The 115,343-nt window shown below is 38.2% G+C and carries 109 protein-coding genes (2 of these 109 running past the window's edge); 65 read left to right on the top strand and 44 right to left on the bottom strand.

The genetic code is table 11. The features are described 5' to 3' along the window. On the bottom strand, window positions 1-106 hold the 5' portion of the coding sequence (locus tag K345_RS22950; protein ID WP_083963788.1) for a DUF362 domain-containing protein. 59 nt of this gene lie to the left of the window's left edge; the window shows 106 of its 165 coding nt (coding positions 1-106); the start codon lies at window positions 104-106; the stop codon falls past the left edge of the window. Between the two features lie 211 nt (window positions 107-317). On the opposite strand from K345_RS22950, the gene K345_RS0114485 reads away from it, so the two are divergent. The 5 genes from K345_RS0114485 (at window position 318) to gpmA (ending at window position 3,754) form a co-directional block, all read left to right on the top strand. After that, window positions 318-983 carry a ThuA domain-containing protein gene (locus K345_RS0114485; RefSeq protein ID WP_028974781.1) on the top strand — a complete coding sequence of 222 codons (666 nt, stop codon included), beginning with the start codon at window positions 318-320 and terminating at the stop codon, window positions 981-983. A 7-nt stretch (window positions 984-990) separates the two neighbouring features. Beyond that, on the top strand, window positions 991-1,374 hold the full coding sequence (locus K345_RS21245) for a helix-turn-helix domain-containing protein (protein WP_053228337.1): 384 nt from the start codon (window positions 991-993) through the stop codon (window positions 1,372-1,374). Window positions 1,375-1,435: 61 nt separating this feature from the next. Next, the gene (locus tag K345_RS0114475; protein WP_028974780.1) at window positions 1,436-2,188 is read left to right on the top strand and encodes an MBL fold metallo-hydrolase; all 753 of its coding nucleotides are present in this window, start codon (window positions 1,436-1,438) and stop codon (window positions 2,186-2,188) included. A gap of 5 nt (window positions 2,189-2,193) precedes the next feature. Then, window positions 2,194-2,886, top strand: coding sequence for a tetratricopeptide repeat protein (locus K345_RS0114470; protein WP_028974779.1), 693 nt, complete (start codon window positions 2,194-2,196; stop codon window positions 2,884-2,886). Between the two features lie 121 nt (window positions 2,887-3,007). Further along, on the top strand, window positions 3,008-3,754 hold the full coding sequence (gpmA, locus tag K345_RS0114465) for a 2,3-diphosphoglycerate-dependent phosphoglycerate mutase (RefSeq protein WP_028974778.1): 747 nt from the start codon (window positions 3,008-3,010) through the stop codon (window positions 3,752-3,754). 85 nt (window positions 3,755-3,839) lie between these two features. Here the strand turns inward: gpmA and K345_RS0114460 are convergent, their stop codons facing one another. Then, window positions 3,840-4,130 carry a hypothetical protein gene (locus K345_RS0114460; RefSeq protein WP_028974777.1) on the bottom strand — a complete coding sequence of 97 codons (291 nt, stop codon included), beginning with the start codon at window positions 4,128-4,130 and terminating at the stop codon, window positions 3,840-3,842. Continuing rightward, entirely contained in the window at window positions 4,131-5,159 is a 1,029-nt protein-coding gene (locus K345_RS0114455) for a M4 family metallopeptidase (protein ID WP_037572515.1), read from the bottom strand. 155 nt (window positions 5,160-5,314) lie between these two features. Between K345_RS0114455 and K345_RS0114450 the strand changes: the two genes are divergently transcribed. Both K345_RS0114450 and K345_RS0114445 read left to right on the top strand, forming a co-directional pair. Then, on the top strand, window positions 5,315-6,517 hold the full coding sequence (locus tag K345_RS0114450; protein WP_028974775.1) for a hypothetical protein: 1,203 nt from the start codon (window positions 5,315-5,317) through the stop codon (window positions 6,515-6,517). 18 nt (window positions 6,518-6,535) lie between these two features. Beyond that, entirely contained in the window at window positions 6,536-6,844 is a 309-nt protein-coding gene (locus K345_RS0114445) for a hypothetical protein (protein ID WP_028974774.1), read from the top strand. Window positions 6,845-6,868: 24 nt separating this feature from the next. Here K345_RS0114445 and K345_RS0114440 read toward each other — a convergent pair whose 3' ends face one another. Genes K345_RS0114440 through K345_RS0114425 form a run of 4 tightly spaced genes read right to left on the bottom strand, consistent with a single transcriptional unit; the run spans window position 6,869 to window position 13,813 of the window. After that, window positions 6,869-8,032 (bottom strand): alkaline phosphatase family protein, encoded by a 1,164-nt coding sequence (locus K345_RS0114440; RefSeq protein WP_028974773.1) that lies wholly within the window; start codon window positions 8,030-8,032, stop codon window positions 6,869-6,871. 47 nt (window positions 8,033-8,079) lie between these two features. Beyond that, the gene (gene dinB / locus K345_RS0114435; RefSeq protein ID WP_028974772.1) at window positions 8,080-9,279 is read right to left on the bottom strand and encodes a DNA polymerase IV; all 1,200 of its coding nucleotides are present in this window, start codon (window positions 9,277-9,279) and stop codon (window positions 8,080-8,082) included. After that, window positions 9,279-11,558 carry a HEAT repeat domain-containing protein gene (locus K345_RS0114430; protein ID WP_028974771.1) on the bottom strand — a complete coding sequence of 760 codons (2,280 nt, stop codon included), beginning with the start codon at window positions 11,556-11,558 and terminating at the stop codon, window positions 9,279-9,281. Before K345_RS0114430 ends, dinB begins: the two co-directional genes overlap by 1 nt. A gap of 44 nt (window positions 11,559-11,602) precedes the next feature. Continuing rightward, complete coding sequence (locus K345_RS0114425) at window positions 11,603-13,813, bottom strand: zinc-binding metallopeptidase family protein (protein ID WP_156888418.1); 2,211 nt, start codon at window positions 13,811-13,813, stop codon at window positions 11,603-11,605. A 54-nt stretch (window positions 13,814-13,867) separates the two neighbouring features. Here K345_RS0114425 and K345_RS0114420 point away from each other — a divergent pair, with 54 nt between their 5' ends. After that, a complete protein-coding gene (locus K345_RS0114420) occupies window positions 13,868-14,377 on the top strand; it encodes a nitroreductase family protein (RefSeq protein WP_028974769.1) in 510 nt (169 codons plus the stop codon). 7 nt (window positions 14,378-14,384) lie between these two features. Next, complete coding sequence (locus K345_RS0114415) at window positions 14,385-15,545, top strand: DUF8084 family protein (protein WP_028974768.1); 1,161 nt, start codon at window positions 14,385-14,387, stop codon at window positions 15,543-15,545. Here the strand turns inward: K345_RS0114415 and K345_RS22480 are convergent, their stop codons facing one another. The 4 genes from K345_RS22480 to K345_RS0114395 form a co-directional block, all read right to left on the bottom strand. After that, window positions 15,546-17,837, bottom strand: a complete 2,292-nt coding sequence (locus tag K345_RS22480; protein WP_053228336.1) for a methyl-accepting chemotaxis protein — start codon at window positions 17,835-17,837, stop codon at window positions 15,546-15,548. Between the two features lie 235 nt (window positions 17,838-18,072). Further along, window positions 18,073-18,600 carry a 3-isopropylmalate dehydratase small subunit gene (locus K345_RS0114405; RefSeq protein ID WP_028974767.1) on the bottom strand — a complete coding sequence of 176 codons (528 nt, stop codon included), beginning with the start codon at window positions 18,598-18,600 and terminating at the stop codon, window positions 18,073-18,075. After that, on the bottom strand, window positions 18,600-19,892 hold the full coding sequence (locus K345_RS0114400; RefSeq protein ID WP_028974766.1) for a 3-isopropylmalate dehydratase large subunit: 1,293 nt from the start codon (window positions 19,890-19,892) through the stop codon (window positions 18,600-18,602). The genes K345_RS0114405 and K345_RS0114400 overlap by 1 nt, the downstream gene beginning before the upstream one ends. Before the next feature lie 80 nt (window positions 19,893-19,972). Next, window positions 19,973-21,337 carry an alpha-amylase family glycosyl hydrolase gene (locus K345_RS0114395; RefSeq protein ID WP_028974765.1) on the bottom strand — a complete coding sequence of 455 codons (1,365 nt, stop codon included), beginning with the start codon at window positions 21,335-21,337 and terminating at the stop codon, window positions 19,973-19,975. Between the two features lie 145 nt (window positions 21,338-21,482). On the opposite strand from K345_RS0114395, the gene rpmB reads away from it, so the two are divergent. Next, window positions 21,483-21,713: a 50S ribosomal protein L28 gene (gene rpmB / locus K345_RS0114390; protein WP_028974764.1), complete on the top strand. Its 231-nt coding sequence runs from the start codon at window positions 21,483-21,485 to the stop codon at window positions 21,711-21,713. Between the two features lie 46 nt (window positions 21,714-21,759). Here the strand turns inward: rpmB and K345_RS0114385 are convergent, their stop codons facing one another. Both K345_RS0114385 and K345_RS21235 read right to left on the bottom strand, forming a co-directional pair. Beyond that, on the bottom strand, window positions 21,760-22,611 hold the full coding sequence (locus K345_RS0114385) for a PilZN3 domain-containing protein (protein ID WP_028974763.1): 852 nt from the start codon (window positions 22,609-22,611) through the stop codon (window positions 21,760-21,762). A gap of 20 nt (window positions 22,612-22,631) precedes the next feature. Continuing rightward, a complete protein-coding gene (locus K345_RS21235) occupies window positions 22,632-23,705 on the bottom strand; it encodes an N-acetylneuraminate synthase family protein (RefSeq protein ID WP_037572506.1) in 1,074 nt (357 codons plus the stop codon). Window positions 23,706-23,833: 128 nt separating this feature from the next. On the opposite strand from K345_RS21235, the gene K345_RS0114375 reads away from it, so the two are divergent. Further along, window positions 23,834-24,064, top strand: a complete 231-nt coding sequence (locus tag K345_RS0114375; RefSeq protein WP_028974762.1) for a hypothetical protein — start codon at window positions 23,834-23,836, stop codon at window positions 24,062-24,064. A gap of 61 nt (window positions 24,065-24,125) precedes the next feature. Here K345_RS0114375 and K345_RS0114370 read toward each other — a convergent pair whose 3' ends face one another. Then, entirely contained in the window at window positions 24,126-25,274 is a 1,149-nt protein-coding gene (locus K345_RS0114370; RefSeq protein ID WP_028974761.1) for an ROK family transcriptional regulator, read from the bottom strand. A gap of 169 nt (window positions 25,275-25,443) precedes the next feature. On the opposite strand from K345_RS0114370, the gene K345_RS0114365 reads away from it, so the two are divergent. Beyond that, the gene (locus K345_RS0114365) at window positions 25,444-27,882 is read left to right on the top strand and encodes a glycoside hydrolase family 94 protein (RefSeq protein ID WP_028974760.1); all 2,439 of its coding nucleotides are present in this window, start codon (window positions 25,444-25,446) and stop codon (window positions 27,880-27,882) included. A gap of 55 nt (window positions 27,883-27,937) precedes the next feature. Here the strand turns inward: K345_RS0114365 and K345_RS0114360 are convergent, their stop codons facing one another. After that, window positions 27,938-28,930 (bottom strand): YeiH family protein, encoded by a 993-nt coding sequence (locus K345_RS0114360; RefSeq protein WP_028974759.1) that lies wholly within the window; start codon window positions 28,928-28,930, stop codon window positions 27,938-27,940. A gap of 96 nt (window positions 28,931-29,026) precedes the next feature. On the opposite strand from K345_RS0114360, the gene K345_RS0114355 reads away from it, so the two are divergent. Beyond that, window positions 29,027-29,905, top strand: a complete 879-nt coding sequence (locus tag K345_RS0114355) for a LysR family transcriptional regulator (RefSeq protein ID WP_028974758.1) — start codon at window positions 29,027-29,029, stop codon at window positions 29,903-29,905. Window positions 29,906-30,187: 282 nt separating this feature from the next. Further along, window positions 30,188-32,176, top strand: a complete 1,989-nt coding sequence (locus tag K345_RS0114350; protein WP_028974757.1) for a methyl-accepting chemotaxis protein — start codon at window positions 30,188-30,190, stop codon at window positions 32,174-32,176. Here the strand turns inward: K345_RS0114350 and K345_RS0114345 are convergent. From K345_RS0114345 to K345_RS0114330, 4 genes are read right to left on the bottom strand one after another with little or no spacing between them, the layout of a single operon-like run. Beyond that, window positions 32,169-32,840, bottom strand: coding sequence for an HAD family hydrolase (locus K345_RS0114345; RefSeq protein ID WP_028974756.1), 672 nt, complete (start codon window positions 32,838-32,840; stop codon window positions 32,169-32,171). The genes K345_RS0114350 and K345_RS0114345 overlap by 8 nt on opposite strands. Further along, complete coding sequence (gene serS, locus K345_RS0114340) at window positions 32,840-34,111, bottom strand: serine--tRNA ligase (RefSeq protein ID WP_028974755.1); 1,272 nt, start codon at window positions 34,109-34,111, stop codon at window positions 32,840-32,842. The genes K345_RS0114345 and serS overlap by 1 nt, the downstream gene beginning before the upstream one ends. A gap of 6 nt (window positions 34,112-34,117) precedes the next feature. After that, the gene (gene proC / locus K345_RS0114335) at window positions 34,118-34,912 is read right to left on the bottom strand and encodes a pyrroline-5-carboxylate reductase (RefSeq protein ID WP_028974754.1); all 795 of its coding nucleotides are present in this window, start codon (window positions 34,910-34,912) and stop codon (window positions 34,118-34,120) included. Next, window positions 34,913-35,425 carry a tRNA (cytidine(34)-2'-O)-methyltransferase gene (locus K345_RS0114330; RefSeq protein ID WP_028974753.1) on the bottom strand — a complete coding sequence of 171 codons (513 nt, stop codon included), beginning with the start codon at window positions 35,423-35,425 and terminating at the stop codon, window positions 34,913-34,915. Between the two features lie 147 nt (window positions 35,426-35,572). Between K345_RS0114330 and K345_RS0114325 the strand changes: the two genes are divergently transcribed. Continuing rightward, complete coding sequence (locus tag K345_RS0114325) at window positions 35,573-36,148, top strand: peroxiredoxin (protein ID WP_028974752.1); 576 nt, start codon at window positions 35,573-35,575, stop codon at window positions 36,146-36,148. A 40-nt stretch (window positions 36,149-36,188) separates the two neighbouring features. Here the strand turns inward: K345_RS0114325 and K345_RS0114320 are convergent, their stop codons facing one another. Then, window positions 36,189-37,055: a J domain-containing protein gene (locus K345_RS0114320; protein WP_028974751.1), complete on the bottom strand. Its 867-nt coding sequence runs from the start codon at window positions 37,053-37,055 to the stop codon at window positions 36,189-36,191. Window positions 37,056-37,146: 91 nt separating this feature from the next. On the opposite strand from K345_RS0114320, the gene K345_RS0114315 reads away from it, so the two are divergent. Continuing rightward, complete coding sequence (locus K345_RS0114315; RefSeq protein WP_028974750.1) at window positions 37,147-38,982, top strand: tetratricopeptide repeat protein; 1,836 nt, start codon at window positions 37,147-37,149, stop codon at window positions 38,980-38,982. Window positions 38,983-39,037: 55 nt separating this feature from the next. Here the strand turns inward: K345_RS0114315 and tpx are convergent, their stop codons facing one another. The 4 genes from tpx to prfA form a co-directional block, all read right to left on the bottom strand. Continuing rightward, window positions 39,038-39,541: a thiol peroxidase gene (gene tpx, locus K345_RS0114310; RefSeq protein ID WP_028974749.1), complete on the bottom strand. Its 504-nt coding sequence runs from the start codon at window positions 39,539-39,541 to the stop codon at window positions 39,038-39,040. Window positions 39,542-39,617: 76 nt separating this feature from the next. Then, window positions 39,618-41,651 (bottom strand): RelA/SpoT family protein, encoded by a 2,034-nt coding sequence (locus K345_RS0114305; protein ID WP_083963786.1) that lies wholly within the window; start codon window positions 41,649-41,651, stop codon window positions 39,618-39,620. After that, window positions 41,648-42,472: a peptide chain release factor N(5)-glutamine methyltransferase gene (gene prmC / locus K345_RS0114300; RefSeq protein ID WP_028974747.1), complete on the bottom strand. Its 825-nt coding sequence runs from the start codon at window positions 42,470-42,472 to the stop codon at window positions 41,648-41,650. Before prmC ends, K345_RS0114305 begins: the two co-directional genes overlap by 4 nt. Beyond that, on the bottom strand, window positions 42,472-43,536 hold the full coding sequence (gene prfA, locus K345_RS0114295; RefSeq protein ID WP_028974746.1) for a peptide chain release factor 1: 1,065 nt from the start codon (window positions 43,534-43,536) through the stop codon (window positions 42,472-42,474). The genes prmC and prfA overlap by 1 nt, the downstream gene beginning before the upstream one ends. A gap of 121 nt (window positions 43,537-43,657) precedes the next feature. Here prfA and K345_RS0114290 point away from each other — a divergent pair, with 121 nt between their 5' ends. Next, on the top strand, window positions 43,658-44,206 hold the full coding sequence (locus K345_RS0114290) for an NUDIX hydrolase (protein WP_028974745.1): 549 nt from the start codon (window positions 43,658-43,660) through the stop codon (window positions 44,204-44,206). Here K345_RS0114290 and K345_RS23175 read toward each other — a convergent pair. Next, a complete protein-coding gene (locus tag K345_RS23175) occupies window positions 44,193-44,402 on the bottom strand; it encodes a hypothetical protein (protein WP_156888417.1) in 210 nt (69 codons plus the stop codon). The two genes, K345_RS0114290 and K345_RS23175, sit on opposite strands and share 14 nt — an antisense overlap. 20 nt (window positions 44,403-44,422) lie before the next feature. On the opposite strand from K345_RS23175, the gene trpS reads away from it, so the two are divergent. After that, window positions 44,423-45,403, top strand: a complete 981-nt coding sequence (gene trpS / locus K345_RS0114285; protein WP_028974744.1) for a tryptophan--tRNA ligase — start codon at window positions 44,423-44,425, stop codon at window positions 45,401-45,403. Here the strand turns inward: trpS and K345_RS0114280 are convergent. The 3 genes from K345_RS0114280 to K345_RS0114270 form a co-directional block, all read right to left on the bottom strand. Beyond that, window positions 45,400-45,834 carry an Lrp/AsnC family transcriptional regulator gene (locus K345_RS0114280; protein ID WP_037572501.1) on the bottom strand — a complete coding sequence of 145 codons (435 nt, stop codon included), beginning with the start codon at window positions 45,832-45,834 and terminating at the stop codon, window positions 45,400-45,402. The two genes, trpS and K345_RS0114280, sit on opposite strands and share 4 nt — an antisense overlap. Continuing rightward, window positions 45,834-46,940 (bottom strand): alanine dehydrogenase, encoded by a 1,107-nt coding sequence (gene ald, locus K345_RS0114275; RefSeq protein ID WP_028974742.1) that lies wholly within the window; start codon window positions 46,938-46,940, stop codon window positions 45,834-45,836. Before ald ends, K345_RS0114280 begins: the two co-directional genes overlap by 1 nt. A gap of 181 nt (window positions 46,941-47,121) precedes the next feature. Next, window positions 47,122-47,742 (bottom strand): rhomboid family intramembrane serine protease, encoded by a 621-nt coding sequence (locus tag K345_RS0114270; RefSeq protein WP_028974741.1) that lies wholly within the window; start codon window positions 47,740-47,742, stop codon window positions 47,122-47,124. 111 nt (window positions 47,743-47,853) lie between these two features. On the opposite strand from K345_RS0114270, the gene K345_RS0114265 reads away from it, so the two are divergent. From K345_RS0114265 to K345_RS22475, 12 genes are all read left to right on the top strand, one after another. Beyond that, the gene (locus tag K345_RS0114265; protein ID WP_037572498.1) at window positions 47,854-49,194 is read left to right on the top strand and encodes an MATE family efflux transporter; all 1,341 of its coding nucleotides are present in this window, start codon (window positions 47,854-47,856) and stop codon (window positions 49,192-49,194) included. Then, window positions 49,194-50,423 (top strand): aminopeptidase, encoded by a 1,230-nt coding sequence (locus K345_RS0114260; RefSeq protein ID WP_028974739.1) that lies wholly within the window; start codon window positions 49,194-49,196, stop codon window positions 50,421-50,423. Before K345_RS0114265 ends, K345_RS0114260 begins: the two co-directional genes overlap by 1 nt. Window positions 50,424-50,501: 78 nt before the next feature. Next, window positions 50,502-50,984, top strand: coding sequence for a hypothetical protein (locus K345_RS23375; protein WP_037572495.1), 483 nt, complete (start codon window positions 50,502-50,504; stop codon window positions 50,982-50,984). Beyond that, the gene (locus tag K345_RS21230; RefSeq protein ID WP_053228333.1) at window positions 50,981-51,526 is read left to right on the top strand and encodes a permease; all 546 of its coding nucleotides are present in this window, start codon (window positions 50,981-50,983) and stop codon (window positions 51,524-51,526) included. Before K345_RS23375 ends, K345_RS21230 begins: the two co-directional genes overlap by 4 nt. Window positions 51,527-51,696: 170 nt before the next feature. Then, complete coding sequence (locus K345_RS21225) at window positions 51,697-52,614, top strand: ion transporter (protein ID WP_053228332.1); 918 nt, start codon at window positions 51,697-51,699, stop codon at window positions 52,612-52,614. After that, window positions 52,611-53,228 carry a DUF4178 domain-containing protein gene (locus tag K345_RS0114240; RefSeq protein ID WP_028974737.1) on the top strand — a complete coding sequence of 206 codons (618 nt, stop codon included), beginning with the start codon at window positions 52,611-52,613 and terminating at the stop codon, window positions 53,226-53,228. Before K345_RS21225 ends, K345_RS0114240 begins: the two co-directional genes overlap by 4 nt. Then, complete coding sequence (locus K345_RS0114235; RefSeq protein ID WP_037572493.1) at window positions 53,221-54,066, top strand: DUF350 domain-containing protein; 846 nt, start codon at window positions 53,221-53,223, stop codon at window positions 54,064-54,066. The genes K345_RS0114240 and K345_RS0114235 overlap by 8 nt, the downstream gene beginning before the upstream one ends. A gap of 9 nt (window positions 54,067-54,075) precedes the next feature. After that, entirely contained in the window at window positions 54,076-54,633 is a 558-nt protein-coding gene (locus tag K345_RS0114230; protein ID WP_028974735.1) for a hypothetical protein, read from the top strand. Beyond that, the gene (locus K345_RS21220) at window positions 54,626-54,862 is read left to right on the top strand and encodes a hypothetical protein (RefSeq protein WP_037572490.1); all 237 of its coding nucleotides are present in this window, start codon (window positions 54,626-54,628) and stop codon (window positions 54,860-54,862) included. The genes K345_RS0114230 and K345_RS21220 overlap by 8 nt, the downstream gene beginning before the upstream one ends. 36 nt (window positions 54,863-54,898) lie before the next feature. Beyond that, window positions 54,899-56,422, top strand: a complete 1,524-nt coding sequence (locus tag K345_RS0114220) for a polyamine aminopropyltransferase (protein WP_028974734.1) — start codon at window positions 54,899-54,901, stop codon at window positions 56,420-56,422. Between the two features lie 18 nt (window positions 56,423-56,440). Then, on the top strand, window positions 56,441-56,788 hold the full coding sequence (speD, locus tag K345_RS21215) for an adenosylmethionine decarboxylase (RefSeq protein ID WP_037572651.1): 348 nt from the start codon (window positions 56,441-56,443) through the stop codon (window positions 56,786-56,788). 13 nt (window positions 56,789-56,801) lie between these two features. After that, the gene (locus K345_RS22475; protein WP_053228331.1) at window positions 56,802-60,368 is read left to right on the top strand and encodes an ankyrin repeat domain-containing protein; all 3,567 of its coding nucleotides are present in this window, start codon (window positions 56,802-56,804) and stop codon (window positions 60,366-60,368) included. On the opposite strand, the gene K345_RS0114205 is transcribed toward K345_RS22475, so the two are convergent. The 5 genes from K345_RS0114205 to K345_RS0114185 form a co-directional block, all read right to left on the bottom strand. After that, a complete protein-coding gene (locus K345_RS0114205; RefSeq protein WP_028974733.1) occupies window positions 60,358-60,705 on the bottom strand; it encodes a hypothetical protein in 348 nt (115 codons plus the stop codon). The two genes, K345_RS22475 and K345_RS0114205, sit on opposite strands and share 11 nt — an antisense overlap. A 161-nt stretch (window positions 60,706-60,866) precedes the next feature. Continuing rightward, a complete protein-coding gene (locus K345_RS0114200) occupies window positions 60,867-61,604 on the bottom strand; it encodes an SDR family oxidoreductase (RefSeq protein WP_028974732.1) in 738 nt (245 codons plus the stop codon). 1 nt (window position 61,605) lies between these two features. Continuing rightward, window positions 61,606-62,211 (bottom strand): TetR/AcrR family transcriptional regulator, encoded by a 606-nt coding sequence (locus K345_RS0114195; protein WP_028974731.1) that lies wholly within the window; start codon window positions 62,209-62,211, stop codon window positions 61,606-61,608. A 145-nt stretch (window positions 62,212-62,356) separates the two neighbouring features. Beyond that, window positions 62,357-62,968: an FKBP-type peptidyl-prolyl cis-trans isomerase gene (locus K345_RS0114190; protein ID WP_028974730.1), complete on the bottom strand. Its 612-nt coding sequence runs from the start codon at window positions 62,966-62,968 to the stop codon at window positions 62,357-62,359. 138 nt (window positions 62,969-63,106) lie between these two features. Continuing rightward, the gene (locus K345_RS0114185; protein WP_028974729.1) at window positions 63,107-65,251 is read right to left on the bottom strand and encodes a methyl-accepting chemotaxis protein; all 2,145 of its coding nucleotides are present in this window, start codon (window positions 65,249-65,251) and stop codon (window positions 63,107-63,109) included. A gap of 90 nt (window positions 65,252-65,341) precedes the next feature. Between K345_RS0114185 and K345_RS0114180 the strand changes: the two genes are divergently transcribed. The 9 genes from K345_RS0114180 to K345_RS0114140 all read left to right on the top strand — a co-directional run bounded on the left by K345_RS0114180 (window position 65,342) and on the right by K345_RS0114140 (window position 75,635). Beyond that, window positions 65,342-66,559: an arginine deiminase gene (locus K345_RS0114180; RefSeq protein WP_028974728.1), complete on the top strand. Its 1,218-nt coding sequence runs from the start codon at window positions 65,342-65,344 to the stop codon at window positions 66,557-66,559. A gap of 52 nt (window positions 66,560-66,611) precedes the next feature. Then, entirely contained in the window at window positions 66,612-68,102 is a 1,491-nt protein-coding gene (locus K345_RS0114175; protein ID WP_028974727.1) for an HDOD domain-containing protein, read from the top strand. Between the two features lie 54 nt (window positions 68,103-68,156). Further along, a complete protein-coding gene (locus K345_RS23165; RefSeq protein ID WP_156888415.1) occupies window positions 68,157-68,396 on the top strand; it encodes a zinc ribbon domain-containing protein in 240 nt (79 codons plus the stop codon). Between the two features lie 18 nt (window positions 68,397-68,414). Continuing rightward, the gene (locus K345_RS0114165; protein WP_053228330.1) at window positions 68,415-70,688 is read left to right on the top strand and encodes a polysaccharide deacetylase family protein; all 2,274 of its coding nucleotides are present in this window, start codon (window positions 68,415-68,417) and stop codon (window positions 70,686-70,688) included. Between the two features lie 108 nt (window positions 70,689-70,796). Continuing rightward, on the top strand, window positions 70,797-71,219 hold the full coding sequence (gene fliS / locus K345_RS0114160) for a flagellar export chaperone FliS (RefSeq protein WP_028974725.1): 423 nt from the start codon (window positions 70,797-70,799) through the stop codon (window positions 71,217-71,219). A 9-nt stretch (window positions 71,220-71,228) separates the two neighbouring features. Continuing rightward, the gene (flgN, locus tag K345_RS0114155; RefSeq protein WP_028974724.1) at window positions 71,229-71,693 is read left to right on the top strand and encodes a flagellar export chaperone FlgN; all 465 of its coding nucleotides are present in this window, start codon (window positions 71,229-71,231) and stop codon (window positions 71,691-71,693) included. Beyond that, window positions 71,690-74,368 (top strand): DNA polymerase I, encoded by a 2,679-nt coding sequence (gene polA / locus K345_RS0114150; RefSeq protein ID WP_028974723.1) that lies wholly within the window; start codon window positions 71,690-71,692, stop codon window positions 74,366-74,368. Before flgN ends, polA begins: the two co-directional genes overlap by 4 nt. Beyond that, entirely contained in the window at window positions 74,369-74,971 is a 603-nt protein-coding gene (coaE, locus tag K345_RS21205; RefSeq protein ID WP_053228329.1) for a dephospho-CoA kinase, read from the top strand. Beyond that, entirely contained in the window at window positions 74,955-75,635 is a 681-nt protein-coding gene (locus K345_RS0114140) for an SPOR domain-containing protein (protein ID WP_028974722.1), read from the top strand. The genes coaE and K345_RS0114140 overlap by 17 nt, the downstream gene beginning before the upstream one ends. Before the next feature lie 405 nt (window positions 75,636-76,040). On the opposite strand, the gene K345_RS0114135 is transcribed toward K345_RS0114140, so the two are convergent. Beyond that, window positions 76,041-76,994, bottom strand: coding sequence for an NAD-dependent epimerase/dehydratase family protein (locus K345_RS0114135; protein WP_028974721.1), 954 nt, complete (start codon window positions 76,992-76,994; stop codon window positions 76,041-76,043). Window positions 76,995-77,080: 86 nt separating this feature from the next. Here K345_RS0114135 and K345_RS0114130 point away from each other — a divergent pair, with 86 nt between their 5' ends. Then, a complete protein-coding gene (locus K345_RS0114130) occupies window positions 77,081-77,452 on the top strand; it encodes a MerR family transcriptional regulator (RefSeq protein ID WP_028974720.1) in 372 nt (123 codons plus the stop codon). Window positions 77,453-77,525: 73 nt separating this feature from the next. On the opposite strand, the gene K345_RS0114125 is transcribed toward K345_RS0114130, so the two are convergent. Beyond that, window positions 77,526-78,677 (bottom strand): alpha/beta fold hydrolase, encoded by a 1,152-nt coding sequence (locus tag K345_RS0114125; RefSeq protein WP_028974719.1) that lies wholly within the window; start codon window positions 78,675-78,677, stop codon window positions 77,526-77,528. A 181-nt stretch (window positions 78,678-78,858) separates the two neighbouring features. Next, window positions 78,859-79,779: a serine O-acetyltransferase EpsC gene (gene epsC, locus K345_RS0114120; RefSeq protein ID WP_028974718.1), complete on the bottom strand. Its 921-nt coding sequence runs from the start codon at window positions 79,777-79,779 to the stop codon at window positions 78,859-78,861. A 133-nt stretch (window positions 79,780-79,912) separates the two neighbouring features. Here epsC and K345_RS21200 point away from each other — a divergent pair, with 133 nt between their 5' ends. The 3 genes from K345_RS21200 (at window position 79,913) to K345_RS0114105 (ending at window position 84,034) form a co-directional block, all read left to right on the top strand. Next, complete coding sequence (locus K345_RS21200) at window positions 79,913-80,947, top strand: KamA family radical SAM protein (RefSeq protein ID WP_028974717.1); 1,035 nt, start codon at window positions 79,913-79,915, stop codon at window positions 80,945-80,947. A 243-nt stretch (window positions 80,948-81,190) separates the two neighbouring features. Further along, entirely contained in the window at window positions 81,191-82,840 is a 1,650-nt protein-coding gene (leuA, locus tag K345_RS0114110) for a 2-isopropylmalate synthase (protein ID WP_028974716.1), read from the top strand. A gap of 303 nt (window positions 82,841-83,143) precedes the next feature. Then, a complete protein-coding gene (locus K345_RS0114105; protein WP_028974715.1) occupies window positions 83,144-84,034 on the top strand; it encodes a ketopantoate reductase family protein in 891 nt (296 codons plus the stop codon). On the opposite strand, the gene K345_RS0114100 is transcribed toward K345_RS0114105, so the two are convergent. Further along, window positions 84,017-84,535: a GAF domain-containing protein gene (locus K345_RS0114100; RefSeq protein WP_028974714.1), complete on the bottom strand. Its 519-nt coding sequence runs from the start codon at window positions 84,533-84,535 to the stop codon at window positions 84,017-84,019. The genes K345_RS0114105 and K345_RS0114100 overlap by 18 nt on opposite strands. A 112-nt stretch (window positions 84,536-84,647) precedes the next feature. Here K345_RS0114100 and K345_RS0114095 point away from each other — a divergent pair, with 112 nt between their 5' ends. The 3 genes from K345_RS0114095 to K345_RS22470 are packed head-to-tail and all read left to right on the top strand — an operon-like array spanning window position 84,648 to window position 86,522. Further along, window positions 84,648-85,376, top strand: coding sequence for a hypothetical protein (locus K345_RS0114095; protein ID WP_028974713.1), 729 nt, complete (start codon window positions 84,648-84,650; stop codon window positions 85,374-85,376). Continuing rightward, window positions 85,366-85,911 (top strand): chromate transporter, encoded by a 546-nt coding sequence (locus K345_RS0114090; protein ID WP_028974712.1) that lies wholly within the window; start codon window positions 85,366-85,368, stop codon window positions 85,909-85,911. Before K345_RS0114095 ends, K345_RS0114090 begins: the two co-directional genes overlap by 11 nt. Next, window positions 85,908-86,522 carry a chromate transporter gene (locus K345_RS22470; protein ID WP_053228328.1) on the top strand — a complete coding sequence of 205 codons (615 nt, stop codon included), beginning with the start codon at window positions 85,908-85,910 and terminating at the stop codon, window positions 86,520-86,522. Before K345_RS0114090 ends, K345_RS22470 begins: the two co-directional genes overlap by 4 nt. Here the strand turns inward: K345_RS22470 and K345_RS0114080 are convergent, their stop codons facing one another. Genes K345_RS0114080 through K345_RS0114065 form a run of 4 tightly spaced genes read right to left on the bottom strand, consistent with a single transcriptional unit; the run spans window position 86,523 to window position 91,299 of the window. Then, on the bottom strand, window positions 86,523-88,121 hold the full coding sequence (locus tag K345_RS0114080) for a xylulokinase (RefSeq protein ID WP_037572483.1): 1,599 nt from the start codon (window positions 88,119-88,121) through the stop codon (window positions 86,523-86,525). Next, on the bottom strand, window positions 88,114-88,767 hold the full coding sequence (locus K345_RS0114075; protein WP_028974710.1) for a TetR/AcrR family transcriptional regulator: 654 nt from the start codon (window positions 88,765-88,767) through the stop codon (window positions 88,114-88,116). The genes K345_RS0114080 and K345_RS0114075 overlap by 8 nt, the downstream gene beginning before the upstream one ends. Then, the gene (locus K345_RS22465; RefSeq protein ID WP_053228327.1) at window positions 88,764-89,834 is read right to left on the bottom strand and encodes a class II aldolase/adducin family protein; all 1,071 of its coding nucleotides are present in this window, start codon (window positions 89,832-89,834) and stop codon (window positions 88,764-88,766) included. Before K345_RS22465 ends, K345_RS0114075 begins: the two co-directional genes overlap by 4 nt. Before the next feature lies 1 nt (window position 89,835). Continuing rightward, the gene (locus tag K345_RS0114065; RefSeq protein ID WP_028974709.1) at window positions 89,836-91,299 is read right to left on the bottom strand and encodes an aspartate aminotransferase family protein; all 1,464 of its coding nucleotides are present in this window, start codon (window positions 91,297-91,299) and stop codon (window positions 89,836-89,838) included. A 241-nt stretch (window positions 91,300-91,540) separates the two neighbouring features. Between K345_RS0114065 and K345_RS0114060 the strand changes: the two genes are divergently transcribed. The 8 genes from K345_RS0114060 (at window position 91,541) to K345_RS0114025 (ending at window position 102,044) form a co-directional block, all read left to right on the top strand. Continuing rightward, entirely contained in the window at window positions 91,541-93,220 is a 1,680-nt protein-coding gene (locus K345_RS0114060) for a ribulokinase (protein ID WP_245584631.1), read from the top strand. 9 nt (window positions 93,221-93,229) lie between these two features. Further along, a complete protein-coding gene (gene araA, locus K345_RS0114055) occupies window positions 93,230-94,729 on the top strand; it encodes an L-arabinose isomerase (protein WP_037572479.1) in 1,500 nt (499 codons plus the stop codon). A gap of 5 nt (window positions 94,730-94,734) precedes the next feature. Continuing rightward, window positions 94,735-95,439, top strand: a complete 705-nt coding sequence (gene araD, locus K345_RS0114050) for an L-ribulose-5-phosphate 4-epimerase AraD (protein ID WP_028974706.1) — start codon at window positions 94,735-94,737, stop codon at window positions 95,437-95,439. Window positions 95,440-95,486: 47 nt separating this feature from the next. Continuing rightward, window positions 95,487-96,533, top strand: a complete 1,047-nt coding sequence (locus tag K345_RS0114045) for a LacI family DNA-binding transcriptional regulator (RefSeq protein ID WP_028974705.1) — start codon at window positions 95,487-95,489, stop codon at window positions 96,531-96,533. 145 nt (window positions 96,534-96,678) lie between these two features. Continuing rightward, window positions 96,679-97,749 carry a multiple monosaccharide ABC transporter substrate-binding protein gene (gene chvE / locus K345_RS0114040; RefSeq protein WP_028974704.1) on the top strand — a complete coding sequence of 357 codons (1,071 nt, stop codon included), beginning with the start codon at window positions 96,679-96,681 and terminating at the stop codon, window positions 97,747-97,749. A 58-nt stretch (window positions 97,750-97,807) separates the two neighbouring features. Further along, window positions 97,808-99,364, top strand: a complete 1,557-nt coding sequence (gene mmsA / locus K345_RS0114035; protein ID WP_028974703.1) for a multiple monosaccharide ABC transporter ATP-binding protein — start codon at window positions 97,808-97,810, stop codon at window positions 99,362-99,364. Then, window positions 99,364-100,536 carry a multiple monosaccharide ABC transporter permease gene (gene mmsB / locus K345_RS0114030; protein WP_028974702.1) on the top strand — a complete coding sequence of 391 codons (1,173 nt, stop codon included), beginning with the start codon at window positions 99,364-99,366 and terminating at the stop codon, window positions 100,534-100,536. Before mmsA ends, mmsB begins: the two co-directional genes overlap by 1 nt. Before the next feature lie 161 nt (window positions 100,537-100,697). Continuing rightward, window positions 100,698-102,044, top strand: coding sequence for a glycerate kinase type-2 family protein (locus tag K345_RS0114025; protein ID WP_028974701.1), 1,347 nt, complete (start codon window positions 100,698-100,700; stop codon window positions 102,042-102,044). Here the strand turns inward: K345_RS0114025 and K345_RS0114020 are convergent. After that, the gene (locus K345_RS0114020; protein ID WP_037572628.1) at window positions 102,041-102,850 is read right to left on the bottom strand and encodes an SDR family NAD(P)-dependent oxidoreductase; all 810 of its coding nucleotides are present in this window, start codon (window positions 102,848-102,850) and stop codon (window positions 102,041-102,043) included. The genes K345_RS0114025 and K345_RS0114020 overlap by 4 nt on opposite strands. A 167-nt stretch (window positions 102,851-103,017) precedes the next feature. Between K345_RS0114020 and gnd the strand changes: the two genes are divergently transcribed. The 11 genes from gnd to K345_RS0113965 all read left to right on the top strand — a co-directional run bounded on the left by gnd (window position 103,018) and on the right by K345_RS0113965 (window position 113,614). After that, window positions 103,018-104,472, top strand: a complete 1,455-nt coding sequence (gene gnd / locus K345_RS0114015) for a decarboxylating NADP(+)-dependent phosphogluconate dehydrogenase (protein WP_028974699.1) — start codon at window positions 103,018-103,020, stop codon at window positions 104,470-104,472. A gap of 72 nt (window positions 104,473-104,544) precedes the next feature. Next, a complete protein-coding gene (locus K345_RS0114010; RefSeq protein WP_028974698.1) occupies window positions 104,545-105,282 on the top strand; it encodes a hypothetical protein in 738 nt (245 codons plus the stop codon). Continuing rightward, window positions 105,279-105,761, top strand: coding sequence for a hypothetical protein (locus K345_RS21185; RefSeq protein ID WP_053228326.1), 483 nt, complete (start codon window positions 105,279-105,281; stop codon window positions 105,759-105,761). The genes K345_RS0114010 and K345_RS21185 overlap by 4 nt, the downstream gene beginning before the upstream one ends. Beyond that, window positions 105,752-107,074, top strand: coding sequence for an ATP-binding cassette domain-containing protein (locus K345_RS0114000; RefSeq protein WP_028974697.1), 1,323 nt, complete (start codon window positions 105,752-105,754; stop codon window positions 107,072-107,074). The genes K345_RS21185 and K345_RS0114000 overlap by 10 nt, the downstream gene beginning before the upstream one ends. A 157-nt stretch (window positions 107,075-107,231) precedes the next feature. Beyond that, complete coding sequence (locus K345_RS0113995; protein ID WP_156888413.1) at window positions 107,232-107,828, top strand: hypothetical protein; 597 nt, start codon at window positions 107,232-107,234, stop codon at window positions 107,826-107,828. 19 nt (window positions 107,829-107,847) lie between these two features. After that, window positions 107,848-108,765 carry a 2-dehydropantoate 2-reductase gene (locus K345_RS0113990; RefSeq protein ID WP_028974695.1) on the top strand — a complete coding sequence of 306 codons (918 nt, stop codon included), beginning with the start codon at window positions 107,848-107,850 and terminating at the stop codon, window positions 108,763-108,765. Between the two features lie 111 nt (window positions 108,766-108,876). Then, entirely contained in the window at window positions 108,877-109,986 is a 1,110-nt protein-coding gene (locus tag K345_RS0113985) for a DegT/DnrJ/EryC1/StrS family aminotransferase (RefSeq protein WP_037572476.1), read from the top strand. A 2-nt stretch (window positions 109,987-109,988) separates the two neighbouring features. Continuing rightward, complete coding sequence (locus tag K345_RS0113980) at window positions 109,989-110,906, top strand: glycosyltransferase family 2 protein (RefSeq protein WP_028974693.1); 918 nt, start codon at window positions 109,989-109,991, stop codon at window positions 110,904-110,906. A 12-nt stretch (window positions 110,907-110,918) separates the two neighbouring features. Continuing rightward, window positions 110,919-111,320, top strand: a complete 402-nt coding sequence (locus K345_RS0113975) for a sugar 3,4-ketoisomerase (protein ID WP_028974692.1) — start codon at window positions 110,919-110,921, stop codon at window positions 111,318-111,320. A gap of 634 nt (window positions 111,321-111,954) precedes the next feature. Then, window positions 111,955-113,205, top strand: a complete 1,251-nt coding sequence (locus K345_RS0113970) for a hypothetical protein (RefSeq protein ID WP_156888412.1) — start codon at window positions 111,955-111,957, stop codon at window positions 113,203-113,205. A 4-nt stretch (window positions 113,206-113,209) separates the two neighbouring features. Further along, window positions 113,210-113,614: a GtrA family protein gene (locus tag K345_RS0113965; protein ID WP_028974690.1), complete on the top strand. Its 405-nt coding sequence runs from the start codon at window positions 113,210-113,212 to the stop codon at window positions 113,612-113,614. 6 nt (window positions 113,615-113,620) lie between these two features. Here the strand turns inward: K345_RS0113965 and K345_RS0113960 are convergent, their stop codons facing one another. Beyond that, window positions 113,621-114,592 carry an acetylxylan esterase gene (locus tag K345_RS0113960; protein WP_028974689.1) on the bottom strand — a complete coding sequence of 324 codons (972 nt, stop codon included), beginning with the start codon at window positions 114,590-114,592 and terminating at the stop codon, window positions 113,621-113,623. Between the two features lie 169 nt (window positions 114,593-114,761). Continuing rightward, on the bottom strand, window positions 114,762-115,343 hold the 3' portion of the coding sequence (locus tag K345_RS0113955) for a Gfo/Idh/MocA family protein (RefSeq protein ID WP_028974688.1). Its footprint extends 402 nt past the window's final position; 582 of the gene's 984 nt are visible here — the last part of the coding sequence; its start codon lies off the right edge, out of view; it ends in the stop codon at window positions 114,762-114,764.

The raw sequence follows: 115,343 nt of genomic DNA, 5'->3' as shown, positions 1-115,343 counted from the left end.
TATCTGCATCAATTGAATAAGGACTTCCTTCACTGATTGCGTCAACTGGACATTCAGGTTGGCAAGATCCACATTCACTGCAAGCATCTGTAATTTGATATGCCATTTAAGTCTCCTTTTATAGCCATTTAATAGGTAATGTCATTTTTACCTAATTGATGTGAAAATACAAGAGAAATTCTCAATAACGACTAATTTAAGAATCAGTCGCAAGACTTAGGCTTGCCTAATTAAGCTGAATAAAAAATTGGGCCAGGGTTCCTTTTATACTCTGTCTTTGCTTTGTCCATAGACTATTTTCTGCTATATTGGAGGGCATGAATGACAATTCCAAAATAAACTTAGCTGTCGTAACCGGCGGAAAAGCCTTTGATGTTCCTCAATTCTATGAATTATTTGACAGTATGTCATCTATCAAAGCCTATATCCAGCATCTTGATGACTATGCTTCTACATCAAAAGAACAAAGAGATTTCTATGATGTCCTATTATTTTTTACTTTTATGAGAGAAGCCCCCACTGACGAAGGTATTCCTCCGTATAGGGGAAAACCTTTAAGTGTACTTCAAGAATTGGGAAATACAAACCAAGGGATTGTCCTATTCCATCACGGCTGTTTGTCCTTTCCCGGCTGGTCTTTCTGGGATAATTTGTCTGGCCTTCCTAAACGCTATCTAGATTACTATGAACATGATGAACCTATAGCTGTTAATATTGCTAATCCTGGCCATCCTATAGCAGAAGGTTTGAATAACTGGAAGATGCTAGATGAAGCCTATTGTATGGCCGAACCAGAAAAGGAATGTGAGGTCATTTTTCAAACTGATCATCCTAAGAGTATGAAGGCCTTGGGGTGGACAAAGAATTGGGGGCAAAGCCGCATGTTTTGTACTCTATCAGGGCATGATCATCAGACATGGAAAGACCCCCATTTTAGACAAATGTTAGAACAGTCCATCCAATGGACTTGTCACAGACGGTAGGAAGATCATGAATAGACAAGAGTTTTCCCTAATCATAGGAATATCTCCTGAAGCTCTCAGATTCTATGAGAAGGAAGGTTTACTAAAACCTAAACGTAATCCCTCTAATGGATATAGGGTCTATGATGAGGGGGATCACCTCAGAATAGATATGATTCTGAGATTCAAACGATTTGGTTTTACCTTAAATGAAATCAAAACTTTTTTTAATTATTTAGACAGGACTCCAAAAGAAGACCAGGAATTCAAACTATTTCTGAGACAGAAGATTAATCATTTAGAAAAGCAAAGGGAAGATATTCTCACAATGAAAAACGCTTTGGAGAGCTTTCTGACGCGAGAAGATAAGCCCTCTTGCGAAGTTTTTGGAAAAATAATAAATAGGTCTTGACCCTGTAGTTACCTACACTGTTTAGGTTCTTCCTGTACTCATCTCTGCAGGAGGAATTAACATGATAAGTTTTACACATTTTCGCCACGGAACATCCATTCTTAATATTGATGGCAAGACCATTTTGATTGATCCATTATTCGCACCGAAAGGGAGTTATCCCCCTGTTTTTATGACGCATAATGATCATAGAAACCCCTTAATCGATCTACCTGTTGATTATCAGCAGTTATTAGATGTGAATGGGGTATTAGTGACCCATGGTCATAATGATCATTTTGATAAAAACGCTCAAGAAGTGCTTCCCAAAAACATACCCCTCATCTGCCAAGCTTGGGAGGCTCCCGGATACTGTGAAATGGGCTTTACCAACTGTCATCCTATCGATGAGTCCCTTATCTGGAATGAAATGAAATGGTCCAGGATAGAAGGCACTCATGGGGGAAGGATGTTTAATAAACGCTTAGGTAGATCTTCAAGCTATCTCATTAGTAATCAAGAAGGAATCAAAATACTAGTAACAGGGGATACCTTATTAACAGGAAAGCAGAAGAAGATAATTAGGGATCTAAACCCGCATATTATTATTGCTAATGGTGGTAAGGCTACCTTAAAATGGGGTGGGAAAATAACCATGAGCCACAAAGATATTTTGTGTCTCTCCAGAATTTGTCCGGATAGTCAAATATATCTTGTCCATCTCGATTCTTATAATCATTGTAAAGATACAAGTGATCGCTTAAGTAAAAAAACTGATAAAAATAAAAATATTATCCTACCGGAAGTGGGAAAGACAATTATCTGTTATCCTTAGGTATTATGGAAAATAGCAATGATATAGATTCCTTGTTAAATAAAGCATTAGTTAAAATGGATGAGAATAACTGGGATGCGGGTCTAACCATACTTGACGAAGCTCTATCTCTTTATCCCCATTCTGTGATGGCCACTCTTTATAAGGGAGTGTGTCTTTATTCTAGTAAACGCTGGCAGGAAGCATTAGAACTCTATAATGGCTTGATGAAAGTCGCTGCTTCAGATTATGCCTACTATTCCAGAGCAATGGTTCATGGTGCTTTAGGGGATTTCCAATCCATGCTTGATGATAGTTTTAAAGCTTTACAACTTAGAGAATATCAACCTGGCAGCTCTGTTCAGGAGGAACTGGTTCTCAATAATATTGCTACTGCTTATATTGAGTTGGATGAACACGAAATGGCCATAGAGTATCTAAAAGAGTGCATTCATAAGTCCCCCCCTTTTATTGCACCATACTTGAATCTGGCCACTGTATATCAAAAGAAGGGACAGTTCGATTCGACAGAAAGTATCCTATTACAGGGAATCAAGAGCTTTCCCCATGATTTGGATCTTTTGTTGGCTCTCATTGATTTTTATAAACTAATTAACAAAATCGACAAGGCTATCTCTTTTTGTGATAAAGCTTTGAATTTATATCCTGACGATGAAGACCTACTCTCTATAAGGCAAACATTATTAAAGTATCAATAATATAAAATTGATATTTACTTGGGCCCCTTGAGTTAACACGTCTTATTTGCTAACTATATTAATAAGTATTATATTTAAACCAAAGTACATGACAATAAACATACTGAGAGGTATTCAAAAGATGAAGAAACTTGTATTGATACGACATGGTGAAAGCCAATGGAATCAGGAAAACAGATTCACAGGTTGGACCGATGTTGATTTAACTGAAAAAGGAAGAGGTGAGGCTAAGTCCGCTGGAGAGTATTTACAGAAAGAAGGATTTACCTTTGATGTAGCTTATACTTCTGTTTTAAAAAGAGCTATTAGAACTCTTTGGACCGTTATGGATACGATGAACCTAATGTGGCTTCCTGTGAATCGTGACTGGCGTTTAAATGAGAGACATTATGGTGCTCTTCAGGGACTTAACAAGGCGGAAACCGCTCAGAAGTATGGAGAAGATCAGGTTCTTGTCTGGAGACGAAGCTTTGATACTCAACCTCCTGCTTTAGAAAGTAGCGATGAACGTTTTCCAGGAAAAGACCCTCGTTATAATGGACTGAAACCGGATGAACTTCCTTTAACAGAATGTCTGAAAGATACCATAGATAGATTCTTACCTTTATGGAATGACACCATAGCTCCAGATATAAAAGCTGGCAAAAATGTTCTTATTGTTGCTCATGGTAATAGTTTACGAGCACTTGTTAAACATTTGGATGGTATATCAGATGATGATATTACTGGATTAAATATTCCTACTGGTATGCCCCTTGTTTATGAATTAGATGATGATTTAAAACCTCTAAAGCATTATTACCTAGGGGATCCAGCGGCTGTCAAAAAAGCTATGGATGCTGTTGCTAATCAGGGAAAAGCGAAATAACAAACTAAAAGAGGACTCTTCTGAAAAGAAGGGTCCTTCCAGTCAAATTACCTGCTTGATCGTATATTTTGTACTAATTAAACAATTACTTTGGCTTCCTTAAAATATACTGAATGATATTACTTAGTTCCTCATTAAGTGTCTCATCTGTCCATTCCCCCTCGATTGTTTTTGAAACTGTTTTAGCGATTAAATAATATTGTAGCAGATCCCTTGCCTTAGACTTTTTGATTGGTTTGGTATCAGGAAGTAAAAGTACTTTGTCTAGATCTGTTTTTAAGTTGTCAGGAAGTTCTTTGTAGTTTATTTCAAACTCCTGGAATGTTCCTGTATATCCTCCAGAAATTTTAAGTGTTATTTTGACTAGCTCTTCCATTTATATCACTATTCCTACTTCATGCCAGCCTTGACGTATTGCTTCTTGTTCCTTAGCCCCGTAAAGGTTCCCCCCTACTTGGTAGGTCATGTGAGCCATTTCTATAAAACTGCTTTGTGAATTAAGATTCCTGATCGTTTGATACCATATTTTCCCTGGTTTTTCCCAGGTAGGAGTTCCTAGAAGTAAGGCTATTTTATAGAAAGCATGATTGGGGATTCCCGAATTAATATGAACACCACCATGATCAGAGTCTCCGGTATATTTATTCTTATAATGTTTGGGTTGCGGATCAGTCCCTAGATAAGGATCGTTTACATAGGCTTTTTCTTCTTTGAAGGTTCTTAACCGTTTGGCAGGGCTTGATCCCATAATTAATTCACCCATATCCCAGTTGGCCTTAGCTGGGTCACTTATCTTGTTATGCCAATGCTCAATGATTGCTCCCATAACATCAGCAAAGCTTTCATTAAGGGCTCCAGGTTCTCCCTCATATTCCAGGTTACATTCATAGGATATCACTCCATGAGTAATTTCGTGACCTGCCACATCTAAGGCTCTTGTTAACCTAAGGAAAGTCTGTCCGTCTCCATCTCCATAGGCCATTTGGTTAGAAGACCAGAAAGCGTTATTATAGCTTTTGCCTAAATGGACACTTGATACCATGGCCATCCCTCGATTATCAATGGAGTTACGTCCACAAATGTTCTTATAAAAATCATACACAATACCAGAATGAAGATAGGCTTCATTAGCTGCTTTATCTTGTGTATCCATCTCTCCTTCCTTTCTGATAAGTCTCCCTGGTAAGGGGGCCATTTGGTTGTTCATATCATAAATGTATCTATTACAGCCCGTACTACGAGGCACAAAAGATAATTCATTAGTGACAGAAGTTCCTAAAGCTCTACGTAATGCTCTACTTTCCGCAGAAGCCTGGAGTGCATCCAGAGCCTTCTGTCTAATAAAAGGATCAGGACACTTTGCTAAATTCTCAAGAATATAAGGTGGGATGTAACATTGACACATGGTTATTTCTCCTACTTTTTTAATTATTTTATCCCTCCCTTCTGGAAAATAAGGGTAAAAAAAGTCCTTCCCTACAAAAATCACCCTTTATGGGTGATTTAAGCAAATCATCAGAAGTATAGGTTATAGAAAAAATTATAGGAAAAGGAGTAAGTATGGTAAGTAAAAGGGCAAGTATTATTAGACTTGTGATAACGCTAATGTTATTACTGACGACGATTTCTTCATATGCTGAACCGTCTTCTAAAGACAAAAGGTATGCTAAATTAACTGCTGATCGTCTAGATCGTGTGGTTAAATATCTGGATAGCGATGTTTTATCAAGTGCACAACGGGATATAGCTAGTGCAGAAAAATATCTTGGAAAGATCTCTGATGAGTACAAATCTTCAGATACTGTAAAAGCTTTGATTACAAGATTTGATGCGTTATCAAAACAAGTTAATAGGGCAGCCAATCAAGAAGCAGATAGAAAAGCTGAAGCGGATGCTTTGCGAGAGGAGACGAATCAATTCCATTATCTGCGTGGATGGATGTCAGAATATCCTGTGTTTCAAAATTTACTTTTGGCCAGGGATAATAAGTTTGACTATATGGAATATGACGATATTGTTATGGTACGAAATCGTCTTAAGCAGTTCAAAGCCATTGAGAAAACTTTTAATAGTAAGTTCCCTCTACTCATTAAAGAACATCAAGATATTGTTGGTCATGATGAACAAAAAGCAACAGTAGGTGATTATGTTGATGTTTTTGCACATGCAGATTCCTATTTTGAAAAGCTAATCAATGGTATTCATGATAAAGAATATGTAGAGGTGAAGGCTAGGTTAGTCAACGCCATAGACTATGCCCACGAAGGAAAACTGAGTATGCCTATGTTAATCCGTCTTTGCCCCAAAGGTTTAGAGGATTACACAGAATATCAGGAATTATTAAAGAGCTACAAAGAAAATAATCTATCATTTCCTTCTCAACGAAGTAAGGAGCTTGATTCTTTAAAAGATGATTTTCTTAAGGCGCTTGTGAAAGCTTCAAAAGACCATAAATGGAATAAGTACAAAAAAGATTTTCCCTACCATTCAAAGGATATGGATACAATCTTCAATAGAAAAGCCGACTATGATCAGACCATTCAGGTTATCGCAACTATCCCAGAAGATAAATGGACCGTATATCGAAATGCTTTAGGTACTATTCTCTATGAAGCTGGAAATGGGTATGTGATTATGGAAATGAAAGGCTCTCCTGTTGCCATTGGTGTTCCTATTCAAATCCAACGTCCATACAACGGTAGCAAATTCGTTGATGCTAACGTTCTATCCTTTGGAGCCCCTTATCTCCCATTTCCCAAATAATTAAAGGATTGATGGCATATGAAATTTATAATATCACTGATATTGGTCTCTACCTGTTTTAGTTGTACTTCTTTTTCTCCCCATGTTGTCAGTCAGGATGATAAGAAACATATGAACTCTGTTGATAACTATTTGAGAATAGTGGATTTTAACTTAGGTGAATGGGACAGCCTTAAAAAAGCAGAAGACAATTTGTCCTATGCCAAAGAAGTATACGCAAAAATCAGTCCCATTGGGTTAAGGACCCCCAGAGCTGTATCATTAGCTGCTGGTATAGAGGATAGAGAAAAACTCATACAAGATAAGAAAAGTTCCCCCCCCGAATAAAACTTATTGAGGTTGTCCCTGTTCCTAAGGGGACAACCTTTTAATGATAAGAGGTATAGACATTTCTTCTTTCCTTAATCCCGCATGATGTCCCTTGAATTGAGGCAGGGGGGATGAGTTTGGCATGATGTATTGTAAGAGCGTTTCTCCAATCCCTATGGCTATATAATCTCCTAGATAATCATCTATTTTTCTGTGAGCTGTCCCTTGTCCCAGATAGGCCTGAGATAAGAAGTCTTCCTTTGATAACAAGATAAATTCGTCACCAAAATTTTCGTTAAACAGGTCTTCAAATTGGGCCTTCTTATTAGGTTTCACAAATAAGCTAAGAGCTCTTGATTCCAGTGAAGGAGGCATAATTAAACAGGCGTCAATCTCTGGATAATCTCTTAGGTTGACGGTTCGGCCCACGTCAATTTGACCATGATCTGCAGATAGAATGAGAAGGGTATCCTTTAATTGATCTGTTAGCTTCTCTACACCATTCTCCAGCTCCTTGAATAGGTCTTTAACCTTAGTTGTGTAACATCCTTCTTTATGTAGTGTACTGTCAGGGTTCGGCCAGTAAGCAAAGATAAACTGCTGGTTTTCCTGCTGACTAATCCGGACTATTTCCTGAAAGAGCTCCTGAATAGTATCCACTTTGATATTTGTTTGTGGACCCTTTTGGAAGTTTATACTAGAGGGTTGTATGACCGTCTGTTTTACTTCTGGGCTGTAGTGATGTATCTGATCAAATATTGTCTGATAGGGCATTAGATATTGAGCTGCTGACTGAGTCCATATAGGTTCTTGACTGACGGTTCCTTTATTGGTAAAAGCATCGACCAGCCCTCCGAACTCCTTCATATACAATGTCCATCCAAGCCACCCATGTTCTAGTGGGGATTGTCCTGTATAATAGGCTGTCATTGCTGCTGTCGTTGTACTCGGATAAACAGAAGTTAGGGAGGCTTTTATATTTTGATTTAAAAATCCTGTCTCTGACAGATTGGATTTAATAAGCTCTGTACCCATACCATCGAGTATAATGACTAATACATTTTTAGCATTACTACCCAGAGGCTCTCTCAATTCCGCTAAGCTGGGATACCGTGTCGGACAATGATAATACTCAAGCAGGGACGACACAATATTCGGGATGGATCTTGTATAATCCGGTTTTCGTAAAGGATAGTTTTTTTTCATAGATTACAGGCTAGTCTATATCTGTAAGTTATGACAATGGATAGGATCTATTTTTTGAGGGGATGAGAGGGAATATCTTTTTCTGTTTTTAACAAACTAGCTTTTGTTATCTTCCCTTCTGGGAATTTATTTTTGATTCGTAATACGGTCTCTTCTAGTTTTCTTTTCTTCGTATAGGGAGTCTCGAATAATTCTTGTTGGCTAGCACCTCCCAGTTTTTCTAAGTTTGTAACACCCAAACCGATAAGACGGATAGGGGTGGTTCTATTCCACTTTTTCCTGAGAAGTTCCAAGCCTCCTTCATAGATCTCCTCCGCACTGGTTAGATAGGTTTGTCTTTTTTGCTGAATTGTCGAAGTGGTGAAATCTTCATATCGGATTTTGAATACGAGTGTTTTTCCTCTAAAGGATTCTTGCATGAGACGAAACATAATGGTATGGCTTATCTCTAATAAGGTGCGTTCTATACGCAAAACATCTCTTGTATCTTCCGGGTAGGTTCTTTCCGCACTAATAGAATGACTTTTAGGTGCAGAGCCAAAAAGTCCTGGATCAATGCCCCTAACCACATTATATAAATAATGGGCAGATGCCTGACCGAACAGGCTTTTCAATTCTTCTAGAGAAACTTGTCTTAATTGTTTAGTTGATGTGATTCCCACTTCAGCAATAATTTGAAGGCTCTTCTTGCCGACTCCCCATAAGTCCTTTAAAGGGAGAAGATCAATGAAGTCCTCTATCTTATCCTCTGTTACTTCATATAACCCATTAGGTTTATTGTAATCTGATGCCATTTTGGCTACTAGATAATTAGGAGCAATTCCAATACTTAAGGTTAGACCCAATTCGTCATATACTCGTTTTTTTATTGTCTCAGCAATTGACTGGGGATCCCCAAATAGTTTTTGCGTCCCCGTCATATCAAGGAAAGCTTCATCCACAGATAGTTGGGTTATAGCAGGGGAATAATCCTGGAATATGGTCATTATTTGATTACTAACCTGCTGATAGTGTTTCATTCTGGGGAGGATATATATTCCCTGAGGACAACGTGAATAGGCATAGGAAATCGGCAACCCAGATCTGACACCAAATTGACGTGCTTCGTAGCTACAGGTCGATACAACGCCACGATGTCCCGGCAGGGCTCCTACTATGACCGGCTTACCTCTGTAGTCGGGGTTATCCCTTTGTTCTACAGAGGCGTAGAAAGCATCCATATCAATGTGGAAAATAACTTTGTTCACTAAAAACTCGCGTCAATTTCTGCTTGCAAATCTTCCAGTAATTGGATGATTTCCTGATTTGTTTCCCCTTTCAATCTTTGGGCGATAAGTGGTTTCATAACAGTGGGATTCGCTTCTGATAATATTTGTCCAACATAATCATATATATCTTCTACTTTGGCCGCATCCAGACACAGTGTTAATGTCTGAGTTGTTCCCATTCTACTTAATGAATAAATGATCTTCTTTCTGGCGGATAAATCAATATCCTTAACTAGCATTTCAGGTGCGATTTCCACCACTCGCGAAGCATCCATATCACTCAAGGTCAATATGATTTGTAGCTTAACATTAGGGTTGTCACTCTTTTTGTATAAACTAATGAGGGAAGATTCGGTATCTGCAATAGGGATTCCTAATTTGCCCAAAGACTCAAGGGCTACTATTTGGGTTTCCTCATCACGGTCTCGTGTGGCAATTTGTGTTAATATATCAATGATTTCTTCTCTTTTATCCCCTAAATTCCCTAAGGCTTCGATAGCATAAAACTTTAACATGTAATACTTATCCCCTTTCATTTTGGCGGCCGTCATAAGAGTTTGCCAGAGATTTAGCTGGGGAGTATCGGTTCCTATTTTACCAATGGTTCTTACGGCATTCACCCTAACAGATAAAGGTTCTGCTTCACTGGTAACCAGGTTTTTTAAATTTGTTAATAGCCTTACATTGTTATCAGGGCCTATTTTGTACAAAGCCCAAGTGGCATTCTCTTTAACCTGTCTTTCTGGTTTATCCAGCATTTGAATGAGAGTGGGAACCGCATTCGGATCTGCTAACTGGGCTAGTATTTGACTGGCTGATTCCCGGTATATAGGATTCGTATTGGTGAGAAGCCCTCTGGTTAAGGTTGCCGTCACAGTTTGTGGATTATAGGGATATAGATCCAGCATAGCCTGTACCGCTGCAGACTGTACTATTTCTTCTGATGAACTCAGGTCATTGGCAATATATGGTACAGCTTGCACTCCCTGATCGGAGGAGGCCAGACTTTTAATGATCTCCCTACGGACTGGGGGTTCTAACGTATCAGTTCTCAGTAGACCTAAAAAGGTTTGTGTGGTTGCTCGGCTTGCTGAGCTAGATAAGGCTTTGATCGTTTCAATGATAACTTGTTCATCCTTTTCTGTCCTGAGAAGAGGTAATAGTAGTTCCTCAGCTTTTGTCCCCTGGTTCCCCAAGCCTTTAATCGCTCCCATTCGTAATTCTGGGTTGTTTGATTTGAGATATGTTTCAAAAATACTTTGTATTTTGTTATCGCTTATCCCTCGTAAGGACATATCTGCCAATGATTTTAATGCCGCTTTTTCGTAATCCGGAACGGGAGCTGATCCATCTTCAGGTTCAATATAATTGACTATATTGTTAACATCTTCTTCGTCTGCGACTTTGCCCAGAGCTTCTAAAACGGGTATGACTTCTCTGGCCTTGCCGATAGTCTGCAATTGGGTAGTAAGGATTTGTCTAGCCTGACTTCCTCCAATCTTCCCTAAGGTGTTAATTCCTTCATCAAAGTATGTAGGGGTGCTTAAAAGGGGTTCTATATAGGGAACCGTATCTTCTGCTTTTAGAAAAGCAGAGAGTTTCATTGCACTCTTTATCTGGTCCTCTGAATAGTTCTGAGGTTTATTCATTAAGGTTATCATAGAGTTGGTCAGTACTTTGATTTCTGCATTACTTAATCCAGTAGGGTAGGGATAGCCTTCTCCTACCATCTTAAGCAATTCCTCTCTTGATGTGAGGAATGTCTGTTCCAGAGAACGACCTTCCTCCTGATAAGCTTTGTTCATGTTAGCTATGTACCCATTGATTTTTTCTATTGCTTCCTGGTACGCGGCAGGTGTTAAGAACAGTTGATCACCTATGGCTTTCTTTTTATCGAGAATATCTGCCATTGTTCCTGTATAACTTAGGGCTATCAGTTCTCCTATAGGTCCTTGGGCATTAACCAAGGCTTGATAACTTTGATCGAGCTTGGCCATGGGAATATATTGATAATACATTTTAAGAAAATCTAAGATTTCTTGTACTTGTATTTTCTCGTCTTTAACACGGGAATCAGGGATGACTTCATTGATATCTCCTGACTCATCTTTTCTGGAATTACGATTAAGATCTATATAACCTTGTTTTAGTTCAGGATATATAGAAGTGAATTTATCACCCAAACTGTTATTAATGACTTGTCCGTAGACCATGGGTAACATAGATAACCAAATAAATAAAGGAACTATTCTTTTCATAAAGACATCCTAAGAGTATCAAGACCATTAGTCAAATCAAACAGCTAAGGTATTTGGTATTTCGTATGAATTTTCATATGCTCTATTAATTTAAAAAAAGGATCATCAAAAACAAATCTATAGGGCAACTGATCATAATAGGTATTAATATCGAGAGCCGTATCTGCGTCACCATTTAAGGTAATATCCAGAATCAAGGGGATGGGAGGATTTTCCCCAATATGAATGATTGCTTTGTTATCAGCAGGGTAGATATCAAAGGGAAAGTTTAGATCATAGATACTAAAGTTGTCTCCTGTAAGTGTTAAGTCAATCTTACGTGGTTCTCCTAAAGGGAAAATGACTATTTCATAGTGAGTTCTATCCAGGAAGGCATTACCAAAACTATCCACCATCAATAAATCCGGAGTGAATGGCAAATCATAAGAAGCTTCTTGTTCTTTAGCAGGAAGAACATATTCACTACCAAGAATATTAAAGGTTAGTTCTTCTACAGGCATAGGTGTTGTGATAGTCATTTGATGCTTTTGTTCCTGCATATCTGCTTCAACGGTCACATTAATGGGTTGAGGATTCTCTAAGGTAAAAGGATTGTAGTTGAGGATGAATATAAATAATCCTAAGGCCAATATCCCTGATACCCCTGTCACTCCTAAAGTCACATATTGACTCCCTCTTAAAGGATGATTATTAGGTAAAAAATGATAGCTGGTGATAAGGAGGGCGAAGGGAAATATTATTAATCCAAGGATAAGGTTGCCCTGAACTGAACTTAATAGCAGACCTCTGACAATGGTGTATTCGGGTATGGAGAATACATCTACCGAAGCTTTTATAAACCATATAGGGCTCGCTCCTAATGCCAGGAACTTTAGTTCTTTCTTAGGGATCATGATAAACAAAATGGTCATGACCAATGCCCACAGAGGATAGTAGGAATAACTGATATTATAGATGAGGGCTACTACGAAGAGCACCAGAAACAATAATAAAGCAATAGAAGAGTATAGCTTCGGATTTCTACTGATAGGCAAATGCTTAAACGCGGCAAAGAAGAGCATAAACAGGAATGCTGTTACGGCAATCTTAAGCCAAAGAAATATTAACGGAATATAGGTCCATAAATCAGAGAAAGATCTAATCTCGATAACTAAATTGAGAATGATGGTAGACAAATAAAAGATGGTAAATAATAAAACAAAGAGCAAAGGAAAATTCCAAAATCCCAGTATGACCTTACCTACACGTGAGTTAAAGTTTTTTTGGAAAATACTAGTGAGAATATAAAGCACAAGAAGAGAGGCTAATAAAAAGATTGTCAACGTTTGTTCTGTTAATAGAAAAAAGTTTTCCCGTACTTGGAAAAAAAGATAATGTAAATCCCATTCTTCACTCAAACCAGATTTATTATTGATCATAAACTGTTGGATAAACTGATCAAAATTTTGAACCCATTCTTCTCTTTCTTCATTGTTAGCTAATACATTATCACCTGTTTCAAATAGAATGGCAGGAATTTGTTCATTCAGATAGGGACTAATCTTGTTGTATCCTGAAGGTAGTCCTAAACGTAATACCTGGGTTTCATTTCCTTTTAACAAAAAGAAAATATCTGCTTGTTTTAAAGCTCTCGTACTTTCTTTGATCAACCAGTATGGGCTAATGATACCATCCCCCCCCGTTTGTATAGTGATTCTCTGGGGGAGGTCTTTCATATCTAAATAAAAGAGAGCCGTAGGTGCTGTTGGAAAATATTCTGATAGGAAATATTTACTACCTATGGGGTATTCTTCGGACGAACCTTGCTCTGCTCCAAGAAAAAGAAAGTTAAGTGTTAATTCGGGTTTGATAGAACTGTAAATATCTAATAAAGTTAAAGCAAGGGCAATGTTAGCAGATCCATCATGGGGGGATTGGCTATTTCTTTTCGCTGATAGAGGAATAGCAATGAGGAGTGTGTCTTGTCTTTGTCCTGGAATCTCTACACGAATGCTACTTGAGAAGGAGTGTGTATTCTCTACCTGGGAGAGATCATCTGTAACATAGCTAAGACTTAAGTTGTTAAGTTTATTAATGATGTAAGCAATAGCGTTTTGTTCTCTAACCGATCCTTCTAGCCGTGGGGTTAGTTGAGTCAGATATTCATAATACTCATTAAAATTTTGTTGGCTTACAGTATTCGTCGATTGAGGATACAATGTAAATGTAAGCATAGAGATAATAAACATAGAAATAAATAAGGTTCGCCCCGACATAAGATGTAGTCTATGTGTAGTATTGAGCCTTCGTCAACCTAAGGAGATTTATTGATGGAAATTCTGAAGGAAATAAGTGAGCGCTTTAGTATCAGACGTTACTTAAATAGGGACATAGATAGGTCTGTTATTGATCGGATACTTGAAGCTGGTTGCATTGCTCCTTCTGCAAAAAACAGACAACCCTGGCGGTTCATTGTCATCCAGAATCAGGAAAACAAAGATCAGATAATGGATGCGGCTTATGGAGAGGAGTTTATTAGTCAGGCAGGAGCCATAATCGCTGTATGTACGACTAATGTTGATTATAAAATGCCTAATGGCCAGTTGTCTTATCCTATTGATCTCACTTTCGCTGCTTCCTATATGGTATTACAAGCTCAGCATGAAGGCCTTGGCTCTTGTATTGTCACAACTTACCAAGAACCGGTAATCAGGGAAATCCTAACGGTTCCTTATTCAATGAAAGTAGTAATGTTAATTACTATTGGCTATCCTGACGAAGATATAAGTGTTCGGAATAGAACTCCAGTAGGCAGTATCTCTTCCTTCGAACATTGGTAGGGGACCTATGGAGAAATTACAGTCTTCAACAATTAAAATACCTGTCAAAATGACTTTTACAGATGAAGGAATCAGTTTCTTTATCAAAAGTGGTAAGAAGTTAAAAAAATATAAAATGGCCAACAATAGTGAACGCTATGGGGCTTCCTTTGAATCCATTAATGCTCAGACCCTGCAACGGATGATTCATCTAGGTTATATCAGGGACATTGAAATGAGCCGTCCTGAGTTTTTATCCAAAAGGCAGGATATAATGGATCTGTCCAAGTTAATAAGTTACGGGACTTTTTATAGGCGATTTGATGAGTTGGTGTTTGATCTGTTAATAGGAAGTCCTTTCATTAAACATTGGAATCGTACCCATCCTGGGAACCTGATATATGATCAAAGTCCTTTTTCCGAATCCCATCTAGTGGCATATACAAAGGATAATTATAAAGTCGTTCAACAAGTTAAGAACAACATTATGGATCCCTTGGTTAAAAGTATCACCTCCAGTGATCTGGATATTCGAGAGAAGAATACAAAGATTTTCTTATGTGAAAAATACCTCGATAAGATACGTCCTTTAGGATGGTTTATCTTTATCAAATTTTTTGAAGAAGAGGGTTTTGAACAGACCTTAACAAAAGTAAGGCAACTGCTAGTAGAGTTTATTGATAAATCCAAAATCACCGAATATCTTGCTTTGATTGTCATGGAATTACTTCTCTATGGAGAAAATAAGAATATACAAAAATTTGTCATGGAACGATACCAGGGACGAATGGATCCTAAGCAAGTGCTCTATGATGATGATGTCCGTGCCATGCTTGTCAATGAAATGGCCCAGAGGGAAGAGAATCTCTATCTTAACTGGCATCTGTCCCCGCGCAAGAATAATCTATTGTCAAGATCAAAGCTGCAGTTATCCATTTACAATAATGTGGCTGATTTTGAGTTTTTTAAAGAAAATGTCAATGACAAGAAGAACCTCAACCTGAAAAGGAAGAGCCTTCTTGATTTCTATAAAGATAATTCTCAGTCCTCAGGAATGAGTGATTTAGGTCTTTATTACCTTTCTTATTTATCTGATGAATGCCAAAAGGTTGGATTATATCTGGAATCTCTGGTTAGTCAAATCGCTAATAGTGACCGGACAGTGATGACCTTATCCCTTCTCATATAGTCAGAATGTTTCAAAATCTTCATCGTCAAGGGAGATGATGTCCTCAGGGTTGAGTGGTCTAATTCCCGTTTCCTCTTTTCGTTTAGGTTCAATAGGAGGGAGTGCTTGTCTTTTAATATCTTCTTTGTGATCTTCTTTTTGAGAAAGATCAAAAGAAGTCTGGTTACTGGGATTGTCTCCTATTAGTTTAAATTGGGATATTAAGTTCATAACGAATTGGCTCTGGGAGGCTAACTCCTGAGCGGCTGCTGCACTTTCTTCAGCACTTGCTGTATTTCCCTGGGTCACTGTATCTATTTGAGAGAGTCCAGTGGATATTTCGGCTATATTCTGGGCTTGCTCCTTGCTCGCCATTGAGATCTCCTCAATGATATCAGCGACCTTGTCTACGCCTTCGAATATATTGTTCAATTGCTCTGCTGTTTGCTGTGCAATCTGGGAACCTGATTTGATATTGCTTTGGGTCCCTTTTATCATCGCTGTCGTTTCTTTTACGGCATCAGCACTTTTGGCTGCCAGATTCCTTACTTCTTCAGCCACCACCCCAAAACCCTTACCATATTTTCCTGCTCTGGCTGCTTCCACATTCGCATTTAAAGCAAGGAGATTTATTTGAAAAGCTATATCGTCAATGACTTTGACGATACGCCCGATTTGATCTGAGGAACGATTGATTTCATCCATAGCTTTCTTGAGTTCACTCATTAATGAATTACCATCACTAGCCTGTATTAATGCCTGTTTAACCAAGGCATTGGCTTCCCCTGAATTCTCTGCATTTTGCTTGGATTGTCCTTCAATAGAGGTTAGGGAGGCTGATATCTGTTCTAAGGCACTGGCTTGTTCTGTTGATCCTTGACTCAAGCTTTGACTGGCATTACTTACTTGATCAGCTTCTTCTGATACTTGTAGGGAGGCCTTCCTAACCTTTTGTAATACTTGATTTAGATTGGATAGCATATTCTGAAGATTCTGACCAAAACTATCATTTTGTGAGGATAGTTTAACCTTAACGGTAAAGTCACCAGACCCCTGAGCGATGGCATGGATAACTTCTTCCTTGGCAGTCAAAGAGTCAATCATGTCTTTGAATTGCGAATGTAGTAAACCAAGTTCATCCTGTCTCTTCATGTCTTTTACGGTGAAGGATAAGTTCCCCTGGGCGATTTCAGTAGAAGCTTCAATTAGGTCGTTCAGAGGGTTTGTTAGCCCTTTTACCTGGAGTAAGGATAGAATAGTCACAATGATAAAGGATATTAATCCCAGTATTGTCATAGTTCTGTAGATCCCATGGAGAGGTGTCAGAACTTCTGATTGATCTATTTTAGAAACAATCCCCCAGTTCAGCGTATTTTCTATGAGAGGACTCCAAGCGGCAAATACCTTTATATCTCGATAATCTGTTGCACTTCCTTCATTTTCTTCGCCCTGTAAAGCTTTGCCTGCAGCCTCTGTTTTTGCCCCGTTCTTTTCTATAGGTCCGTTAAAGGAGGCTTTTAAGGAATGTTGGATAGGATCTAGTAAGGAAGAGGTCCTCATTCGAAAATCTTGTCCTACCAGATAAGATTCTCCCGTAGAGCCCATGCCACTTTTTTCCTGTAAAATATTGGTGATTTTTTGAATTGGTAAGTCAAATACCATTACAGCCAGAAGTTCCTCCCCATTAAAAACAGGGGCTCCCACTAATAATACAGGTTCATTATTAGCAGGTGCATATAGATCAATATCTGCAAACTGTATTTGTTTTGTGCTTACAACCGTCTTCCATAGTCGGTTTATAACACTATCTTTATACCTTCCCTGGGCAATATTGCTAGGAAAATCATCTCTTTTTTTTAAGGAAAACATGACATGTCCATGGCGGGAACATATCAGGTAAATATCATTTATGTCATAGATCCGGGAATAAGGTTGTAATGCTGCGTATATTTTTTCTTCTATTTTAGAATAGGGTTGTGTTACTTGTGACCCAGAGCTGGAGATATCAAATCCTTCATCGGTTCCTATCCCCATTTCATTATGATATTGTATAAGTTCCAATACATATTCATTTATATCCGGATTTATGCTAGCTGTTTTAATGTTTTTTTGTTTTTCCTGTAAATAGTCAATGACTTGCAGTTTTTTCAAGACTAGGACACTGTGCAATTGATCAAAGTTTTTCGACAGCAAAGCTTTCTGTATGGCTCCTGTCGTAATGGACACAAGTGTTAAAATCAATATCAATACAATAATTGTATTCTGAAGAGCCTGTTTAAATCCCAGTTGTTTTGTTAGTGGTATTTTCCTCATTGTACCTCTACTTTTCTATCCTTCCTTTTAGAAGCATATGCAGATGAGGTAAAAAATCCAGTATTAATAAAGAGGGAGCCCTTACAACACCCTCTTATATTCTCATTCCCACTGTACTTATATCAAAAAGCTCAGACCTTTTAAGTAAAAAGGTCTGACAAAATAGGGTAAAAGGTCAGACATAATTGACGAAAAGGTCTGACTTTTTTATAAAAAGTACAGTACTAAAATTATATTAATACCGAGAGTCTGCGAAGTTTACCCAGCCTTCCGCCTTTATAAGATCAAGGTCAAAGTCTGATATTTTGAAAGGCATTATTTTTTGATGAGAACTTGAGTTGATTGATAAAGTCATTCTGTCCAGATCTGCTGATATGGTCACCTCTGGTTCGTTTTGGAACTCATTAAAAATCTCATCTATTTGTTTTTTGCTAAGCTCCAGGGCCATCATTCCACAGTTAAACATGTTTTGTCTAAATATTCGGGCATAGCCTTCTGCTATAACCAAATTGATATCGTTCATTTCAAGTGCCCATGGGGCATGTTCACGGCTTGATCCGCATCCAAAATTGTCTCTTGTGACTATAACTTTAATATCATTAAGATCTCTAGATGGATCAAACCCTTCTACTTTTAAATCTTCTAACAAGTAAGGTTTAAGAGCTATCTTGGTAATCTCTGTTAGATACTTTGCAGGAATAATCTCGTCAGTATTTATATCTGATCTATCAAGGAATAGGGCTTTACCTTCAAAGCTTTTCATTAAGAGACCTCCTTTAATCTATCTGCTGTTGTTATATATCCCTTAATGGCACTTGCTGCGGCACTGGCAGGGCTCATGAGATGTACCATTCCCCCTTTACCCATACGACCATTAAAGTTACGATTGGTAGTGGAGGCGCAAACTTCCCCTTCAGCTAATACACCATTACTCATACCCAGGCAGGCACCGCATGTGGGATTGGTCACACAAAAACCTGCTTCCATGAAGATGTCGATAAGACCTTCTTTTAGGGCCTCTTTATAGACTCCTGGAGTTGCAGGAGATACAATGGCACGAACATCTTCATGAATGACTTGGCCATCTAGCACTTTCGCCGCTTCACGTAAGTCTTCGATACGACCATTGGTACAACTTCCAATGTAGACTTGATTGACAGGAGTCCGTCCTAATTCGCTTATATCTGATACTTGATCAGGCTTGTATCCTATAGTGGATTGAGGACCAATGCTACTGACATCAATTCGTAAGGAGCTATCATAGATGGCATCTTTATCACTAATCCATTTTTGATAATCTTGGAGGGCTTCTTCTTTGGTTTTGTACTCTGATTGGATGAAAGGCCATAGGTAATCTACGGTTACTTGATCAGGGTAACAGATACCACTTGTTCCCCCTGCTTCGATGGCCATATTACATAGAGTCATTCGCGCTTCCATAGACATGTTGTCTATGACAGGACCTACGAACTCAATGATTTTGTTAGTAGCTCCATTGACTCCTAATTTTTTTATGACATATAAGATGATATCCTTGGCATAGACCCCTTTGTTCAGAACACCTTGTAGATCTACTTTGATGGTCTTAGGGCTTTTAAAAGTACATACACCCTTTAATATTCCCACTTCCAGGTCTGTGGTTCCGACACCTGCTGCAAAGGCTCCAAAAGCACCATGAGTGCAGGTGTGACTGTCACCCATGATGATTGTGTAGCCTGGTCGGCTAAAACCCTTTTCCGGAAAAATGGCATGGCATACTCCATTTCGTCCAATATCAAAGAAATCCTTTATACCTTGTCTTTTGGCCCAATCACGTAATATTTTGCCTTGTTCTGCCGTTTTAGAATCCTTGGCAGGGCTAACATGATCGATGACCACCTTGATTTTATCAGGATCAAAAACTCTATCTTTACCTCTGCTAACCAAGTCTGTAATGGCAATTGGTGTTGTGATCTCATGACAGAACACGGCATCAAGACTGAGTACGTTAATGTCTCCGGGTTGAGTATCTATTCGATGAGCATCGAATATTTTTTCAGCTATTGTTTTACCCATAGTAATCTCCTTAACTGTATGAAGGGATACTAAATAAAATTAAGTATGTGTGCAATATGAGCAGGGTTTGTTTAGAGAAATTATTCTAAGTACCACAAATAGCTGTATGCCTCTATCGATTTGTCTTTATAATCTATCTTTTTGCTAGAGAGATTGAAGATTTGCCATAATCTTTCTTTCTTATGACGCCGTTGGATTATCAAGAGAGTGCCTTTGCTTTTCACTTTGGGTTTAAGCTGCAGGAAGTCCTTAAATTCAACACATTGCTTATTCAATTCGATTAATTGATTGTAGTACTTATGGGGAGGAAAGAATTTATCAAATCGGGTTTTTCTTATGTATTCTTCATCATAGGTTCCTATTGTTTCAGTAGCTCCCACACTATTCGGGCCTAATATGGTATGGAATCCTGTGAGACTTGCATTTAGTGCTTGTATAAGTAAGAGTTTTTGGTGATCTCCATCTACTATATCCCATAGATATTTTTTGTTTTCTACCATTTGACAGTGATTATGGAAATAATCCTGAAGCAAATTAAAACTTAGGTTTTTATGACGTTTCCAATCTTGTGTTATATTTTTACTGATCAGCTTTACCCATTCTTCGGGGGCTATTTTACTCTCGTAGGCAAAAGGTTTGAGTATGCTTTTTGTTGTCTTGTGGGGGATGTTTTGGTGACAGATAATAGGTAAGTCCGCACCAATTTCTTCGAAACAATATTTAATTAGCTTGAGTACTTTTTTGTGATGCCAGATATCCTGTATCCAGGGCAGGTGTATTCCATCAATGGGCAGTTCTGTTAGCTTAAGAAGGGATAGGATGATATCATGGGCTACTTCAGGGTTTTTCCAATTTAAGTCAGGCATATCTTCCCCTCGAGAGCTTAAGTAATAATCATCTGTTGAGGAGTTATAGAACCAGGTTTTATCTGGTGAGGGCCAATGGTTGTGTTTAACAGGTTTTAAGCCTTCTGTTGTATTGGTCCATATATATTTATTACGATTCTTACTTTTGGGGCTTGTCCGTGCATCAATAAACCAGGGATGTTCTATACTTGTTCTGCTAATGACGACATCCAAGATGAGACTAATATTGTCATTGTGCAGACTTTCGATGAGTAGTTCCAAGCCCTTTTCTGATCCCAGTTCAAATTCGATTTCATCCAGACTAGAGATATCGAAGCCTTTTTGTCTACAAGGTGTGGAAAATACCGATGTTAGCCAAAGGCTGCCGATATTCAGTTCTTTTAGAAAAGGTATCTTCTCTCGGATCGTTCGAAAGTTACCACCTAATTCGTAGGGGTTTGATTTTAGAACTGTCCCCTTTATATTGATTCTTCCGTTGTTTGTTGTTTTATTTTTACAATACCCTATGATGTTATGGCAAAGTTGTGTCGTATTATCATTATAGAGGGATTTCCATAGTTGAATTATTCTGTTAGACATAGATACTCCCATTTTTTTTATCATTTATTCATTATCGTCACAAGATGTCAACTGCTTTGGTCTTTACATGATTTTCCTTATGTGATAGGTTCTTTTGACTCTATATAGCAACTAAAATATTTTTTAGATAGAAAGGTGGAACAAGATGGCGCGAAAATGCGATCTATGTGGCAAAGGCACCGTATTTGGAAATAACGTACCTCGTAAAGGTTTACCTAAGAAAAAAGGCGGAGCTGGTCAGAACGAAGGTGTAAAGACTAGACGAACTTTCAAACCAAACTTGGTTCAGGTTAAAACTACGATTGGATCAACAAAGAAAACGATCAAAGTATGTACACGATGTCTTAAAGCTGGAAAGGTAGCTAAGGCTTTATAAGCACTTAGTTTTAGAAAATCAGGCTGTCCATGGGCAGCCTTTTTTTTTATTCACCCCCTAGTTCCGGTTGAGATTCCTGGGGGACTTCTTCCTGTGACAGATTAGGTTCAATCTGTAATTCTTCATCATTGCTTAATAAATAATCTTCCAGGATTTCCAGATAGGGAAGATGTTTCTTAAAATAATAAGTACAGGTTGTTAATTTGGAACCTAAGGATTTTGTATCTCCTAAGGTCATAGATAATTCTATCCGGTACTTTCTAAAGAAAAGCTTCCCCGATATGTCTCCAAACTCTTTAATCTCCTCAATAGATCTGGGAATATTGGCTTTAAGACGATTGACTCCTAGATGGGTTATACGAAAAAGTATGGGATTTTCTCCATGCTTTATCTCAGCGTAATTATTATATCCTAGTTTTTGAATGCTTTCCTTTGTTAGGGGAATGTACTTGTTATGATATGTTTTAAAACAGTCATTGAGTTCCTGGATATGACACAGATGATCCCCTACAGCCTTTACCATTTGATCCGGGGGGGATGGAATTTCTAAAACAAAAATACAGACATTTTCCCTGTTTTCCATGGCAGATATAGATATTATCTTGCTTCGAATGAGGACATTATCATATCCCGATTTATTGGGAAGTATAAAGGACATTGTTAGCGTAGCCAGTGAATCAATATACTTTTGAAAGAGACTCACTTCGTTCACATTCAATACAGCCAGTAATGTTATCTTCTTCAATGAAAACAGATAGGGAACGGTATTGATATGATAATCTTTGATTTTCAGATAAGCTTGAGTATTGGCTATACCCAATTTGTCGATGCTGTAGGAATTAAGTTTAAATTCTGTTGTTCCAAATTCATTTAGATATTGATTTGAAGGAATTCTCATAACCTAATTGTATTGTGACATTAGGAATAGTCAAGAATATCCTTCCATTCTAAACCATGGCCACTTGTTAGATTCCTATGGATTTTAGCCCCTTTTATTATCTTCCAATACCGGGGGTGTAGCCCAGGTTTTAATTGTTTTTCACTTCTTAATAAGGCTGTATTACTGTCGTCAAGGATGGTTCCTGCTAGTATATCTTGTGTCACAAGAATACTTCGATTTGTCGTGCGATAATTGTCTTTTTCAGAAGGGGCCAGTTCTTTTTGCCCATCTCCCATGATTTTTTGAATCTTTGTTGCTCCATATTTGTCCATGAGGGTTTTCATGGTTTTTTCTGGATCATTTTCAGCTTGGCCTATTATATTTACCATTTGAGAGAATTCCTTTGGTTCTAGAGCAATAGGATCGTCCAGTCCCCCATCAGCGTGGCTTAGGGTAAAGTGCTTTTCAATAATTGAGGCTCCTAAAGAAACAGCAATGCCAGGTACTAATTCTGGATGGAGAGAATGATCGCTCAAACCAACCTTTCTTCCAAATATCCTTGCCATGGCGGGAATAGCTAGAAGATTGTACTCTTCTTCTGGTGAGGGGTATTGGGTAATACAATGGAGAAGGCTGGTATTCTGGGGCAAAATATCTAAAGCTTCTTCTATATCCGAGATTCGACTTACACCTGTTGATAATATGACAGGGGTCTTATAGTGGGAAATCTCTTCTAGTAAGGGATAATGATTAACTTCCGGACTGGCTATCTTAATGAGTTCTACCTTTAATTGCTTCAACATTCTGGCACTTTGAATTCCAAAAGGACTGGCAAAAAAACCAATGTGTTGAGATTCGCAGAAGTCTTTTATTTCTTGATAGAAATCCAGAGGTCTCTCTAATGCCTTGAAACGGTCAAATAAGGAAGTTTGTCCCCCGGGTAATGAAACTAACCCTGTTCGGGGATGAATGATTTCCTCTGCTATAACAATTTGGAATTTGGCCCAATCTGCTCCAGATTCTTTAGCCCGTAGAATAAGTTCTTTTGCCCGTTGTAGAGAGCCGTTATGTGATGTGCCTATTTCTGCGATAATCGTGGTCTTGTCATTCATGTATTCACATTATATAGGCAAAAAAGACTGGTCAAGCTTACTTTTTATAAAAAAAATTACCTACCTCGACAAAATCTAGATAATTGGGCTAGAATTATTATCATCAAACCTTAAAGAGGTAGTGAGATATGAAGACACTTAAATGTGATATGACTGGAAAAGAAATTACTCCTTCCCTTGGGAAGACATTAATCAGGGAAATAGACTTTTTTACTATCAAAAATAAAGTTTTGAGCCGAGAGGGTATGGATAAGTTAGATGAGATCGCTCGTGCTTCATTAGCCCAGATGGGTCATGGTAAATATTCCCTTAAAGCTTATAAGGAAATTATTGCCAAAGCTTTGGACAAGTATTGTTAATTATTCCCATAATGGGGAGATCTTTCAGGTTATCCAGAAAGATCTCCTAATCTTCTGCTTTTCATTGGGATTCTATAATTTGATCAAAGAGTAGACTTCCCCTAGGAATAAGATCTTTTTCTTCTTCAATATTTGGTAGACTAAATAGTTTTTCGAGAAAAACACTTGCCGCCCCATAGGCAATGGCCCTGTCTTTTAAGGGACTCGTCTTGATAAGGCAGTTTACCCGTGCGGGGTATGCCCAGTTTTTCTGTATCGCTTTTTGAAATACCTCTTCTACTTGTGATATATGTTTTTCCAATTCTCCAGATAGTACAATCTTATCTAAACCTAAAGTATTTACCAGTAAAGCTATGTTTGCTCCTAATTCCTCTATCATTTGGGAAATCTCTAGGGTTGCCCCTCTGGATAGACTAAATTGGCTATGATTACTGTCATTCCAATTGATGCTTCGGAACTCCCCTGCAGAGTAGTTTTCGCCATGTAGAACCTGTTCTTCAATAACGAGACCTAGTCCTATTGAAAGGTTTTCGATTGATGGTTGAGATGTTTGTATTTGTCTAAACTCACTTAATATGTATAGAAAATTGCTTATTCGTTGAGCTTTGTTCCGAATGAGTTCAGAAAAGCAACCGCAATTAGCATCATTCTCAATGACGAGAGGTACCTTGAGGTGATCCTTGACCTCTTCATAGAAGAAATAGGGCTGATTTATGTCAAGAGGAAAAGATTGTCTTATGATTCCCTTGTGTATATCAATAATTCCAGATACACCAACACCAATACCAATTAAGGGTATCTTGCACTTCCCAATATATGATTTTGCCTTTTCATATATTGATAGGAAGGCTCCTTTTAAACCGAGGTGATCTAATTCTAGATTGTCTGTATGTTCAAATAGGATCTTACCATAAAGGTTTATTCCTACCAGGTGATAGCTTCTGGGTTGTATTTCTATTCCTAGAATTATCCCAAAATCTTTTTGTAAACCAAGGTATATTGGCCGACGCCCTCCTTGAGGAGTGGAATCACCTTCTTCCAGTATTTGCAGTATCCCTTTATCAATCAGGCTTGATACAATCTTTGTAATAGAGGATTTATCCAGATCTAACAATCTGGCTAAGTCAATACGGCTGATCTGTTCATGTTGCCATATGGCTTTTAATACTCGACTGGTATTGATCGAATTGACTTTGTTTGATTTAGCCATTTCCCTTCCTTTTCCTTATTGTCTGCCTATAAGTTAAATTTTGTCAAGTTAGTGTAGTCAATCAACAAACCATGTAGTATAATGCTCTAGTAATTCTTAAAAAGCAGGGATATTAAGGTTTAGTTGGTTGGTAAAGTCAATTAATTCTTATACATAAAAAGGAGCGGTCATGCAGTTTGGATATTTTGATGATGATAAAAGGGAGTATGTCATTACGACCCCGGAAACACCCTATCCATGGATAAATTATTTAGGGAATCAGGATTTCTTTGGCCTCATATCTAATACAGCTGGAGGGTATACTTTTTATCGAGACGCTAAATTTCGACGTTTAACACGATATCGATATAACAATGTACCTATGGATGTTGGTGGTCGATATTTTTACATCAAAGATGGTGAGACGCAATGGAATCCAGGATGGAAACCTTCTAAAACAGAGCTCGACCATTATGAATGTCGTCATGGTATGAGCTATACGAGGTTTGTCTCTGAGAAAAACGATATAGTTTCAGATCTCTTATTTTTTATTCCAAATGATTTTTGGGGTGAAGTGCAAAAACTCACACTTAAAAATAAAGGAACTAAAACAAAGACTATTAAGGTATTTAGTTTTGCAGAATGGTGTTTGTGGAATGCGGAAGATGATATGAATAACCTTCAGCGAAATTTGTCTACTGGAGAAGTAGAGGTTGAAGATTCCACTATTTATCATAAGACAGAATATAAAGAGCGAAGAAATCATTATGCTTTTTATTCTGTTAATCAGGATATTCAAGGCTTTGATACTGACAGAGAAACTTTTATGGGACTCTATAATGGGTTCGATAAGCCACAGGTTGTAGAAGCAGGTAAACCTGGCAACTCTATTGCTCATGGTTGGTCTCCTATCGCATCCCATTACTTGGAAGTTGAATTAAAGCCGGGTGAAAGTAAAGATTTTATCTTTTTACTTGGTTATGTAGAAATGGAAGAAGATAACAAATGGGAATCCAAGTTAGTTATTAATAAAACAAAGGCCAAGTCTATGATGGCCCAATTTGATACGGTAGAAAAAGTAGATAAGGCCTTTAACGATCTTCGTGAATACTGGGATGATTTATTGGGCCGGTACACAATTCAGTCTAGTGATGATCGATTAGATAGAATGGTAAATATATGGAACCAATATCAATGTATGGTTACTTTTAATATGAGTCGTTCAGCTTCTTTCTTCGAAACTGGAATTGGTCGGGGAATGGGCTTCCGTGATTCTAACCAGGATCTTATTGGATTTGTTCATCAATGTCCTGATAGAGCAAAAGAGCGTATTTTAGACATTGCTGCCACTCAGCTGGAAGATGGCTCCGCTTATCATCAATATCAACCCTTAACAAAACGGGGAAATGACATTCTTGGTGGTAATTTCAATGATGATCCTCTTTGGCTTATCTTATCAACAGTAACTTATATAAAAGAAACTGGTGATTTCTCCATCTTGGATGAAGTCGTTCCTTTTGATAATGATGAAAGTAAAGCCAAAAGTCACTTTGATCACTTAACAGCAAGTTTTAATCATGTGATTAATCATCTTGGTCCTCATGGCTTACCATTAATTGGAAGGGCTGACTGGAATGATTGTCTTAATTTAAATTGTTTTAGTAATGATCCTAATGAGTCTTTCCAAACAACAGGAAACAAAGTAGGTAATACAGCAGAATCTCTGATGATTGCAGGATTATTTGTGTTATATGGAAAGGAATATGAAGTTCTTTGTCGACGCTTAGGAAAGGGTGATTTGGCAACCAAGGCTGCCGAAGCTATTAAAAACATGGAAACTGCTGTTCTGGAACATGGTTGGGACGGCAAATGGTTCTTAAGGGCTTATGATTATTTTGGTAATAAAGTAGGTTCTGATGAGAATGAAGAAGGTAAGATTTTTATTGAATCCCAGGGCTTCTGTACGATGGCAGAGATTGGAAAAGACGATGGCTACTGTGAAACGGCTTTGGATTCGGTCAAAGAACGATTGGATTGTGAATATGGGATAGTCCTCAATAATCCGGCTTTTACAAAATACTACATAGAGTATGGTGAGATCTCAACATATCCTGCAGGGTATAAAGAAAATGCTGGTATCTTCTGCCATAATAATCCCTGGATTATGATAGGTGAAACGAAGATAGGTCGTGGAGATCGGGCTTTTGAATATTGGTCTAAGATTGCTCCTTCCTATTTGGAAGAAATTAGTGATCTACACCGTGTAGAACCATATGTCTATTGTCAAATGATAGCAGGTAAAGATGCTTTTAAACCGGGAGAAGCTAAGAACTCTTGGTTAACTGGAACAGCAGCTTGGAATTATTATGCGATTACTCAGTATATTCTAGGTGTACAGCCAGATTATGACGGCCTTAGAATTAATCCTTGCTTACCTAAACAATTGGGAACTATCAAAATAACAAGAAAGTTCCGGGGTAGTGAGTATAACATTGTTATCTCTGGAAGTGGAAAAGGTGTTAAGTCTGCCCAGATAGGAGCTGACAACCTAACTGTAGATTCTGATGGTTCTGTATTAATTCCCTTTGAAAAATACAACGGAACTCATCAAGTCGCCATTAACCTTTAGTTAATATAAAGGCCAAGGAGCATAAAGCTGCTTGGCCTTCTTTTCTAATAGGAGATTATATAAACTGTGTTATCAAGAAAACACTGAAACCAATCTGGCAGCACCAAATAAGTAAACCTGTTAAAAAAGCTTGATATCCTTCTTGCATAATTCCTTTAAAAGAGATTCTAGAACCTATTCCCGACATCGCTATGATCAAAAGACTTTCACTTAGGAATGCCGTCGATTTCGTTAGTAATTCGGGCAATTGGAAAAAAGTATTAGCTAATGAAAAGATAAGGAAGGCTATGATATAAGGAGGTACTTTTATGAAGCTCAAAATATTGCCTTTTCTAGGGGTCGTGCTCTGATTCTTACCGCTAAACACAATCGTAAGGATCAATGCAAGAGGAGTTAATAATAAGATACGTCCCATTTTAACAAGTGTTGCTGTATCTCCAGTCTCTTTACCCAAGGTAAAACCTGCGGCTGTCACTTGTCCCACTGCTTGAAGGGTGTTCCCAATAAGTAACCCTTTCTGACTAAAATCCAAATGAGGAATAAGAGAGGCTATAAGGGGTAAAATAAATATACCTATGGTCCCTAATAAGTTGATGGTAGCCAGAGATAGACCTACATTTTCTTCATCACTATGGATGACGGATTGAGCAGTGGCTATGGCTGAGCTTCCACAAACGGCATTACCTATTCCCAGTAATAAAGATAGTTCTTTGGGTAATTTAAATATCCTTCCCCAAATCAGTCCTAAAGAGATGGTAACAACCACACCCAATAGGATAAATATTAAGAACTTCAAACCAAGAGATTGAAGTAGGCTGTAATTTAGGTTAAATCCTAATAGAGCAATAGCTAGGGTTAAAAGCTTCTTCTCACTATATACGATACCTGGTTTAACCTTTTCTGGTAATTTAACTAAGTTACTTATTGCAATTCCTAATAATAGGGCAATGGTAACTCCTCCAAGGGGGAGTACTTTTCCCAAAAAGTAGGCTATGACACCTAGGATTAAGCAATAGATTAATCCTGGAATTGACTTTCTTAATGTCATGGACTATCTCCTCAACTAATAATATGTGAGGAGTTTATCCTGTTTGAAGAATAAAGAATATTTATATTATCTTCATAATTGTTTAGAATATCTTATATGTTAGATTATCGAATTGTTACGTTTTTAACAGTTGTTGAACAAGGGACCCTGCATAAGGCTTCTATTGAATTAGGTTTGACCCAGCCCGCTGTCTCACAACATATCAAGGCCATTGAAGAATTATATGGGGTGACATTATTTAATCATCAAGGTAGAAAACTCGTTCTCAATGATGCTGGTAAGCTACTTCATGAATATGCTCTTAAGGGCCAGGTTCTGTTCGATCGTTATAAGCATGACTTGAAAAGTTTGAAATATGGGCACAAAAGCTATCGTATGGGTGCCACCCTAACTATTGGAGAATATATACTTCCTCATTATCTTGGGTTGTATAGGAAGGAGTTTCCTAGTCTAGATCTGACCATACAAATCGATAATACTATTAATATTTTGGAAAAACTGGATCGTAGAGAAATTGATTTAGCTATCGTAGAAGGACCTTATTCCCAAGAAAAATACCAAAGCCGACTTTTCTTGAAGGATGAAATGGTATTCATTTCCTCTACACAAATATCTTTACCTCAGTCAGTTAACAAAGCCTTTTTGTCCTCTGCAAAACTTATTCTGAGAGAAAAAGGGTCAGGAACCAGGTATTATTGGGATTCTTATTGCAAAAGAAATAACATAGATTTAGGCGCTTCTCAAGGAGTTATGGAGATTGCAAGTCTAGGGGCTATCAAGTCATTAGTTGCTGCTGGTCTTGGGTACTCTATAATGTCTACAAGAGCTGTAGAACAAGAATTGGATAATAATTCTATAATTTCTATACCTTTTGCTTTTGGACCTCTCTATCGAAACATGTACTTTGTATGGACTTCCGAGTGTCCTTTAGAGTTTATAAATGAATTTGTGGATTTTTGTGAGGCAAACAAATAGGCCTCTGTTCACGAGTTTCATCTACCCCGTCATTTAAATCAGTAATCACAATAAATATGGCTTTTCCTGTAGGACAAACCATAGCTAAGACAATCTCATAACCTTATGTTAATGCCAGCCCAGGTTCTTTGTAGATAGTGTCATTCATATGTTATTTGTTGATTTTTATATTAATATATTCACTATTGTGTATGAATTGTATACAGGAATAACATATAATAAAGCAAAGTTTTCAGCAAAATTATAAAATATTTAATATAATCAAGATATTAGGAGTGCTAAATGTCCATACGAAGCAAACTATTGCTTAATTTTGTCATTGTAGATCTAGTAGGAGCCCTATTGCTTTGGCTTTTCGGTGTTTTCTATGTCCAAAGAGATTATACCACTGTGATCAATGGATTAGGCATGTACCTTGGTACTATCTCCCTTCTCATTATTGCTTTATTAGTGATCCTGGTAATCAAAACAAAAAATATAGTTCGTGAAGACCGCCTTATAAAATCAGGACAACAACCTGATTTGGAGCAAACAAAACAAACAGACAAGGAGCTAAGTGGACTTTTCCTTTTATTCTTATTAGGTAATGTATTTACACTCTTTGTTGCACCATTGATGATAAATGTTATTAAAAATGTCTTAGCTCATCAGGAACTGTCTCTTTTTGACATAATTACTGATTTTCTTGACTCTACCTCTATGGGGCTTTTGGTAACTGTGATTCAAATGAGAATAGCTGAAAGAATCCTGTTCCCTTTTAAAGCTTCACGTAAAGTATATTTACTTAATTCTAGTCGGAATATTTGGTCCAGACGGCAATATCTGGCCGCTTTTACCTTATTTTATTTCAGTGTCACCTTAATTAGTTCTGCAGGTTTAGGATATTTAAAAGAAGAATTACTAGCTCCTGCCAAAGTTGATGCTGTCTCTGCTGCTTCTGAAATGCAGGACTATCGTTATGATACATGGTCGAAAGTTATTAGTGGACAAAATATTACCCTCAGTCTGAGTGATCCCTATATCCATGGTCGAATGGTAGAGTTCTATCTTAAGATGGGCATCTTGAGTGTCATCATTTTGTTATTAGGTTGGGTAATGTTTCGAATGGAACAGGTTCCCACTTCTCAAAGATTGAAATTTATAAATGAAAATATGGAAGCTTTGGCTTCGGGATCTATCTTGAATACTCATCAATTACCCATCACTGAATCAGATGAGATAGGGCAAACCATCCATTGGATTAATACCTTTCTCGTGGGGCAGAAAGGATTATTCCAAACAATAAAAGATACGGCCAATTCCATTGAAGTGATGTCGTCAAACCTTACGGCAATGGGATCTCAGGCTCTTAAGATTAAACAACGTTTGGGGCAGACAGCCTATGAAGTAAGTGAATCAGTAACTCATCAAAATAATGCTATAGAAGAAACTAGCACCAATATAAATAAACTGGTATCTGAAATAGAGGAATCAGATGAGAACTTGAGAACCCAAAGCAAGGCTGTTGAAGACTCCTCTGCAGCTATAGAAGAAATGACTGCTAGCATTGGATCTGTAACCAATAGTTCTGAAGAAGCGGCCAATCAAACCCAGGATTTACAGAATCAGTCCTATGCTGGTGAAGGAGCTATGAAAGATTTGTTACAGGAAATCCAATCTATTGCGGAGTTCTCTAATCAAGTCACAACAAGTATATCTCAGGTATCAAAATTGGCGGCTCAAACTAACTTATTGGCTATGAATGCTGCCATTGAAGCCGCCCATGCGGGCGATTTGGGACGAGGATTTGCTGTGGTTGCTACTGAGGTTCGTAATCTTGCAGAAGAATCTAGTACGGCTGCTAAGAAAATGAATCAAATGATTAAAGATATGAATAGTCGTGCCGCCTCCGGACTGACGAAAACAGAGAATGCCCTGCATATGTTTTCTTCCATAAGAGAGGGGGTTGAGAAGATGACATCCATTAATACTTCTATATCCATGGCAATGGAAGAACAGAGTCAGGGAAGTAGAGATATACAGTCAGCGATGGAAAAACTTCTTGATTTGACCCGTGATGTTTTAGAACGAATGGATAATCAAAGAGGCCAATCAAGTTCTGTTCTTGCCAACTCTGATTCTTTAGCTAAAGCCACAAAGATTATTAAAACAAAAATGGATGAACAAAATGAATCTGTAAAAGCTTTTGAAGACTTTTTTCAGGAATTGCAGAAACTTGTAGATAATAATGCTGATACAGTCAGGGCACTTAAGTCTGCCACAACTAATTAAATAGTACTGACCGTAGCTCCTCAATACTTTGCCCATAATAGGTGGCTGAAGTATGCATGTCTTCCATCAGTTCGGGAATCTTATGGCTCCATCCTACACCAAAGCTATCAATGCCTGTTGTTTGAGCCATAACGATACCAGGTTTTAAATCATCAATGATGATCATTTCGTTCCGGTCTATCAGAAATTCTTGTTCAATTTTTTCAACTGGCCAGGGATAGGGTTTGTTTTTAGAACGATCACCTGTCCATCCGATAATCATATCAGGTAAGAATCCCGGGATATCTTGTTGCACTTTGTAATGTCTTGTAATGATATCTTCTTCTGAATGGGACACGACAATGATTTTAGCTCCTAATTGTCTGGCCTCACTTAAGGTGTTAAGTATACCTGGGAAAAAGGGCGGATTAAGTTTTGTTGTAAACTCTCTCCATACTTCATGAAATTGTGCTTCTTCTTGAGCCGTTAGTTTTAGAATGTTGTCATAGTATGGCCTTAATCCTGGTGAATAGTTTATTTGGAACCACTCATCAAGACTAAGTATCTGTTCTTCTCTATTGAAGCGTTTCATTTGTTCTATATGAGCCAAATAATGAATATGCGGTGTGGAATCCACCGCAGTATCATCATGATCAATGAGTATAGCTTTGTATTTCAATTTCATTATCTTGCTATCTTATCAAAACCTGTATAAGGCTGTAATTTGGTAGGAATAGAGACCGATCCATCAGCATTCTGACAATTTTCAAGGACGGAAATAATCGCTCGACTAATCGCTATTGCTGTCCCATTTAACATATGGACGAACTTTGTTTTCTTATCTTCCTTGTAACGTACTTTTAACCGTCTACTTTGGTAGTCTGTACAGTTTGAGGTAGATGTTATTTCTCCCCAATCTCCCTTTTCTCCTCTTCCAGGCATCCAAGCTTCTAAATCATATTTTCTGTAGGCGGGTGCCCCTAAATCCCCTGTACAGGTATCAACGACACGAAAAGGAATTTCTAGATCAGAGAATATTTCTTCTTCGATTTCTCTTAAAGTCTCATGCAGGGCATCAGATTCTTCAGGTTTACAAAGGACGAACATTTCCACTTTACTAAATTGGTGAACCCTGTAAAGACCTTTAGAATATTGACCTGCTGCACCAGCTTCTCTTCTAAAACAATGACTCAAGCCTGCCATGAGAATAGGGCCATTAGTCAGGTCTACAATCTGATCAGAGTAATAGCCTCCAAGGGTGATTTCTGCAGTCCCAACGAGGCAAGTCCCTGTCCCTTCTAAAGGATAAATATTGCTTTCTTCTCCCCGGGGATTAAAACCAATACCTTCAAGGATTTCTTCTTTTGCAATATCAGGGGTAATGGTTAGGGTAAAACCTTTTTGTCTTAGTTTATCCATGGCATATCTTGACAGGGCCATTTCCAAGAGGGCCCCTTCGTTTTTGAGGTAATAGAATTTAGTTCCAGATACCTTAGTTCCCGTTTCAAAGTCAATGATATCCAGGGCCTCTGCTAATTCTACATGGTCCTTAGGAGTAAAATCAAAATCGGGTATAGTTCCTACTCTTTTGATTTCTGTATTATCTTTGTCTTCTTTTCCCACAGGGGCCTCTGGGTGAGCCATGTTTGGAATCATTCGTGCTGCTTGTTGAAGTTTTGATTCTAATTCGTTTAGAGCTTCTTCTTCTTTGGCAATGATTTCTTTTAGTTCTTTACCTTGATCTATGAGGACTTGTCTCTCTTCAGTTGATAGTTTTTGCTTCATTTTGGCGGCATTCTGGTTCCGTTGTTGCCTGAGATCTTCGATTTTACCAAGGGAATCATTTCGTTTGTCATATAATTCAACAACTTTGTCTGCATCTGCTGACATGTTTCTTGCTTGTATATTGGCTTTTACAGCATCAATATTTTCTTTTATAAATTTTAAATCCAGCATAATTTTCTATCCTTCCAATTCTCTTGATCTGGTTGCAGCACGGTGAACGGCTTCCATCAATGTATCTTGTAATTTACCTTCTGCCAAGGCCTTGACTCCTTCAATAGTTGTACCAGCAGGAGAGGTGACTTTGCTTAACATGGCTGCAGGATTTTCCTCATTAGATTTAAGAACTTTTGCAGCTCCTTCCATAGTGTCTAAAACAATTTCCAGACTTTTGCTATATGCCAAACCTTCTCTGGTTCCACCTAAAGCCAAGCCATGAATAACATCAAAGAGGTAGGCTATTCCTGAACCGGATATTCCGATAAAAGCCGATATTAGCTCTTCTTTCATCTCATAGGCTTTGCCAACAGCACTGGCAAAACTTAGAGCTTTATCTTTAAAGTTCTGATTTGTATCATCAGGAAAGGATACAGCAACAGGGCTGGAGCCCACTTTAGCTGCCAGATTGGGCATAAAGCGACTTAGGGAGGCTTCTTTGATATAGTCTCGTAATAGAGATAATTTTATCCCTGCTGCGACAGATATAATTCCCTTTTTATTGTCACAATAGGGGCTTATTTTTTCTAACATGGGAATCATATCTTGGGGCTTAATACTGAGTATGATAAAGTCAGATGCCTCAACTAAATCACAAGGGTCACTATATATCTTTGCGTTATAGGATTCACTGGCTTTTTGTACTGATGGCTTACTGCGTGAACATACTAAAAGTTCAAAAGGGTCCAGATTTTTAATCATACCCGCTGTTAGGGCTTCGCCCATATTGCCAAATCCGATTACACCAATTTTTATCATTTATTTACCCTCGTCATTCCACTTTAGTCTATGTAATTGTCCTTCCTCTTCCAAGGTAGGAAAGTTCCATTGACGCATAACTTCATAGGACATGATAGCTACTGCATTAGACAAATTCAGTGATCTTGCTACTTCTTTCATAGGGATTCTTACACAATTTTGTCTATGTTGTACTAGCAATTCTTCAGGTAAGCCAGCGCTTTCCTTACCAAACATTAAATACACATCTTGATCCTGGCTATACTGGGGATCTGAATAAGTATGTTCAGCTTTAGTTGTGGCCATATAATAGATTCCTGGATTCTTGGCAAAAAAATCATCCAAATTAGGATAGGTATGTAAAGTCAGATAAGGCCAATAATCCAATCCAGCCCTGCGTACTTGCTTTTCATCTATTTTAAATCCTAAGGGTTCAATCAAATGAAGAGTCACCCCCAAGGCAGCACAAGTTCTTGCGATATTTCCCGTGTTTTGAGGGATCTCGGGTTCCACTAATACAATGTTAAGAGCCATGGTAGCTAGTGTAGTCTTTTTTATTCCTCTGGTAAAGAAGTACAAAGTTTATGATAATTAATAATAATTCCTAAAAAGCCTTTTCAAAAGTTCATTTATTTGATAAATAGTAATTATTACTATTAACTAAATGGAGGAAAACTGTAAATGTCTGAAGCATATTACACAGAAGCAAAGGTTGGAAAACCTGCTCCCAACTTTGAAATGGAAGCTGTATTAGCAGAAGGGGAGGGTCTTGACCGTTTTGGAAAGGTTTCTCTAGAAGAGATCAAGGCTGCTGGCAAGTGGACTGTTCTATATTTTTATCCCTTAGACTTCACATTTGTTTGTCCGACAGAAATCAAAAGGTTTAATGAACTATATCCTAAGTTTAAGGAATTAGGTGCTGAATTAGTAGCTTGTTCTTGCGACTCAGTATTCTCTCATCTTGCATGGCAGGACCGTAAAGATTTAGGTAGATTAGAGCATCCTCATGCCTCTGATAAAACAGGTGAGATTAGTGCTGCCTATGGTATTTATGATGATGAAAAGGGTGTTGCTTGGAGAGGTACTTTTATTATTGATCCAGAAGGAACTCTTAAAGCTGCACATGTTAATCATGGTGAAGGTGGACGAAACGTAGACGAGGTTCTACGAACACTCGAAGTCTTTAAAAATGAAGCAGAAGGAAAGCTTGTTCCCTGTGGGTGGACACCTGGAAAGGAATTTCTTACAAAAGGGTAATAGCCTCTATATATTGTGTTCAAGGTCTAGCTGTATCATTTCAGTTAGACCTTTTTTTGCTCTCCAATAGAACACCATAAGCTTCATTAATACGTTTTGACATCTCTAAGCCCCTAGGATTCACATCAGGATGATACTCTCTCATCATTTTTTTGTAAGCTTGTTTCAGGTCTGCTAGATCAAATTGCCGGGGCAGATTGAGAAGTGTTCGATACTTCATTAAGGGATCCGTTGTTAAGGTTTCCCTTCCCTTATCTTCCCCAATACGTTCTCTGGGCCGAATTTCCGGAGCCTCTCTTTGAGTAAGTATAAACTCCCGTAATTGTTTAAGTACGGGTGAGAATAAATTGTAATAATCCAATATACGGCGTTTAACAAGCTCATCAAGCATCTCTTCGATTCTTGTTCTGCCTGGATTTGTTTTGTAATTTGGCTTTCCTATAAGAAAGCTATCTAGAGTTTGTTTTTTCAAATAGGCTAAAGGAAAGAATTCTTCAATATATAAGGGATAGGCAAGATGAAAGTTTTTGCTGTGGTCATACATATTAAGAAAGGTGTAAAAGTCCATTGTATGTATTTCTGTCGCTGTTTGAATTTCTTTGAGAAAATCCTCTTGAAGGGTAATAATATCATCATAGCCTAAATGTAGTCCCTTTTGTACGAAAAGACGTTCTGCTTGAAAGTACCCCAGGGTTTCTAAAAGACTAATTAAAGTCCCCGAATCTTTGTCCTTATATAGCTCTTTATGGAAATTAAGTAGGGGGGTTTTGCTTCGATGAATATCTTGATAAACTTGTCTAATGTCTAAATCTAATATGTTAAATATTTCATCTTTCTTGATTTTCCAATGTCCATCAATTCCTCTTTCTGTAAGCAAATGAACAAGGTTCTTTAATTTATTAACCATAACAAATAATCCCGTGACTAAAAAAAGTAACAGATTCCCCCCTTACTGAACATACATAAAGAGTAGTAAACATACAAGGAGTGCCGTTACTGTGAAAAAATTAAGTTTATTAATATTGGGCTTTACCACTATCCTTTCTTTCTCCTTCAGCGATAGTGTTGATGAAGCCTTTCAACGCTTTGAAGAGGTAAAATATCAATCCACAACTGATGATATTCAACAAACAGCTGAAGATACTATTTCCCTAATTAAAACTAAAATAAGAAATAATCCTGATGAAGCTACTTCCCAAGATTATTATCGTCTTGCCGCACTTTATGATGCTCTCATAGTGGATGGAGCTTCTTGGCTTAAGTATAATAATTCCAAGAAGAATGCCGTAAAGGAATCTTTGAGATTGAACCCTGACAATCTTGATGCCCAAGTCCTCGAGATTGCTTCTCTCTTAATGTTTCCTCCAAATGCAGGGGGTAATGAGGAGAAGGGAAGAGAGCTATTGGATCAGTTATTGGAAGTTCACCCTGATAGTGTTTCCGCTCTCATGCTTAATGGAAAGTACCACCAACAAACTGGTAATGTAGAAAAAGCGAAAGAGTTTTACCTTCGAGTTCTAGAAGTCGATGAGAATTACACACCAGCCAATATTATCCTGGGAGATATAGCTATAGACGAAAAGGAATACTCTATTATCTCTATTACCATTCAAGGAGACCTCTCTGGTAATAAAGAAATTCTTGATAGAGCCCTTGATGAGTATGTAGATACTATCTATAGAGTAGATACAAAACAGAAAATAAATGATTCTATTTTGGCTTATCCATTCATAAGTTCCTGTTCCATCAAAGTAACCCCTATCGATGATCAAAATGTTAAAATAGACGTATATCCTGTGGAATTAAAAATGAGAGGGGTGGGTCTACTTGCTGAAGCTAACTTATATGGGACTTATGAAAACGAGTTAGACATGTCTGCTACTCCTATTTTAATGTATTTGGACCAAAATTGGTTAGGAACAGGCAATCAATTCACAGTTTTGTTTGCTGGCGTTTATTTAGGTCTAGATTATCAGATGCCTGAACGTCCTGGTATGCCTTTCAATATAGGCCTGAAGGGGGATACCCAAGTTTATGGAAATGAGGTTGATTTTGTCGATGAAGGTCGTACCAGTGACTGGAGTATTAATGGACCGAATGCTCAAGGTAGTTTGACCTTATCCAAGAATCTACCAATGGGAAGTTCCCTGTATATGACAAATGGTATGAAGTTCCAGAGTTTTGATACAGATTCAAAAAACTTTACAGCCCCTCAGAATAATTGGACCTATGTGGGCGACTTTGGTTTGGAGATTGGTGGATCATCTGGATTACCATCAGCATTTAATCTAAGTTCAGGCATTAGCTTTCTATCATCAAATCAGATAATATATCAATTGGATCATCAAAAATGGGGTGAAGATGGAAAAGAATACACCCACGATGATCTGCCGGAGTTTAAAGGTATTGTATCCCTTACTTATAACAAAGTAATAGGGGAGACCCTTCAGTTGGGTATGACTGGTTCTTATCTATGGAGTGAAAATCCTTACGAATTAGAACGTTGGGTAGTGGGGGAGAGTTCCAATCTTCAACCTTCACCTGGTATTACAGGGTATTACTCTAATGAGTTTCGTATCACAAATGCTCCTCTTCTTAATATGGGTTCTACCTGGGTTTTTATCCCTCAGGCGGCTGCATTGTTATTGGAGCATGATGTTTTCTATGATCAGGATGACAGTGAACTCTATCAAGGATCCTCATTAGGATTTGCATTTAAACTTCCCTATTCGTTTGAGTTAATAACCAAAGCCTCCTTGGGCTGGAATGCTCAACGGGAATCGGGTTATGGATGGAATGTCTCTGTAGGATTGACCAGGATTCATTTCTTTTAATAGATCAATCAAGGAGATATCCTAAATATTTCATAGGGATATCTCCTTGGAAAAATCATTTCTTAACAACTTTTAATGCTTCTACATAGTTAGGTTCCTGAGCTATTTCAGGAACCTGCTCTGTATATACCACTTTATCCTGATCATCCAGAACTACAACGGCTCGAGAATGAATTCCCGCTAAGGGCCCAGTTGTCATTGTGACACCATAAGTTTTACCAAAGGATTGATCCCTCATTTCACTCAAAGGGATTATATTGTCAACACCTTCAGCAGAACAGAACCTTGTAGCAGCAAAGGGAAGATCACGGCTAATATTAAGCACAACTAAGTTGCTATAGTTCTTAACTTCATCATTGAACTCTTTAGCACTTTTAGCACATACACCAGTATCCAAACTGGGAACAATGTTAAGTATTTTCCATTTGCCTTTGAAATCAGCCAGACTTACATCAGAAAGATCTCCTTTGGTTAATGTAAAATCAGGAGCCTGGGATCCAACGCTTGGCAAAGACCCTATGGTCTCGATGGGATTACCTTGAAAAGTAATTGTACTCATATACTCGTCCTTTTTAGTAAAGATTTTATAAAAAGCTAAGTATGTCTAACCTTATAGTCAAGTTAGAAAAGTATTATTAAATTCTTTGAATTGTTAACATGGATGGTAATGTTCTTAGGGATTTAAGAACTTTTTGAGTATCCTCTTTGCGTTGAAGTTCCATGGTGAATTGACCAGTTAAGTGTCCTTTATGATCCTCTTCTATCTTTCCTTCGATAAGGTGTCCTCTGTGTTTACGGACAGCTCCTTCGATTTCGCTAAAGAGATCTGATGTTTTATTAGCTACGAACTTAAAACGACGAGTGGCCAGAGGACTAATGGTCTCCCACTCTACTTCTATTTGTCTATCTTCTATCTCATTTATTGAGGCGAGATTTTTACAAGCTGTTTTGTGAACGATTATACCCCTGCCTCGACTGACATAACCAACAATATCATCTCCCATAGTAGGATTACAGCAGTTGGCAAGTTTAATCATGAGGTTACTTTCCCCATCGATCTTGATACCTACCTTGCTTTGATCAAGGATTCGTCCTTCTTCATAACCTTCAGGAAGATTTTTCTTTTTATCATGAGGTTCTCCTTCCGGTTTTTCCTGGAAGGATTTTCTTTTTGCTACAATATTCTGATCAATAATGACATCATCATGTTTATTGAGCCAGCTTCGAACCTTGGATCTGGCTCTGGCAGATTTAACAGAACGTAGCCAGCTTATGTGGGGGTGAGCATTGGGACTGGTTATTACCTCTATAACCTGAGTGTTTCCTAGTGGTCTATTGAGAGGTATAATCTGACCATCGGCTTTTGCTCCGATAATATGGTCGCCTATGTCTGTGTGGATATGATAGGCAAAGTCAATAGCTGTAGATCCTTTGGCTAACTGGATAACTTTCCCTTTGGGAGTGAACACATAGATATCATCTTTGAGAAGCTCTCCCTTGATCTCAGATAAAAACTCCTGGGATTCAAATTTCATATTATCCCAGCTCTTAAGCTTTTGAACAAAGGCAATCTCATCAGTGTTTACTTTGTCGATGGTTGTCCCTTTCTTGTATATCCAATGGGCAGCAATCCCATACTCTGCTGTTCTATGCATTTCATGAGTTCGTATTTGGATCTCCATGAGTTTACCCTGATCCCCCATAACTGTGGTATGAAGACTTTGATAGCCATTAGCTTTGGGCATCGCTATGTAGTCTTTGAATCGGCCTTCAATGGGGGTCATATTTTTATGGACTATTCCCAACATGGTATAACATTCAGAAGGGGTATTGCAGTATACCCGTATTCCTAACAGATCATATATACGACTGGCACTCCGTCCCTTTTTCTTCATCTTCTTATATATGGAATAAAAGTGTTTAGCTCTTGTTTCTACTTCTACATCCAAACGCTCTGCATGAGCGGCAGATAGTAATTTATCCTTTACTCTTTGAAGGTATTTAGCTCGCTCACCACGTTTGGCATCTACGACGGCTTTTATTTCGTAATAAGCTTCTTTGTAAAGGTTTTTTAGGGCTAAGTCTTCCAATTCAGATTTAATATTGGATATCCCTAATCTACCTGCCAAAGGGGCATAGATATCTAAGCATTCTGTGGCAATTCGTTTGATTTTATGAGGAGGCAGATGTTGTAAAGTGCTCATGTTATGTACTTTGTCTGATAGCTTAATCAGGATGACCCGAATATCTTTAATCATGGCAAAGAACATCTTTCGGATGGTTTCTGCTTCTTGAACGGATTTGCTTTTGGCATGGAGTATGGAGATTTTGGTGACCCCGTCTACCAGACGCTCCACTTCTTCCCCAAATTTATCTTTTAACTGTTGATTGGTAATCTCTGTATCTTCAATAATGTCATGAAGGAGACCTGCCATAATCGTGTTAGGATCCATTTTGAGATCTTGGTTCAGAATCGTCGCAACCTTTAATGGATGAATGATATAAGGTTCCCCACTAGCTCTTTTCTGTTCCTTATGAAGAGAGTCTGCGAAATGGGCCGCCTCCATAATTTTATCCTGTTCTTCAGGAGGGAACCTGTCTAACGTCTTCCTAAAATCTTCAAATAAATCACTTATTTGATCTCTGCTTACTAATTTTGCCTCTATCATGGTCTCATCCCGCCAGTAACTCTTACTTGTCCTGACAAATCTTTCCATTGTTGTATGTTAATATAACCAACCTCATGGAAGAGCTTTGCTATTTCCACCATTTGCCATGGTGCCGCCTCTATTAAAAGATAACCCTTTGAGTGGAGAGTGGCTATAGCCTGGGGGATTATTTTTCTAATCAGCTCCAATCCGTCTGATCCAAATCCATCCAGGGCCATAGCTGGTTCTACCCATCCTGCCTTGATCCGGTCTTGAGTTTCTTGTGGGGATAGATAGGGGGGATTTGTAGCGATTAAGTTATATTTTCCTGGTACATCAGATAGTAGATCAGAATGATGAAACTGAACTTCAATGTTCAGATTTTGACTATTCATTTTGGCTACATCCAAGGCTTCTGTACTGAGGTCACAAGCATGAACATCCCATTGGGGTTTATTATCCTTGATAGCCAAAGCCACACACCCTGAGCCGGTACATAGATCCAGAAAGTTCCCCTTATCCTGCATAAGTTCCAGACTGGCCTCAACTAAGATTTCAGTGTCCGGTCTTGGATCCAATACTCGATGATCTACATGAAGCTTAAGACCGTAGAACTCTCTATAACCTAATATATAAGCAATAGGTTCTCCCTGTTCTCGGCTTTTGATAAAAGAGTGAAATTGTTCTTGTTCATAAGTTGTTAGCTCATCAGGTCCCATGGCCAGGAGCTTTTCCTTTGTTGTCTTCAGGACCTTAGCTAATAATAAAAGAGCCTCCAGATAAGGAGACTCATTAGATGATAAAGTGTTGCGGCCTTCTAGTAGGGCCTCTCGTACTGTCATTACTGTGCTTTTAACGCAGCTTCCTGAGCACTTAACTTAAGAGCTTCAATCACTTCTGCCATATCCCCTTGGGTAATCGCATCCAGTTTGTATAAAGTAAGATTAATTCTATGATCGGTAACACGGTTTTGAGGATAGTTATATGTACGAATACGCTCAGACCTATCGCCTGAACCAACCTGGTTTTTACGATTTTCTGCTCGAGCTGCATTTTTCTTTTCTTCTTCGATTTCGAATAATCGTGCTCTAAGTACACGCATTGCTTTGGCCCGGTTCTTAATCTGTGACCTTTCATCCTGACAAGAGACTACCACCCCTGTGGGCAAGTGAGTGATACGGACCGCCGAGTCTGTCGTATTAACGTGCTGACCTCCAGCTCCTTGTGATCTAAAGGTATCTATACGAAGATCATTTTGATTGATATCAATTTCTGTTTCCTCTGCCTCAGGTAGTACGGCTACTGTTACGGCTGAAGTATGAACACGACCTCCTGATTCTGTAGCAGGAACACGTTGAACCCGGTGAACTCCCGATTCATAACGCATATCAGCAAAAACATCCTTTCCTTGAACGCTGAAAACGATTTCCTTATATCCTCCAAGTTCGATTTCATTTATATCCATGATCTCGATTTGCCATTTCTTGGATTCTGCGTAACGGGAATACATTCTATAAAGGTCAGCTGCAAAAAGAGCAGCCTCATCACCACCCGTTCCAGCTCTGATTTCCACAATGATATTTTTAGAATCCATAGGATCACGGGGAACAAGAAGAACTTTGAGCTTATCTTCAATAGTAGCTTTAGCTTCTTCTGCCTGAGTGAGTTCATCCTTGGCCATTTCCTTCATATCAGGATCGGACTCTTCTTCCAACAAAGTTTTAGAGTCGGCAATAGCCTGGAGTGTATCCTTGTACTCATTATATGTAGAAACCAACTCGGACATATGGGTATATTCCTGCATGGTTTCTTTGTATTTTTTAGCATCCTTCGTTATGTCGGGATCCGCAATAAGCATTTCAAGCTCTTTATAACGGATCTGGGCTGCTTCTAACTTATCTTGCATTATGCTTCCTATTATCAGGGGGATTCTCGCCTTTATAGCAAATTTAGACAGGGAAATCAATGCTGAGACTGTTCATTTGGCACACCTTACAGTATTCTATGGTTCTAATGAGGAAAAAGCTATGAAATGGAAGACTCAAAAATCAGAATATATTGTACAAAGTGATTTTTTAACACTGAGAGCAGACTCTTGTGAGTTACCAAATGGAACACTAATTGATCCCTGTTATGTTTTGGAATTCCCCAGATGGGCTAATGTTCTCCCTTTGACCAAGGACAATCAAGTCATTTTAGTCAAACAATACCGCCATGGTGTCCAGGAAACCTATCTCGAGATACCCGGGGGTATTGTAGAGGAGGGAGAGGATTTATTAGAAGGTATTAAAAGAGAGCTCCTGGAAGAAACAGGATATTCTGGTGGGAGTTTCAAACAAATATCCGCAGTAGCCGCTAATCCTGCCGTCCAGAATAATATGACCTATGGTTTTATTGCCACAGGTTTGGAAAAGACTCATAAACTAAACCTGGATGATACAGAAGATTTAGAACTTGTTTTAATGCCATTGGAAGAGTTCTATGATCGTTTTAAAAAAGGTGAATTTGTTCATTCCCTCCTATTGAATACCATATTCTATGGTTTAATAGATCTTGGTCTTATCAAACTAAGTTGACATAGTTCGCAGGAATAATCATAATCATCTCCATGGTAATAGCACCTATTAATAACAACAGATCAACAAACCTCTCATGGTGGTGGCTTAAGTAATAAGCCATTTGATCGAACTGTATTTGATGGCTTTGAAGGCTGTCGGATATAGTGAGTTGGGATGAAAGGTGCATCCTGTCTTTGATAGTCTTCTTAGTCATAAGGACATAAGGAGGCTAATATGTCATTACAATCAACACTATTCTCTGGGTGTTCCCCCTCAGGAACGCTAACATTAGGCAATTACATCGGGGCTGTCAAACAATGGGTACAGTGCCAGGATGACTACGATGGCATCTATTGTGTGGTCGATATGCATGCCATAACGGTCAAACAGGATCCCTATTTACTACGTCAAAGAGTATGGGATTTCTATGCTTTGTATCTAGCTTGTGGCTTGACTCCAGATAAAAGCACGATTTTTATTCAGTCCCATAATCCCCATCATAGTGAGCTAACCTGGGTCCTCTCTTGCTTGACCATGTTTGGTGAGATGTCACGAATGACTCAATTCAAATCTAAATCCAGGAAACATGAAAGCACTGTGGGACTTTTTACCTATCCTATTCTCATGGCAACGGACATCTTGCTCTACCAAACCAGTCTTGTTCCTGTTGGAAAGGATCAGGTTCAGCATTTGGAAATAACACGAGATCTGGCAGAACGATTTAACAATCGCTACGGTTCAATTTTTACAATGCCCGAAGCCTACCTGCCTACAGAGGGGGCCAAGGTGATGGATTTACAAGATCCAGGAAAGAAGATGGACAAATCCAGTCCTAATCCCAAATCCTATATTACACTCTTAGATACTCCCGATGAAGTGAGAGCAAAAATTTCTAAAGCTATAACAGATTCTCAAGGACGTTTTGATACAGGAGAAGAGCTGAGTGGAATCAATAATCTTGTGACCATCTATTGCTCTTTGACAGGGGAGGACCGCTCCTTTGTTATTAATCAATTTGAACCTCAAGGATATAAGGTTTTTAAAGATTCTTTAGTGGATGTCATCCTCGCTCACTTAGTTCCCATACAGGAACGGTATCATCATTACAAAGAAGATCACTCTTATTTGGAACAATTAGCCAAAGAAGGTTGTGAAAAGGCTATGGGAAAATCGAAAGTAACCTTAGACAAAGTCAAAGAAGCTGTAGGGTTTTAGACATAACGATTATAGCTTTTTAGCATAAGAAAGGATTCTGTCGAGGTGATCCCCTGTATGGTGGAGAGCTCTTGAGTGAGGAACTTAACCAAACCCTTATTGGAAAAAGTAAGAAGTTCTACAAAGAGATCATACCTTCCGGAGGTAATGGACACGTTCAATACGCCGGGTAACTGGGCGATCTCCTTGGCTTTTGCTTCCAATTGGGATGACTCACCAATGTTAATAGCGATGGTGGCTAATTGTTGATTCTCTAGGACATCAGGATTGATAGAGGCTCTGATCTTCAGAATCCCCACCTCTTTAAGTTTCTTAATACGCTGTCTGACAGTTCCTTCAGAAATGCCTAGCTCTCGAGCTAGGCTATTATTATTCTGGTGGGATTCTCTTAATATATTAATAATATTCCAATCGATATCATCTGGTTGCATTATATGTTTTTGAATGCTGTATAGGGTAGATCCAGATCTGCAGCCACTTGGGGACAGGTCATATGGCCCATGTATACATTCAGTCCTTTATTAATGGTATCATTCTGTCGTACTGCTTCTTCAACTCCAAGATCGGCAATCATTAGTCCGTACTTCAGAGTGACTCCCGTTAAAGCTTGTGTCGAAGTAATGGCAACAGCACCAGGCATGTTAGCAACACAATAATGAACAACACCATCTATTGTAAAGACAGGATCGTCGTGATTTGTGGCTTTCGTTGTTTCAAAACATCCACCTTGATCTACAGCAACATCGACAATAACAGATCCAGGTTTCATCTCTTTTAAATCGCTTTTCTTAATAAGGTGGGGGGCTTTGGCTCCGGGAATCAGCACTGCACCAACTACAAGATCTGCCTGCCTTATCGATAGGGAGATATTCTCTTCTGTAGAATACAGAGTTGTCACTTGGCCACCAAAAATATCATCAAGATAGGCTAAACGTTCAGGATTGATATCAAGTATAGTAACTTCTGCTCCCATTCCTACAGCCATCTTGGCCGCATTAATGCCAACGACTCCACCTCCTATAACAACAACTTTTCCCCTGTTAACACCAGGGATTCCTCCTAGGAGAACCCCTTTTCCTCCTTGGGGTCTTTCCAGGAAACGAGCTCCTTCTTGTATGGACAATCGTCCAGCTATCTCACTCATAGGATTTAGGCAGGGGAGTTTCCCTTTTTCTTCCATTGTTTCATAAGCAACTGCTTTGACTTTTTTCTTCATCAACGCTTCTGCCTGTGGTTTATCTGCTGCTAAGTGAAGGTAGGTGTATAGTATCTGACCTTCGTGGAATAGATCGTATTCTGATGGTTGTGGTTCTTTAACCTTAATGATCATATCCGCTTTATCGAACATAGCTTTCTTATCCTCATATATCTGAGCACCGGCTTTTTCATAGTCTTCATTAGTATATCCTGAATAGAGACCAGCATCCTTTTCCACTAGAACAATATGTCCTTTCTTTGCGTATACTTTGGCATTGGCAGGTGTTAGTCCTACTCTGTATTCATGTACTTTAATTTCTTTAGCAACAGCTACAATCATGTTTGATACCTCCTCTTTATAAGAGAAGCGTAATTCGTTTTATGTTTTATAATCAAGTATAAATACGTAAAGCGTAAAATAAGTTGAATTTAATACGAATAATGTACATAAATGTAAAAAATGAACCAAAGGCTCATATGATTCATACTTAATTGTAGAGATAAGAATGTGTGGTGATATGTCAGTTGACTATGGTTGCCTCTGAAGGGCTTTCTTCTTTCTTTTTACGCCCCTTACTACTTTCCAGATGTTTAACAAAACCAAAGAGCGTGCCCGATATGCCTCCGGCTATATGTGCTGTCAAACTGACCCCATCATCAGGATTTTGAATAGCAACGGCTATCTCTTTGACAGGGTAGAGAAGGGCAATGACAATGAGCGTTATGGGGATCTCACCTTTTTTAATTCCAGCAAAAGAAACCAGAAGAATCATCATGAAGACTATCCCTGAAGCACCCAGGATATGTGTAGGCTGCATAAGAAGAACATTGAGTATCCCTGTAAATAAAGCGGTAATAAAGATGAAAACAGCTAAGGTTTTTGACCCGTATTTTTCTTCTAGAACAGGCCCCAGGAGCAGAATGTAGAGAAAGTTCTGTAGAAGATGATCCCAGGAATCATGGGCAAAAATATGAAAGACAAGTCCAAAATAATTCCATACACTTTGTGAGTCGAAGTCCTGCCCTGGTGCCAGGAAGTAGTTCATTCCTAACCCAGGAAACACATAGAGATCTAAAGCCATAACCAGGGCACAGAGAATCCCAAAGGTCATAGTCACTGGTGCATTATACTTCAAATTCATCAAACATTACCTCACATATAGTAATTTCGGCCCTTGGCCAGGGGAACTAAAGTCGTAAAGGGTGTCTAAACTACTTGAGTGTTCCTACCAATCGTACTAGACTCGCACTTTATGATTGAGAGACGAATGCAGGTTTGGCCTTTAGCCTGGCCCATATTGATTGAGCAGTTTTTGCGAATCATGTTTATGAATGTGGATGTCATCATGATTGGTTACTACTCCTCTAAGGCTGTAGCCGCGGTAGGGCCTGTAACGACCATGACATTTTTTGTAATGATATTATATGCCATTGTCGGTAATGGGGCTGGTATCGTTATATCACAACATTTAGGAGCGGATAAACCACGGGAAGCTGGTGATACTGCTTTAGCCGCTATGAACATGATGCTTCTCTTAGGTGTCGTTCTATCGGTTATCCTATCCTTGTCTACAGATGTCATCATGAATATGTTCGGCTTTACAGACACTGTCAAAGGCTTTGCCAAGGAGTATTGGGTCATCTTTGCCCTAACATCCTTAACTCAGGCTTCTAATATAGCTTTTTCCGCCATTCTAAGATCCTATGGCTATGCCAAGCTCCCTATGCTTATCAATATGGGGGCCAATGTTTTTAATGTCTTTGGCAATTATGTTTTTATCTTTGGAGCTTTTGGAATGCCCGTACTAGGGGTTACGGGGGTCGCCTTATCCACGTCCATAGCCAGAGGAATAGGGGCTGTTGTCATGATCATCTTCATATTCAATATGAAGGATATCTGGCTTCCCTTTAAGGATATTGCCAGGATTCCTAAGTCCATATACAGCTCTATTCTTAAGATAGGTGGCCCAACAGCTGCAGAAATGCTTAGTTACAATACGGCCCAACTCTTTATGATACGTATTGTTGCATCCTTCGGAACCGCTCCTTTAGCGGCCATGACCTATACTCAGAACATAGGGCGATTCATTTTTGTTTGTTCCCAATCCCTAGGCGCTGCTGGTCAGATTCTGGCAGGGTATTTAGTTGGAGGAGGCCGGTATGACGAGGCTCAACGCAGAGTACGAAGAGTCTTTTATATTGCCTTCATTGTCTCTGTGTCTATTGCTACGGTCGTAGCTATATTCCGGTATCCCCTGATTTCTTTATTAACTAAGGATCCTGAAGTGATCTCCCTCATCGCCCTCTTATTATTAATACAAATCCCCCTTGAAGCAGGTCGTTCTTTTAATCTTGTTTTCATTAATGCTATGAAGGGAGCAGGAGACGTTAAATACCCTGTTGTTATTGGAGTCCTTTCTATGTGGGGTATAGGTGTGTGTTTTGCCTTGATATTCGGCCATGTTCTGGGATGGGGTTTGGCTGGTGTCTGGTGGGGAATCACTTGTGATGAATCCTTCAGAGGTATTTTCTCTGCTGCTAGATGGAATACGGGGCGTTGGTACAAGAAAAAACTTATGAAAGGAGCATTATAATGCTAAATAAATATTATGATAAAATATCCGAACTATTACTTTTCGGTATTAACTTCCGCAAAGAGGACAAGATCAGCATTACTATTGATCATGATCAGCGGGAATTAGCCAAACATCTGGTACGCTTGGTTTATAACAAGGGTGCTTCCTATGTTAAGCTTAATTACATCGATAAATTCCTTGATGCCGCAGCCATTGGGGGGAGTCGGGAGGAGATCTTTTTCCCTAATTACCTTCAGGTTATACAAAAAGAAGTATCCCAACCAGGTTGGAAGAGTATAGGTATTTATTCAGGAATAGAAGATGACGTCTTTGAAGGTTTACCCTCAGATAGATCTTCAGCTTACTTCAAGCAAAAATCTCAAGTCGGTTCCATTATGCGTAAGGCTCAAATGTCTAATCAGCTTCCTTGGTGTTTAACGTTCCTACCTTCTATACCTATGGCAAAAAAGTCTTTTCCTCATCTCAGCGATGAAGAAGCTCTTGAACGGTATGAACAAGCTGTTATCCGAATCATGCATTTGGACGAAGAGGATCCTGTTCAATATTGGAAGGATAAGACTGCTAAAGATGCCCAGCGTATGCAGACCATGGAAAAGATTCAGGCAGAGTATCTTCATTTTGTAGGACCGGGAACAGATCTCAAAGTCTATCCCAATCCTAAAGCTCATTGGATTGGAGGAATGGATAAGACACAGGATGGTCAACTATTTATGGCTAACCTTCCTACTGATGAAATCTTCACAACCCCTCTTTGGAATAAGACAGAAGGTCGAGTGGCCTTAACAAAACCCTTTACAATGCATCAGAACTTAGGCCCTCAAATACTGGAGGCCTGGTTTGAATTCAAGGATGGTAAGGTTGTCGATTATGGTGCCAAACAGGGAAAGGAATCTTTAGATGCCTTCTTTGCTATTGATCCTAGAAGTAAATACATCGGTGAATTGGCCTTAGTTGATCCCCAGTCTCCCTTTGCCAAAGAAGGATTTGTATTCTATAACGGTCTCTATGATGAGAATGCAGCCTGTCATATTGCCTTAGGAAAAGCCTATGATTTTACCATGAAAGAGCCTAAAACCGTCAGTGATGAAGAGTTTATGGAATTGGGATTCAATCCTGCTAGTGTTCATGAAGATATGATGATTGGTGGAGAAGAGGTGGATGTTACCGCCTATTGTAAAGACGGATCGACAGTAGACATTATCAAGAATGGTACTTTCTGCTTATAAAATAAATAAAGGGCTTATCCATTAAGCCCTTTTGTCTATATTGATTATTTTTAATATATATAATAAGTCTTATATATTATGAATATATCAACCATCCTCTTATATGCTTTGGCGTTCATTCTTCTCGTCCTTAGCTTTGTCAAAGATAGAGGTAAAACCTATAAGGGCTTAAAGAAAGGAGGCAAAGCTTTCCTGAAAATCCTTCCTTTAGTGGTTCCCCTCTTTTTAATTGTTGGAGTTCTTCTTACTTATATTACCCCAACCATGATTCAATCTGTCATGGGTAAAGAATCAGGAATTACGGGAATTCTCATCGCTTTAGTGATGGGAAGTGTGGCCTTTATGCCCCCCTTTGTGACCTATCCCTTAGGAGCAGAACTCATAGATCAAGGGGCTGGTTTATCTCAAGTGGCTGCTTTAGTGACAGCGCTAATGGGAGTTGGAGTCGTGTATATGCAGGCAGAAACCAAGTTTTTCGGCCTAGCTTCCACCTTAAGACGTAATGCTTTGGCCTTATTTGCAGCTGTTATCGTCGCAGGAGTTGTTGGAGTGATTCTATGAGATTACGAAAACCTAATAACATGATGATAGCCGCTATCATTTTAATGATAGGAACCTTTCTGTATTCGAGGGAAGATGCTTTTCATGCGGCAGGGCAAGGGGTGTTTCAATTCTGGGAAATGCTGAAAGTTTTACCTCCCATCTTTATTCTCATTGGTTTATTAGATGTTTGGGTTCCCAGGGAAACGATGATCAAAATCATGGGCAAAGAATCGGGTCTACTTGGTATTAGTATAGCTTTTCTTTTTGGTACCTTCTCCGCAGGTCCTTTAGTCGCCGCTTTTCCTGTAGCGGCATTAATGCTCAATAAAGGAGCACGTTACAGCAATGTCATATTCTTTTTGACCATTTGGGCTAGTGCAAAATTACCTATCTTGGTGTTTCAGTCGTCTACTATGGGCTTAGGTTTTACAGTGGTGACTAATATTACACTTATCATTGTGTATCTAATTGGGTCCTACCTATTGGAAAAATCCCTATCTACTAATCAGTTAGAGGATATTTATAATAGAGCCGAACACGATCCTCTTCCCAAAATGTAAAGATATGATTCTTTTTGTATCCTTAATGTAATGACTTTGTTTGTTTAATTAGTATAGGCATGTTGAGAAGGCGGGACCTCAGTGTATCTGTGAACACTAGTCCCGTCCTCTCCTTTCCTTGAACCAAATCAAAAAAATGCTTAGACCCTCTGTAATAGGTATTGTACTTAGTGTTTAATATTTCACTAGGAAAAATTGCATTTCTTAGTTATGATGACGATATTGTGACGTTTATCGTACTAAGAAAAAAACTATTTAATATAATTGAACCTGCAGGTAATAAGTTTGAAACTCCAAGTCTGGTGTTTGATAAAACCGTCATTATTCTGATATCTATTAATATAATATCCATTATATTGGAGTCTTTTCCTCAGGTAAATGAACAGTATGAATCGTTATTTCGACTCATCGAGATCATATCAATAAGCTTTTTTACTATTGAATATTTACTCCGTTTATTGACCTCAGATCTGAAGTATCCAGCCTCATCACGTCTAAGAAGCTTATTGTATTATGTACTGACCCCTATGGCTCTGATAGATTTGTTTGCTATCATTCCTTTTTATATTCCTTTCTTGTTCACTATTGATCTGCGTTTTATTAGGGTGCTCAGATTAACTAGATTACTTAGAATTCTTAAGATTAATCGTTATTCCAATTCACTACAGTTATTGGGTCGTGTTTTAAATAGGGCCAAAGAAAAGCTAATCGTCACCATGTTTGTGACCTTTATTCTGATGCTTTTTGCCTCTACGGCTATGTTCTACCTGGAAACGGACAAACAGCCTGAAGCTTTTCCCAATATCATAGCTTCCTTCTGGTGGGCTATCGCGACTCTGACAACTGTTGGCTATGGAGATGTTTATCCGATTACTTTGTGGGGAAAGATACTGGCCGGTATTGTGGCCCTCCTTGGTGTTGGCCTAGTCGCATTGCCGACTGGTATTATAAGTAGTGGATTTATCGAAGAATATGAATCGACATTACATATCAGTAAATCAATAAAAAAAGCTCGTAACGGGGGTAATTCAAATAAGTCAAAAGTCCAGCGTTTGCTAAGGACGAAAAGGAGAAAATCAAACAGATGAAGTTCTTAATATTATTATTGATTCTAGGTATAGGATTGTATCTAGTTTTTAAGAAAAAAGATAAGTCATCTTTGAAGGCTAGGAAGAAAGATCTTAGTCTGCCCAATGTCGGTGTTGGCGGTGTGGTTAGCTTAATGAATGTCGGTTGGGACAAGGCTTCCTTTGATATGAGTATCGAAGCCAAACATACTTACCAGTCTGGAGGATACTATTGGTATGAACTAGAGGGTAATGATGGGAGAGGCAAGGTTTGGCTTGAATATGAAGAGGATGATGAACTCATAGTGACTCTCACTTTGGATAAATTAAATGCTAATCAAGTACCAGTTACTTGGGACGATGTAAAAGCTATGAAGAAAAAAGGAAAAGGCTCCCTTACCTATGATGGACGCAAGTACTACTTTGAAGAAGCGGGTAAGGCCAATTTCTATCGCAATGGAGATAAAAATCAACCAGAGACCTATCAATATGTTGATTTTGAATCGGAAGATCAAATGTATAATTTTAGCATAGAGAAGTGGGAATCCGGTGGTATTGAGGCTTATGTCAGTCAGTATCTGAATCCATCCCAAATTAATATTTTCAGTAATGAAGGAGACACGGATAATGAATGAGTTATTGTATGAAATAGCCTATGGCGGGTCGCTTGTTATTTTATTTGTTGCCTTATTGGTGATAGCCAAATTCATCAATGATGTATTAACCCCTTATTCCCTTGATGAGGAGCTAACTTCAAAGGATAATCCTGCTGTAGCTGTAAGTGTGGCCGGTTATCTTTTGGGAGTATTGATCATTTATATTGGTGCTCTTATGGGGCCTTCTTTAGGTTTATGGCAGGATGTAAAAGTGGTAGGTGGATACTCTGCTTTTGGTATTATTCTCTTAAACTTGTCCCGTATCATTAATGATAAACTTGTATTGTATAAGTTCTCTAACCGTAAAGAAATCATTGAAGATCGTAATGTGGGGACTGGTGCCGTTCAGTTTGGTTCTTATGTTGCTTCTGCCTTGATAATTGCTGGATCAATACAAGGGGAAGGGGGCGGTCTGTTATCAGTGATTGTGTTCTACCTTCTTGGACAATTCGTATTGATTCTGGCAGGTTTCGTATATAATTTTATTACTTCCTATGATGTTCACGTTGAGATTGAACGGGATAATGTAGCCGCAGGTATGTCCTTCGGTGGCTCTTTAATTGCTATCGGTGTTATTCTTCTTGGGGCTACTTCAGGCAACTTTATATCCTGGGTTATTAACATCAGGGATTTCTTTATTACCAGTGTGTTTATTTTTATTCTTTTGCCATTGATTCGATGGTTCTTTGATAGGGTGATCATTCCTAAAAGTACTTTACATGAAGAGATCCAAAGGGATCAAAACGTTGGTGCCGGTTTTCTTGAAGGGGTAATCACTATTGCCATCGCTGTTGTTATTATGTTGAACTTAAAATAGGAGGTCATGATGAAAAAACAGGAAATATATATTTTAGGTTGTGTTCTTACATCTGTGATCTTTTTTGTTTTGTCCCTTTTTATTAATAATTCCGGTAAGACTATCCAGGATGTGACCCTTTCCAGTGAGGGGGGACTTATTTCTTCCTTTGAGATATCTCGTAAGAATCAAGTTATTAGTGTAAAGGTATCCCAGAATCTGGATCAAGCTGGTGGTCAAAACACAGTGTTAGTGGATCTTCTTGATAAGAATTCCAATGTCCTGTTAAGTGTGTCCAAAGATTTGTATTATGAAACGGGATATGACTCAGAAGGGGCCTGGACTGACTCTGATACTATGTTGAATACAAAGTTTACCATACCAGAACCAGGTCAGTATGGTTTTCGGATTAATACCAATCATAATGATCTAGCCCAACAGGATATCGAGGTTAAGGTTATAGCTTATTGGGCTTCTACCCTTCCCTTTACTTTAGCAGGTTGGTTGTTCGCTATCCTTGCTTTGGGCTCTATTATTTGGGTCAATCGAAGATCAATTAAAGATTCTACAGGAGATAATAATGAATGATAAGCCAGGTTTAACAGTGATCATCGTTGTGGTTGTTATTGTTATTGTATTGTTTTTTATGAGTTTTAGAGGCTGGGGATATGCTGGTTATGGCGGTTATCATCATGGCCCTTCTATATTTTATTCCGGTGGTTCTCGTCACTACTATAATGGTTCTTCCCGTTCTTTTAGATCCGGGAGTGTTGGTGGCTCTAGTAGCTATGGAGGAGGACCCGGTTATGGTAAATAACAGTCTGTATATTATGGATCCCAGGAGTGTTCTTGGGTGAAGGGGAATAAGGATTCTGTTGTTCTTATAAGCTCTGTCTTTTTGGCAGGGCTTTGTTCTATTATATATGAATTGCTAATCAGTACGGCATCCTCTTATTTTCTTGGTGACAGTATACGCCAGTTCTCTATTACAATTGGTTTGTATATGGCCGCTATGGGAGGAGGCTCTTATCTGTCCCGTAAGATAAAAGATAATTTGATGGGACATTTTATTCAGATTGAGATCATTCTGGGGCTTCTTGGGGGATTGAGTATACCTATCCTGTATTTGGCTTATGGATATACACAGAGCTATGAATTGATCATGGCTATTGTCATTATACTCATTGGTGTGCTCATTGGGTTGGAGATTCCCCTTCTGACAAGAATTATGGAGCATTATTACTCCTTGAAAGTGAATATCTCTAATGTTTTATCTGTCGACTATGTGGGGTCCTTGTTAGCCACTTTGTTGTTTCCCTTTGTCCTTCTTCCTCTGCTGGGGACTTTTCGGAGTTCATTGTTCTTTGGCCTTGTGAATATGGCTATTGGTTTTATCAACTTGTGGTGTTTTAAGGATCGTTTATCCAGAGGGCTGCGTTTAAGGCTTATTCTGGCCAATATCGTGGCTACTTTATGTCTCCTCCTTGTGTTTGTGTTCTCCTGGTCCCTGATTACTACCTGGAGCAATTCTTTGTATCGTGATCCTATTGTTCTATCTAAGGAGACAAAATACCAAAGCGTGATTATGACAAGGAAAAAAGATGACTTGAGGATGTTCATTAATGGGAATCTTCAGTTCTCAACTGTCGATGAATACCGTTATCATGAGGCTTTGATTCATATACCCATGGGCCTGTTGGATCATCCCCGTAAAGTTCTAATCTTGGGAGGGGGCGATGGTTTAGCCGTTAGGGAAATCTTGAAATACCCCAGTGTTGATCATATTGATTTGGTAGATATTGATCCAGAAATTGTTAGGTTGGCTCGATCCTATCCTTATCTTAGGGCAGCCAATGAGGATAGCTTATCCAATCCGATTGTTCATGTTCATAATGTGGATGCCTTTATTTTTGCCAAGGATCATGGGGAGCATCAATATGATTTGATCATCTCCGATTTGCCTGATCCGAATAATGTGTCCCTCGGGCGTATGTATAGCCGGGAATTCTATAGAATATTGCATAATAGTCTAGCTATGTATGGGGTTCTTGTGGTTCAGTCTACCAGCCCTTATCATGCGAGGAAAACTTTTTGGACCATTCATAATAGTATACAGGCTGGTGGATTTGCTAATGTAGATTCCTATCATTGTTATGTTCCTTCTTTTGGGGATTGGGGTTTTAACATGGCTTATAATGGTCCTTCACGGATTCATGACATTGAATTGAAGGTTCCTACCAAATATTTGAATGATGGTGTTGTTGCCCAGGTCTTCCAATTTGGCTCGGACAGGAACAATATTTATGATACTATATCGACTCTGGATGATCCTAAGGTTGTTCACAGTTATCATAAGGAATGGTTGAATTGGAACTAATCCTAAGGAGATAATATTATGCTACTGGGACAACAGTTTGTAGTTGATCTCTACGATTGTAATCCTGATATAATATCCCATGTGGATGGGGTTAGGTCTGCGTTGCTAAAGGCTGCTGAATTGAGTGGCGCCCATATTGTGGATAATGTTTTTCATCAATTTAGTCCTTATGGGGTGAGTGGGGTCGTGGTTATAGCAGAAAGTCATTTGGCTATTCATACCTGGCCGGAACATTCTTATTGTGCTGTGGATTATTTTACCTGTAGTAAGGATATTGATTGGCAAAGGGCATTTGAAAGTTTAAAGGAAGACTTTGAGTCTAGCAGTTATGATGTCAAAGAGATCAAAAGAGAAATACATAATTAAAAAGGAGAAAGGCATGCAGAAGGCGAGTATGGGGATACTATGTTTGTTATGGTTCAGTTTGGTTCCTGCTATGGCCCAGACAACTTTAACAGCGGATATAACTCAAAAAATATCCCAATCTGTATATGAGGTGGTAATTGCTGACGCTCCTGACGATCCTTTGGAATATGAAAAAGAACTGCCATGGGATCAGGTCCCCTATCAGGTTCGCAATGATCCTTACCAATCTATTGGAACAGCCTTTGCCGTGGGGCCTAATTTATTTTTATCCGCAGCCCATGTCTTTACTTTAGAACAGCATACTCAACAGGGGGAGTTCTCTCTTCGTGATTCTGATGGCACCACTTATCCTGTTGATCAGGTGCTTAAATATGATAACAATAAAGATTTCATTTTATTCACAACTAAGAATATGAATAATGAAGTCTATCTCGATATTTCTGATGATTTAGAACTTAATCAAGGGGTATATGCTGTAGGTAACGCCTATGGAGAAGGGGTTATTATCCGTAATGGCCTGCTTACCTCTTTGACTCCTGAAGCTGAAAAAGGGGCATGGAAATGGCTACGCTTTTCTGCTCCTGCTTCTCCAGGCAATAGTGGTGGCCCCCTTCTCAATAGTGAAGGGAAGGTTATTGGTATTGTCCGGGCCAAAAACGAAAATGAGAACTTAAATTATGGTTTGTCTATCTCTGATGTGGGTGAGCTAAAAGCCGGTAAAGGAACTCTTCATCTAAATTGGCGCTATGTTTTACCTAATATTAATCATAAATATCACAATATATTCGAGTATGATTTTGACTTGCCTCAAAGCTATCAGAATCTGCAGAAGGAATTACCCGTCTATTATGACAGTTCCTTAAAAGAGAGTCTTGATGCTCTACTGGAAGAATACAAGAAGGAATTATTCCCGAATGATTCTGGTTCCAAAGATATGTTGCGTAAAACCTATGCTTCTATGTTTCCTTGCCTAATTCATGAGAAGGATGATTCTACATGGGGTTTAGCCGCTCCTAGCGACATAGAAACCTTTGAGTTATCCCAGGGGGGATATATGAAGGCAGGCTCCTTGGCTAAGGATACTTATTGGCAGATAGAGCTTCCTCGCAATGATCATAGTTGGGAGTACTTTGATGATCCTGAACGGCTTATTGACCTTTATCTGGAAGGTGACAAGATAACACGTAATATAGGTTCTTCTGAGATTAGAATCACTAGCTTTGGTAAACCCAGTAAGACTGAGTGGATTACTGATCAGTGGGACAGACGGTGGTTAATGGTTATTAATGATCTTCCTTTTGCGGATTATCAAAGTATAATCACCGCCTTGCCTACTCCTTCGGGAATGATCGGTTTGACCATATTGGTACCAACGAATGCCTCTTATTCTATTCAGTTAGACATAAAAACAATGATCAACTACATCTATTTATCTTTTAATGCAACCTATGATCAGTGGAAGTATTATTTGGATCATAAAGAGAATTTGTCTGATTTATTTGTCCAGACCAGATTTGAATATGATGCTAAAGGGGAATTTCTTTTTGAGTCGGATGAAGTTGCTATGTCCTATGATGAAGATTTGGTTCCCATCAGTGATGATTCCAAATTGTTCGCTGTAACTGGTTTTTACCCCATAGGATCTAAGGTTCGCTGGGATTATTCAAGATTATTTTTCTATGAAAATGAAACGAGTGCTAATTACTTTGGATTAGAGAAAGTCTATCCTCCTATTGGAGCTCTGGATAAGGACCAAATTGAATTGTGGCAGAAGTTAACAGAGGAACAATATCCTTACAATAAGGATCCCTATTTATCCAAGGGGAATACCTTTATTCATGGTACAAGGCCTGTTGTTGAGGAACAGGATGAACCTAGTGCTGTCTGGGAATACTATTTGTCCCAACAGGGTAATAAGAATAAGAAATACATGGCTACCCAATTAACGAAACTTGAATTGGGATTTAAGCTAAAGGATAGAGAGCTTCCTTTGGAGTTGAATAGCAAAGGTCTGGCCTTGATCGAAGGATTGACAATATTTGATTCCATCCGCTCTGGTAATAAGCAGGTCTTTGACGAGTTTATCAATCGTCGTGTAGATATGGAAGCACGGGACGATGATTTTTCTACTCCTCTTGTTTTGGCTATTAAAGAGGAGCAGTGGGAAATGGCTCAGGTTTTACTGGATTATAATGTGTCTTTAGATGAAGTGGATAAAGAAGGGCGTTCTGCTTTGTTTTATTCTCTCTACAAAGGACAGAATACGATGGCTACTCAGATGATAGATAGGGGGGCTCCGGTTAATCTTTCTCCTGGCGTTAGTTACAGTCTCCTTATGGCGGCTATTGATCATAGTTCAGAAGCAATCGTCCTTGATCTATTGGAAAAGGGGAGTAGTGTAAACGGTCTGACTACAGGGGGATGGACTGTGCTTCATGCCGCATTACGTCAAGATAAGGAGAAAGTTTCTCTTAAGCTTATCCCCCTTATGGATGACATAAATGCTCCTGATAGTAAAGGTTGGACTCCCTTACTATTGGCTGCCAGATATGGTTCTATGGATATAAACAAAGCTCTTGTAGAGGCTGGTGCAGATCCTCACACACAAATCAAACAATCAGGAGCCGGGGCTTTAACATTAAGTCTTCTCAATGGCGATTATCCTGATGTTCCCAATTACTATATAAGCTTGGGACTAGATGTTGATCAAGAACAACCTAATGGCTGGACTCCCTTGATGACGAGTATTCGTTATGGCAATGAGGAGCAAATTAAACAAATCCTTGAAAGTGCAACAACTGTAGATAATGGCTCGGATCCCCAATGGACTCCTGTTATGTTAGCTATTCGTTATGGTACGCCTGAACTTGTTTTGGATATGATAGAGAAGGGCTACTCTAGTAAAACTCCTTCTTCAGCTGATTCTTCAGCGCTTATATTAGCAAGCCGTTATTCCTCTCTTGAGGTCGTTCGAAAACTTGTTAGTCAAGAAGCTTCACTGGAAGATACCTCCCCTGACGGTTATACTCCTTTAATGATGGCTCTTCGCTATGGTAAAAAGGATATTGCTTCTTATCTTATAGATGCTGGTTCTTCGGTAAATGTTGATAATGAACAGGGCTGGAGCCCCTTACGTTTAGCTCTTCGCTATGACGAAGAGGAAACGATACAGAAGCTAATCCGCAGAGGGGCAAAAATTGATCAGGGTCAGAATAAAGAAGGGTGGACAGATCTTCATTTAGCTGTCAGATATGATTCGGCCCGAGTCGCCCGTTTATTAATGTCACAAGATGTTCGTATTAATTACCGTAATGCTCAAGGATATACTGCTCTTCATCTGGCTGTGAGTTACAATCCTAATATTGTTATGTATCTCATAGATAAAGGGGCAGGTGTTAACCTTTTAGATAATCAGGGGAATACACCCCTCCATCGAGCTGTGATTGCAGGTAATACCAAGGTTGTTCAATTACTATTGGAATATGGTGCTGATAAAAATATTTCTAATAAGGAAGGTTTACTCCCCGGAGATCTTGTTCCAGATTCTAATGAAGCTTTACAGTCCTTATTTAAAGGTTAGACCACAGTACATGAGACATTATGGGGCTGGCTATGATGAAAAACATGGGTAAGCATAGTTTGCATCGCTCATAATTAGCACGCGTACGGGATATTCTGGTGAATACTTTTTTGAATCGGGAAGGCAGCCTATAAATGATACCGGATGCTTTAACGATGATGAGAGCCGTAATAAAGAGAGCATAGCAATGCAGTATCGTACCTATTATAGAGGGTATTGCTGATGCCATCGGATTGATAAGACTGTGATCAATTAAAGTCTCTCCTCCCACAAAAGCCGCAAGGGCTGACATTGTTATTAGTGCTAATTTTAGGGTTTTTATTATTGCTCCCTTCATGGTTGGATTTACCTCTTTTTTAATGTTTATATATTTATATAATGTTGGGCTTGGTTAAATTTATTACTTTCTTTTATAAATATGTACCAAATATAATGGGAATGACCATCAAAAGTTTTAAAATGATAGAGAAGGCTCCCCTCAGGGAGCCTATCGACTATTTAGATGATTCCGCCATTTGTATAGATGACTTGCCCGTTTATCCAGCGACAGGGTCCTGCCAGGAAAGCTATGACTTCAGCTATATCTTCAGGAGTTCCAAGACGCTCTAAAGGAGCTGCTTTTGAAAGCTTTTCTATAGTGGCTTCGTCTTTTCCTTTTAAGAAAAAGTCTGTAGCTGTTGGTCCTGGAGCCACACAATTTACAGTAATATCCCTACCTCTTAATTCCTTTGCCAGAATAGGAACCATGGCTTCTACAGCAGCCTTGGAGGCTGCATAACCTGCGTATTGAGGGAAGGCTAATTTCTTTACAGAAGTGGTTAGATTAATGATGGCTCCCCCTTTCCTCACGTGATTAGTTGCTAAATGGTTAACAATAAAGCTTCCCCTGATATTGGTTCTGTGCATAGCATCAAGGGCTTCCCAATCGATATTAGCAATAGGAGCTAAACGCATGATACCCGCAGAATTGATGACTACATCAATTCCACCTAGTTGTTTCTTTGTATTTGCAAAGACTTGAGTCATTTGATCTTCGTCTGCTACATCTGCTTTAAAAGTAATGACAGAGGCTCCTTGATTAATAAGCTCTTTTTGAACCACCTGCGCGGCTTTGTCATCCCTGTTATAAACCAGGGATAGCTTATACCCCTGCTCAGCTAAGAGGCTTGCTGTCCCATAACCTATTCCTCTAGTTCCTCCAGTGATTAGGGCTGTTCTCTCTATTCTATTGGACATATTATTCTCCTTTGGGTTGGTTCAGTCCCTGGAGTAATACACTAAGTAGTTGCTTTAACTGTGGTAAACGATCTTCCTCTTTATGTTCAACCACCAATCGGGGATGGTGAAAACTTATAGTCCCACTCATCAATATTTGAGCGCTTTGTTCCACACTAAATAAGGTGTAGAGGTTTTGGGCCTGGCATCTTTCCAGGACACTAATCAATTGTTGATCCAATTCTTTTAGGTGGGCTTTGATAAAAGGTTTTTTTTGTTCCACAGTCATATTGAAGGTTTTATAAATCTCTGGATCCTTCTTTACCTTCTCAAGTTTAAGTGTATGGTAGGTCTCGAACCATTGTTGGAGGCATTCACCAGGATCATTGGTTTGTCGGCTAACCATTTCCAGTTTATCATCAAGTTCCCTTAAAAGCTTCATGGATATCAAATCCAGCAAGTCTTCCTTGTTCTTTACATGCTTATAGAGGGCGGCATGAGATACTCCTAACTCTTTGGCCAAAAGGGTTAGTTTTAAATGGCTAAATCCATCCTCTCTGATTTTTTGCTCTGCTAGCATGATGATTTTTTCGAGCAATTGATCAGAAGGTAATCCTGTTCGTGGCAATATTGTCTCCTTAAGTTATAAAATAGATAATATGTAACTTTGCTTGAGTCAAGGATAAAGTTATAAAGATGTAGATATGTAACCAAAAAAAAGACGGAACCTAACGTTCCGTCTCACATAATTTATTAAAATATCTGGATAGGAACTAAGCACTAGCTCCGCAATCACAGTTACCACCACAAGAGCAGGATTCTGCTTCAGCGTTGTCATGACCTCCGCATCCGCAAGATTCTCCTTCACCATGGGAATCTCCGCTTCCACATCCGCAGCTTCCGCCACCACTTCCACAGCCACAACCTCCTGACTTACGAGCGTACCATTCTTCAGGAGTTGCATCTCTTACTTCTACGACTTCTACATCAAAATCAAGATCTTGTCCGGCCCAAGGATGGTTTCCGTCAAGAAGAACTGTCTCTTCCTTGATTTCTTTTATGGTCATTACTCTTCGACCTGTTTTGTGTTGAACTTCTAAAGGTCGACCCAGTTCAATCATACTGGGATCTTCAAATAGATTTTTGGCTACAGTCAAAGTTTTATCAGGATCCCATGCTCCAAATGCATCGGTTTGGGACAAATGAAATTGAAATCTTTGACCTTCTTCTTTGCCTAACAGAGCCCTTTCCAACCCTGGCATTAACGATTCTCTGCCATAAATAAAGCTTAAGGGTCCATTCATCTCTGAGGAATCAAGAACCTCTCCTTCTCCGTTTTTGACTTCATAATGTATTTCTACGAATAGATCAGCATTGATCTTCATACGGTTACTCCTTCACTTCCACAAGGGATGTTATTATGATGATAATAGTCAAGAATGCAATGGTCAAGTAGACACATCCTAATTATCGACGTACTTTTGTTCTATGACAATAGGCCTTTCTTGTTTTAACAGCAGAAATTACTGCATTATACCATTGTCCGGTTCAATATCAGGGGATTCTTCGAGAAGTTTTTCCTCAGTCTTGAATTGTCCTACCTGGTTTTGAAGAGTATCTGCTGTCGTCTGCAAATTATGAGATAAGGTGTTTAGATGACTAACACCGCTACTTATTTCCTCTGCTCCCATGTTGATCTCTTCCATGGCGTTGTTCACTTCTCTTGATATTCTGTTGATATCCTGCATGGATAGTCCTATTTGGTTTGTGTCTCCTGTGATAATTTTTATTGTGTCTGTGACTGTAGAACTTACCTGGGATAGTACGTCCATAGCCTTCAAGATTTCCATCCCTCCAGTATTTAGTTCTTCTGTAGCTGATGTAATCTCAGCTAATGCTTTATCCACTCCCTGAACCTCTGCCTGAATATCTTCAAAGGCCTGTTTTGTTGTTTCACTGGAATCCACAGCTTTGACGATCTTAGTAGCAATTTCTTTTAGTTCCTTGGATATACTTTTGGCATTAGAACCTGAGTTTTCTGCCAGCTTTCGTATTTCATCCGCCACAACAGCAAAGCCTTTTCCCGCATCACCAGCATGAGCTGCTTCTATGGCAGCATTCATGGCTAATAAGTTTGTTTGTGTTGCTATACTATTGATGAGACCTACCATGTCAGATATGGAGCCTAAATTTTGATGGATCTCATGAACCATAGCAATCATTTCTATTAGCTTCTCACCGCCTGATATGGTTGTGTTTGTCAGCTTTTTCGTGGCCTCTTTCTTACTAGAGGTAATTTTGGCAACATTTTGCAGACTACTTACCATTTCATTGATAGAGGCACTAGCTTGTTCGGTAGAGGCTGTTTGATTATCTATTTCACCACTAAGACTAGTCGTCTCTCCTTGGATTTTTCTTGATTTATCAGCTGTTGTTTCGATGTGTTCATTAAGGATCCCAATCTGGTTCCTTATGGATTTGATGTTACTATTAATTTGTTTAATAGTGGCAGCTGTCTCCTCAGAACTACTGGTAAGACTATCTTTGATAGTTCCCGTCTCGAAAGATGATCCTTTAATTTTGCCAATGATGTTTCCCAAGGTTTCTAAAAAGGAATTAAAGCCCTCTGCCAGATCTCCTAATTCATCTTGATTATTGTGCTCAATCCTGTAGGTTAAGTCTCCTTCTCCCTTCGATATTTCCCATACTTTAATCCGTATCGATTTGAGAGGTTTAAGGACTCCTTGGTGAATCACAAACCAGGTGGTAATGGCTAAAGCTAATAATCCTATGATTGTCGCAATTAACTGATTAATTAGGTTGTCATAAATAGGTCTATAATAGGGAGCCAAGTCAACAGAGATGGCATAATAATATCCTCCTCCCTGTCTAAAACTTAAGAACTTCTGTGTTCCCTGGAATGTGTAGTAAAATTCATCTTGTGATTTACCGAGCATTCTTTTTAACCCATATTGTTCTACGTTTGAACCTTTCATGGATTCATCAGGATGGAGCACAAAATTCCCATTGGTATCAACAATAAAGGCATAGCCTTCGTAGTCGTCCACTTTCAGGTTTTTAATAAGGGTTTCTCTATTCGTTGCATTTGTTAAGGTCTCCAATATATCGGGATATATGGTTATGACCAGTATTCCTCCCTGTTCAGGAATGGACTGTACAAATTCCTTCTTTGTTCCATCATCTTCAAAAAGATCTGTTGCCAACGTGTAATCATCATTCTTTAAGCCAAAACGATACTCTTTTCTAACAGGATCATCATCAATTGTTCTTCCGATCATATCTGGCTTGGAAGAATATTGGATGATGCCCTTCTCATTAATGTAACTGAGTGCCTCAATATTCAAGTATTTGACCTGTTCCTCTACCCATTGTTGATTGATTTTCGCTGAGGACAATTCATGACTAACAAGATAATTAAGTAAGTTAAGATAACTTCTGTTTTGAATTTTCTGAGTAAATTCATTCTGTTTACTTACCGAAATAGCTCTGTTATAAAAATCAAAAAGCACGTCGTTAACTTTCTCTTCCATGTTCACTCGTGTTATTTTCTGTTGGCTATAAAAGTTTAATCCAAATATAGTTACGAATGTAATTAGCAGAAATAGAATGATAGGTAGCATTATTTTCTGTTGAATTGAAAGTTTCATAAAATCTCCTAGACTCTATAATACCGACCTTCCAATAATGGACGCAAGTGAGGGGATGAGCAAATATTAGAAATGTGCTATGTTATGTGAATGTCAATAGTAAATCTTAAAATAGAATCTGAGATAGGGGCCCTCAAAACAGTTCTTCTTCATCGACCTGGTCATGAACTGGAGAATCTAACACCACAATATCTAACAGAAATGCTTTTTGATGATATTCCTTATTTAACACGAATGAGGGAAGAGCATGATTTATTTGCTCAAACCTTGAGGGATCAAGGTTGCAATGTCCTGTATTATCAGGATTTGATCGGCGATGTTATCGGAAAGGATGATGTAAGACATTTAGTGATAGAGCATGTCCTTAAGGAAGAGGGCATCCATTATGCTGGCCTACGGAAAGAAATTCAGGAGGAGATGGAACATTTAACCCCTTCTGAACTTGTTGATGTCCTTATCGGGGGCCTCTCAAAACAGCAAATCCATCATAAACGTCAAGAAAAACGCCTTAGCTTTTATATAAAAGAGAATTATCCTTTTTATATTAATCCCCTACCCAACTTATATTTCACCCGAGATCCAGGGGTTGTTATAGGCTCTCAAGTCTCTATTAGTTCCATGAAAACTCCCGCTAGACGTCGAGAGAGTTTTTTACTGGATATGATTATGAATTATCATGATTCTTTTAGCTTACCTAAAGAGAATATTATCCAGAATTGTCATGATAGTATTGAAGGAGGAGATATTCTTGTTCTTAATAAAAATACCCTCGCCATTGGTTGTAGTGATCGAACAACGCCCGAAGCTATAGAAAGGTTAAGTGAAAATTTGTTTAATAGTAACAGCTCTATCAGACAGATCCTAGTTATTCAAATACCCTTTGCCCGAGCGTACATGCATTTGGACACAGTGTTTACCATGGTAGACTATGACAAATTCACCATATTTCCGGGGGTTGAGAAATTATTACATCTATTTCTATTAACTCCAGGCCATAGTTCATTAAATATTACTCCCTTAAACAACTTGAAAGATGCCCTCAAAAAGGTTCTGTCTATTAGTAGTGTTGAGTTTATATTTTCCGGTGGTGGTGATCTAATATCGGCCGCACGTGAACAATGGAATGATAGTACCAATACCTTGGCCATCGCTCCGGGGAAAGTCGTTACCTATAATAGGAATGTCATGAGTAATGATACATTACGTAAGGCTGGCGTTGAAGTTGTTGAAATAGAAGGTTCCGAGCTTGTTCGTGGTCGTGGTGGTCCCCGTTGTATGAGTATGCCCTTACTTCGGGATTCCCTCTAATTTATTGACTCTTTTATTTGTGTTTTATTAGCTGACAAACCATAATTAATTTATGGAATATACAGCTATTAATTTGCAAAAGAACAATGGAGTTCTCCCTTCTATAGAGGATACTCAGACTTTTGTGTGTTGGATTCCCTATGCGAATAGAACTTCAGATCTTTTTTTATCTGTCAATCTTCAAGCTTATCTGGAGGAGATCGGTCGTTCCGGACTGCATAGCCATTTAGAATATGCTTTGAATGAGCTGGTAATGAATGCTAGTAAAGCCAACACAAAGCGTTTATTTTTTAAATCTAATGAACTGGATATCCATAACCCGGACCATTATGCAAAGGGCATGAGAAGTTTTAAGTCTAAAGTATTCGATCATTTTGAAGATTATGAAGAGATGCATGTTAAAGAAGGTCTTTATATCAAGGTCGATATGGCTGTTCAAGATGGTTTCCTTAGTATAGATGTGGAAAATAACAGTCCCTTCACACCGGAAGAAATCGCCCGTATTGGTGATAGAGTTAAGATGGCTCGCAAATTTAGCGATCTAACAGAAGTTCTTGCCTTTGGCTTTGATGAGGAAGAGGGGGCTGGATATGGCTTAATTATGATCATTCTAATGTTGAGAAAGATAAATCTGGATGAGAAGTCATTACTCTTTCATAAGGATGATCATATAAGTAGGGTTTCATTGCGTATTCCCTTAAACTTAATAGAAGAAGAACATTCTGCTATCATTGCTGAGAAGATAGCCCAAGAGCTTAAACAAATGCCTTCCATTCCAGAAAATGTTCTTCATCTTCAGAATGAACTTAATAATCCCCATTGTAACTTTGAGTCTATAGCAAAAACAATGTCAGCTGATCCTTCTTTTTCTGCTGAAGTTATTAGAATAGCCAATTCACCCATTTATAAAGTGCCTAATAAGATAGACACTGTTGCTGCAGCTGTTCGTTTAGTGGGCATGTTGGGGGTTAAAGCTATCTTATATAATTATGGCGCCAATAAAATCTTTGAGATGAAATATGACAAAAAAATCATTCAAAGCCTAAATGACCATTCCTATGATGTTGCTCTTATTGCGTCTTACCTGGGCAAGTATAAAGGATTATCCAGTCTGGTTCAGGACATTTATGTTGGGGCCTTACTTCATGATATGGGTCGAATTGTTATTAGTGCTCTTCAAAGTGACCTCTCTATGAAGTTACAGCAACTATGTGCAGATAAACATATTCCCATTGCTATTTTAGAGGATTTGACTGCTGGGTATAATCATGCTGTTGTGGGGAGTGAACTTGCCAAGAAGTGGCAGTTCCCAGAGAAATACATAAATGCCATTCACTATCATCATATACCTACAGAAGTTAGTGATGAATTCAAGGTTCTCACTTATACGGTCTACCTTGGTAATGAAATATATTATTACATACAAGGGGAACGTGATCTGTTCGATATTAACTACCAGGTTCTAGAGTTTTTTGGAATGCAATCGGAAGATGCCTTTTTAGAGTTTGTTGATGATGTTAAGTCAAAAGGGTATGGGGTTTAATTTTCGTTTATAATTGTTGCAAAAAAAAATGGTTTGATTTAGATTTTTATCAAGATGGAAAGGGTAAGATTTTGTAAACATTGTCGTCATCTCCTCAAAGAAGGGTTTTTGTATTGTCCTTACTGCGGTCAAGAATGGAAGGATGATTCCACTATGGAAGAGATAGTCGACAAAGGTTTCGAGCCGTTAGAGCATAGGGAGATCAATAGTACTCTTAATACATTGGAACAATTATCCAACAAGCTTGATATAATTGATTCAGAACTGGAACTTTTCTTAAGTCATAGCGTCTAAGGTTCCGACAATAGGAACATGAAGAGGCGACTTGTACTTCCACTTATTTTATTTTTACTGACAGATTTATTGTTTGGCCAAATTCATTTTGATCAAATACAAGCCTTAAAAGGAGATAGAGCAATATTTACTGCCGTAACTCCTTCTCCTGGTAATGGAGATTATAAGACTTTGTTTTATGCCAATCTAGCAGATAAGACGATGGAACAGCTAACCTTTTTTCCTGAGAAGGTTTTTTACCTTCCCCAATCAGGTCAAATTCAGTTCCATAATCGTTTTGGTGTGTTCAGAAGTGACAAGACTCTCAATGATATTGCACGGGTAGATAATTTTCCTTCCTTTGTTAGTGGAAATGGCCTCAGTTCAGGTAAGATATTACCATTGGAAGCCTCTCGGGATGGACGTTTCATTGTTTATCTGGAAAAGAAAAACGCAGTTACAGCTAATCTTTATTTATTTGATGTCCAGACAAGTAAAATATCGGAAGTTTCCACAGATCTTCAGCTATCCCTTGATCAGTTACCAGCCATGTGGTCTCCCGATTCTCAGTATTTTGTCTATGAAAAGAATCAGTCTATCTATTATTATTCTATTCAGCAGATGCTGGATAACCGTATACCCACAGAAAGCTTTCGGAGGTTGGGAGCGGGAACTCTTGCCAATGTTGCCTGGTCGCCTCGTAGTGAATTATTCTACGTATCAGGACGTTTAGTTTATCGCATATTAACAGGTGAGTTTTTTACCCGAGCCCTTTATGGGGGGCAGTTTCGTACAGGAACCATTATGGGGAAGATTCCCGATGATTTTGAACCACAGTTTGATCGGTTTTGGATATCTCCCACAGGCGAACAGATTCTACTATCACGATCTGGTCAAAGAATGTACCTTTATAATCTAGTAAATAATGATTTCTTCAAAGTTGATGAAGCTCCTTCCTTGCCTTACCTTCTCCTACCCCGAGACGGTATTGCCCAATCCGTTTTATGGACCTATGACAATCAAATCCTGATTCTTGTTGGAACCTTATCAAAGGATGGGCATCGTATGGTATATCGTTTAAAGCAAGATGGATCTCCTCGATTTGTTTTAGCGGATAAAGAAGAGGTTCGCGATTTATATTTATCCCCGGATGAGCAAAATGTACTTGTCTTACGTAAAGGCAAGAGTGAGATACGAAATGTTAAGACTTGGAGTAAGTTAACCGAAGTAGCAGCAGATAGACCCTTATGGGGATATTGGTTAGATGATGCCAAAGTCATTATCTCTGGTTATTCCAAAACCCAAACGTGGTCTATCAATACAGGTGTTACCTCTTTAGTTTGTTTCTCCCAGCCTGGTACGATTGGAGAGGATTCTCAGAGCTCTTTACCAGGTCAAGTGGTTAACAATAATAAATGGTTATGGTCTCCTGATAAAAAAATATGGGAACAAAAGGATAGCATAACCTTTAGCGACCCCACTGTGGTAAGTGAAAATTATCGTGTTTATCTGAAAATGATATCAGGATATGCCTTTGAGAACGTTGTTATGATGCGTAATTTGGCAGGGGTTAACACGATCCCCTTGTTTTCTTTTTCTCCACAGGAATATGAAGAATTCCCTTCCCAGGAAGAACCTGTTGATTTTGTTCGTTTTACCCATGGATCCCGTATTCGGAGGAGGGAGGTGGCTTTAGTATTTAATGCACTTGATAATGCGGAAGGAGTAAGCACCGTTTTACATGTATTAAAGACCTATGGTATCAAGGCTACTTTTTTTATTAACGGTGATTTCATACGGCAGAATCCAGGTGCGACAAAGGAGATAGCCAAAGCTGGACATGAGACAGCCAATCTCTTCTATGTCAATTATGCCATGGGTGACCCTCGTTATAAGTTGGGCAAAGATTTTCTAAAGCAAGGATTAGCCCGTAACGAAGACGATTACTATAATGCCACGGGTCAAGAATTATCTCTTCTCTGGCATGCTCCTGATTATTATTTCAATTCCGAGATTGAAGAGATTACTGAAGAATTGAACTATATCTATGTTGATAAAGATGTGGATCCTTTAGATTGGGTATCCCTGGAAGACCAGGGACGATACGGGAACCCTTATCTGTCTTCACGAGAGATAGTCCAGAAAATTTTAGATGAGAAAAAGCCAGGTTCTGTGATACCTATTAGATTAGGGAAGCTGGAAGGTAGACGTGATGACTACCTCTTTCAGAATCTGGATTTATTAATAGATGGTTTAATTGAAGTTGGTTATGATATCGTTTCTGTTTCAGATTTGTTAGAACATAGCCGTTAGTATTGAAGCTGTGTCACAAAATCCTGTAGAACATGGTTAAGGGTTTGTGAAAAAATGTCGACAATGTAAGGTGTGTCGACCTCTCGAAAGTAAAGAAAGGAGTCAGTAATGCGAAATAATGCATTGAATGCCTATAAGCAGACTAAAGTTAAAACAGCCGGTCAGGGAAAGCTGATTGTTATGCTCTATGACGAAGCTATCCGACAAATGGATAAAGCTGTAGAGCTTCTTGAATCAGAGTCAAAGTCCTTTGATAAGGTTAATGCTGCCATTATAAAGGCTCAGGATGTTTTTACCGAGTTAATGGTTGGTCTGGATTTTGAGAAAGGCGGTGATATTGCTAACAATTTACTGAACTTGTATATGTTCTTTAACCAGGAATTGGTATCTGCCAATATAGAGAAGAATTCAGGAAAAATAAAACATATTTGTAAAATGGCCACAGATCTGCGAAGTGCCTGGGATCAAATATCAAATACGGCTGTATCAGAAGATTCGCGTACCACTAGTGGTGTCAATATCGCTGGTTAAGGAGTTTCTATGTCCCTATCCCAGGAAGAGCTAGATCAACGGGTTGCTATACTAACGAGACTACGGGAAAATCTCGAAAAACAAAGGGACAAGTTCAAAGAATATCTGCGTGTTCTTGATGTGGAAGAAGTTTCCATCAAAGCAGGGGATATTGAGAAGCTGGAAAAGCAAGTCATGTTTGAAAAAAGCATTGTTAATGAAATCTACAGTTTTCAAAAGGTTATTAAGCCCCTTGAAGATATGTACACATTAGCCTATCCTTCCCGTACAAGTGAGATATCTTCATTGAAAGATTCACTTACTTCTCTTCAGGAAGAGGTTTTGGATAGGAATGCTCGCAACCGTAGTCTATTAAAAGAACGAATGGTTGAGATACGCAATAAGATTCAATCAGTCAAAGTTCCTCCTAAGAGAAAATCAGTCTACGGGGGAAAAAATGAGGCTTCGCCTCATATGATTGACATCTCAACATGAAAAAAATATATATACTCGATGGTTTTGGATTAATATTCCGATCCTATTTTGCTTTTATGCGAAGTCCTTTATATAGTCCTGATGGTCGAAATGTTTCGGCGATCTTTGGTTTTTACCGGACTCTTTTCTCTTTATTTGATTCCTATAATATTAAAAATTTTGTAGTGGCCTTAGATTCCAAAGATCCTACTTTTAGAAAACAATTGTACAATGATTACAAGGCCAATAGAGAAGCCGCCCCTGATGATCTGGTAGATCAGATTCCCACCATCCTCGAAATCCTAAAAGAATTAAAAATTCCTTCTATAGAAGCTTCTGGGTATGAAGCGGATGATGTTATTGCTACCTTGTGTCGACAAATCGAAACAGACGGGGATACTGGTTTCATTATATCCAGTGATAAGGACCTAATGCAGTTAGTAAATGACAACATCTATATGCTTCGTTCTTCCAAAAGTGGTGGTTTCGAACAAATAGATGCGGGAGGGGTGGTAGAAGATAAGGGTGTTAACCCAGATCAAATCTTGGATCTCTTAGCCCTCATGGGGGATAGTGCAGATAATATTCCCGGTGTTAAAGGAGTCGGTCCTAAAACCGCTTCCAAACTATTAGCAGAGCACACAACTCTTGAAGGGATATATGAAAATATTGATTCTGTTAAAGGAAAGATGAAGGAGAAGCTGCTGGAAGGCAGGGACAGTGCCTATTTAAGCCGTCAATTAGCAGAGTTAAAGTTTGATGTTCCTGTAAGTTATGATAGTTCTATAGATTTTGAACTCCATAATAAAGGGGCTGTGGCTAAAAAGTTTTTAGATATGGGAATGAAGTCTTTGGCTGAATATCTAGGTAGTGAAGAGGTGCCTACTGTTCAAGGAGGCCTATCCTCAGAGAAGGGAGAGTATCAATTAATCCTGACAAAACAGGAGTTGGAAAGCTTCTTAAGTGAATTACGTTCAGTAGATTTATTATCCCTCGACGTTGAGACTGATAATATAGATGCTATGTCAGCCCATCCTGTTGGTCTGTGTTTTTCTATTCAGTCCAAGACCGGTTACTATCTGCCCTTTAAAGCTCCGGATACGGAATGCTTAAGGGAAGATTTTGTAAAACGTATGCTGAAAAATGCTCTTAATCGTGAAGATCTCAGGATTATTGGGCAAAACATTAAATACGATTACAAAGTCCTCAAAAGATGGGGACTGGAACTGGAGCACCTGTATTTTGATACAATGATAGCCGCCTGGTTATTAGACTCAACTCGTAATTCCTTTTCTATGGATAGCTTGGCTGAGGACTTCCTGGGGTATAAAACAGTACATTTCAAAGATCTCCTACCCAAGGGAGGAACTTTTGATGAGGTTCCCTTGGATAAAGCCCTAGAGTACGCCGCAGAAGATGCGGATATCACATTACGTCTCTATGAATATCTGGAACCTGAACTTAGAAAGAATGGTTTTTGGGAGCTCTTTGAACAATTAGAGATGCCTTTGGTTAAGATGTTAGGTGATATGGAATACAGAGGAATTCAGCTAGATGCAGATCAGTTGAGTACATTCCGTTTTGAATTGGAAACAGAATTAGTCAAAATCGAAGAAGAAATTTACAAGCTTTGCGGCAAAGAATTTAATATTAAGTCCACTCAGCAATTACAAACCATCTTATTTGAAGAAAGAGGCTTAAAGCCTATTAAAAAAACAAAGACAGGTTATTCAACAGACTCCTCCGTATTGGAAGAATTAGCGAAAGAAGATCCTGTTCCTGAGAGAATATTACGACACAGGATGTTAAGCAAACTTAAGTCTACCTATGTTGATACCCTTCCTGAATTGATCAATAGAGATACCAATAGGGTCCATACTCATTTTATTCAGACGGGAACAGCAACAGGTAGGCTCTCCAGTAAAGATCCTAACTTACAAAATATCCCTATTAAGGAATTAGAAGGGCGTCGTATTCGACAGGCCTTTGTTCCTAAAGAAGGTTATAAGTTCATATCTGCTGACTATAGTCAAATCGAGTTGGTTGTTCTGGCCCATTTATCAGGGGATGAAGCCTTAAGTGAAGCCTTTAAAACGGGAGAAGATATTCACTCAAGAACAGCTAGTTTGATCTTTGATGTGGTACCTGAATTAGTCGCTCCTGGACAACGTCGGATAGCTAAAACCATTAACTTTGGCGTCATGTATGGGATGAGTGCTTTCCGTTTGAGCCGTGAGTTAGGTATACCCCGAAAGGATGCGGACAAATTTATCAATTCCTATTTTGAGACCTACAATAAGATAAAAGACTTCATTAGTATCACAGTAAAAGAAGGGGAACAGCAAGGTGGTGTAAGGACCATGCTGGGCCACTATAGAAAACTGGCTGGTATTAATAGTAGAAATAAAACAGAAAAGAACAGTGCCGAACGAATAGCTATTAACACTCCCATACAGGGAAGTGCTGCGGATATTGTTAAAACGGCCATGTTAAAACTAGATAGTAATCTAAAATCCTCAGGATACGATGCTCAAATATTATTACAAGTACATGATGAATTAATACTGGAATGTGTTGATAGTGACGTGGATAAAGTGTCCCAATTAGTTAAAGATACCATGGAAAGTGCTATTACTTTATCTATCCCTTTAAGAGCTACTGTTGAAAATGGCACTAGTTGGGGAGAACTTCACTAAATGGTCATAGGTGTTACAGGATTATCTTGTTCCGGGAAAAGTAAAATAGCAGAGTATCTACAAGGCAAAGGCTACAAAGAGATTGATGTGGATGCCTTAGGACATCAAGCTTTGGTTAATAGTAAAGAGGAAGTGGTCAAGCGATTTGGTCCCTCCATCTTGGATGAGACGAATCAGGTCAACCGAAAAGTACTAGGATCTATTGTATTCAATGATCCTGAAAAACTCATTGCCCTAGAAAGTATTGTACACCCGCAAATGGTGCAGATATGCAAAGATATCGTTGAACAATCACAAGAAACGGTTGTAATTAACGCGGCTCTTTTATATAAGATGAAGCTCCATGTATTATGTGACTTTGTTTTCTTTGTTACGGCTCCTTATCTAAGGCGTTTTATGAGATGTATGAAAAGAGACCACATCAGTATCATTCAAGTCTATAGACGATTTAAGACGCAAAGAGGATTATTCTCTCAAGCCTCTTTGGCAGATACCGATATTTATAGAGTAGATAATCGGGGGAGTTTTTCAAAAACCAAAGCGATTCTTGACTCCCTACTTATTAAAAAAGGATTGGTATCGTTCCATGGATCAGAACAATAAGCCACTAATTATATTTATATCAGCTATCACAGCGTTGATATTGTTGGCTGCAGTCGCCGCCTTCTGGTATTACCCTCAAGTAAAGGATTCTGATCAGGCTATTTTTGCCTCAGCCCCAGCTCCTGAAGAAATCACAACCCAGGATGACGTGATGGAGTGGGTTCGTAACCCAGAGACAATCCCCTCGGAAGAGAACTTTGAGCAGAAACCAGAATCAGAAGAATCCAAAGACTTAGTCATCACCTATGATGTCAAAGAAGAGGGAAATAAAGACAAGGTCATAGAACCTATTGTCCCTGATGAAATAAAGCAAGTTCAACCAGCGGCTGTACAAAAAACAGCACCTGTTCAGAATACTCCCAAGCCTAAGGTAGAACCTAAACCGGCACCTCAACAAACCATTCGTGTAACAGAACACTGGATTCAAGTGGCAAGTTACACTGATAGGTACAGAGCTGATGAGACCAAGAAAACTCTGGAAGAGAATGATGTTCCCGTAACTGTATTTACTAAAACATCAGGGGACAAAACCTACTTTAGAGTCCGAATAGGTCCTTATAGCAATTCTGCTGAAGCTGAAAAATACCTGGATTGGGTTAAAGGTCTAGAGGGCTTTGGTGAAAGTTATGTGACTAAGGTCTATGTTGAGAAGACTTTAAACTAAAATATCAGAATCATCCCCCCTGAGAAACCCACCTGTTATGGTGGGTTTTGTTATGTCTATTATGCTGACCGCCTTCATATCCTTCCAGTTTCACATCAGTAAGGGAGGGCTTTGAAGCCATAGAGTATGTTGTTATGGTTGGGATGTTTTAATTTTAGAAAGCCTTTCTAAAAGTTTTAGAAGGTCCTTCTAAAACTTTTAGGAGGACCTGCTAAAAAAGTTAGAAGGACCTTCTAACATTCAGACTAAGTAGTAAAAGGATTCTTTTCTCATGATGGGAACAGAGCTTACTAACCAAACCCACCATGATTGGTGGGTTTTTTATTGTGATTTACAATTCTAAAAGCTCTACTGGAATCAGAAGCTTAGATCTTCTAATCGGCTCGTTGTATGGGATAAGTCGGTTTAATTAATCGTATTCAAGGCGTACTTGAGAGAGTCTTGGACTGTGTAAATAGTTTTGAACCCCAGATTCCGTATCTTAGTATCATCGTAGATCTTATTTTTGCCGAGGGCCAGAAGCAGTGCTCTTGTGACAGGGGGATTCTTCATGATTTTCTCTAGAAGAAAGCTTAAAGGATAGAGCAAGTGAAAATTCAATTTTCCTTCTTTTGCCTTTATTCCCCAGAATTCGTCCAAAAGAGATTTCAGCTCTTTCCATTGAAAATCATACCCCTTTGTGATCAGGGTTTCTCCTTTGAGAATATCCATATTATCGCCTATCCATGCCATCGCTCTACCTATATCTCTTGTATCGATTCCTGACATTCTGCTTTCACCATCCTTCACAAGGGGGAACTCCCCCTTTTTGTGTCCGAGGAAAAGCTGGTGTAGTGCGGAGTGCTTATCTCTTGAGCCAATAGTCGTGACCGGTTCAAGGATAACAAAGGGTACGTTTCTCTTATGACATTCTTCTTTCACTGCGAGTTCCCGTTCCCATGATATTCTATCAAGCAAATCTTTGGGGCGGGGTGTGAAGTTTTCATTGAGAGGGCTGTCAGGCATGTGGGGCCCGTAGGCGATGATGGAGCTCAGCTGAATATATCCAGCAACTCCTCCTTTGGCTGCGGCCCTTATGATACGGCGAGGCAATTCTATTTCTGTCTCTCGTAGGATTGCCTCATCTGTGGCCGTTACTGCTGCTATGCAGTTGTAGACCAGAGCCTTTTTCCTCATACTCTGAAACAGTTGATCGTCTGAAGAAAAATCTAGCCTTTCAATGGTGATACCGAGGGTTTCCAGAAAATGACTGTCACTGCTTTTTCTAATAATTCCGGTGACATGATATCCGACTTCTTTTAATTGCTGGGCTACATGGCTTCCTATAAAACCGCTGGCCCCAAATACAATAGCTTCCATATTTTCTCCTGTGTCTCCAGTATGAGACTTACTATTTGAAAATAAGATAAACAGTGGAGTATACTCCAGGGTAAAGAGGTTTTTAGATGAATATTGGTGAACTAGCACAGAAGGCAGGTGTATCCAAAGATACTTTGCGTTATTACGAGAAGTTGGGACTATTAGGGGAGGTTGAACGAGGGCCAAACAGTTATAGAGACTATTCTGAACGTTATGTTGCTACCGTACAAGTGATTAAACGCTCTAAAGATTTGGGTTTCACCTTGAGGGAAATTAAGACTTTCCTGGATGGTATCATGTCTGGATCCATGACTTTCCGTGATTTTGAAAGAACATTACAAGAGAAGATTGATGAGATCGAAGGGGGGATTGCTTCCTTATGGAAGAATTTAGCAGCGTTGAAAGGTATTCAGAGTACTTGTCCGAAAGGAGAATCTATTCTCTCCTTTTTGGATTAACTTCCTTAGGCCTACAAGAAGTCAAGGTTAAAGAAACAGTTTCCTGATCTTTAACCTTGATTGATAAGAAAAACTATTTCAGCCCTGGTGTATCTTCTGGAGCCGCATCTCCAGCCTTGACAGCAATCGGTCTGACATCCTGGATTAAGTGTAAGAGAAATTTACCTGGCTGTTCCATAGGCATCATGTGAGCTGAATGTTCAAACCAGACAAGTTTTTTGTCTGGCGCCTGTAGCTCTTCAAACCATTTGGCAGATATAGCAGACGGTACTGCATAATCGTGGCGCCCGGAAAAGAGAAACAGGGGAACATCAAGTTTTGTTATGTCCCTATAGTCTATATCAACTAATTGAGGGAGCAATTTTAAAACAACATTGACCGCTTCATTGTCTGCTTCCAGATCCTTATCAGTATAATCCGGCGACAGAAGACGAAGATTATATTCATAATCTAGATTTGTACGTCCCCATGTCATACCGCCATAGAATGATACCCAATATCTTTGAATAAGAACCTCTTGTACCGCCAGTGATCCATCCTCTTCGGGGTAGGGGGCGATAGACTCAAGTTCTTGAATAGCCTTTTCATTATTATTCCGACGTGCTTCTTCCAAGGCAAATTGATAGCCCAGGACTTCATTCTCATGTGTTGAGAGAACCTGTCCCATTCCAATATAAGCATACAGACTATCGGGATGTCTTAGGGCTAATTCCAGTCCAATAAGAGTTCCCCAGGAATGACCGAGAACGAAGATCTTTTCTTTTCCATATTCCTTTTGTAGATAGGAAAGGACCTCTTCTCCATCATTAATCATACGTTCATAGGTGATTGTTGGGATTACTGCTGCTTGATCATTGGACCCCACAGACTTTCCTCCCCCCCTTTGATCCCACTGGACTACAGTGAAGTAATCTTCCAAAGGGGCCTGATAAAACCAGCTTACAGGCATCTCCGTAGTTCCTGGTCCACCATGTATGAAAAGGAGTACTGGGTTTCTGCGATCCCGACCTCGAACTGATATCCATTGTTTGATGCCGCCGATCTCGATCTCTTTTCGTTCATTGATACCCCTTGGTGTCTGTATATCTTGAGCTTGACTGATAATGTCCTGTATCTCTTGTCGAGTAATGCCCGAAGGTTCTTCCCTTTTTGTTGTCTCACATCCCATGAAAAGGGAGAGTGATAGTACTAATAAGGCGAACAGTAAGCCTTTGCTTTTTTTCATTTTGTCTCCTATAAATGATCAAAGGATTCCCTTTGTTAATATTCCTCTTTTTGAGGTGTTGTAATGATGTAACATTTATAGGTGTCTATTCTGGCACATTAATTTCTCATTTCCTTAAATCTGTGTCAGAACAGCTTATTATGGATGTGATTCAAAAAGCTCCCCGAATGGGAAGCCTCTATTATATCTGGAAATCAGGTTCTTCGTAGGTATCTCGACGGATGACATATTCAATGGGTTGATTATATATTTTGCTATGATGGGGGACGGAGGTTACTAACCAAACATTTCCTCCTATGGTTGAATCTGCTCCTATAATCGTATCCCCCCCTAGTATTGTGGCCCCCGCATAGATGGTTACATTGTCCTCAATAGTAGGGTGACGTTTTACATCCGCTTCATTTTTCTTAACACTGAGAGCTCCCAGGGTCACCCCTTGGTATATTTTGACATTATTACCAATACGTGATGTTTCTCCTATAACGACTCCCGTTCCATGATCAATGAAGAAGGCTTCTCCTATCTGTGCTCCAGGATGTATATCAATTCCTGTTTTGCCATGAATGATCTCACTCATCATTCTTGGTATGAGGGGAACTTGCTTAAGATAGAGTTCGTGTGCCAGGCGATATACCATGATTGCTTCAATACCAGGATAACTTAGTATGACTTCCTCAATACTTTTCGCCGCAGGATCTCCTTGGAAGGCTGCATAAACATCTGTATGGATCCGCTGTCTTAAGCTAGGTAGGGTGTTCATAAATTCACAGGTTATAATTCGCGATAGTTTACATAGATCCTCACGGGAAGGAGGATTTTTTTCATCACGGTGTTTAAAGAAAAGGCTTTTTTTTATTTCCCGCATCAAACTCCCAGCAGCTTTGGCCACACGGGATGTTGTAAAATAAGGAATAGCTCCAGCATCAAGTTGAACTTCTTGCTTGAAACCAGGAAAGACTAAGGACTCTAAATCTTCAATGATGCTGTAGATACTTTCTCGACTAGGTAGATTTGGTCCTTTTAAGTGGTTGATACCTCCGATTTCGTCGTAGGTCCTCAGGATATTAGAGATTAGTTCTGTTAGGTTCAGGTCTGGTTCCATTGTAATATTCCCTTATGTTTGGTTACTCAAAGTAAAGGTAATGAAATTTTACCATCCTGAAAAGATAAAAGCTCTATATAGGCTATACTTGGGACTCTTGCTTTTAATAGGCTATTAGTGATAACAAAATACTATGGACTATAGCCGAATCAATAAAATTTTAGATGAAAAGTTCGAGTTATCTTCTGATGAAGAGCAGTTTTTTAAAGAAGCACATCAGAATCCTCATCTCCCTGTTGGTGTTAGTCCCTATTATATGGAGCTGGCAAAAAAAGATCCTTCTGATCCTATAAGAAAACAATTTGTTCCTTCTGTAAAAGAATTGAACTTTCTAAGTTATGAATCTAGTGATCCCCTTATGGAAGAAAAACATCATCCCTTACCCCGGTTCATTCATCGCTACCCCTCACGGGCTATTATTTTGACAACTGACCAGTGTCCTACTTATTGCCGCCATTGTTTTAGAAGATCATTTCTTGGGCAATCACAGGGAATGATTACCCGGTATCAGACGGATCAAATTGCGATGTATTTAGCTAGTCACAAAGAGGTAAAGGAGATCTTGATTACCGGCGGTGATCCTCTTATGTTGAGTGATCCCCTTCTTGATTATCTATTATTAAAAGTCAAAGAGAGACGTCAGGATATTGTGTTTCGCATATCCACCAGAATGCCCGTTGTTCTCCCCAGTAGGGTAACCGCAAGATTAGTGAAAATCCTTAAAAAGTACTCCCCTCTGTGGTTTACTGTTCAATTTAACCACCCTAGAGAATTGACTCAGGAAAGTCGAGATAGCATTAAACTCCTCATAGATTCGGGTATTCCTATCATCAATCAGGCCGTATTACTGAAGGGAGTAAATGATAATTTTGTGACATTAAGAGATTTATATCGTGGGTTGGTGAGTTGTGGTATTGCCGCAGGTTATTTATTACAGCCGGATTTAGCCATTGGAACCAGTCATTTTCGGGTGTCTCTGGACAAGGGGGTAGGATTAACAAAAGCTCTTCGTAAAGAAATGAGTGCTTTGTCTGTCCCTACCTATGCCGTTGATATGCCCGATGGGGGGGGGCGTATTCCTCTTACCGGGGATTGGGAGATTAGTGGGCGATGGTATATTCTTCATGATGCATTAGGCAGGGCATTTCCTTATCCATTAGAGGATTAGCTGCTTTATTCTGTAATAACACCTTAAGTATCACAAAAAAGGCTTGATTTTTTTTAAAGAAATCTGCAAATTAGTTGTGTGAACAAAGCTCAATTTTTATTAAACCTTAATCTTCTCGGCCTTTTACTGCTCTGGCAGAGCGGGGATGATGTACAGGTGAGCTTTTAATTTTAAGTGTAACCAAGATTATCAAACCCGCTTCTGGCTTGCCAGGAAGCGGGTTTTTTTTTACAGGAGGACAAAATGTCAAAATACCAAGCTTACCCTCAGGTTAAATTAGACAGTAGAGACTGGCCTGACAAAGTGATTGAAAAAGCACCCATTTGGTGTAGTGTAGATCTTCGTGATGGGAATCAGGCCCTGGCTGTTCCTATGAATGTTGATCAGAAGCTGAAGATGTTTGACCTCCTCGTAGAATTAGGTTTCAAGGAAATCGAAGTGGGATTTCCTTCTGCTAGTCAGATCGAATTTGACTTTATAAGGCGATTAGTAGATGAGAACCGTATTCCCGATGGTGTGACTCTTCAGGTTTTAACGCAAGCAAGGGAGCATTTGATTAGACGAACTTTTGAATCCTTAAAGGGTGTCAAAAAAGCAATACTTCATTTATATAATTCAACTAGCACTCTTCAACGGAAGGTTACTTTTAATAAGTCTAAAGAAGAGATCAAAACTATTGCCATTGAGGGAACTAAGTTAGTGGCAGATTTGTTGGGTGAAGTGGAAGGTACAGATATTCGGCTTGAATATAGTCCTGAAAGCTTTACAGGAACGGAACTCGATTATGCGTTAGATGTTTGTGAGTCTGTTATTGATGTCTGGAATCCTGATAAACGAGGTCCAGTTATTATTAATCTCCCTGCAACTGTTGAGATGTCCACACCTAATATCTATGCTGATCAGATTGAATGGTTTCATAAGAGCTTAAAACGTCGTGACCAGGTCATCTTAAGTTTGCATACCCACAACGATAGAGGAACAGGAGTAGCCGCAACTGAATTAGCTTTGATGGCTGGTGCTGATAGGGTCGAAGGGACTTTGTTTGGTAATGGAGAACGAACGGGTAATCTTGATATTGTAACAGTTGCTTTGAATATGTTTAGCCAAGGTATTGATCCAGAACTAGACTTTCATGAACTATCCAAGGTGGAAGCTATTTATGAGGAATGTACTAACATGACCATTCACCCGCGGCATCCCTATGCAGGGGAATTAGTTTTTACAGCTTTTTCTGGTAGTCATCAAGATGCCATCAAGAAGGGAATGGATAGGATGGAACAGGACTCTATGATTCATTGGGAAGTTCCTTATCTTCCTATTGATCCACGTGATATTGGTAAGAGCTATGAAGCTATTATTCGTATCAATTCTCAAAGTGGAAAAGGGGGAGTTTCCTACATATTGGATAGGGAATTTGCCCTCAAATTACCTAAAGCGATGCATCCTTCTGTGGGTAAGGTCGTTAATGCCGTATCAGATTCTCTTGTTAAAGAGTTAAAACCACAAGAAATATATGAGATTTTCTCTAAAGAATTTGTTAATAAGCAAGAACCCTTCCGTATCCTTAGTTATGATATTACCTCTTCTGTAGGGGATAAAGTGGCTTGCAAAGCAAAGACTGAGTTCAAGGGAGAGATTTTTGAAATCCAAGGAGAAGGTAATGGTCCTTTGAGTGCTTTTATTCAAGCTATGCATGTACATCACTGGAATGGTTTTCAAATCGAGAACTTCAGCGAACAATCTATAGGTGGTGGAACTGAAACAGAAGCTGCTGCTTACATTCAGATAAAAGACAATATGGGGAGAACTTTCTGGGGAGCAGGAAGAAATACGGATAGTACTGCTGCTTCTCTTCTTGCTTTGGTTAGTGCCTTCAATAGATCTCAAGGATAGTAATATAAGAAAAGGGCAAAAAAAAAATGGGAGCGTGAAAGCGCTCCCCCCCCTTTTTTTATTAATTGCATCATAGATTTTTATATATAACTATTTTTAATTCATTCCCAATATATTTTGTCTTCGTTTTATTAATTCACACTTTTATATAAAAACTTTTAATTGTTGTTTTTTTTTAACTAAGCTCATATTATCCTCAGTGAGGCCTTATTCGAATAGAACTAATGGTTAAATTTGTTAGAACGATAGTGGAAATATAAAAAATAATTTTAGGTATATAATATCAAGGATAAGGAGGATATATTGCGTGTTCTAGTTATTGGTACGTGGGTAGAATCTCTGTTCTGGGCTGCTTATTTGAAATCTGTTGGTGAAGATGTAGCTTTGTTTGTTGATCCCAGGGAAAGGAATACGTTAAGAGAAGAGGGTATTCTTTTAGTCAATGACTATAATAATGAAGAACTCCGTATATTCCTGCCAATACTGACAATCGCTGAAAATGAAGGTTATGACCTTATTATCGCTAATAAGAATCAAGATATTTCGCAACACAACTTATCGGGGCATATGACTATTCTCTATAATTCCTATATATCAGGACAGAAAAAAGAGCATTCAATGGTTAGTCTTTTCCCTCTTTATCAAGACAAGAATACAGTTCATTTCTGGCTATATAAAAAAAATAACAAGTTATTCCCTTTGGAAGTCTATGTTGATAAGGATATCGCCGGTGTTTCCCGCATTTTTAACAAGGGCGCTATCATATCGGGAGTCAAAAGCAAACAAGTATGGCTTCAAACCTGGAATAAGCACTGGCGTAATATACTTTTGTATAATTTATTGAATGAATCGGACGATTATCCTTTAGATTTGGAAAAAGAAGATGTGGACCGTGTATTTAGAGCAGCAAAAGAGGGGGATAAGTGGAGCCAAAGTAAGTACGGCCAGAGGTTATCTGCTTCTTATCGATTAGCCTCTATGGACCAGTTAGGTTTAGGTTTTTCGCGTATTAAGAACGAGTATGCTAATGAAGAATATCTAGAATTTTATAGGCATTATCTTAGATCCAGTATTTCGACATCGATTAACTGGATATTAAACTGGTACGCCAGTGGTCGGGATTATCTGAAAGAGACGCCCTTGTTGACTTTTTATCTTCACAGGGCTCAAAAAAAGTTAGATAGAGTTTATTAAGGATTTTATGTTACCCCTTTTAAGGGCTTCCCTTAGAATCATACATATATCCTCCATATTTTCTTGATCCTCTGGGGTGAATCGTGATTCTTGGGGACTATCGATATCCAGAACTCCAATAATTTTGTTATCTATCTTAATAGGAATTACCAGTTCTGAACGGCTATCACTATCACAGGCTATATGACCTGGGAAACTATGGACATCATCGATACGCATGGTTTTGTCTTCTTTAACGGCAGTACCACACACCCCTACCCCAAAGGGGATCTCAATACAAGCTGGCTTTCCCTGGAAGGGGCCTAGAGTCAGGTTCTCAGATGTCTCTGGTTTTAGGTAGAACCCTACCCAGTTTACCATTGGTAATGCGTGGTATAGTAGGGATGATATATTGCTTAAGTTAGCTAGGGCAGAACCTATCCCTTCTGTGAGAGCCTTGGTCTGTTTCTTCAATAGATCATAATTGAGATCGCTATCTGTATTATCTTGTAAGGAAAACATGGCCATAATATAGTCAAACTTATACTATATGAAAAGACTAATTGGCCTTTCTTTTCATATTGTCTATAGTATGTAGGCAATTTTTTAGTTATTTGAATAATAAGGAATATATATGAAATTCAAGGGCATCGTATTGGTGTATATACTGTTGAATATGCCACTCATTGCACAGGATATATTGGCATCGACCTCTTTGACCCAGGCCTTCGCCCTAGCTGCTGGTGTGAGAGCTGTGAAGTGTTTAGCGCCTGTGGATAGTCAAAATCCTGCTGAGTATAAGCTTACAGGGAAGGATCTCAAAAGTATTAGTCAATCGGATTATCTAATCTTTTCCGGTTATGAGGCTATGGTTAAGCAGATAACGACAGGTACAAAAGTTAATTATGTGATACCTATAAAAACAGATTTGTCTATTGATACAATAAAAGAGTCTCTATTATCTATAGCTCATGTTTTTGGATCGGAAAAACAGGCTCGTATTTCCATTGAAGAAATTCAGACAGTCTATAGTAAAGCTAAGCAGACCTTATCCCAACAATCCATTATCAGAGATCCAGTTCTTGTTAATGTAAAGTACCAAGCTTTGGCTAATGAATTAGGATTAAATGTGATTGGTCTCTTTGGCCCTGATAAATTAACCGCTCAACAGCTCCAGGGAATGTCTCAAACCAATGCTAAGTATATCATTGATGATTCTAATTATCCTGTTGGGAAAGTCTTGTTGGCAGATCTTCCAGGAACGGGGTATATAAGTTGGATCCGATTTCCTGGGATAGAGGGGACAAAAACCCTTTCTGATGTCATTGAATACAATGTAAGGTCACTGGTTAGTGGATATTAAGGCTCTTACCTCTTTATATTTCTCTTTTTTTAAAATATCAGGTTTCACACTTGGAGGGGGAATGGTTATGTTGCCCCTTATGGAGGAGGAGTTTGTTCATAAGAAGCAACTCCTGGACCCTAAGCAAATGCTAGATGTGTATGCCTTAACTCAATCTATGCCTGGTGTGATTGCTATCAATAGTTCTTTGCTCATTGGTTATTGGGTAGCAGGTATAATGGGATCTCTTGTTTCTGTTCTTGCCGTATTAACCCCATCGGTTATTATTATTACAGCCCTAGCGGAAATCATCCAAAGATTGAGTAGTCTTGTTCTTGTAGATTATGCCTTCACAGGGGTGAGAGCAGGAGTGACGGCTATCATGTTAGTCATGTTAATTAAGCTTGGTAAAAAAGTAATTCATTCCTGGAAGGAACTTTTATTAGCCGCCTTAGCTTTTATTGCTGTAGAGACCTTTGGCATTCATCCTATTCTGGTTATTCTTATATCAGGAATATTGGGCTTTGTTTTCTTTAGAAATGAGGAAACAAAATGACCATTTATCTTCAGTTAATTTGGGTCTTTGGCAAAATCGGCGCCGTAACTTATGGTGGTGGTTATGCTATGATATCTTTATTTCTTCAGGAAGTTGTTAGCAGGGGATGGGTTACTCCTGAAGATTTTGCCAATATTGTTGCTGTTTCACAGATGACTCCTGGCCCTATTGCTATGAATACGGCTACCTATACTGGTAAATTAACAGGAGGAATTTTTGGGGCTATTATTGCTTCATTGAGTTTGGCTATTCCTCCTATGATTTATTTGTTTATATTGCTTAAGGCTTCAAAGTATCTGGGACAATCTAGTAAATTAAAACCTTTTATAAAGGGGGTGAGAGTCGCCTCTATTGGTATGATTGGTACTGCTGTACTTTTTTTTGCAGAAAATTCCGTGTTCAGTACTGAGTTGCCATTGAATTTGTCTTTATATAAGGGGCTATCAAGTATTAGGGATTTGATATCTCCATGGATGTCTCTGGGGGTACACCTTCCTGCTTTACTAATTGCGCTATTGATATTTGTATTGTCTAAGAAATTTAACTGGAAACCAATTCCCTCAATAGGTTTATCTGTTGTATTGGGGATGGGGCTGTTTAGCTTCTTTTAGTCATGTCTTATGATTTAGAATTTTAAAAAACTTTTTGTTTGCTACATATAGTTTTTTGAAAACTTCATAGTTCTTATCGTAGGCTTTGGCAAGCTGAGGATCCGGTTCAAATCTATTGGATACTTTTAAGGCTCTAGCCGCTTTGTCAATATCAGTGATTAGGCCTAAACCTACTGCTGCAACTATGGCTGCACCAGTTGTCCCTGCATATTGTGGATGTTCAGGAATCTCTATGGGACGTTGAAGGATGTCTGCCATCATTTGTCCTATATAGGCGTTTTGTGCTCCACCTCCTACATAACGAATTACTTTGTTGGTTTTTGTCGTTTTCTCAATTGACTCCAGTAGCCATCGTTCGTTGAATATAATTCCTTCTACAACAGCTCTGATCATTGCTCTCTTACCTGTATCCAGACTTAGATTAAAAAATATACCCCTTGAATTAGGATCTTCAACAGGGCTTCTATTGCCATGTAACCATGGTGTGAAAATGACTCCGTGGGATCCTGGTGGGACTTTTGATATTTCTTCAACAAGAAAATCGAATAAATTATCGTAGATCGTTTCTGGATCGTCTACTACTGTTTTTGTATCCAGATAGAGGTCAATTTCGTCTAGTGCCAAATGATCTCTAACCCATTCTAGACATTTACCGGCTGTTTCTTGTTCAGCAAAGAAATTGAAGTACCCCAACTTTGATGCAGGAACAGAGGCTATCATGGCATTAATGTCCAGTTTTCTTGAGTCTGAATAGGTGGAAACCCAGCCTGATGTCCCTGTGTACACATGGGTATCTCCAGGATCAACAGAGCCTGCTCCTAATCCTATCAAGCAAGCATCTCCTCCAGATCCAAAGACCTGGATTTCTCCGCTAAGATCAAGCTCATTAAGGATGTCGGTTTTGACCTGACCAACGCAGGCTGAAGTTTCCACCACAGGAGGTAAGTGTTCCTTATTTATCTTATATTTTCGTATTAGTGTATTATCCCATTGATAACGTCCGGGACGAGTGTCATATAAAAAGGTTGTAAAAGCGGTATCTGTGGTCATAATAGCTTTACCTGTCAGTCGGAATATAAGATATTCCTTTACATCTAACCAATATTTGACTTTACTAAATAGGTCCGGCTCATTTTCTTTAACCCATAAATATTTCCATATAGGATCCTTAACACTGGCAGGCACAGCTCCATTTACCCATAAGCCACGGAGAACATCTACACGAATATCTGCCACTTGAGGTCCGGCTGTCATGAAACGTTTTTTCTGTTCTTCTGCTCTCGTATCAAGATAACTCATCGCAGGCCGTAAGGCTTGTCCTTTATCATCACAAAGCACTAAGCCTTGCATTTGTGAGCAAAAGGCTATGGCTCCTATATCAGTTTTGGGTACATTGGCTTTCTTAAGGACAATCGGAATGGTATCTTTAATAGCTTGCCACCACATGTCGGGATTCTGTTCCACTTTGCCCCCTTCCAGGATGGTGAGAGGGTAGGTTTTGCTTGTAGACGCTGATAGTGTGAGTCCTTTTCTGTAGGTATAGATACAGGTTTTCAATCCTGTGGTTCCTACATCAAAAGTGAGTACGTGTTTATTCATTAGTGACTCCAAGGGAATTGCTAATAAACTCTGTTAGAGCCTCTTTTAGTGTTTCATCATTATCTACATTCTCTTTGTGAAGGAAGACTTTCATTCGTTCCCTGTAATAAGCATTAACATAGCTGAATTGAAGAGTTAGTAGTAAGTTATCAATAAAAAAGGCAAGATAGTGAGGTTCTCCCTTGTTGGTTATGATTCCTTTTTTCTGATAATAAGATATGAGTTCCGTATAGTATCTAGCTGTTATCGTTTCCATTTCACTACTGAGTCTATCTGCAATGCTATTATTTCCTTCTGCTGTTAATTCAGCATATAACAATATAGAGTCAGGATTTCTGCGGCTATGAACTTGTACTGCTTCAATGAGGTTTTCTATCTTGCCAAGGAAACTCGTCTCTAACATAGCATTTTTTTCAATGACCACTTCCAGTTCCCGTCTTCCTCTATGAACAGTCGCGAGGAATAGATTTTCTTTTGTTCCAAAGTACTGATAAAGACTTCCTACTGAAATTCCAATGTTTTTTGCTATTACATTAATATTGGCCCCTACATAACCTTTTTGGGCGAACTCTTTTCCTGCATAACTAAGAATGCGTTCTTTTTTCTGAGTTGATATTCTGTCAAATAGAGGAGTACCATAAATCATTGTTTCTCCAATTGTTTTTGACTCATTTTGCTATATTTTGTTTTGTATATAAAACGCATCAGTATTCTTTCAAAGAGAGTAATAGGATGTCCTTTACCAACAATATTTGCTTCTATATAGCTTCGTGCTGATTTTTCTAAGACCATTTGGATGGCGAGACTTTCAGATTTGGTTGGTCCGAGACAAAGAGCCCCTTTATTTTTGATAAAGAGGGCATTTCGTTCTTTTATTTTTATATGATCTGAATCGATAAAGTAGGGAGCCTCTATTCCTATAAGTTGGGCCATATCATCTAGAAGGGGAATTAGCTTTTTCCCCATTTCAGAATAGGCTTGTGTATAGGGCCATTTTGACCAAATGATAGTATTGATGTCAGGTCTTTGGGCAAATACCTTGTTTATCCATTCTGGATTTTCTTCAGTATTTGAGTAAGTTTTAGATAGTTCTTCCCTTAAGGGACTCATCAATTCTTGAGCTTTATGATAGGCAGAATAGATATCATTGGTTCTAGGAAGTTTATTAGAGTAAGATTTGATAAATTGTACGGACTTATTTTCCAGATCAAGAGCTTCTTTCACTGCTTGTTCAATAGTAGATCCTGTACAAATAGTACCATGATTGGCTAAGAGAATACTTCCGTTCACCCATTCTGTTCTGGATCGTAACAGTGAAGCTGCTTTTCTAGCCAGTTTTGCTGTAGTGGGTAAGGCATAAGGAACACATGGTGTATCTTCATTTAGATCTAATCTGGCAGCTGCTATTGCAGAAGCTGCTGGTTGGTGAGTATGAATGATAGCATTTATCTTCGGATGCTCTTTGTATATATTGGCATGTAACCCTTTTTCGGAGCTTGGTTTTGTCATTCCTGTCCATGATAAATCATCTATTGATATTACAGAAATGTGTTCTACCTTTATGTCTTTATAGAAAACGCCGCTTGGAGTAATGGCAAAGGATTTCTCATCGATTCTTATACTAATATTGCCCCAGGTACGGGCAACAAGCCCAGCTTGAAGTAATTGAACTCCTGTATCACATAACAACTGTTTTATTTGAGCCAGGGTCATTTTAGACTCCTTCTATATTCTGAAATACTCTTTCGAACCGATTAAGAGCCTCGTCAATTATGGAATCCGTTTGCATTGCATTTGTATAAAGGCGACTACCTGCTAAAGTAACTATACCCTCGGCCATATAGGCTGCTCCCATTTCTTCCATTGCGTTTTTTCTAAGTTTTGCTTCCTTTATGGTGGAAGCAATCTTCCAAGGTTTTTTTAGATCAACATGGAGTAAGATTGTTCCTACTGATTCCAAATGACATATGGATCCCTGGTTGAAGGCAACGAAAGGGAGGGCGTATTTGTCAATAAGTTTTTGAAGCCCCTTGGTTAGTCTATCTCCTGCTTTTCCTGCTGTCACACAGGCTTTTGTTTCGTGGATTTTCTTAAGAGTGTAATATCCCGCTAAGGAAGAAAGAGGGTTAGCTGCCATGGTACCACCAACCAAGGCCTTTTTATGTCCAGCTTGAATGCCTGCTGCCAGATATTTCATATATTGTTCTTTACCACCAATCCCACCAGCTGCTGGATAACCTCCTGCTACAACTTTACCGAATACTGTTAAATCTGGTTGTACTCCAAAATAACCTTGAGCTCCACTCATTCCGATTCTAAATCCAGTTACCACTTCATCATAAATAAGGAGTGAGCCGTATTTATCACAAAGCTTTCTTACTCCCATATTAAAATCATAATCTAAAGGTCTTGTTCCAGACTCTGGTCCTATTGGTTCAATTAATACAGCAGCTGTCCCTCCACGGAGTTGATTTCTTCTGAGAACACGTTCCAGTGATTTAAGATCATTTGGGAAAAACTCCTGAGTATATTTGAAAACATGTCGTGGAACACCATGGGCTTCCATATGCATAGTTCCGGGTATTCTTATCCCGTAAGCTAATTGGTCAGACCATCCATGATAAGCTCCCCCCATTTTGATTATGTTTTTCTTTTTTGTAGCAAGACGAGCCACTCTTATAGCCGCCATATCTGCTTCTGTTCCTGAGCCTAGCATTCTGAACATGTCCACAGAAGGTACATGTTCTGAGATTAGTTTTGCCAACTTCATTTCATATTCATGAAAAAGACCTGTAACAGGCCCTGTTGTATTAAGAAGGTTAATAACTTTTTCTCTGATATCAATAGGATTTGAACCTAGAACAGTAGGTCCTCCTGCCTGTAAAAAGTCGATATATGTGTTTCCATCAAGATCTTCAAGATAAGCCCCTTCTGCTTTCGTGAATACTAATGGGAAGGGATGATTAAAAGCCAGGTTATGCTGTACTCCTCCCGGAATGTATTTCATAGCTTCGGTAGTCATGGCTTTGGATTTTGCGCATTTCTTTTCATAATACTCACTAATATATTCTTTCAACTTATCTTTTTTTATGGAGCGAATAGGTTGGTCTAAAAGGGTATATAGCTTCTTGTATATTGCCTGTGTGTCATGGTATTCGGATATTGAGAAATCGGACATTACATTCTCCTTATAAAAGTGAGCAGTCACTCATTTTTGCTAATCTTATTATACAAGGAGTTTGATTTTTGCTGTCAATAGTAGAAATGTTTTATTTGTATATATACTTAATTGTTGTTTATTCCATGATAGATCTCCTCTGAAATAATAAGAAAATTAACATTCCTAAATTAATTTGACTGGTAAAAAAAGGGGGTGTATTATAGCGTAAACGTACACGCAAATGATGAAGGAAAATATAGTGGCTAAAGTTATTGGATTGGATTTTGGTAGTGATTCTGTTAGGGCTGTAATAGTAAACACTGACTCTGGTGAGTTACTTTCCCAGGCTGTTTGCTATTATCCCCGTTGGCGCAAAGGACAATACTGTGAACCTTCGAAAAACATTTTTCGTCAGCATCCATTAGATTATATAGAATCTATGGAGACTGTGATTAAAGAAGCTTTGAAGCAGTGTCCTTCTTCTGTGGCCGAGGAAATAATTGGTATTGGTGTTGATACAACAGGATCTACTCCTGTATTAGCAAATAGTGACGGTGTCCCCTTAGGACTACTTAATGAGTTTGAGAATGATCCTGATGCTCTGTTTATTTTATGGAAAGATCATTCCTCTGTAGATGAAGCAGCAGAAATCAATAAGATGGCCCGTAAATGGGATGGTATTGATCCTACAGCTTATGTTGGAGGTATCTATAGTTCTGAATGGTTTTGGGCCAAAACTCTTCATATTATTAGGCAGAATGACAAGGTAGCTAAAGCTGCCAGTACTATCATTGAACACTGTGATTGGATTCCTGCTTTATTAACAGGTGTTAAGGATATGAGAGAGATAAAACGAAGTCGATGCGCTGCAGGACACAAGGCCTTATGGAATGAGAATTTTGATGGTTATCCATCTGAAGATTTTTTTGCTCAGTTAGATGAACGATTGATACCTCTTGTGAGGTCCTTAGGAACTGAAACCTACACTTCAGATAAAAGTGCTGGCTCTATCTCTTTAGAATGGGCTCAAAGATTAGGAGTTCCTGAAACTTGTCATATTGCTGTTGGTGCTTTTGATGCTCATATGGGCGCTGTCGGTGCTGATGTTCGGTCTTATCAGTTAGCTAAGGTCATGGGGACTAGTACTTGTGATATTTTAGTTGCACCTCCTCAGGACATCAAGAAAGATGAGATTTTGGTTGAAGGTATTTGTGGCCAGGTTGATGGATCTGTTCTCCCCGGCTTGGTAGGCTATGAGGCTGGACAATCCGCTTTTGGTGATGTCTACGCATGGTTTAAAAAACTACTGCTATGGCCTCTAACATTATTGGAGCAAAATGATGATTTTACAGAATCTGAAAAAATAAAAACCTATCTCGAGGATAATATTATCCCCTCACTGGAGAAAGAGGCTAATCAAATCAATCCAAAAGAAAGTGGGGTTATTGCTCTGGATTGGTTAAATGGTCGAAGAACCCCTGATGCTGATCAGAGATTGAAAGGGGCTATTACAGGACTTAGTTTGGGTACGGATGCACCGCGCATTTATAGGGCTCTTGTCGAATCGACTGCTTTTGGTTCTAAAGCCATTGTTGATAGATTTCGTAGTCAAGGAATTCCCATCAATTCGGTCATTGCTTTGGGAGGTGTTTCTCAAAAAGCAGAACTTGTCATGCAGATAGTGGCAGATATCCTTGACATGGATATCTCTGTTTCTGCTGCTGATCAAGCTTGTGCTTTGGGAGCGGCGATGTTTGCCTCTGTAGCTGCTGGCAAATTCACAAATCTGGATGATGCTCAAAATAAAATGAGCGCTGGTTTTTCTAAAGTCTATAAACCTGATCCAAAGATGGTTGAAGTATATAAAGAAATCTATAAGCAATATCAGCTTGTTGGTAATTGTGAAGAGCAATTAGTTGAATTACGTAAGGAAGCTTAAGGAGTTATTATGAGAATTAGCAATAAAAAAATATGGTTTATTACAGGCAGTCAGGATCTATACGGAGAAGATACTTTGAAAGAAGTAGCCCGTCATTCAAAACAAATGGTTGGAGAATTGAATGAGTCTGCTAATTTACCTGTCGAGCTCTTATGGAGACCTACTGTACTAACTTCAGAAGGAATTGCGAAAGCATTAACTGAAGCAAGTGCTGACGAAGATTGTATTGGTGTTGTTACTTGGATGCACACATTTTCACCTGCTAAAATGTGGATTAAAGGTTTATCCCTATTAGCAAAACCACTGGCTCATCTTCATACTCAATTTAATAGAGACATCCCCTGGGATAGTATTGATATGGATTTTATGAACCTCAATCAGAGTGCTCATGGTGATCGGGAATATGGATATATTGGCGCCAGAATGCGGATTAAGAGGAAAATAATTGCTGGCTATTGGAAAGATAAGAGTATTCAAGGAGAACTCGGCCAATGGATGAGAGCCGTCGTAGGTTGGGATGATTTACAGAATTTACGAGTCGCCCGCTTTGGGGACAATATGCGAAATGTGGCTGTAACTGAAGGTGATAAAGTCGAGGTCCAAATCAAGATGGGAATTCGGGTTGATGGTTATGGGATTATGGACCTGGTAGACGTTGTAAATCAAATATCTGATAAATCGGTAGATGAACAGTATAAGCAATATCAACAAAAGTTCCAAATATCTGATGATATAATCAATAATTCTTTGTCTGTAAAGAGGATAAAAGAACAGGCCAAGATTGAATTAGGTTTGCGTAAATTCTTAGAAGATGGTGGCTTTGGTGCTTTTACTACCACATTTGAAGATCTTCATGGATTGCCTCAGCTCCCCGGTTTGGCTGTGCAGAATTTGCTTTCTGATGGTTACGGATTTGGGGCAGAAGGTGATTGGAAACACGCTTCTATGGTGAGAGCGCTTAAAACTATGGCAAAAGGCTTAGGCGGTGGTACGTCTTTTATGGAAGATTATACTTATCATATGGATCCTAATGATAAAATGGTCTTAGGAGCTCATATGCTTGAAATCTGTCCGTCCATTGGTAATCCTAATATAAAACCCAAATTAGAGGTTCATCCTTTGGGAATAGGAGATAAAGATGATCCTGCTAGATTAGTATTTGATGGTGATGGTGGTAATGCTATCAACGTATCCCTTGTTGATATGGGTAATCGATTAAGATTAATTGTCAATGAAGTAGACGCAATAAAACCAACGATTCCTATGCCCAAATTACCAGTTGCTCGCGTATTGTGGAAACCAAAACCAGATTTTAAGACCGGTTTAGAAAGCTGGATTAAGGCAGGAGGGGCTCACCATACTGTTTTTTCTACAGCTCTAAATTATAATCACATAGCTGATTTGGCAAATATTCTGGATATGGAGCTTATTCGAATTGGAGAAGGGACTACAAGCAAAGAGTTAGATACCGATCTTATTCTTAGTGAATTGGCAGCAAAGCTAAGGTAATAACAATGAAGACAGTAAAAGAATTAAAACAGGAAGTTTTAGAGGCTAATAAACAAATACCAGAATTAAAATTAGCTATTTTTACTTTTGGTAATGTATCAGCGTATTATCCAGAACTTGGTTTGGTCGGGATAAAACCAAGTGGAGTAAGTTATGATAAATTGAAAGCTGATGATATTGTGGTATTGGATCTTGAAGGAAATATAAAAGAGGGGACATTGCGTCCCTCTAGTGATACTCCTACTCATCTTCATTTGTATAGACACTTTCCTGATATTGGAGGTGTTGTTCATACCCATTCAACTCATGCCACTGCATGGGCTCAGGCAGGACGCTCTATTCCTGTATACGGAACGACTCATGCAGATCATTCCCCTGTTGCTATACCATGTGCTCCTATAATGAGTGAAGATCGTATTATGAAAGACTATGAAGTCGAAACGGGGTTGCAGATTACGGAATATCTTAAAGCGCAAAATATCAATCCTGAATATTGTCAGATGGTATTGATTGAAGGTCATGGACCCTTTACTTGGGGGGCGACTCCTTCGAAAGCTCTATATAATGCGGCTGTATTAGAGGAACTTGCTCAAATGGCAAAACTTACAGAGTCTATATATGGAGGTCAGAAGAACGGATTACCCGAATATTTAGTTCAGAAACACTTTCAGAGAAAGCATGGTCCAAATGCCTATTATGGACAGAAGTAGATCCTTTTTTTATATTACCTTATCAAATCGAACTGAGGCTAAGTAATATGAATAAGGTGACAATAAAAGACATTGCTAAACTGGCAGGAGTATCAATAGGTACGGTTGATAGAGTTTTGCATAATAGAGGCCGTGTAAGTGATGATACGAAGACAAGGATTCTCAGTATCATTGAAGAAACTGGTTTTACGCTGGATTTTATGGCCTCTAGATTAAAACAGAAAAACAATGTCACCTATGGCGTTATTATGCCCAATTTGGATCAGGATTCTGGATATTGGCAACTTTGTTATAATGGTTTTAAAGAAGCTGAAAAGGATTTGAACCCTCTTGGGGTATCTGTCAAATTCTTTCACTTCAATAGGTTTGATGAAGTGAATATTCAGGATACTCTTAACTTAGCTTCCGAGCTCAATTTATCAGGGTATATACTAGCTCCTGTAAGACCTTCCCTTTTTAAGTCCGCGATTCGCGAAGGTAAATTGGGAAGGAATATCATTCTATTCGATAGTAACCTTCCGGGTATTGAACAAGAGATTGAGTTGGAAACATTTTGCTATATTGGTCTAGATGATTATCAATCCGGTAAACTTGCTGGTCGTTTATTGCATTTGCTTATTGATGAAAAGGCTCATGTGATAGTGGTAGACATATCTGAAAAGGATAATCACCTAAAAGAACGAATAAATGGATTTTGTCAATTTTTTACTAAAAATCCGGATAAAAGAGTGTTTTCTGTTATTGGCTCTGATACGGATAACTTAAAAGATGCTCAGCTCTTGATTGAACCCTTTTTTAGAAACCCTAGTCACGAACAGCCTGGTCTTTTTGTTCCTAATGCCACTACACATTTATATGTTTCTGCTTGTGAAGCTTTAGGATATAAAGAGATTAAGGTTGTTGGTTATGATGTTGTTGAGAGTAACAAGCAGATGTTAAAAGATGGTAGGATAGAGTTTATTTTATCACAACGCCCTGCTGTTCAAGCTATTTTTGCTCTTCAGAATATGCACCGAAGTCAAGGTCTTAAGCAACATATTGATGATAAGGTTCTTCTCCCTGTTGATATAATTACAAAAGAAAACTTACATTAATCCTTTTATGTTTGATGCGTTAACGAACACATTTTCATTGACAGGCCTATAATCCCGACTTACCATGAATGTAGTTTCATGGGTGAAATATTAATCAGATTTCGTGTACGGCCCCCCATGAGAAAATCAACAAAAGGAGAAAAGTATGAAAAGATTTATAGGAATTGTCATACTGATATTTTCTGTACTCTTGCTCATTTCAGGATGTAATGGGAAAGATGGTGGAGGAGAACAAATAGTAGGAATTGCCATGCCCACACAATCCTCTCAAAGATGGATTCAAGATGGTGGATACATGAAGGATATCCTTGAAGAGCGTGGTTATAAGGTAGATCTTCAATATGCAGAAGATAATATTGATGCCCAGGTTGCACAGATTGAAAATATGATTGTTAAAGGGGCTAACTGCTTAGTGATTGCTGCCATAGATGGGGCTGCTTTATTTAATGTTTTAGAACAAGCAGCTCAAAATGATGTTAAGATTATAGCTTACGATAGACTTATCGTGAACTCACCACATGTAAGTTATTATGCAACCTTTGACAATTTCAAAGTTGGAGTTCTACAGGGATCCTATATCATTAAAGCACTAGAACTGGCCTCTGGTTCAGGTCCATACAATATAGAATTATTTGCTGGTTCTCCTGATGATACTAATGCATATTACTTCTTTGATGGTGCCATGAGTGTTCTTCAACCTTATGTTGATAAAGGTCAATTAGTGATACCTTCTGGTCAAACTAATTTTGATCAGGTAGCCACACTTCGATGGGATGGGGTTGTCGCTCAACAAAGAATGGATAACTTATTAGCTGCTTATTATACAGATAAACATGTTGACGCTGTACTTTCTCCTTATGATGGTTTGTCCATTGGAATCTTGTCAGCTCTTAAATCTGTTGGTTATGGTTCCACAAAGGATATCCCTGTAGTAACAGGACAAGATGCTGAAATACCTTCAGTCAAATCTATCTTAGCTGGTGAACAGGCTCAAACTGTATTTAAAGATACAAGAACTCTTGCGAAAAGAGCTGCTGATATGGTTGATGCTGTTTTAAGTGGTGGAACTCCTGAAATCAATGACACAAAAACCTATAACAATGGTGTTAAAGTCGTTCCTTCTTATCTTGAAGAACCTGTTTCCGTTGATATTAATAATTGGGAATCTGCATTGGTTGACTCTGGTTATTACACCAAAGCTCAATTGGGAATGTAGAGTATTTATTTAAATGGGAGGATGTTTTCTACATCCTCCTCTTGTCTGGGGTAATTAAATGGCAAACAATTTATTAGAGATGAGAAACATTACAAAAAAGTTTGCCGGTGTGACTGCTCTACATGAAGTAAGTTTATCTGTAATCAGTCAGGAAATCCATGCCATTGTAGGTGAGAATGGAGCCGGAAAATCTACATTAATGAAAGTGTTATCAGGAGTCCACCCACATGGTTCTTTTGATGGACAAATATTTTTGGACGGTAATGAGTGTATTTTCAAGGATATTAAGGACTCCGAAAAGCTTGGTATAGTAATTATTCACCAGGAACTGGCTTTAATTCCTTATCTTTCCATAGCTGAGAATATTTTTTTGGGAAATGAAAACGCAAATAAAGGCGTTATTGACTGGAATAAAACTTCTCAGAAGGCAGAAACATTATTAAAAAAAGTTGGTTTAGAAGAAAATCCCGCATCTCTAATAGGGAATATTGGCGTAGGAAAACAACAGTTAGTTGAAATAGCTAAAGCTTTATCAAAAGATGTAAAGCTTCTTATTCTTGACGAACCTACAGCTGCCCTAAATGATGAAGAATCAAATAATCTATTGGATCTTTTAATTGAACTAAAAAAGGAAGGGGTTACTTCCATATTAATCACACATAAGTTAAATGAAATTGAAAAAGTAGCAGACCACATAACAGTTATTCGTGATGGAAAAGTTATTGAAACCATGAATAAACAGGATGGTGGTTTTCTTGAAGACAGGATAATCAAGAGTATGGTTGGTAGAGAAATTACCGATCGTTGGCCAGAGCGGAATAATGTTATTGGGGACGAGATATTTAGAGTTGAAAATTGGACCGTCTATCATCCTCAGCATGAGAATAGAAAAGTCGCTGACAGTGTATCTTTTTCTATTAATAAAGGAGAAGTTGTTGGCTTTGCAGGATTAATGGGAGCCGGGCGTACAGAGATAGCCATGAGTTTGTTTGGTAAATCTTACGGTCAGAAACATTCTGGTAAAGTATTTATTAAAGAGAAAGAGGTAAATGTAAGTACAGTAAATAAATGTATTGATAATGGATTTATTTATCTCACAGAGGATCGAAAGGAATATGGTTTAGTACTCATTAATGATATTAAAAAGAATATCTCCCTGGCTAATTTAAATAAAATTAGTCGATTTAAAGTTATTAATCCTAATTTAGAGATTCTTGAAGCAGAAAAATATAGAAATAAACTTGCCGTTCGTTCAACTGGTTTAGATCAGGTTGTGGATAGTTTATCAGGAGGAAATCAGCAGAAAGTTGTATTGAGTAAATGGTTGATGTCAGCTCCAGATGTACTTGTGCTTGATGAGCCTACAAGGGGAATTGATGTAGGGGCCAAATATGAGATCTATACTATCATTAATGAGTTAGCATCTGAAGGAAAAGGAATCCTTATTATCAGTTCGGAGATGCCAGAACTTCTTGGTATGTGTGATCGCATTTATGTTGTTAATGATGGTGAGATTGCCGGTTGTCTTGAGCGAAGATACGCTAGTCAAGAGGCAATTATGAAAACAATCATGAATCACCAAAAACAATCTAAAACTTTCAAGGAGTATGTTTGATGAATCAGTTGAGTAATTATTTCAAGAATAATATGAGACAAAATGGAATGGTCTTGGCTCTCATATTCATAATGCTTTTATTTCAGTCATTAACTGGTGGAATCCTGTTTCGCCCTATGAATATCAATAATATCGTTCTTCAAAACGCTTATGTCCTTATACTGGCAACTGGTATGCTTCTTTGTATATTGACTGGTAATATTGATCTCTCAGTAGGGTCTGTTGTAGCTTTTGTTGGGGCGATTTCTGCTATTATGATGGTGGACTGGGGGCTTCCTGTCGGTATGACAATCGGTTTTGCGTTGATTATAGGTATTTTAGTAGGTGCTTTTCATGGTTACTTTATTGCCTATATGCGAATACCTGCTTTTATAGTAACACTAGCAGGTATGCTTATTTGGCGTGGACTAACGATGGTAATCCTTAAAGGACAAACCAAGTCTCCATTTGAAAAGAGTTTTCAATCTATTGCTGCTGGTTATTTGCCAGGGAACAATTTTGAGATATTTGGTCTTAATGCGGTCGCTGTCATATTAGGAATAGTAGCATCTGTTATTGTGGTCTTGATGAGCCTTAATAGACGTAGTAGTAAAGTTAAGTATGGCTTTGATGTTGTTCCGTTTTGGATTGAGTTTGTAAAATTAGCAATCATGGTTGTAGCTATCAATCTTCTTAGTATTAGCTTAGCTCAGTATAACGGTATTCCTATTGTTCTTATCTTACTTATCTTTCTGGTCGCTGTTTATTCTTTTATCACACAGAGAACTGTTTTTGGCCGTCATGTTTATGCTCTCGGGGGAAATGAAAAAGCCGCAAAGTTATCCGGTGTGAAGACGAAAAGAGTTATGTTCTTAGTTTACACCAATATGGGCCTGCTCTCCGCCTTAACAGGTTTAGTAGTTGCTGGACGACTAAATGCAGCAACCCCAAAAGCTGGTAATATGTTTGAACTAGATGCTATAGCCTCATGTTTTATAGGGGGTGCTTCTGCATCCGGTGGTATTGGTACTATCATAGGTGCTATTGTCGGCGGTCTTGTAATGGGCGTTTTAAATAACGGAATGTCTATTATGGGCGTAAGTGTTGATTGGCAGCAGGCTATCAAAGGTTTAGTTCTTCTTCTTGCTGTCTTTTTTGATGTTCTTGCTAAAAAGAAAAGTCAAAGTAACTAGAAGTTATATAGGAGGGTTGTTACAACAGTATCATTTCATTTGTAGCGACCCTTTTATTTAGATTCATCTTTTTTGATAGGTATTAATAGACAAACATTCCAACAATATTCTTAAATTGCATATCCACGGTATTTTATTTATAATGCTTGTAGGAGGATAATTTGTCCTACAAACTAGAATTAGAATCATTATTTAAAAAATCATTAGAATCTGTAGACCCATATTCTTTAATTAAAAGTCGATGTCATCTTACAAATGATGAACTTAATTTACTTGATCATACAGGTAAAGACTCACATATATCTTTAAATAATTTTGATCGCATTATACTACTGGGAATTGGTAAGGCGGCGTCCTCTATGACTCTTGCTATGGAAGAACTCTTAGGCAAGAGGATAAGTGATTCTCTTGTCATAACAAAAAAAAATCATACTATTCAAGGTTTAAAGTCACCCTATATCGAAGCTGGTCATCCCATTCCTAATGAGAATAGTTTGGTTGCTTCTCAACGGGTCAGAGCCCTGTTGGAAGGAACCTGTGAAACTGATTTGGTCATTGTTCTCTTATCTGGGGGGGCTTCTGCTTTGTTAACATCCCCTTTTTGTAATGAAGATATTACTCTAAGTCTTAGTGATATTATGGATACAACTCAAAAATTGCTTGACTGTGGGGCCCCCATAGAGGAAATCAATCAAATCCGTAAGCACTTAAGTAATGTAAAGGGAGGACGGCTAATGGAGATGCTATTTCCTGCTTCTTGTCTAACCCTTACTTTATCTGATGTGATATCAAATGATCTTTCCATTATAGGGAGTGGAATCACTGTACCTGATCCGTCTACCTATAAAGATTGTTTATCTATCCTAGAAAAGTATGATCTCCCATTAGGTGCTAATGTAATGTCTCTGTTCATTAAAGGGGCAGAGGGGCTATTTCCTGAAACTCCAAAGTTTAACCATCAATGTTTTGAAAAAGTGACCAATATTCTAATAGGGACTAATTATACATTATTAACAGAAGTCAAAGAACAAGCAGAGCAACGAGGGTTCTCTGTATTGTCTTTGACTTCCCACTTGAAGGGGGAAGCGAGAGAAATAGCAAATGTATTTCATTCTATTGCTAAAAGCATTAGAGCGTACTCCATTCCCCATCCTTCTCCTGTGGTATTAATAGCAGGGGGAGAATCAACTGTGACTATAAAAGGTCAGGGGGTAGGGGGGAGAAATCAGGAAATGGCTCTGGCTTTTCTCAATGCTTTAAAAGATGATTACATAGAAGATGTCTACTTTTTGTCCGGGGCAAGTGATGGAACTGATGGACCAACGGAGGACGCTGGCGGTATTGTATGTTCTAAGGATTTAGAGGATGTCATATATCAAAAGTTAGACCTGTACAAATACCTCAGAGATAATAATTCTAACAAAGCATTAGAACTATTGGAATCCTTACTTCATACAGGTCCAACATTAACAAATGTATGTGATATTCAGATCTGTCTCGTGGTCTAAATATTGTTGATTAGATATCCACCATCAACGGGTATTGTCACTCCAGTCACAAAACCTGACTGACTCTTGTCGGCCAAATACAAAAGAGTTCCATTTAATTCTTCAACTTGCCCAAATCTACCAAAAGGGGTATGAGCAATAACATCTTTACCTCTTTGACTGAGCTCCCCTTTACTATAATCAGAATACAGTAGATCTCTATTCTGATGGCCAATATAAAATCCAGGGCAGATACCGTTTACACGAATTTTATATTGGGCTAATTCATTAGCCAATCCTGCTGTTAAATTCATAACACCAGCTTTGGAGGCATCATAAGCCCAAACACCAGTGAGAGGAAGATAGGAGGCGACTGAGGCTACATTGATAATGGTGCCTTCCATTTTCTTATCAATCCATAGTTTAGATATCAGCTTGGAAGGAACTACCAAACCACCTAATAAATTCATTTCCAGTACTTCTTTAAAGGTCTCAATATCAACATCAATGAAGTTTGATTTCCCTTTATTTCCTCCTGCTGCATTAATTAAGATGTCTGGTGTTCCCCATTTCTTTTCTACTGTTTGAAGCATTGAAGCTACATCCTTTTCATCGGAAACATCGCAAGCAATACCCCATAGGAGAGGATGTAAGTCTTCAACAATTTCTGATTTTATTGTATCAATAGCTTTTTCAATAGGTACTGTTTTCCCTCTACCTAATACAACAACTTTAGCTCTTTCTTTAACAAAAGCTTTGACAAAACTAGATCCAATAGCCCCTGTTCCACCTGTGATTACGATTATCTGGTTATCAAATCTGGACATGATATCCTCCTTTTTATTCAGAATATTATCTTTAGGAAATCTTTTAAATGTCAATGAACAACTCTTTCAATCAATAAGTGGACAGGTTAGTTTTTTTTTCCTATCTTTATTATTAAGAAATTGGTAACGAATTACTTCGTCTCATTAGAGCGTAAAGAGGAGAATATATGTCTAAGGCAGATATTGGTTTAATAGGTTTAGCTGTTATGGGGCAAAACCTAGTTCTCAATATGAATGATAATGGATATGGCGTAGCTGTATATAATCGAACAGTTCAAAAAATGACGGACTTCATTGAAGGTCCAGCTAAAGGTCGCGATACCATTTATGGAACCCAAACTATAGAAGAATTAGTCAGCATGCTTAAAAGACCAAGAAGAGTGATGCTGATGGTTAAAGCCGGTGAGGTTGTGGATCATTTCATTGAACAGGTTCTTCCTTTCTTAGAAGAGGGAGATATCATTATAGATGGTGGAAATAGTCATTTCCCAGATTCAAATAGAAGAGCCAAAACTTTAGCAGAAAAAGGAATATTGTTTATAGGAGCGGGAGTTTCTGGTGGTGAAGAGGGTGCCAGACGTGGGCCTTCTATTATGCCAGGTGGTAATGAGAAAGCTTGGCCTGCTATCAAAGATATATTTCAGGACATTAGTGCGAAAACTGAAACTAACGAGGCCTGTTGTGACTGGGTTGGCAATGATGGATCCGGGCATTATGTCAAAATGGTACATAATGGGATCGAATATGGAGATATGCAGTTAATCGGTGAAGCCTACCAATTGTTAAAGGATGGTTTAGGTTTTAGTTATCCTGAAATGCATGAAATATTTTCAAAATGGAATGAAGGACCTTTAGATAGTTATTTGATAGAAATAACAAGGGACATCCTCAACTTTAAAGATGAAGACGGTGTCTACCTTGTTGAAAAGATTTTAGATTCTGCCGGACAAAAGGGAACGGGAAAGTGGACAGGCATATCGGCTTTAGACCTCGGTGTTCCTGTAACTCTTATAGGCGAGGCTGTTTTTGCCAGATGTTTATCTGCGATCAAAGACGAACGCCTGGAAGCATCAAAAATACTTTCTGGACCTGGAGTAAAATTCGAAGGTGACAAGCAAAGCTTTGTAAATGATATTGAAAAAGCCTTATTATTTGCGAAAATCATTTCTTATACACAAGGTTTTATGTTGATGAGAGAAGCGGCTAAAGAAAATAGCTGGACTTTGAATTATGGTTCTATCGCATTAATGTGGAGAGGAGGGTGTATTATCCGTTCAGCTTTCCTTGGTAAAATAAAAGAAGCTTATGATAAAAATCCTGAACTGAAAAGTCTTTTACTTGATGATTACTTCAAAGATGTTGTTCTAGAATCTCAAGGCGCACTGCGAAGAGTTGTAGCGAAAGCAGTAGAGTTGGGAATCCCAGTTCCGACTTTAAGTACTTCCCTGGCTTTCTTCGATGGTTATCGTTCAGAACGACTTCCTGCTAATTTATTACAAGCACAACGTGATTACTTCGGTGCTCACACTTATGAAAGGTTAGATAAGCCTAGAGGGCAATTTTTCCATACAAATTGGACTGGTAAAGGCGGGAATGTTTCTTCCTCTACATATGATGTATAATTAGTACCTAAGTTATTATAATCCCCGTGATTGTGTTTATATAATTATGGGGATTTTTTATAATGGGGTCATATGTACGATCATAGAGATGTCTTATTCATAGAAAATAAAGATAGTAAGTATCAAGTTCTAGTTTGCGACTCTTCTTCCTCTGTTGGAAGTAAAGAGCTGGATATTATTAGGGTAGATCCGTATATCGTTGGTTGTATGGCTATGAGAGTCTGTTTATTTGAGCTCTTAACAATTGGTGCGGAGTTGACCGGGCTATCCTTAACTTTGGGTTGTGAATGGAATTCCACTGGTAAACAGGTCTATAAGGGCTGTAAAAATGAGTTGCAGAAGTTTGGTAGAGAAAACGTACCTTATGTGATGAGCACAGAAAAAAATTTCCCCACCAAACAAACCTCTATTGGTATTACTTTGACTGGTTATATAAGCAAAAATGGTATTAAGATTTCTCCAGCTATAGATGGGGACTTTGTTTATATTTTAGGTGAGCCCTTCGTTGGTGATGAAGTTATAGAGCATATTGATGATCTATTTGATTATCATGAGTGTTGGAAGATCCTAAACTCCGATATATGTAAAGAGATTGTTCCTGTTGGGTCAAAAGGTATTAAGGGCGAATTAAGGGATTTACTTAGATCCTATAATCAGCAAATCATTTATAACGATAATATAACCGTAGATCTGAACAAATCCGGTGGCCCTTCTACTTGCTCTATTTGTATTACTTCTGAATTATTAACAGATAAAACCCTAGAAAAAAAGAGTCTCCTAATTGGTCGAATAAAGGATAAAGAGAGATGAAAGTACGTCAATTGGCTTATATTATTGTTTTCATTGCCTTATCAGGAATGGGAGCGATGATAAAAATCCCTAGTCCAATAGGCACAATTGGTTTAGATTCCGGGCCTGGTTATTTTGCCAGTCTTGCTTTCGGATATGGATATGGTATTTCCATAATTGGATTAGGACATCTGTTCACTTCTGGACTAGTTGGTTTTCCCTTGGGACTTCCTACTCATATTATAATTGCTGTATTAATGATCCTCTGGGCTGTCTTATTCAGATATTTAAATAAGAAGGTTGGGAAAGTAATCGCTTGTATCATTGTAATAATTTGTAATGGTATCTTATCCGCATTTGTCATGTATCCTATGGCAGGATTTTCAGGAGTTATTGGACTTATTCCCTTTTTGCTCTTAGGTTCTATATTTAATGTCCTCATAGCCCAGGTAACATACAATACGTATGTGCAAATTAGAAAAGATAGAGAATGGGACTAATTAACCTTAGTGACTTTTCATTATCTTACTCTAATAAATCCTGTGTATTAAATTCACTTAATTATTCCTTTAAAAAGAATCATGTCTATTCAATCGAAGGTGATTCCCAATGTGGAAAAACTAGTTTACTAAGAGTATTAGCGGGTCTCGTTCCTCATTATTATGAGGCTAATATTCAAGGTAATATCTCAATAGAATGCACCTGGGATGAGATTGTCTATATATCTAGTGACACTGAACTGCAGTTACTTGGTACAACGGTAGAAGAAGATTTATGTTTTAGCCTGCAGGCTTTATCCGTACCTTCTCAATTGATAAGGCAAAAATGTGAAGTATATGCCCAGCTGTTTCAACTTAATTCATTACTAAAAAGAGAATGTTCAACTTTATCAGGCGGGGAAAAACAACGATTGATACTCGCCTCTGCTATGATAAGGGAACCAAAGGTTCTTTTATGGGATAATGCTTTTGAACAAATAGATCCATTAAACAAAGAAATGATCCTCAAAATCATTAATGAATATAGACTTAAAAATTCTTTGCTCCTTGTATTGACCAATCAAAATCAAAATAAACTAAGTAGAGAGTTCATTAAATTGCATCTGAATAAAGGGAAATTAGTCCAAGAGTCTCCTCCTATAAGCCCTTTACCAAATATATGCACTATTAACCGCTATGATAAAGACGTCGCTCTGACCATTACGGATTTAGTTTATGAATATCCAAACAATGAGAAAAAATTTGTATATAACTTGGTATTTTACTGGGGAGAATATATTTATTTATCAGGATGTAATGGCAGTGGAAAAACAACCCTGTTTAAATTGATAATGAACTTAATTTTAGCTGAAGAAGGGCATATCCTCTTCAACTATCCTATTTCAAATAAGAAAAAGGAGGAGTTCTCAAGAGCTCCTATTTTATTAAAAATCCAGGACAACCATCATCTTTTCTACAAGAATACGGTTAAAAAGGAAATACTGTATACTATGAAAAGAATGAAGTTGGGCAAAAATAAAAGAGATGAAAATATGAAAAGCGTACTAGACTGTCTTCAATGGGAGGGAATCCTTGATAGACATCCTTTATCTCTTAGTGTTTCTAATCAACAATTATTATCCCTTCTCTTATTAATCCTTCAAAAACCTAGAATCCTACTTATGGATGAACCAACTCGATGTATGAATAATGTTGATAAGGCGAAGCTGATGCTTTTATTAAAGTATAGAAATTGTAAAAACTATGTTACCTGTTTTACCAGTCATGATGAATCCTTCGTCAGTTCTATTGAAAGTAGAGCCATTAATCTTTGATAATGGACATGGGAAAGTAGTTTATATGAAACAAATCTTTATCTATCTTTTATTACTGGAAGTTATTTTATTTATACCCAATATTTTTCTCTTGATGGGGATATTTTTTATATCTTTGCTTATTTTGAGGGTATATGGATTGTCATTTATTGATTTCATGAAAAAGTACAAGAGTGCTGCTTTCTTTGCAATTCTGATAGCTTCTCTTATCCTCATTAATCCTTACCATTATGAAGAACCTAGTTTCTTTGATATCAAATTTTATACCCCAATTCTCATAGAAAATACTTTTACTGCATTGATATTTTTCTTTAGAATCTCGGATTTTTTCGTCATCACTTATCTCTATAGTTACTTACGGTCAAAGGACAAGGAAATCGCCTTATTAGGATTGTTTAGTACAAATCAGAGAATGATCTTTCTTTACCTTTTGATTTTCCCTCTAATTAATTATATAACCCAGAAAAGGGATATTTATTGGCAATTATATAAAGTCCATAGAAATCAAAAGAGCTTTATGAATCCTATTTTAATAAGACTTTTGGTTTTTAAGTTATTACTGATATCAAGTGTAGATACCGCTGAAGAACTTGGTGGTGTATTGATATCAAGGGGAGTCAATATCAATAGGAAATTTACCAGATTAGGAGAGTCTTCCGATCCTTACCCTGTGGTGATGGTATTGTGCTGTGTATTTCTTGTCACTCTACCACTCTTTCTAATAATAATGAGAATATTCAATTATTCAATATAGAACAAAAGAGGTATTACTAATGACATACGCTATTATAGGAACTGGTGCTATTGGTGGTTATTATGGAGGAAAATTAGCTAATTCAGATTTTCCCGTTACTTTCGTTGCGAGAAGTGACTATTCTTATATAAAAGAAAATGGTTTGAAAGTTGATTCCCCAACAGGTAATTTTCATTTAAAAGGAATTAATGTTGTTCCTTTCATTAAAGACCTTCCCAAAGTAGACGTGGTCATTATTTCTACGAAAACAAATTCCAATAAGGATATAGGAGAGCAATTAGCAGTCAGTATTAACAAAGACTCTCACATTTTATTGTTGCAAAACGGTTTAGGGATGGAATCCGATGTAAAAGCACAAGTCCCTGATGCTCATATCTTTGGTGGGATGTGTTTTATATGTTCCCAAAAGAGAGGCCCCGGCTACATTGTTCATCTGGATAAAGGAACATTAGAAATGGCTGCTTTGGAGGAAGCAGACCTGGATATTCTTCATCGTATAAAAGAAGATTTTATATTTTCAGGAATTGAATGTTCTGTTTCCTCCTCACTAAATCAATCACGGTGGAAGAAATTATTGTGGAACATTCCCTATAATGGCCTATCGGTAGTCATGAACGCCAATACAGAACAATTAATGAGTAATCCATACACCTCTGAATTGATTAAAAGGATAATGCTGGAGGTCAAAAAAGGGGCAGTAAGTGCAGGATGCCATATAACTGATCCTATGATCGAAGGGATGCTCGCATCAACAAGAACAATGACCCCTTATGAACCAAGTATGAAATTAGATTATGACAATAATCAAAAAATGGAACTTCATTATATGTATCACAATCCTATTAAAGAAGCTTCCGCTTCTGGTATTCAATTACCAAGCGTACGGATGCTTTGGGAACAGTTGCAATATCTTAATAGTTGTAAAGTGAGAGAATAGCTCAATATAGTGTTATAATTGTTAAGCTGTTATGTTCAATGTAATTGTAATAATAGTAATAATAGAGTAGATTTGCTCATTGTAATTACATAGAAAAGGTGTATTTCCGAAATGGATTCTAAAAGAAAAATAGATTACGAGAATTTAAGAGCTGTTAATAACTCTTTCTTATCCGAATATCATAAGAAATCAGCAGAAGTTATAGAAAAGGGCTGGTATATTTTAGGGCAGGAAGTTGATAAATTCGAAAAAGAGTACGCTTCCTACAATGATATTGAACATTGTATTGGTGTGGCTTCCGGTTTAGATGCATTAATATTAATACTAGAAGGCTTAGATCTGCCTAAAGGTTCTGAAGTTATTATTCCTGCCAATGCCTATATTGCTTCCATTATATCTGTAATAAGAGCAGGTCTTGTTCCCGTTCTTGTTGAACCAGATATTCGTAACTATAATCTAGATCCTGAAAAACTAAGTGACGCCTTAACAGATAAGACATCAGCTGTAATGGTTGTTCATCTATATGGTGGTATGACGGATATGCCCTCAGTAAAAGATTTTTGTACTAGCCATAATCTTTATCTGATAGAAGATTGTGCTCAGGCTCATGGGGCTAGGCTTAATGATAAAATGTCCGGAACCTGGGGAGACGCGGCTGCTTTTAGTTTTTATCCAACAAAGAATTTAGGAGCTTTGGGAGATGCTGGTGCTATTGTTACTTCGGATGAGAAATTAGCAACAAAAGTAAGAATGATGAGGAATTATGGTTTCTCTAAAAAATATTATTGTGATTATCTTGGCTATAATTCTCGCTTGGATGAATTACAAGCTGCTTTTTTAAGAGTCAAACTAAAGAACTTAGAAGATATAAATAACCATAAGAGAAATTTAGCTCAAATCTATTTGAATCGTTTGAATAGTGCCTATACTCTGCCTTATGTCAGTAGTGATGTCGTAAATGTCTTTCATATATTTCCCATTAGATATGAAAAGAGAGATGATTTAAGAAAATTCTTGGCCGAACACAACATTGGTACGGAAATACATTATCCTGTTCCCCCTCATCAACAGGAATGTTTAAAAGACTTATATGGATCTTTTAGTTTTCCCATAAGTGAAGAGATTCATAGCACCATATTGAGTTTACCTATATCTTATGGGCATATGGAAGCAGATATAGAATATGTTTGTAAAATAATGAATAAATATATAGAAGGATAATGATGCTGATATCTGTTTGTATACCTGTTTATAATGGTGCCAATACGATTAGTAGTTTGGTTGATACCTGTTTTCAAACTTTAGAAGACTATAATATAGAGATCGTTTTAGTTAATGATTGCAGTAAAGATAATAGTGATGAAGTCTGCACTAAAATTGCGCAAAAATACAGCACTGTTAAATATATTTGTTTACGAAGAAATTATAGTGAACATAATGCTGTTATGTGTGCTTTGAATCACTGTGAGGGTGATGTTGCTGTAATAATAGATGATGATTTTCAAAACCCCCCTTCGGAGATCATAAAGCTAGTTGACAAAATTAATTTAGGTTTTGATGTCGTTTATTCAAAATATCACAAGAAAAAGCATCACTTTCTTAGGAATTGGGGAAGCAAATTAAACGATATTACTTCTAATTGGCTGTTAAATAAGCCCAAGGATTTATATCTAAGTAGTTTTAAAGCTATAAGTAGAGATATTATTAATGAAATTGTTAAATACAAAGGGCCCTTTCCTTATATTGACGGTCTCATACTAAGAGTAACCAATAATATCACTTCAGTGTATGTAGATCATAAATCACGGGCTGAAGGTGAATCCAATTATACCATAGGAAAGTTAATTAACTTGTGGCTGAATATGTTCATAAACTTTTCAATAAAACCTATGAGGTTTATAACCTTTCTAGGAATCTTCATTGCTGGTATATCAGGTGTGATAGGTGTTGTTTTTATAATTGAAAAAGTGCTACATCCGGAAGTAGTTCGCGGTTGGACATCTTTGGTTCTATTAGTACTCTTTTTTGGTGGAATCCAAAATATTTTCTTGGGAATTATAGGAGAATACATTGGAAAGAATTATCTGGATCTCAATGGAACTCCCCAGTGGGTTATAAAAAATAAAATTAATGTAAAATAAAGGAGACAAGCTATGGATGGTGTACAAGAAGTATCCTTCAAAGAGTTTGCAGATGAGACAGGTGCCTTGTTACCTATTGAAGCTATAAAAGACGTACCCTTTGAGATAAAGCGTATCTTTTTTATATATGATGTCGCTATAGGTGAGACCCGTGCTCATCATGCGAATATTTATTCTTCTTTATTACTCGTACCTCTAAAAGGATCCTGTAAGGTGACAGTTAATAATGGTTTTGAGGAGTGTCTCTTTGACTTAAATGATCGGAGAAAAGGCATTCTATGTAAAACAAATACCTGGAAAGTTTTGTCAGATTTTTCTGAAGATTGTGTGCTCTTGGTAATGAGTGATTACCCCTATGATTTAAACGATTATATAAGGGATTTTGATGAATTTATTGCTAAAGTTAAAAAATAAATTAGTTATTCCAATACTATTGATTTTATGTTTGGTAGCTTCTCTATATTATGGATATTTATCAATTGATACGTTTGTGTTTAGTTCCTTTTATCTTATTACCATTACATTAATACTTCTGTTGATTTTTAATTTTATTATATACAGATATTATAGTGAAACTAATTTTAAGGTTTCAATTCTATTCTCTATATTACTAGTTTTATCCCTTATTAAAGCTTCTTTCGGAATAGATACGACAGATCATGGTTATATGTTATCCAAATCATGGAGTTTTTTTAGTCAGAATAATAGTAATTCTTTTGATTTGATGTGGGGCGCTAGTTGGATCCTTTCTCTTTGGTTACACCTGTTAGATGAGCCTAATCTTTTATGGGCTCGTATATTATATTCCTTTTTATCTACACTGAATGTGACTCTAATTCTGTTTCTTGTTATTCAAATAAAAGGAAAATTAAATTGGTGGGCATTATTTATTATTGCGATTGTTGGTTGGATATATTCTACAAATCAAATAACTATACCAAACTATAATTCCATCCCTTTATTTCTCATTACCTGTAGTTTCTATTTCTTTTTAAAAGAAAGCTTTTTCCCTAAGAAAGGATATTTTTATATCATTTCTGGAGTATTATTGGGCTTTTCCATTCATACAAGAGTTCCTAATATATTGTTTTTATTATTTCCTTTGTGCGTATTTATTTACATTGGATTGTACAAAAAAAAGGAACAAGAAGATAAGAATATTCTGTCCCAAATTCAATGGAAAAAATATCTTCTAGGTATAATTATTGGTATTTTGTTAGGGGTACTAATTATTCTCTTGTTGGGTAAAATATCAATATTGTTCGATAATGTGTTAGCAAGCCTGATGACTTCAGCTTCTCAAGAGGCAAAAGCTGCAAACGAGACAGATTTACATTCAATCACATCTATTGTAAAAAAGTTTGTCATACAATCTTCTCGAGTAGGTTTTATTTTTATTTCAATATTCACAATACAAGAAATATTAATCCTTCAAAGTAAAAAAAAGTTCCTTCTAATTATTTTGTTTGTAATGGCATTGATCTCTGTACCATTTATTCCTAAATTGAAAATTCTCGTTTCACCCTCCTTCCACTTCTACGTATTAGGGCTAATTGTTTTCTTTTATTATTACTATTTTAGATTTTCTAAATCATCTTTAATATATTCTGAGTTGTTTTTGACATTAACCACTATTTTTATAGCGATCATATCTTCCTTGGGTTCTGATTTAGGGTTTAAGACAATATTAAATTCTGGTGGCATTGTTTGGCCAATGGTTCTGTCTCTTTATTTTATTTTTAGAATGCAGCTGATGAAATCTATATCTTACAAAAAGGTTTTAACCTTTAGCTTGCTAGCTATATTGGTATTTTACTCCCTTTTGGCTTTGGTTGTCTGGAAACCCTATCGTGATAGCTTGAAAGGGTCACTTCAGATGGGAAGTCAGGGTATGTTAAAAGGGACAACTTCTAGTAAAGATAGAATTTTAGTATTACAAGATTTGTGTGATTATATGTCACTGGCTCCTAATTTTAGTAAGGCTAATCTATTAGTTCTAAACTCTGCACCATTATTGTATTATATGCTTGATAAAGACATGCCTATTGCAAATGAATGGGGACCATGGATATTTTTAAACCCATTAGAGACGATAAAGTCTTTATTAAGTAAATATGATTCAGAAAAAGGATATGTAATATTAGCTGTTTCAGCTCAAAGATCTAATTGGCCTCATTTAAAAGAACCCACGGTGAGAACGTTGGAAAAAAAGAAATATGAATATGTGCTATCCTGGCTATTAGAAAATGGTTATACTCCTGTGCATTCTAACCAATCCTTTGTAGTGTATAGTAATTAAGTGTATGAATATTAGAGAATCAAGTGTTTGGCTTAAACAACTAATTAAATTTAATCTTATTGGTGGTATTAATACACTTTTAACCTATATAGTCTTTTCTTTTGTGTTTGCATTGAGTGGATCAGAATTACTTGGATTGATAGGGGATTATAGTTTTGGTATTGTTTTTTCCTTTTTTGCAAATAGATATTTTACATTCAAAATATCAGAAGGTAAAATGCTCAAAGAATTTGCCAAAATGGTGGCTTCCTATATCATTCTGTTTATCCTGAACTATTACATTTTGGACTATATCAAAAGTGTATTCTCATTAAACATATATATATCGCAGTTTATAAGTCTAATTTTCGTTGTTCTAATATCTTTTGTTGTGCAAAAATTTTTTATTTTTGCACAACATGACCATTAAATTTAATTACTTTTCTAATATTTCCTTAAACTTCTTAAGCCAATATTGTTTTTGAAAAGGTCCTCCCCCTTCATGGTTATTGAATTCCCAATAGATGATTTCTTTTTCCCCTTTGTAGTGATTAAAGGCTGCATATACTGTTGAAGGAGGGCAGGTTTCATCCATAAGTGCTGTAGAGAAGAAAGCTTTACACTTAGCTCTCTTAGCAAAGTTAATACCATCAAAATAGGATAGTGTATTGAAAACTCTATCAATTTTATCTCTATGAACATGCAGATAATCTCTTATTTCTTTGTATGGATATGAGTCGAACATTCTGACAGATCGAGAGAAATGACATAAAAAGGGGACGTCAGGACAAGCGTATTTTACGCTAGGTTCAAGACCTGCTACTGCTAAAGTAATTCCTCCTCCTTGGCTGCCTCCCAAGATTGTGATTTGTTCCTTATCAATATCATCCCTTTCCTTGACCGCATCTACCGCTCTAACAGCATCTGTGAAAACTCGTCTATAATAATAGGTTGATTTATCAAGAATACCTCTTGTCATGAACCCAGGACTTTGAGGGTTGGCACTGATATTTTCAATATCCGGAGTATCACCAGGACTCCATCCACTACCTTGCCCACGAGTGTCCATTATAAAATGAGCGTATCCTGCACTTGCATAGGTTAACCAGTCATGACTTAGTCCTCTTCCTCCTCCATAACCAATGTATTCAATGATAACAGGAAGTTTCTTTGTACCCTTAGGGCGAACAAACCAACCTTTAATGGATTGTCCTTCATATCCTGCATAGGTAACGTCATAAACATCAACCGTTTCAAATAGTTCTTCTAAAAGCTTATATTCCGCTTTAATAGGATATTGACGTGAGGAACTTAATGTTTCATTCCAAAAGTCATCAAAATCATTGTTCTCTTTTTCTAATGGTTTGTATTTTACTAATTCGTCTAAAGGTAAATCAAAAAAAGCCATTACATCTCCTTTTCTTTTTATTTACCATAATTATACTCATAGCAGAAATCTTGAATAGCCTTATGCTTAGAAGGTGTTGATGAGGATACTATGCCGCCCGTCCAAAAGATCTCTATTTTAAGAGTCTGTCTGAAGGTCGGAGCTAGCGTTAGTATTCGTGTATATAGTATTAGCCCTGGAGAGAGTCAGGGCTGACTTTTTTTATTCTATTTCCTAGTTTCTCTAATAGTTCCGTGTTGCGAAGGCTATCGTCTAAGGATAATAGTCTGCCGTCTTTACCCAGTAGTACTGAGGTGAAGTTCTTAATCTCTGACAGATATCGATCTGTCTCTCTCGTTGGAACTACGGTTCTACCTTCTTCTGTATCCAGATAGAATTCACCAGCCTCTCCCGAAAAAGGATCAGGAATAACCAAACTTCCTTTTTCACCAGCGATCTCAGCGTATGTTCTTTTTTGAGTAGTAAATCCACTGCAAATTTGGGCAGTCAGTCCGTCAGGGTAGACAATCGAACCGGCAAAAGTCATATCAACACCCTTTCTAACCGTTGCTGTAGCTTGTACAAAATCCGCCTTTTGGTTAGTAATTAAACTCAACAAATTAACAGGGTAGGAGCCCACATCAAAGAGGGAGCCTCCTCCTAAATGTAATTGTTCCTTTATCGTATTTTGTCTGTTCAAATAAAAACGCCATTCTGCAAAAACGTATCTTATCTTTCCTAATAAACCTTCACTTAAGATTCGTTCTATCTC

The organism is Spirochaeta cellobiosiphila DSM 17781 (assembly GCF_000426705.1).
GTDB classification, from domain to species: Bacteria; Spirochaetota; Spirochaetia; order DSM-17781; family DSM-17781; genus Spirochaeta_E; species Spirochaeta_E cellobiosiphila.
The sequence above is the reverse complement of the archived record's forward strand: the minus strand, read 5'-3'. Positions and strand labels throughout refer to the sequence as shown.

What these genes read in the sequence shown, in the direction of transcription:
- K345_RS0114135 (WP_028974721.1), bottom strand. Translation starts at nt 76,994, where the DNA reads ATGGAAGCTATTGTATTTGGGGCCAGCGGTTTTATAGGAAGCCATGTA.
- leuA (WP_028974716.1), top strand. Translation starts at nt 81,191, where the DNA reads ATGTCAAAATACCAAGCTTACCCTCAGGTTAAATTAGACAGTAGAGAC.
- serS (WP_028974755.1), bottom strand. Translation starts at nt 34,111, where the DNA reads ATGCTGGATTTAAAATTTATAAAAGAAAATATTGATGCTGTAAAAGCC.
- K345_RS0114260 (WP_028974739.1), top strand. Translation starts at nt 49,194, where the DNA reads ATGCTAAATAAATATTATGATAAAATATCCGAACTATTACTTTTCGGT.
- K345_RS0114200 (WP_028974732.1), bottom strand. Translation starts at nt 61,604, where the DNA reads ATGTCCAATAGAATAGAGAGAACAGCCCTAATCACTGGAGGAACTAGA.
- K345_RS0114065 (WP_028974709.1), bottom strand. Translation starts at nt 91,299, where the DNA reads ATGTCCGATTTCTCAATATCCGAATACCATGACACACAGGCAATATAC.
- gnd (WP_028974699.1), top strand. Translation starts at nt 103,018, where the DNA reads ATGTCTAAGGCAGATATTGGTTTAATAGGTTTAGCTGTTATGGGGCAA.
- K345_RS0114230 (WP_028974735.1), top strand. Translation starts at nt 54,076, where the DNA reads ATGAAAAAACAGGAAATATATATTTTAGGTTGTGTTCTTACATCTGTG.
- K345_RS0113975 (WP_028974692.1), top strand. Translation starts at nt 110,919, where the DNA reads ATGGATGGTGTACAAGAAGTATCCTTCAAAGAGTTTGCAGATGAGACA.
- K345_RS0114330 (WP_028974753.1), bottom strand. Translation starts at nt 35,425, where the DNA reads ATGGCTCTTAACATTGTATTAGTGGAACCCGAGATCCCTCAAAACACG.
- K345_RS0114165 (WP_053228330.1), top strand. Translation starts at nt 68,415, where the DNA reads ATGAAGAGGCGACTTGTACTTCCACTTATTTTATTTTTACTGACAGAT.
- K345_RS0113960 (WP_028974689.1), bottom strand. Translation starts at nt 114,592, where the DNA reads ATGGCTTTTTTTGATTTACCTTTAGACGAATTAGTAAAATACAAACCA.
- K345_RS0114370 (WP_028974761.1), bottom strand. Translation starts at nt 25,274, where the DNA reads ATGGCTAAATCAAACAAAGTCAATTCGATCAATACCAGTCGAGTATTA.
- K345_RS0114175 (WP_028974727.1), top strand. Translation starts at nt 66,612, where the DNA reads ATGGAATATACAGCTATTAATTTGCAAAAGAACAATGGAGTTCTCCCT.
- prmC (WP_028974747.1), bottom strand. Translation starts at nt 42,472, where the DNA reads ATGACAGTACGAGAGGCCCTACTAGAAGGCCGCAACACTTTATCATCT.
- K345_RS22475 (WP_053228331.1), top strand. Translation starts at nt 56,802, where the DNA reads ATGCAGAAGGCGAGTATGGGGATACTATGTTTGTTATGGTTCAGTTTG.
- coaE (WP_053228329.1), top strand. Translation starts at nt 74,369, where the DNA reads ATGGTCATAGGTGTTACAGGATTATCTTGTTCCGGGAAAAGTAAAATA.
- K345_RS0114020 (WP_037572628.1), bottom strand. Translation starts at nt 102,850, where the DNA reads ATGTCCAGATTTGATAACCAGATAATCGTAATCACAGGTGGAACAGGG.
- K345_RS0114000 (WP_028974697.1), top strand. Translation starts at nt 105,752, where the DNA reads ATGGGACTAATTAACCTTAGTGACTTTTCATTATCTTACTCTAATAAA.
- K345_RS0114185 (WP_028974729.1), bottom strand. Translation starts at nt 65,251, where the DNA reads ATGAAACTTTCAATTCAACAGAAAATAATGCTACCTATCATTCTATTT.
- K345_RS0113985 (WP_037572476.1), top strand. Translation starts at nt 108,877, where the DNA reads ATGGATTCTAAAAGAAAAATAGATTACGAGAATTTAAGAGCTGTTAAT.
- K345_RS0114320 (WP_028974751.1), bottom strand. Translation starts at nt 37,055, where the DNA reads ATGGTTAATAAATTAAAGAACCTTGTTCATTTGCTTACAGAAAGAGGA.
- K345_RS0114470 (WP_028974779.1), top strand. Translation starts at nt 2,194, where the DNA reads ATGGAAAATAGCAATGATATAGATTCCTTGTTAAATAAAGCATTAGTT.
- polA (WP_028974723.1), top strand. Translation starts at nt 71,690, where the DNA reads ATGAAAAAAATATATATACTCGATGGTTTTGGATTAATATTCCGATCC.
- K345_RS0113995 (WP_156888413.1), top strand. Translation starts at nt 107,232, where the DNA reads ATGAAAAAGTACAAGAGTGCTGCTTTCTTTGCAATTCTGATAGCTTCT.
- fliS (WP_028974725.1), top strand. Translation starts at nt 70,797, where the DNA reads ATGCGAAATAATGCATTGAATGCCTATAAGCAGACTAAAGTTAAAACA.
- K345_RS21185 (WP_053228326.1), top strand. Translation starts at nt 105,279, where the DNA reads ATGAAAGTACGTCAATTGGCTTATATTATTGTTTTCATTGCCTTATCA.
- mmsA (WP_028974703.1), top strand. Translation starts at nt 97,808, where the DNA reads ATGGCAAACAATTTATTAGAGATGAGAAACATTACAAAAAAGTTTGCC.
- K345_RS0114420 (WP_028974769.1), top strand. Translation starts at nt 13,868, where the DNA reads ATGGAAATTCTGAAGGAAATAAGTGAGCGCTTTAGTATCAGACGTTAC.
- K345_RS23165 (WP_156888415.1), top strand. Translation starts at nt 68,157, where the DNA reads ATGGAAAGGGTAAGATTTTGTAAACATTGTCGTCATCTCCTCAAAGAA.
- K345_RS21230 (WP_053228333.1), top strand. Translation starts at nt 50,981, where the DNA reads ATGAGATTACGAAAACCTAATAACATGATGATAGCCGCTATCATTTTA.
- K345_RS0114440 (WP_028974773.1), bottom strand. Translation starts at nt 8,032, where the DNA reads ATGAAAAAAAACTATCCTTTACGAAAACCGGATTATACAAGATCCATC.
- K345_RS0114475 (WP_028974780.1), top strand. Translation starts at nt 1,436, where the DNA reads ATGATAAGTTTTACACATTTTCGCCACGGAACATCCATTCTTAATATT.
- K345_RS0114125 (WP_028974719.1), bottom strand. Translation starts at nt 78,677, where the DNA reads ATGAAAAAAAGCAAAGGCTTACTGTTCGCCTTATTAGTACTATCACTC.
- K345_RS0114010 (WP_028974698.1), top strand. Translation starts at nt 104,545, where the DNA reads ATGTACGATCATAGAGATGTCTTATTCATAGAAAATAAAGATAGTAAG.
- K345_RS21235 (WP_037572506.1), bottom strand. Translation starts at nt 23,705, where the DNA reads ATGAATGACAAGACCACGATTATCGCAGAAATAGGCACATCACATAAC.
- K345_RS0114485 (WP_028974781.1), top strand. Translation starts at nt 318, where the DNA reads ATGAATGACAATTCCAAAATAAACTTAGCTGTCGTAACCGGCGGAAAA.
- K345_RS0114180 (WP_028974728.1), top strand. Translation starts at nt 65,342, where the DNA reads ATGTCAATAGTAAATCTTAAAATAGAATCTGAGATAGGGGCCCTCAAA.
- flgN (WP_028974724.1), top strand. Translation starts at nt 71,229, where the DNA reads ATGTCCCTATCCCAGGAAGAGCTAGATCAACGGGTTGCTATACTAACG.
- K345_RS21220 (WP_037572490.1), top strand. Translation starts at nt 54,626, where the DNA reads ATGAATGATAAGCCAGGTTTAACAGTGATCATCGTTGTGGTTGTTATT.
- K345_RS0114350 (WP_028974757.1), top strand. Translation starts at nt 30,188, where the DNA reads ATGTCCATACGAAGCAAACTATTGCTTAATTTTGTCATTGTAGATCTA.
- tpx (WP_028974749.1), bottom strand. Translation starts at nt 39,541, where the DNA reads ATGAGTACAATTACTTTTCAAGGTAATCCCATCGAGACCATAGGGTCT.
- K345_RS0114095 (WP_028974713.1), top strand. Translation starts at nt 84,648, where the DNA reads ATGAAATTCAAGGGCATCGTATTGGTGTATATACTGTTGAATATGCCA.
- K345_RS0114280 (WP_037572501.1), bottom strand. Translation starts at nt 45,834, where the DNA reads ATGCAACCAGATGATATCGATTGGAATATTATTAATATATTAAGAGAA.
- mmsB (WP_028974702.1), top strand. Translation starts at nt 99,364, where the DNA reads ATGAATCAGTTGAGTAATTATTTCAAGAATAATATGAGACAAAATGGA.
- araD (WP_028974706.1), top strand. Translation starts at nt 94,735, where the DNA reads ATGAAGACAGTAAAAGAATTAAAACAGGAAGTTTTAGAGGCTAATAAA.
- K345_RS0114455 (WP_037572515.1), bottom strand. Translation starts at nt 5,159, where the DNA reads ATGTGTCAATGTTACATCCCACCTTATATTCTTGAGAATTTAGCAAAG.
- K345_RS0114450 (WP_028974775.1), top strand. Translation starts at nt 5,315, where the DNA reads ATGGTAAGTAAAAGGGCAAGTATTATTAGACTTGTGATAACGCTAATG.
- K345_RS0114360 (WP_028974759.1), bottom strand. Translation starts at nt 28,930, where the DNA reads ATGACATTAAGAAAGTCAATTCCAGGATTAATCTATTGCTTAATCCTA.
- K345_RS0114365 (WP_028974760.1), top strand. Translation starts at nt 25,444, where the DNA reads ATGCAGTTTGGATATTTTGATGATGATAAAAGGGAGTATGTCATTACG.
- speD (WP_037572651.1), top strand. Translation starts at nt 56,441, where the DNA reads ATGCTACTGGGACAACAGTTTGTAGTTGATCTCTACGATTGTAATCCT.
- K345_RS0114270 (WP_028974741.1), bottom strand. Translation starts at nt 47,742, where the DNA reads ATGAATTTGAAGTATAATGCACCAGTGACTATGACCTTTGGGATTCTC.
- K345_RS0114430 (WP_028974771.1), bottom strand. Translation starts at nt 11,558, where the DNA reads ATGAAAAGAATAGTTCCTTTATTTATTTGGTTATCTATGTTACCCATG.
- ald (WP_028974742.1), bottom strand. Translation starts at nt 46,940, where the DNA reads ATGATTGTAGCTGTTGCTAAAGAAATTAAAGTACATGAATACAGAGTA.
- rpmB (WP_028974764.1), top strand. Translation starts at nt 21,483, where the DNA reads ATGGCGCGAAAATGCGATCTATGTGGCAAAGGCACCGTATTTGGAAAT.
- chvE (WP_028974704.1), top strand. Translation starts at nt 96,679, where the DNA reads ATGAAAAGATTTATAGGAATTGTCATACTGATATTTTCTGTACTCTTG.
- K345_RS0113980 (WP_028974693.1), top strand. Translation starts at nt 109,989, where the DNA reads ATGCTGATATCTGTTTGTATACCTGTTTATAATGGTGCCAATACGATT.
- K345_RS22470 (WP_053228328.1), top strand. Translation starts at nt 85,908, where the DNA reads ATGACCATTTATCTTCAGTTAATTTGGGTCTTTGGCAAAATCGGCGCC.
- K345_RS21245 (WP_053228337.1), top strand. Translation starts at nt 991, where the DNA reads ATGAATAGACAAGAGTTTTCCCTAATCATAGGAATATCTCCTGAAGCT.
- K345_RS23175 (WP_156888417.1), bottom strand. Translation starts at nt 44,402, where the DNA reads ATGACTAAGAAGACTATCAAAGACAGGATGCACCTTTCATCCCAACTC.
- K345_RS0114305 (WP_083963786.1), bottom strand. Translation starts at nt 41,651, where the DNA reads ATGATAGAGGCAAAATTAGTAAGCAGAGATCAAATAAGTGATTTATTT.
- K345_RS0114325 (WP_028974752.1), top strand. Translation starts at nt 35,573, where the DNA reads ATGTCTGAAGCATATTACACAGAAGCAAAGGTTGGAAAACCTGCTCCC.
- K345_RS0114240 (WP_028974737.1), top strand. Translation starts at nt 52,611, where the DNA reads ATGAAGTTCTTAATATTATTATTGATTCTAGGTATAGGATTGTATCTA.
- K345_RS22465 (WP_053228327.1), bottom strand. Translation starts at nt 89,834, where the DNA reads ATGACCCTGGCTCAAATAAAACAGTTGTTATGTGATACAGGAGTTCAA.
- K345_RS0114400 (WP_028974766.1), bottom strand. Translation starts at nt 19,892, where the DNA reads ATGGGTAAAACAATAGCTGAAAAAATATTCGATGCTCATCGAATAGAT.
- K345_RS0114460 (WP_028974777.1), bottom strand. Translation starts at nt 4,130, where the DNA reads ATGGAAGAGCTAGTCAAAATAACACTTAAAATTTCTGGAGGATATACA.
- prfA (WP_028974746.1), bottom strand. Translation starts at nt 43,536, where the DNA reads ATGCAAGATAAGTTAGAAGCAGCCCAGATCCGTTATAAAGAGCTTGAA.
- K345_RS0114345 (WP_028974756.1), bottom strand. Translation starts at nt 32,840, where the DNA reads ATGAAATTGAAATACAAAGCTATACTCATTGATCATGATGATACTGCG.
- K345_RS0114100 (WP_028974714.1), bottom strand. Translation starts at nt 84,535, where the DNA reads ATGTTTTCCTTACAAGATAATACAGATAGCGATCTCAATTATGATCTA.
- K345_RS0114235 (WP_037572493.1), top strand. Translation starts at nt 53,221, where the DNA reads ATGAATGAGTTATTGTATGAAATAGCCTATGGCGGGTCGCTTGTTATT.
- K345_RS0114385 (WP_028974763.1), bottom strand. Translation starts at nt 22,611, where the DNA reads ATGAGAATTCCTTCAAATCAATATCTAAATGAATTTGGAACAACAGAA.
- araA (WP_037572479.1), top strand. Translation starts at nt 93,230, where the DNA reads ATGAGAATTAGCAATAAAAAAATATGGTTTATTACAGGCAGTCAGGAT.
- K345_RS0113965 (WP_028974690.1), top strand. Translation starts at nt 113,210, where the DNA reads ATGAATATTAGAGAATCAAGTGTTTGGCTTAAACAACTAATTAAATTT.
- K345_RS0114265 (WP_037572498.1), top strand. Translation starts at nt 47,854, where the DNA reads ATGATTGAGAGACGAATGCAGGTTTGGCCTTTAGCCTGGCCCATATTG.
- K345_RS0114415 (WP_028974768.1), top strand. Translation starts at nt 14,385, where the DNA reads ATGGAGAAATTACAGTCTTCAACAATTAAAATACCTGTCAAAATGACT.
- K345_RS0114045 (WP_028974705.1), top strand. Translation starts at nt 95,487, where the DNA reads ATGAATAAGGTGACAATAAAAGACATTGCTAAACTGGCAGGAGTATCA.
- K345_RS0114355 (WP_028974758.1), top strand. Translation starts at nt 29,027, where the DNA reads ATGTTAGATTATCGAATTGTTACGTTTTTAACAGTTGTTGAACAAGGG.
- epsC (WP_028974718.1), bottom strand. Translation starts at nt 79,779, where the DNA reads ATGGAACCAGACCTGAACCTAACAGAACTAATCTCTAATATCCTGAGG.
- K345_RS0114375 (WP_028974762.1), top strand. Translation starts at nt 23,834, where the DNA reads ATGAAGACACTTAAATGTGATATGACTGGAAAAGAAATTACTCCTTCC.
- K345_RS0114425 (WP_156888418.1), bottom strand. Translation starts at nt 13,813, where the DNA reads ATGTCGGGGCGAACCTTATTTATTTCTATGTTTATTATCTCTATGCTT.
- K345_RS0114395 (WP_028974765.1), bottom strand. Translation starts at nt 21,337, where the DNA reads ATGTCTAACAGAATAATTCAACTATGGAAATCCCTCTATAATGATAAT.
- gpmA (WP_028974778.1), top strand. Translation starts at nt 3,008, where the DNA reads ATGAAGAAACTTGTATTGATACGACATGGTGAAAGCCAATGGAATCAG.
- K345_RS0114080 (WP_037572483.1), bottom strand. Translation starts at nt 88,121, where the DNA reads ATGAATAAACACGTACTCACTTTTGATGTAGGAACCACAGGATTGAAA.
- proC (WP_028974754.1), bottom strand. Translation starts at nt 34,912, where the DNA reads ATGATAAAAATTGGTGTAATCGGATTTGGCAATATGGGCGAAGCCCTA.
- K345_RS0114205 (WP_028974733.1), bottom strand. Translation starts at nt 60,705, where the DNA reads ATGAAGGGAGCAATAATAAAAACCCTAAAATTAGCACTAATAACAATG.
- K345_RS0114140 (WP_028974722.1), top strand. Translation starts at nt 74,955, where the DNA reads ATGGATCAGAACAATAAGCCACTAATTATATTTATATCAGCTATCACA.
- K345_RS0113990 (WP_028974695.1), top strand. Translation starts at nt 107,848, where the DNA reads ATGACATACGCTATTATAGGAACTGGTGCTATTGGTGGTTATTATGGA.
- K345_RS0114445 (WP_028974774.1), top strand. Translation starts at nt 6,536, where the DNA reads ATGAAATTTATAATATCACTGATATTGGTCTCTACCTGTTTTAGTTGT.
- K345_RS0114190 (WP_028974730.1), bottom strand. Translation starts at nt 62,968, where the DNA reads ATGAAGATCAATGCTGATCTATTCGTAGAAATACATTATGAAGTCAAA.
- K345_RS22480 (WP_053228336.1), bottom strand. Translation starts at nt 17,837, where the DNA reads ATGAGGAAAATACCACTAACAAAACAACTGGGATTTAAACAGGCTCTT.
- K345_RS0114290 (WP_028974745.1), top strand. Translation starts at nt 43,658, where the DNA reads ATGAAATGGAAGACTCAAAAATCAGAATATATTGTACAAAGTGATTTT.
- K345_RS21200 (WP_028974717.1), top strand. Translation starts at nt 79,913, where the DNA reads ATGGACTATAGCCGAATCAATAAAATTTTAGATGAAAAGTTCGAGTTA.
- trpS (WP_028974744.1), top strand. Translation starts at nt 44,423, where the DNA reads ATGTCATTACAATCAACACTATTCTCTGGGTGTTCCCCCTCAGGAACG.
- K345_RS0114130 (WP_028974720.1), top strand. Translation starts at nt 77,081, where the DNA reads ATGAATATTGGTGAACTAGCACAGAAGGCAGGTGTATCCAAAGATACT.
- K345_RS23375 (WP_037572495.1), top strand. Translation starts at nt 50,502, where the DNA reads ATGAATATATCAACCATCCTCTTATATGCTTTGGCGTTCATTCTTCTC.
- K345_RS0114075 (WP_028974710.1), bottom strand. Translation starts at nt 88,767, where the DNA reads ATGATTTATGGTACTCCTCTATTTGACAGAATATCAACTCAGAAAAAA.
- K345_RS0114405 (WP_028974767.1), bottom strand. Translation starts at nt 18,600, where the DNA reads ATGAAAAGCTTTGAAGGTAAAGCCCTATTCCTTGATAGATCAGATATA.